General features: G+C 54.6%; 112 protein-coding genes, 1 tRNA gene, 1 other RNA gene and 3 pseudogenes (2 of these 117 cut by a window edge). 50 read left to right on the top strand and 67 right to left on the bottom strand.

The genetic code is table 11. From position 1 onward, the window contains the following. The 4 genes in view from PED39_06750 to PED39_06735 are tightly spaced (at most 38 nt apart) and all read left to right on the top strand, a layout consistent with a single transcriptional unit that may run on beyond the window. Positions 1 to 258, top strand: the 3' portion of a protein-coding gene (locus PED39_06750; GenBank protein WII07283.1) for a fructose-1,6-bisphosphatase. 957 nt of this gene lie to the left of the window's left edge; only the last 258 of its 1,215 coding nucleotides appear in the window; its start codon lies off the left edge, out of view; it ends in the stop codon at positions 256 to 258. A gap of 5 nt (positions 259 to 263) precedes the next feature. Then, positions 264 to 935 carry a triose-phosphate isomerase gene (tpiA, locus tag PED39_06745; protein ID WII07282.1) on the top strand — a complete coding sequence of 224 codons (672 nt, stop codon included), beginning with the start codon at positions 264 to 266 and terminating at the stop codon, positions 933 to 935. Between the two features lie 38 nt (positions 936 to 973). Further along, positions 974 to 2,953, top strand: a complete 1,980-nt coding sequence (locus PED39_06740; protein ID WII07281.1) for a phospholipase D-like domain-containing protein — start codon at positions 974 to 976, stop codon at positions 2,951 to 2,953. Next, on the top strand, positions 2,950 to 3,414 hold the full coding sequence (locus PED39_06735) for an N-acetyltransferase (GenBank protein WII07280.1): 465 nt from the start codon (positions 2,950 to 2,952) through the stop codon (positions 3,412 to 3,414). Before PED39_06740 ends, PED39_06735 begins: the two co-directional genes overlap by 4 nt. On the opposite strand, the gene PED39_06730 is transcribed toward PED39_06735, so the two are convergent. The 5 genes from PED39_06730 to PED39_06710 form a co-directional block, all read right to left on the bottom strand. Next, positions 3,395 to 5,332: a hypothetical protein gene (locus PED39_06730; GenBank protein ID WII07279.1), complete on the bottom strand. Its 1,938-nt coding sequence runs from the start codon at positions 5,330 to 5,332 to the stop codon at positions 3,395 to 3,397. The genes PED39_06735 and PED39_06730 overlap by 20 nt on opposite strands. 87 nt (positions 5,333 to 5,419) lie before the next feature. After that, complete coding sequence (locus tag PED39_06725) at positions 5,420 to 6,937, bottom strand: AAA family ATPase (protein ID WII07278.1); 1,518 nt, start codon at positions 6,935 to 6,937, stop codon at positions 5,420 to 5,422. A 5-nt stretch (positions 6,938 to 6,942) separates the two neighbouring features. Continuing rightward, positions 6,943 to 8,670 (bottom strand): DNA primase DnaG, encoded by a 1,728-nt coding sequence (gene dnaG, locus PED39_06720; GenBank protein ID WII07277.1) that lies wholly within the window; start codon positions 8,668 to 8,670, stop codon positions 6,943 to 6,945. A 309-nt stretch (positions 8,671 to 8,979) separates the two neighbouring features. After that, positions 8,980 to 11,049, bottom strand: a complete 2,070-nt coding sequence (locus PED39_06715) for an AAA family ATPase (GenBank protein WII07276.1) — start codon at positions 11,047 to 11,049, stop codon at positions 8,980 to 8,982. Beyond that, complete coding sequence (locus PED39_06710) at positions 11,046 to 12,224, bottom strand: DNA repair exonuclease (protein WII07275.1); 1,179 nt, start codon at positions 12,222 to 12,224, stop codon at positions 11,046 to 11,048. Before PED39_06710 ends, PED39_06715 begins: the two co-directional genes overlap by 4 nt. A gap of 140 nt (positions 12,225 to 12,364) precedes the next feature. Between PED39_06710 and PED39_06705 the strand changes: the two genes are divergently transcribed. After that, positions 12,365 to 14,197, top strand: a complete 1,833-nt coding sequence (locus PED39_06705) for a cobyric acid synthase (GenBank protein ID WII07274.1) — start codon at positions 12,365 to 12,367, stop codon at positions 14,195 to 14,197. Beyond that, on the top strand, positions 14,194 to 15,030 hold the full coding sequence (locus PED39_06700; protein WII07273.1) for a cobyric acid synthase: 837 nt from the start codon (positions 14,194 to 14,196) through the stop codon (positions 15,028 to 15,030). Before PED39_06705 ends, PED39_06700 begins: the two co-directional genes overlap by 4 nt. Here the strand turns inward: PED39_06700 and PED39_06695 are convergent, their stop codons facing one another. Then, positions 15,031 to 15,222, bottom strand: a complete 192-nt coding sequence (locus PED39_06695; GenBank protein WII07272.1) for a MoaD/ThiS family protein — start codon at positions 15,220 to 15,222, stop codon at positions 15,031 to 15,033. 272 nt (positions 15,223 to 15,494) lie between these two features. On the opposite strand from PED39_06695, the gene PED39_06690 reads away from it, so the two are divergent. Together PED39_06690 and PED39_06685 are read left to right on the top strand one after the other, a co-directional pair. Further along, positions 15,495 to 16,802: a citrate/2-methylcitrate synthase gene (locus tag PED39_06690; GenBank protein WII08388.1), complete on the top strand. Its 1,308-nt coding sequence runs from the start codon at positions 15,495 to 15,497 to the stop codon at positions 16,800 to 16,802. Then, entirely contained in the window at positions 16,799 to 17,182 is a 384-nt protein-coding gene (locus tag PED39_06685; protein WII07271.1) for a dihydroneopterin aldolase family protein, read from the top strand. Before PED39_06690 ends, PED39_06685 begins: the two co-directional genes overlap by 4 nt. 5 nt (positions 17,183 to 17,187) lie before the next feature. On the opposite strand, the gene PED39_06680 is transcribed toward PED39_06685, so the two are convergent. After that, positions 17,188 to 17,724, bottom strand: coding sequence for a hypothetical protein (locus PED39_06680; protein WII07270.1), 537 nt, complete (start codon positions 17,722 to 17,724; stop codon positions 17,188 to 17,190). Positions 17,725 to 17,974: 250 nt separating this feature from the next. Between PED39_06680 and PED39_06675 the strand changes: the two genes are divergently transcribed. From PED39_06675 to PED39_06660, 4 genes are read left to right on the top strand one after another with little or no spacing between them, the layout of a single operon-like run. Continuing rightward, positions 17,975 to 18,523: an NTPase gene (locus PED39_06675; protein ID WII07269.1), complete on the top strand. Its 549-nt coding sequence runs from the start codon at positions 17,975 to 17,977 to the stop codon at positions 18,521 to 18,523. Further along, positions 18,523 to 19,629, top strand: coding sequence for a tRNA (guanine(26)-N(2))-dimethyltransferase (locus PED39_06670; protein ID WII07268.1), 1,107 nt, complete (start codon positions 18,523 to 18,525; stop codon positions 19,627 to 19,629). The genes PED39_06675 and PED39_06670 overlap by 1 nt, the downstream gene beginning before the upstream one ends. A 55-nt stretch (positions 19,630 to 19,684) precedes the next feature. After that, positions 19,685 to 20,989: an adenylosuccinate synthase gene (locus tag PED39_06665; GenBank protein WII07267.1), complete on the top strand. Its 1,305-nt coding sequence runs from the start codon at positions 19,685 to 19,687 to the stop codon at positions 20,987 to 20,989. 9 nt (positions 20,990 to 20,998) lie between these two features. Then, positions 20,999 to 21,313, top strand: a complete 315-nt coding sequence (locus tag PED39_06660; protein WII07266.1) for a hypothetical protein — start codon at positions 20,999 to 21,001, stop codon at positions 21,311 to 21,313. 87 nt (positions 21,314 to 21,400) lie between these two features. Here the strand turns inward: PED39_06660 and PED39_06655 are convergent, their stop codons facing one another. After that, entirely contained in the window at positions 21,401 to 21,772 is a 372-nt protein-coding gene (locus PED39_06655; GenBank protein ID WII07265.1) for a desulfoferrodoxin family protein, read from the bottom strand. A gap of 74 nt (positions 21,773 to 21,846) precedes the next feature. Between PED39_06655 and PED39_06650 the strand changes: the two genes are divergently transcribed. Beyond that, positions 21,847 to 22,506, top strand: a complete 660-nt coding sequence (locus PED39_06650) for a hypothetical protein (protein WII07264.1) — start codon at positions 21,847 to 21,849, stop codon at positions 22,504 to 22,506. Here the strand turns inward: PED39_06650 and PED39_06645 are convergent. Further along, entirely contained in the window at positions 22,484 to 23,020 is a 537-nt protein-coding gene (locus PED39_06645) for a flavodoxin family protein (GenBank protein WII07263.1), read from the bottom strand. The two genes, PED39_06650 and PED39_06645, sit on opposite strands and share 23 nt — an antisense overlap. Positions 23,021 to 23,103: 83 nt before the next feature. Here PED39_06645 and PED39_06640 point away from each other — a divergent pair, with 83 nt between their 5' ends. Next, positions 23,104 to 24,162, top strand: coding sequence for an NAD(P)-dependent glycerol-1-phosphate dehydrogenase (locus tag PED39_06640; GenBank protein WII07262.1), 1,059 nt, complete (start codon positions 23,104 to 23,106; stop codon positions 24,160 to 24,162). After that, positions 24,162 to 24,590 (top strand): UPF0179 family protein, encoded by a 429-nt coding sequence (locus tag PED39_06635; GenBank protein WII07261.1) that lies wholly within the window; start codon positions 24,162 to 24,164, stop codon positions 24,588 to 24,590. Before PED39_06640 ends, PED39_06635 begins: the two co-directional genes overlap by 1 nt. Here PED39_06635 and purC read toward each other — a convergent pair whose 3' ends face one another. From purC to PED39_06555, 16 genes and pseudogenes are all read right to left on the bottom strand, one after another. Further along, the gene (gene purC / locus PED39_06630) at positions 24,591 to 25,493 is read right to left on the bottom strand and encodes a phosphoribosylaminoimidazolesuccinocarboxamide synthase (protein WII07260.1); all 903 of its coding nucleotides are present in this window, start codon (positions 25,491 to 25,493) and stop codon (positions 24,591 to 24,593) included. Positions 25,494 to 25,548: 55 nt separating this feature from the next. Beyond that, a pseudogene (locus PED39_06625) lies at positions 25,549 to 26,172 on the bottom strand (HesA/MoeB/ThiF family protein). Further along, entirely contained in the window at positions 26,172 to 26,705 is a 534-nt protein-coding gene (locus PED39_06620; protein WII07259.1) for a CinA family protein, read from the bottom strand. Before PED39_06620 ends, PED39_06625 begins: the two are co-directional and overlap by 1 nt. Further along, complete coding sequence (locus tag PED39_06615) at positions 26,686 to 27,231, bottom strand: nicotinamide-nucleotide adenylyltransferase (protein WII07258.1); 546 nt, start codon at positions 27,229 to 27,231, stop codon at positions 26,686 to 26,688. The genes PED39_06620 and PED39_06615 overlap by 20 nt, the downstream gene beginning before the upstream one ends. Continuing rightward, the gene (locus PED39_06610; GenBank protein ID WII07257.1) at positions 27,221 to 27,610 is read right to left on the bottom strand and encodes a transcriptional regulator; all 390 of its coding nucleotides are present in this window, start codon (positions 27,608 to 27,610) and stop codon (positions 27,221 to 27,223) included. Before PED39_06610 ends, PED39_06615 begins: the two co-directional genes overlap by 11 nt. A gap of 102 nt (positions 27,611 to 27,712) precedes the next feature. Further along, positions 27,713 to 28,426 (bottom strand): 1-(5-phosphoribosyl)-5-[(5-phosphoribosylamino)methylideneamino] imidazole-4-carboxamide isomerase, encoded by a 714-nt coding sequence (locus PED39_06605; protein ID WII07256.1) that lies wholly within the window; start codon positions 28,424 to 28,426, stop codon positions 27,713 to 27,715. Continuing rightward, complete coding sequence (hisH, locus tag PED39_06600) at positions 28,423 to 29,025, bottom strand: imidazole glycerol phosphate synthase subunit HisH (GenBank protein WII07255.1); 603 nt, start codon at positions 29,023 to 29,025, stop codon at positions 28,423 to 28,425. Before hisH ends, PED39_06605 begins: the two co-directional genes overlap by 4 nt. After that, entirely contained in the window at positions 29,016 to 30,065 is a 1,050-nt protein-coding gene (gene hisC, locus PED39_06595) for a histidinol-phosphate transaminase (protein WII07254.1), read from the bottom strand. Before hisC ends, hisH begins: the two co-directional genes overlap by 10 nt. Continuing rightward, positions 30,065 to 30,928 carry an ATP phosphoribosyltransferase gene (hisG, locus tag PED39_06590; GenBank protein WII07253.1) on the bottom strand — a complete coding sequence of 288 codons (864 nt, stop codon included), beginning with the start codon at positions 30,926 to 30,928 and terminating at the stop codon, positions 30,065 to 30,067. The genes hisC and hisG overlap by 1 nt, the downstream gene beginning before the upstream one ends. Before the next feature lie 55 nt (positions 30,929 to 30,983). Next, positions 30,984 to 31,307, bottom strand: coding sequence for an SMR family transporter (locus PED39_06585; protein ID WII07252.1), 324 nt, complete (start codon positions 31,305 to 31,307; stop codon positions 30,984 to 30,986). Continuing rightward, a complete protein-coding gene (locus tag PED39_06580) occupies positions 31,304 to 31,639 on the bottom strand; it encodes an SMR family transporter (GenBank protein WII07251.1) in 336 nt (111 codons plus the stop codon). Before PED39_06580 ends, PED39_06585 begins: the two co-directional genes overlap by 4 nt. A gap of 38 nt (positions 31,640 to 31,677) precedes the next feature. Beyond that, positions 31,678 to 32,487 (bottom strand): 3-methylornithyl-N6-L-lysine dehydrogenase PylD, encoded by an 810-nt coding sequence (gene pylD / locus PED39_06575; protein ID WII07250.1) that lies wholly within the window; start codon positions 32,485 to 32,487, stop codon positions 31,678 to 31,680. Next, on the bottom strand, positions 32,487 to 33,647 hold the full coding sequence (pylC, locus tag PED39_06570; protein ID WII07249.1) for a 3-methylornithine--L-lysine ligase PylC: 1,161 nt from the start codon (positions 33,645 to 33,647) through the stop codon (positions 32,487 to 32,489). The genes pylD and pylC overlap by 1 nt, the downstream gene beginning before the upstream one ends. Further along, a complete protein-coding gene (pylB, locus tag PED39_06565; GenBank protein ID WII07248.1) occupies positions 33,647 to 34,702 on the bottom strand; it encodes a methylornithine synthase PylB in 1,056 nt (351 codons plus the stop codon). The genes pylC and pylB overlap by 1 nt, the downstream gene beginning before the upstream one ends. A 5-nt stretch (positions 34,703 to 34,707) precedes the next feature. Then, complete coding sequence (pylSc, locus tag PED39_06560) at positions 34,708 to 35,529, bottom strand: pyrrolysine--tRNA(Pyl) ligase large subunit (GenBank protein ID WII07247.1); 822 nt, start codon at positions 35,527 to 35,529, stop codon at positions 34,708 to 34,710. Positions 35,530 to 35,834: 305 nt separating this feature from the next. Next, positions 35,835 to 37,217: pseudogene (locus tag PED39_06555) on the bottom strand (monomethylamine:corrinoid methyltransferase). 634 nt (positions 37,218 to 37,851) lie between these two features. On the opposite strand from PED39_06555, the gene PED39_06550 reads away from it, so the two are divergent. From PED39_06550 to PED39_06540, 3 genes and pseudogenes are all read left to right on the top strand, one after another. Continuing rightward, positions 37,852 to 38,490, top strand: coding sequence for a cobalamin-dependent protein (locus PED39_06550; protein ID WII07246.1), 639 nt, complete (start codon positions 37,852 to 37,854; stop codon positions 38,488 to 38,490). A gap of 34 nt (positions 38,491 to 38,524) precedes the next feature. Next, positions 38,525 to 39,964: pseudogene (locus PED39_06545) on the top strand (monomethylamine:corrinoid methyltransferase). A 170-nt stretch (positions 39,965 to 40,134) separates the two neighbouring features. Then, positions 40,135 to 41,766 (top strand): methylamine methyltransferase corrinoid protein reductive activase, encoded by a 1,632-nt coding sequence (locus PED39_06540; protein ID WII07245.1) that lies wholly within the window; start codon positions 40,135 to 40,137, stop codon positions 41,764 to 41,766. 57 nt (positions 41,767 to 41,823) lie between these two features. Here PED39_06540 and PED39_06535 read toward each other — a convergent pair whose 3' ends face one another. Next, positions 41,824 to 42,453 (bottom strand): hypothetical protein, encoded by a 630-nt coding sequence (locus tag PED39_06535; protein ID WII07244.1) that lies wholly within the window; start codon positions 42,451 to 42,453, stop codon positions 41,824 to 41,826. Between the two features lie 227 nt (positions 42,454 to 42,680). Between PED39_06535 and PED39_06530 the strand changes: the two genes are divergently transcribed. Beyond that, the gene (locus tag PED39_06530; protein WII07243.1) at positions 42,681 to 43,028 is read left to right on the top strand and encodes a hypothetical protein; all 348 of its coding nucleotides are present in this window, start codon (positions 42,681 to 42,683) and stop codon (positions 43,026 to 43,028) included. A gap of 36 nt (positions 43,029 to 43,064) precedes the next feature. Here the strand turns inward: PED39_06530 and PED39_06525 are convergent, their stop codons facing one another. From PED39_06525 to PED39_06515, 3 genes are all read right to left on the bottom strand, one after another. Further along, entirely contained in the window at positions 43,065 to 43,226 is a 162-nt protein-coding gene (locus PED39_06525; protein WII07242.1) for a 4Fe-4S binding protein, read from the bottom strand. A gap of 173 nt (positions 43,227 to 43,399) precedes the next feature. Beyond that, a complete protein-coding gene (locus PED39_06520) occupies positions 43,400 to 44,266 on the bottom strand; it encodes a pyridoxamine 5'-phosphate oxidase family protein (GenBank protein ID WII07241.1) in 867 nt (288 codons plus the stop codon). Positions 44,267 to 44,343: 77 nt separating this feature from the next. After that, the gene (locus tag PED39_06515; GenBank protein WII07240.1) at positions 44,344 to 44,979 is read right to left on the bottom strand and encodes a hypothetical protein; all 636 of its coding nucleotides are present in this window, start codon (positions 44,977 to 44,979) and stop codon (positions 44,344 to 44,346) included. Between the two features lie 351 nt (positions 44,980 to 45,330). Here PED39_06515 and rnpB point away from each other — a divergent pair. The 3 genes from rnpB (at position 45,331) to PED39_06500 (ending at position 47,552) form a co-directional block, all read left to right on the top strand. Beyond that, positions 45,331 to 45,626: RNase P RNA component (gene rnpB / locus PED39_06510), an RNA gene on the top strand. A gap of 28 nt (positions 45,627 to 45,654) precedes the next feature. Continuing rightward, entirely contained in the window at positions 45,655 to 46,878 is a 1,224-nt protein-coding gene (locus PED39_06505) for a YcaO-related McrA-glycine thioamidation protein (protein ID WII07239.1), read from the top strand. Further along, positions 46,857 to 47,552, top strand: coding sequence for an HAD family hydrolase (locus PED39_06500; protein ID WII07238.1), 696 nt, complete (start codon positions 46,857 to 46,859; stop codon positions 47,550 to 47,552). The genes PED39_06505 and PED39_06500 overlap by 22 nt, the downstream gene beginning before the upstream one ends. Here PED39_06500 and PED39_06495 read toward each other — a convergent pair. The 11 genes from PED39_06495 to atwA all read right to left on the bottom strand — a co-directional run bounded on the left by PED39_06495 (position 47,536) and on the right by atwA (position 59,660). Next, positions 47,536 to 48,927, bottom strand: coding sequence for an ATP-binding protein (locus tag PED39_06495; protein ID WII07237.1), 1,392 nt, complete (start codon positions 48,925 to 48,927; stop codon positions 47,536 to 47,538). The genes PED39_06500 and PED39_06495 overlap by 17 nt on opposite strands. 152 nt (positions 48,928 to 49,079) lie before the next feature. Then, on the bottom strand, positions 49,080 to 51,806 hold the full coding sequence (locus tag PED39_06490) for an FAD-binding oxidoreductase (GenBank protein WII07236.1): 2,727 nt from the start codon (positions 51,804 to 51,806) through the stop codon (positions 49,080 to 49,082). Positions 51,807 to 51,910: 104 nt separating this feature from the next. After that, positions 51,911 to 52,342 (bottom strand): GIY-YIG nuclease family protein, encoded by a 432-nt coding sequence (locus PED39_06485; protein WII07235.1) that lies wholly within the window; start codon positions 52,340 to 52,342, stop codon positions 51,911 to 51,913. Next, positions 52,339 to 53,268 carry a methanogenesis marker 7 protein gene (locus tag PED39_06480; GenBank protein ID WII07234.1) on the bottom strand — a complete coding sequence of 310 codons (930 nt, stop codon included), beginning with the start codon at positions 53,266 to 53,268 and terminating at the stop codon, positions 52,339 to 52,341. The genes PED39_06485 and PED39_06480 overlap by 4 nt, the downstream gene beginning before the upstream one ends. Beyond that, complete coding sequence (locus PED39_06475) at positions 53,268 to 53,828, bottom strand: methanogenesis marker 17 protein (protein WII07233.1); 561 nt, start codon at positions 53,826 to 53,828, stop codon at positions 53,268 to 53,270. The genes PED39_06480 and PED39_06475 overlap by 1 nt, the downstream gene beginning before the upstream one ends. An 8-nt stretch (positions 53,829 to 53,836) precedes the next feature. Further along, entirely contained in the window at positions 53,837 to 55,063 is a 1,227-nt protein-coding gene (locus tag PED39_06470) for a methanogenesis marker 15 protein (protein ID WII07232.1), read from the bottom strand. Then, positions 55,060 to 55,494 (bottom strand): methanogenesis marker 5 protein, encoded by a 435-nt coding sequence (locus tag PED39_06465; GenBank protein WII07231.1) that lies wholly within the window; start codon positions 55,492 to 55,494, stop codon positions 55,060 to 55,062. Before PED39_06465 ends, PED39_06470 begins: the two co-directional genes overlap by 4 nt. Further along, positions 55,494 to 55,913: a methanogenesis marker protein 6 gene (locus PED39_06460; GenBank protein WII07230.1), complete on the bottom strand. Its 420-nt coding sequence runs from the start codon at positions 55,911 to 55,913 to the stop codon at positions 55,494 to 55,496. Before PED39_06460 ends, PED39_06465 begins: the two co-directional genes overlap by 1 nt. Further along, positions 55,910 to 57,433: a methanogenesis marker 3 protein gene (locus PED39_06455; GenBank protein ID WII07229.1), complete on the bottom strand. Its 1,524-nt coding sequence runs from the start codon at positions 57,431 to 57,433 to the stop codon at positions 55,910 to 55,912. Before PED39_06455 ends, PED39_06460 begins: the two co-directional genes overlap by 4 nt. Further along, positions 57,433 to 58,050, bottom strand: a complete 618-nt coding sequence (gene mcrC, locus PED39_06450; protein WII07228.1) for a methyl-coenzyme M reductase I operon protein C — start codon at positions 58,048 to 58,050, stop codon at positions 57,433 to 57,435. Before mcrC ends, PED39_06455 begins: the two co-directional genes overlap by 1 nt. A 2-nt stretch (positions 58,051 to 58,052) precedes the next feature. Beyond that, entirely contained in the window at positions 58,053 to 59,660 is a 1,608-nt protein-coding gene (atwA, locus tag PED39_06445; GenBank protein WII07227.1) for a methyl coenzyme M reductase system, component A2, read from the bottom strand. 127 nt (positions 59,661 to 59,787) lie between these two features. On the opposite strand from atwA, the gene PED39_06440 reads away from it, so the two are divergent. Next, positions 59,788 to 60,741 carry a DUF2111 domain-containing protein gene (locus PED39_06440; protein WII07226.1) on the top strand — a complete coding sequence of 318 codons (954 nt, stop codon included), beginning with the start codon at positions 59,788 to 59,790 and terminating at the stop codon, positions 60,739 to 60,741. 30 nt (positions 60,742 to 60,771) lie between these two features. Then, positions 60,772 to 61,329: a hypothetical protein gene (locus tag PED39_06435; GenBank protein WII07225.1), complete on the top strand. Its 558-nt coding sequence runs from the start codon at positions 60,772 to 60,774 to the stop codon at positions 61,327 to 61,329. Positions 61,330 to 61,463: 134 nt separating this feature from the next. Here PED39_06435 and PED39_06430 read toward each other — a convergent pair whose 3' ends face one another. The 8 genes from PED39_06430 to PED39_06395 form a co-directional block, all read right to left on the bottom strand. After that, the gene (locus PED39_06430; protein WII07224.1) at positions 61,464 to 61,739 is read right to left on the bottom strand and encodes a DUF2098 domain-containing protein; all 276 of its coding nucleotides are present in this window, start codon (positions 61,737 to 61,739) and stop codon (positions 61,464 to 61,466) included. Positions 61,740 to 61,743: 4 nt separating this feature from the next. Beyond that, positions 61,744 to 63,402: a coenzyme-B sulfoethylthiotransferase subunit alpha gene (gene mcrA, locus PED39_06425; GenBank protein ID WII07223.1), complete on the bottom strand. Its 1,659-nt coding sequence runs from the start codon at positions 63,400 to 63,402 to the stop codon at positions 61,744 to 61,746. Between the two features lie 5 nt (positions 63,403 to 63,407). Continuing rightward, positions 63,408 to 64,178: a coenzyme-B sulfoethylthiotransferase subunit gamma gene (gene mcrG / locus PED39_06420; protein WII07222.1), complete on the bottom strand. Its 771-nt coding sequence runs from the start codon at positions 64,176 to 64,178 to the stop codon at positions 63,408 to 63,410. A gap of 1 nt (position 64,179) precedes the next feature. Continuing rightward, positions 64,180 to 64,608: a methyl-coenzyme M reductase operon protein D gene (gene mcrD / locus PED39_06415; protein ID WII07221.1), complete on the bottom strand. Its 429-nt coding sequence runs from the start codon at positions 64,606 to 64,608 to the stop codon at positions 64,180 to 64,182. 9 nt (positions 64,609 to 64,617) lie between these two features. Next, positions 64,618 to 65,940, bottom strand: a complete 1,323-nt coding sequence (mcrB, locus tag PED39_06410) for a coenzyme-B sulfoethylthiotransferase subunit beta (GenBank protein WII07220.1) — start codon at positions 65,938 to 65,940, stop codon at positions 64,618 to 64,620. Between the two features lie 292 nt (positions 65,941 to 66,232). Beyond that, positions 66,233 to 66,943, bottom strand: a complete 711-nt coding sequence (locus PED39_06405; GenBank protein WII07219.1) for a DUF169 domain-containing protein — start codon at positions 66,941 to 66,943, stop codon at positions 66,233 to 66,235. Between the two features lie 85 nt (positions 66,944 to 67,028). Further along, on the bottom strand, positions 67,029 to 68,066 hold the full coding sequence (locus PED39_06400; protein ID WII07218.1) for an MtaA/CmuA family methyltransferase: 1,038 nt from the start codon (positions 68,064 to 68,066) through the stop codon (positions 67,029 to 67,031). A gap of 141 nt (positions 68,067 to 68,207) precedes the next feature. Then, positions 68,208 to 68,930 (bottom strand): metallophosphoesterase, encoded by a 723-nt coding sequence (locus tag PED39_06395; GenBank protein ID WII07217.1) that lies wholly within the window; start codon positions 68,928 to 68,930, stop codon positions 68,208 to 68,210. A 51-nt stretch (positions 68,931 to 68,981) separates the two neighbouring features. On the opposite strand from PED39_06395, the gene PED39_06390 reads away from it, so the two are divergent. Together PED39_06390 and PED39_06385 are read left to right on the top strand one after the other, a co-directional pair. After that, positions 68,982 to 69,743, top strand: coding sequence for a ribonuclease H-like domain-containing protein (locus PED39_06390; protein WII07216.1), 762 nt, complete (start codon positions 68,982 to 68,984; stop codon positions 69,741 to 69,743). Next, positions 69,724 to 71,136: a DHH family phosphoesterase gene (locus tag PED39_06385; GenBank protein WII07215.1), complete on the top strand. Its 1,413-nt coding sequence runs from the start codon at positions 69,724 to 69,726 to the stop codon at positions 71,134 to 71,136. The genes PED39_06390 and PED39_06385 overlap by 20 nt, the downstream gene beginning before the upstream one ends. 7 nt (positions 71,137 to 71,143) lie before the next feature. Here PED39_06385 and argF read toward each other — a convergent pair whose 3' ends face one another. After that, positions 71,144 to 72,064, bottom strand: coding sequence for an ornithine carbamoyltransferase (argF, locus tag PED39_06380; GenBank protein WII07214.1), 921 nt, complete (start codon positions 72,062 to 72,064; stop codon positions 71,144 to 71,146). Between the two features lie 119 nt (positions 72,065 to 72,183). Next, positions 72,184 to 72,705 carry a hypothetical protein gene (locus PED39_06375; GenBank protein WII07213.1) on the bottom strand — a complete coding sequence of 174 codons (522 nt, stop codon included), beginning with the start codon at positions 72,703 to 72,705 and terminating at the stop codon, positions 72,184 to 72,186. Between the two features lie 288 nt (positions 72,706 to 72,993). Between PED39_06375 and PED39_06370 the strand changes: the two genes are divergently transcribed. Beyond that, positions 72,994 to 73,067: transfer RNA gene (locus PED39_06370), tRNA-His, on the top strand. 30 nt (positions 73,068 to 73,097) lie between these two features. Continuing rightward, on the top strand, positions 73,098 to 74,549 hold the full coding sequence (locus PED39_06365) for an RtcB family protein (protein ID WII07212.1): 1,452 nt from the start codon (positions 73,098 to 73,100) through the stop codon (positions 74,547 to 74,549). Here PED39_06365 and PED39_06360 read toward each other — a convergent pair whose 3' ends face one another. Then, positions 74,550 to 75,851, bottom strand: coding sequence for an HD domain-containing protein (locus PED39_06360; GenBank protein WII07211.1), 1,302 nt, complete (start codon positions 75,849 to 75,851; stop codon positions 74,550 to 74,552). 1 nt (position 75,852) lies between these two features. Continuing rightward, a complete protein-coding gene (locus PED39_06355) occupies positions 75,853 to 76,344 on the bottom strand; it encodes an RNA-binding protein (protein ID WII07210.1) in 492 nt (163 codons plus the stop codon). On the opposite strand from PED39_06355, the gene PED39_06350 reads away from it, so the two are divergent. Further along, complete coding sequence (locus tag PED39_06350) at positions 76,334 to 76,483, top strand: hypothetical protein (protein WII07209.1); 150 nt, start codon at positions 76,334 to 76,336, stop codon at positions 76,481 to 76,483. The two genes, PED39_06355 and PED39_06350, sit on opposite strands and share 11 nt — an antisense overlap. Positions 76,484 to 76,622: 139 nt before the next feature. Here the strand turns inward: PED39_06350 and ileS are convergent, their stop codons facing one another. The 5 genes from ileS to rpe form a co-directional block, all read right to left on the bottom strand. Next, the gene (gene ileS / locus PED39_06345) at positions 76,623 to 79,571 is read right to left on the bottom strand and encodes an isoleucine--tRNA ligase (protein WII07208.1); all 2,949 of its coding nucleotides are present in this window, start codon (positions 79,569 to 79,571) and stop codon (positions 76,623 to 76,625) included. Positions 79,572 to 79,633: 62 nt separating this feature from the next. Next, positions 79,634 to 80,416 (bottom strand): tRNA threonylcarbamoyladenosine dehydratase, encoded by a 783-nt coding sequence (locus tag PED39_06340; protein WII07207.1) that lies wholly within the window; start codon positions 80,414 to 80,416, stop codon positions 79,634 to 79,636. Continuing rightward, positions 80,413 to 81,105 carry a TatD family hydrolase gene (locus tag PED39_06335; protein ID WII07206.1) on the bottom strand — a complete coding sequence of 231 codons (693 nt, stop codon included), beginning with the start codon at positions 81,103 to 81,105 and terminating at the stop codon, positions 80,413 to 80,415. Before PED39_06335 ends, PED39_06340 begins: the two co-directional genes overlap by 4 nt. Positions 81,106 to 81,109: 4 nt before the next feature. Continuing rightward, on the bottom strand, positions 81,110 to 82,138 hold the full coding sequence (gene fen / locus PED39_06330) for a flap endonuclease-1 (GenBank protein WII07205.1): 1,029 nt from the start codon (positions 82,136 to 82,138) through the stop codon (positions 81,110 to 81,112). A 9-nt stretch (positions 82,139 to 82,147) separates the two neighbouring features. After that, positions 82,148 to 82,795 carry a ribulose-phosphate 3-epimerase gene (gene rpe, locus PED39_06325; GenBank protein WII07204.1) on the bottom strand — a complete coding sequence of 216 codons (648 nt, stop codon included), beginning with the start codon at positions 82,793 to 82,795 and terminating at the stop codon, positions 82,148 to 82,150. A 120-nt stretch (positions 82,796 to 82,915) separates the two neighbouring features. Here rpe and PED39_06320 point away from each other — a divergent pair, with 120 nt between their 5' ends. Then, positions 82,916 to 83,131 (top strand): hypothetical protein, encoded by a 216-nt coding sequence (locus PED39_06320; protein ID WII07203.1) that lies wholly within the window; start codon positions 82,916 to 82,918, stop codon positions 83,129 to 83,131. 9 nt (positions 83,132 to 83,140) lie between these two features. Further along, a complete protein-coding gene (gene rnz, locus PED39_06315) occupies positions 83,141 to 84,055 on the top strand; it encodes a ribonuclease Z (GenBank protein WII07202.1) in 915 nt (304 codons plus the stop codon). Here the strand turns inward: rnz and PED39_06310 are convergent, their stop codons facing one another. Further along, positions 84,056 to 84,619: a CBS domain-containing protein gene (locus PED39_06310; GenBank protein ID WII07201.1), complete on the bottom strand. Its 564-nt coding sequence runs from the start codon at positions 84,617 to 84,619 to the stop codon at positions 84,056 to 84,058. A gap of 75 nt (positions 84,620 to 84,694) precedes the next feature. Here PED39_06310 and PED39_06305 point away from each other — a divergent pair, with 75 nt between their 5' ends. From PED39_06305 to PED39_06270, 8 genes are all read left to right on the top strand, one after another. After that, positions 84,695 to 85,924, top strand: a complete 1,230-nt coding sequence (locus PED39_06305) for a methionine adenosyltransferase (GenBank protein ID WII07200.1) — start codon at positions 84,695 to 84,697, stop codon at positions 85,922 to 85,924. 87 nt (positions 85,925 to 86,011) lie between these two features. Next, on the top strand, positions 86,012 to 86,596 hold the full coding sequence (locus PED39_06300) for a hypothetical protein (GenBank protein ID WII07199.1): 585 nt from the start codon (positions 86,012 to 86,014) through the stop codon (positions 86,594 to 86,596). Continuing rightward, entirely contained in the window at positions 86,596 to 87,534 is a 939-nt protein-coding gene (locus tag PED39_06295; protein WII07198.1) for a sugar phosphate isomerase/epimerase, read from the top strand. The genes PED39_06300 and PED39_06295 overlap by 1 nt, the downstream gene beginning before the upstream one ends. Before the next feature lie 56 nt (positions 87,535 to 87,590). Further along, positions 87,591 to 87,740, top strand: coding sequence for a 50S ribosomal protein L40e (locus tag PED39_06290; GenBank protein WII07197.1), 150 nt, complete (start codon positions 87,591 to 87,593; stop codon positions 87,738 to 87,740). 137 nt (positions 87,741 to 87,877) lie between these two features. Then, positions 87,878 to 88,846 carry a DUF835 domain-containing protein gene (locus tag PED39_06285; GenBank protein ID WII07196.1) on the top strand — a complete coding sequence of 323 codons (969 nt, stop codon included), beginning with the start codon at positions 87,878 to 87,880 and terminating at the stop codon, positions 88,844 to 88,846. A 9-nt stretch (positions 88,847 to 88,855) separates the two neighbouring features. Further along, on the top strand, positions 88,856 to 90,121 hold the full coding sequence (gene eno, locus PED39_06280) for a phosphopyruvate hydratase (protein ID WII07195.1): 1,266 nt from the start codon (positions 88,856 to 88,858) through the stop codon (positions 90,119 to 90,121). A gap of 9 nt (positions 90,122 to 90,130) precedes the next feature. Then, positions 90,131 to 91,570 (top strand): nicotinate phosphoribosyltransferase, encoded by a 1,440-nt coding sequence (locus PED39_06275; GenBank protein WII07194.1) that lies wholly within the window; start codon positions 90,131 to 90,133, stop codon positions 91,568 to 91,570. 266 nt (positions 91,571 to 91,836) lie between these two features. Then, positions 91,837 to 92,103, top strand: a complete 267-nt coding sequence (locus tag PED39_06270; GenBank protein ID WII07193.1) for a hypothetical protein — start codon at positions 91,837 to 91,839, stop codon at positions 92,101 to 92,103. Between the two features lie 111 nt (positions 92,104 to 92,214). On the opposite strand, the gene PED39_06265 is transcribed toward PED39_06270, so the two are convergent. Both PED39_06265 and nikR read right to left on the bottom strand, forming a co-directional pair. Further along, on the bottom strand, positions 92,215 to 94,503 hold the full coding sequence (locus tag PED39_06265; protein ID WII07192.1) for a DNA topoisomerase I: 2,289 nt from the start codon (positions 94,501 to 94,503) through the stop codon (positions 92,215 to 92,217). A gap of 84 nt (positions 94,504 to 94,587) precedes the next feature. Continuing rightward, the gene (nikR, locus tag PED39_06260) at positions 94,588 to 95,028 is read right to left on the bottom strand and encodes a nickel-responsive transcriptional regulator NikR (protein WII07191.1); all 441 of its coding nucleotides are present in this window, start codon (positions 95,026 to 95,028) and stop codon (positions 94,588 to 94,590) included. A gap of 156 nt (positions 95,029 to 95,184) precedes the next feature. Between nikR and PED39_06255 the strand changes: the two genes are divergently transcribed. Next, positions 95,185 to 95,979, top strand: a complete 795-nt coding sequence (locus PED39_06255) for an asparagine synthase-related protein (protein ID WII07190.1) — start codon at positions 95,185 to 95,187, stop codon at positions 95,977 to 95,979. Here PED39_06255 and PED39_06250 read toward each other — a convergent pair. Then, positions 95,958 to 96,752 carry an ATP-grasp domain-containing protein gene (locus tag PED39_06250; protein ID WII07189.1) on the bottom strand — a complete coding sequence of 265 codons (795 nt, stop codon included), beginning with the start codon at positions 96,750 to 96,752 and terminating at the stop codon, positions 95,958 to 95,960. The genes PED39_06255 and PED39_06250 overlap by 22 nt on opposite strands. Positions 96,753 to 96,756: 4 nt before the next feature. Further along, positions 96,757 to 97,617: a RimK family alpha-L-glutamate ligase gene (locus PED39_06245; GenBank protein WII07188.1), complete on the bottom strand. Its 861-nt coding sequence runs from the start codon at positions 97,615 to 97,617 to the stop codon at positions 96,757 to 96,759. 53 nt (positions 97,618 to 97,670) lie between these two features. On the opposite strand from PED39_06245, the gene PED39_06240 reads away from it, so the two are divergent. The 6 genes from PED39_06240 to PED39_06215 all read left to right on the top strand — a co-directional run bounded on the left by PED39_06240 (position 97,671) and on the right by PED39_06215 (position 103,978). Continuing rightward, positions 97,671 to 98,906: a bifunctional folylpolyglutamate synthase/dihydrofolate synthase gene (locus tag PED39_06240; protein ID WII07187.1), complete on the top strand. Its 1,236-nt coding sequence runs from the start codon at positions 97,671 to 97,673 to the stop codon at positions 98,904 to 98,906. Continuing rightward, on the top strand, positions 98,885 to 99,550 hold the full coding sequence (locus tag PED39_06235) for an endonuclease III (protein WII07186.1): 666 nt from the start codon (positions 98,885 to 98,887) through the stop codon (positions 99,548 to 99,550). Before PED39_06240 ends, PED39_06235 begins: the two co-directional genes overlap by 22 nt. Before the next feature lie 109 nt (positions 99,551 to 99,659). Beyond that, on the top strand, positions 99,660 to 100,040 hold the full coding sequence (locus PED39_06230; protein WII07185.1) for a hydrogenase maturation nickel metallochaperone HypA: 381 nt from the start codon (positions 99,660 to 99,662) through the stop codon (positions 100,038 to 100,040). Further along, positions 100,040 to 101,128: a hydrogenase formation protein HypD gene (gene hypD, locus PED39_06225; GenBank protein ID WII07184.1), complete on the top strand. Its 1,089-nt coding sequence runs from the start codon at positions 100,040 to 100,042 to the stop codon at positions 101,126 to 101,128. The genes PED39_06230 and hypD overlap by 1 nt, the downstream gene beginning before the upstream one ends. A 1-nt stretch (position 101,129) precedes the next feature. After that, on the top strand, positions 101,130 to 101,693 hold the full coding sequence (locus PED39_06220; protein WII07183.1) for a hypothetical protein: 564 nt from the start codon (positions 101,130 to 101,132) through the stop codon (positions 101,691 to 101,693). Positions 101,694 to 101,821: 128 nt separating this feature from the next. Next, positions 101,822 to 103,978, top strand: a complete 2,157-nt coding sequence (locus tag PED39_06215) for a DEAD/DEAH box helicase (protein WII07182.1) — start codon at positions 101,822 to 101,824, stop codon at positions 103,976 to 103,978. Between the two features lie 2 nt (positions 103,979 to 103,980). Here the strand turns inward: PED39_06215 and thrC are convergent, their stop codons facing one another. The 3 genes from thrC to PED39_06200 all read right to left on the bottom strand — a co-directional run bounded on the left by thrC (position 103,981) and on the right by PED39_06200 (position 106,598). After that, positions 103,981 to 105,198: a threonine synthase gene (gene thrC / locus PED39_06210; GenBank protein ID WII07181.1), complete on the bottom strand. Its 1,218-nt coding sequence runs from the start codon at positions 105,196 to 105,198 to the stop codon at positions 103,981 to 103,983. Position 105,199: 1 nt separating this feature from the next. Beyond that, positions 105,200 to 106,132: a homoserine kinase gene (locus PED39_06205; protein ID WII07180.1), complete on the bottom strand. Its 933-nt coding sequence runs from the start codon at positions 106,130 to 106,132 to the stop codon at positions 105,200 to 105,202. A gap of 112 nt (positions 106,133 to 106,244) precedes the next feature. Then, a complete protein-coding gene (locus PED39_06200; protein ID WII07179.1) occupies positions 106,245 to 106,598 on the bottom strand; it encodes a hypothetical protein in 354 nt (117 codons plus the stop codon). A gap of 140 nt (positions 106,599 to 106,738) precedes the next feature. On the opposite strand from PED39_06200, the gene PED39_06195 reads away from it, so the two are divergent. The 4 genes from PED39_06195 (at position 106,739) to cgi121 (ending at position 113,725) form a co-directional block, all read left to right on the top strand. Next, entirely contained in the window at positions 106,739 to 107,170 is a 432-nt protein-coding gene (locus PED39_06195; GenBank protein WII07178.1) for a hypothetical protein, read from the top strand. A gap of 307 nt (positions 107,171 to 107,477) precedes the next feature. After that, positions 107,478 to 112,535: a hypothetical protein gene (locus PED39_06190; GenBank protein ID WII07177.1), complete on the top strand. Its 5,058-nt coding sequence runs from the start codon at positions 107,478 to 107,480 to the stop codon at positions 112,533 to 112,535. 194 nt (positions 112,536 to 112,729) lie between these two features. After that, entirely contained in the window at positions 112,730 to 113,158 is a 429-nt protein-coding gene (locus PED39_06185) for a hypothetical protein (GenBank protein ID WII07176.1), read from the top strand. 129 nt (positions 113,159 to 113,287) lie between these two features. Continuing rightward, positions 113,288 to 113,725, top strand: coding sequence for a KEOPS complex subunit Cgi121 (cgi121, locus tag PED39_06180; GenBank protein WII07175.1), 438 nt, complete (start codon positions 113,288 to 113,290; stop codon positions 113,723 to 113,725). 39 nt (positions 113,726 to 113,764) lie between these two features. Here the strand turns inward: cgi121 and PED39_06175 are convergent, their stop codons facing one another. Beyond that, positions 113,765 to 114,169 carry a Zn-ribbon domain-containing OB-fold protein gene (locus PED39_06175; protein WII07174.1) on the bottom strand — a complete coding sequence of 135 codons (405 nt, stop codon included), beginning with the start codon at positions 114,167 to 114,169 and terminating at the stop codon, positions 113,765 to 113,767. Beyond that, positions 114,169 to 114,953, bottom strand: the 3' portion of a protein-coding gene (locus PED39_06170) for a thiolase domain-containing protein (protein WII07173.1). Its footprint extends 385 nt past the window's final position; only the last 785 of its 1,170 coding nucleotides appear in the window; its start codon lies beyond the right edge, outside the window — the gene reads right to left on this strand; the stop codon is at positions 114,169 to 114,171. Before PED39_06170 ends, PED39_06175 begins: the two co-directional genes overlap by 1 nt.

The following is a 114,953-nucleotide window of genomic DNA, read 5'->3' as shown; positions in this document are numbered from 1 at the left end:
CACATGCCCGTCGACTTCTTCGGAACCTCCACCTTCGATGAGGCCCGCAGGAACGCCATCAGGGCAAGCAAGTTCATGAGGTCTCAGGGACCCTTCGTCCCGTCGATCCTCGGAGCAGAAGAGATGGAATACACCTCCAGGCCCGATGTCCTCAAGGAGCTCACCAGCAGGTTCGTCTCCCTCGACGAGAAGCCCAAGAAGAAGGCAGCCGCTTCCAAGAAGGCTCCCGCAAAGAAGAAGAAAGTGGAAGTCGAGTGATCTCGATGAAATCGAATCCAGCGGTCATCGTCAACTTCAAGATGTACTCCGAGGTCGAGGGAGTAAAGGCCCTCGAACTGGCGGAAATCTGCGCCAAGGTTGCCGAGGAGACCGGAGCGAACCTGGTGGTTTGCCCTCCCATGGTGGAGCTGTCCTACGTAGCGGACCAGGTAGAGATACCCGTCTACTCGCAGAACGTGGACCCCCGCAAGCCCGGTTCCGGAACTGGATTCACCACACCGTCGCTGGTCAAATCAGCGGGTGCCTCAGGCACCCTGATAAACCATTCGGAGCACAAGCAGCCCGCGTCCGACGTGGGCTCTTGTGTCCAATTATGCAAGGATCTGGACCTTGTCACCTGCGTCTGCGCGGACACCGTTGACGTCGCGAAGGATCTCGCCCAATTCTCACCTGATTACATCGCAGTTGAGCCTCCTGAGCTGATAGGAGGGGACATATCCGTCACCACCGCCAACCCCGGCATCGTCTCCGGTACCGTGGAAGCGGTGAAATCCGTCGACAAGAAGATCAAGGTCCTGTGCGGGGCCGGTGTCAAGAACGGAGGGGATGTGAAGACCGCTGTTGACTTGGGTGCGGAGGGAGTTCTGCTTGCATCAGGCGTAGTCAAAGCTGCGGATCCTGAAGCTGTCATCAGAGACCTGATCCGCAACATCTGAGCATCGCTATTTTCTACGAGTAACTATTACCATCAGCCATGAGGTCAGTGCTGGCTGTATCGCTGCTGTTTCTGGTTTGCGCATTCGTGCCGCTGGCCTCGGAATATGATGCTGCGAACACAGGCATTGTTCTCTACGAGGTCAATATCTTCAACGAAGACGAGGGAGTTTCGCTGCACAACTACAGCTCGTACGACATAGATCTGAAGGATTTCTGCATCACCGACAATCCTCAGAAGAGCTCGTCCGAAGGCTCCATAGGCTTCTCACAATCTCTGATAATCCATTCGGGAGAGACACTTACCTTCGTGAAGGATAAGTCCGCGGATTCGGGCTTTCCGGGACGCCATACTACCTACAGGAACGGCGAGTCCGGAGTAACCATATCGAACAACTTCGCATTGAACAACTCCAAGGACGATGTCTACCTGTTCTACGGGAACAACATAATCGACGCCTTCTTCTACGGTGACGTCGAGATCACGGACAAGAACTTGTGGTCCGGGGACACGTTCACCCCTAAGAAGAACAGTTTCGCAGTGAGGGTGTCCGCGGAAGGGGAGTCTGCATCCTGCTGGACCAACTACAGGATCGGACAGACTAATCTCCAATTCGACCCGGAACTCCAGATCGATGCCACTGTGCATCCGTTCCTGTTCCCCGAATCCGGCGGAATACCTATCTATAACGCCCTAGAGGACGCGAAGAAGTCCGTTTGCCTTACGATGTATCAACTATCCTGCGACAACGTCTATGCGCTGTTGCAGAAGCTTTCCTTGAAAGGCGTAGATGTCACCGTCCTGCTGGAGGAATCGCAGGGCTACACAACACAATCCCCTTCACCGGCAAAATCGCTTGTCGATGCGGGATGCACCGTGAAGCTCATAGGCGGCGTATCAGGCGACAGATACAACCTTGTCCATGCGAAGTACTGCATCATCGACGGCACCAGGGTGATCGTCACATCCGAGAACTGGACCTGGGGCAATTTGAACATGGAGGTGATGACCGATCCTATGGAAGGTCAGGGGAACCGCGGCTGGGGAGTCCTGATCGACAGCCCGTCCTATGCGTCATACATGATGGACGTCTTCGAGAATGACATCAACGGTGAATACGGAGATGTCATCGATTTCAGCGATACTGCCCCCTATGCGAAGGCGAAGACACTGACCTATACTGCTCCGACGAAGAAAGTGCAGCTGCCCAGCTACAGATGCAAGGTCACCCCCATACTCTCCCCGGACAACGCTCAGCAGGCCCAGATCTACTACATTTCCAACTCCACTTACAGAGTCTATTCACAGCAACAGAGTCTCGACAATGATTTCCTCAGCAGAACGGACAACCCCTATTCGGCGATGGTCTCAAAGGATTCCGGTGGCGTTGATTGCAAGCTGATCCTCAGCAATAATGTGGACAGCAGAACAGTCGCATCGGTCCAAGTGTCCAGCGGGATCAGCTGCATAGTTATGGACACTCCATACGTGCATAACAAAGGGATCGTCTGCGATGATACCGTTCTCGTGGGATCCATAAACTGGACCTATAATTCCCTGGAGAACAACAGAGAGGTCATGGTCGCCATCGATTCCAAGGAGGTCTCCGGATTCTTCGCGGGCGCATTCATAGACGATTTCGAGACGAACGACAGGTCCTCCGGGCTCACACTGTCCTTCACGGAATTCTCCAGTCACTATAGCTCCCCGGGGAAGATCACTATCACCGTGGCGGTCAAGCAACCTGGAAACTACACCTATAGATGGAACCTTGATGGGGCCGTCTCCGATTCATCGATCCCTCGCAAGGTTCTAGAGGTATCCTCAGGCAGACATGTCCTGGGTGTTATTGCGACCGACTCTATAGGGAACAGAGGATTCATTTATGCAGAATTCACCGTTGATGAGGATTCGTCTGATTCCGTGGAATCGATCCTCCCGTATGCCGCACCTGTGGCGTTTGTGCTTCTAGCCATAATGATCGCAGCGATCAAGATATTCAGGGGGCGTTCCGCTTGATTATCTATAGGGCCATGAAGGCTGAGGATTCCATCAGGATCTACGCCCTTTTCAACAGCAATCTGGACGGCTCCTTCTCCCTGGACGTGATTGAGTACTTCTTCCTCTGCTGGCCCGAGGGACAGATCGTGGCTGAGGATATCTTCGGCAACATTGTTGGCGCCATATGCGGGACCAGGGTAAAACCGGGAAGAGCCTCCATAGCGCTCTATGCCGTGGATTCCAAGTACAGAGGACAGGGAATAGGGACCAAGCTCCTGGACAATTACCGCACCAGGTGCTATATGGAAGGTTTCTCAGAGGTTCAGCTGGAGGTCCGTGTGACGAACGGCAGGGCCATAGATTTCTACAAAAGACAGGGATTCGCCATCGAGGAGACTCTGCCTTCGCTCTATGCCCCAGGAGAGGACGGTTACAGGATGGTCCTGAAGCTCTCAAGAATCAATCACGTTTCATCGTGACGAGCGAGTACACGGTCACCGCCAATACGCCTATGATCGCAGCTATCAGAACGTAGTCGAACCAGGTCATGTCTGTGTTGATGACGATAGGCTGAGGAGGGATTGGCCTCTCGGATGTGTAGTTCAAGAGGTAGAAGTCGTTGTAAGTGCCTGCGGTGATGAAGACCTGCGACTCGTACTCGGCAGCGGAGATCATCTTGTACTGTCCCTCCGCCTCATCGAAGACGTATACCGCGGTGCACTGGTTGTGATCTGTGGGCAAGGTAACCTCGACAGTGCAGATTGCGAGGAGGTCCCTGTCGATTCCCTTGATGTCCAGTCTGTACATTCCGTCGAAGTTCTCCGGAGGATCCACAGGGTTGAGGGCTATCATGAACTCGTCTCCGTAGATACGCTGCGAACCCTCGATGGTGATGGTGACGGTGAGGTTATCCTCCGCCAGGATGGTCGAGATGCTCTCCACAGGGTATTGCGTCTCCTGGTCTATCACCACGGCGTTCCTCTGCGACATGACGTTCAGGGACGATGTGGGGCTGGAATAATGGACGTAATCAGCGAGATAGCCGATCCCTTCAGGCGTACCCCCTATCTCGGATCCGGACCTGCACTGGATGACGGAATTGTTGATCAGCGTACCGCCAATGTATAGCGAACCGCTGATGACCATGTTGTCCGAGTTGTAGAGCGTTGCGCCTTTTGAGATGTTCAGGTAACCGTCGGTCTGGACGATGTACTCGGTGTTAAGGGACACGATCCCTCCCACCGGGATGGTACAGGAGGAAAATGACGTCCAGACACCGTCCTCTGCATAGACCTTCATGGTGGTTTTGAGATAGGAGAAGGAATCCGATATGGAGCTGGCTGAAGGGTTGCCGCCTATCTTGTAGTTACCGAAATGGTATGCTGATGTCCTCCTCTCTGCAAGGAATGCGGAATCGTTGGAGACCGTTGTGTTCTGGGCATCGATGACGACCATATGCACTATCTCCTCTGATACAAGGGCACCGTTGCGGAGGATCCTGGGCATGTTGAGAATGCCGCCTCCCATGATGCACTTGCCGATGGTGGCGCTGGAGCCTATGTGGACCTTCACATCGCCTGTGACGCAGGATGTGGCCAGATCCCCGATGTTCCTGTTGTAGCTATGCTCGGTGTTGGCACCGATGCAGAAGTAATCGATGCTTCCGGAATTGATATCGTAGATGAGGTGACCGATCCTGGATGCGATGTTGGACATGTATCCGACTGCCGCACCGTTCATATCGATGTGGACGCTGGAGTACTTCCCGTTCTCACCGGTGGTGTACATGCGGTTAACGGACAGACCGTAGTCCAGATGGACGGTGTAGTTTGTGATGCCCAGCATCTCGGTCGTAGGGTTCAGGAGGTTGACGCTGCCTCCCTTCATGTCCAGCGTTACGTTGCGGAGTGTAGTCGGGATCGAATCATATGAATTCCCGATGTACTGCTTCACCTGATTGGAAGCTGTCAGCATCGCAAGCGTCTGGATGGATCCGCTGTACATGGTGAAATGGACGGAGTTGGCCGAATTCAGCGACTCCTTGGTATCGACGCTGAAGATCGTGAGCTTCCTCACATTAGCACCGTCGTACACAATCTCCATGTAATCTCCCGCTTGGGAGAGGTTCCTGAGGATGATGTCGGTGTTCTGAGAATAGGTGTGGGTGAACCATTCGGAAGGATGGTCCTTCGTGACCACGTAATCCCCGTAGGCCTTGAACGTCATCAGGGTATTGCCCTTGGCGTCAGCGGTCAGGATGATATCAGCATAAGGATAAAGATCCTGGGGCAATGGATCCTTGGGCGGATCGGCGGCATCGATGGGGTCGATGACGATAGCTGAGGCTGAAACAAGCACTAGCGTGAACAGCGCCAACAAGCCCCATTTACTGCTCATCATGAATAGAACAATGGGATCGTATATGACGGTTTTCGGTGAATGGTCGGAAAAAAAGGAAAAACGGGGGATGATCCCCCTTGGTTTTCAAGAGAACATGGAGTCGTCCAAGTGCTCTGTCTCGAAGTAGTAGCTGGAGCGCTCCTTCTGAGCGGAAGAGACATCCTTGGAGAGACCTTTGTTGTAGGATCCGTAGCGGTCCTTGATCTGCTCCTCGACGCTGCGGGATCTCCTGAGGGCCCTGTCGATGTGCTCGCCGGTGATCAGCTTGGCGCCTTCCAGGACCGCGATGTCCCCGGCGGATCTTATGAGTCCTCCGAGCTCCCTCAGCCTGAGGGTCAGGGCGTTGTTCTGGTTGTCCAGCTTCGCACGCCTCTTTCCTTCGGCGATGATCTTCTCGACAGCCTCGATCGAAGCATGAGGTATGTGCCCGTCGAGCTGAATCTCCTGGGCTACGAACTGGGCGTACCTGGCGCGGTTGTGGGAATTGTCAGGCATGGCGATGTCGACAAGTACCTCGTAACCGTTTCCGATGATCCTCGACCTGAGCGGAGAGAGGATGTTCTCAAGATCCTGTATGTTACAAGCGGCCACCAGGATGAAGTCGCAGGGGACGTTGTCCACCTTGACGCTTGCTCCGGCGGACTGGGGGTTCCTTCCAGTGATGGGGAACACCTTGTCCTGCATGGCGGTCAGGATGTATCTCTGGAGCTCCTTCAGATGGGATATCTCATCGATGAATAGGACTCCCTCGTGTGCCTCGTGGATGGATCCCGCGACGATCCTCTCGTATGCGGGGGACCCGAGCTTCTCGTGCCCTCCGTAGGGGTCGTGACGGACATCTCCCAGAAGCTCCGTCTCGGATGCTCCTGTCGCCAGGACGAACGGGTTCCTCCTGAGCTTCACCAGAACCTTCTCATTGCTGGTGCTCTGGAGCTCGGCCCTCTTCTCGAGAGCGGCCTGGTCCAGCTTGCGGATCTTGTCTCCGGCACGCTCGAAGATGACCTGTTCGTCGTTCCTGTCGCGTGTGGTGACCTTCTCCTTTCCTGCGGTGATCTCCTGCATGGGGACATCCAGCATGCCGCTGAGGTTGCTGAGGATGTCCTGGAACGGATTGCTCTTGTTCGCTGTGGAATCCAGCTTGGACTGGTTGCAGTGAGGGCAGACCGTGTCCGTAGGGAGGGAGTATCCTCCGCAGTTCTTGCACTTGTATCCGAGGTGCTCAGCGACATTGGCCGGAGCCTCCTCGGGTGTGAGCAGGATGCCTATGGATGCTGCCTTGATGTCCTCCTCCTTGAGGACCTCTTTGGCGTCGAGCACCGACAGCAGGGGACGCTCGGGGTTCTCCGGGTTCTTGACCACGCGGACCTCCTGCTTTGGGGCAGGGAGGTTCATGGAGAGCGCACGGGCGATCATCGACTTACCGGTTCCCGGGGGACCGACGAGCAGCAGATGCCTGCGCTGTTTGGCGGCGATCTTGGCAAGCTCGATGGCCTCCTCCTGACCGAGGACCCTGTCGAGAGGATCCTTGGGAATCTGGATCTCGGCTGTCGATTTCAGTTCCTGGACGTCTTCCCAGGTTTCAACATGCTTCTGCTTGGCCATGGTAATCAGACGAGGTCTTCCTTAGTCCAGATGGTTATGTCGGCAGGCATCTTGGAGATGTTTCCCTTGCGGGTTCCGACGACGGTCTTGATTCCCTTCTCGGAAGAGACATCGATGATCCTCTGGGAGATGACTCCGTCGAAGACGATGGCAGCGACGTTGTCCCCATCCTCCTTCAGGGAGTTGACGAGGCTCTTTACGGCGACCTGCCTGATGACTTCGTTCGAGGCATCCAGGACCTTGGCGTTGTGGGTCGTGGAGAGCTCCAGGAGCATGTCGCGGTAGGATTCCTGCTCTGCAGTGAGGACCTTGTCGGTGATGAGCTTCTTTCCCTTCAGCGACCTTGCCTTGGCGGGTTTCTCCTCCTTGGTCTTGGTCTCTTTGGGCTTCTCCTCCTCAGCGGGTTCCTCGGCGGGCTCGGGCTCCTCTGCGGGCTCCTCGTCCTTCTTCCTCTTGGTGGACTTCTTGGGCTTGTCCTCGGCGTCCTTCTTCCTCTTGGTGGACTTCTTGGGCTTCTCCTCCTCGGAGGGCTCCTCTGCGACGATCTCCTCGGAGACCTTGACTTCCTCGGACTCCTCGTACCTCTGGGGGACCTCGGGCTCGGTCACTTCGGCCTCGGGTGCCTCGTATGACCTCTCCTCGCGCTCCTGGCGCTCCTCGCGCTTCTTCCTGTACTTGTCGAGGGCCTCGTTGTTGAAACGCTCCTTGCGGCGCTCATCACGGTCCTTCTGGCGCTCCTCACGCCTTTCGTCACGGTCACGCCTGTTGTCGCGGTCCTTCCTGTCACGGCGCTCATCGCGGTCGCGCCTGTTGTCGCGGTCCTTCCTGTCGCGCCTGTCAGACCTGTAGTCTGATTCGGGCTCGAAGTTGTCGAGCTCGTCGAAAGACCTCTCCTCGAAGTTGAGGTTGTTCATCTCCATGTACTGGTCGCCGGGGACCTTGTTGCGGAGACACTTGATGATCTGCTTGGAGGACAGCTCCTCGACCTCGTGCGCGCGGGGTGCACGGGCGACGAAGTCGACCTCTGCCACCTGAAAGAGCTCCCTGAGGATGAGCTCTCCTCCTCTGTCACCGTCTGTGAAGGCTGTGACGACCCTCTCCTTGGAGAGTTCCTGGACTGTCTTGGGGATGTTGGTTCCCTCGACTGCGATGGCGTTCTTGATTCCTGCCTTGAGGAGATTGAGGACATCCGACCTTCCCTCCACTATGATGATTGCCTCGGAGTCCCTTACGTTGGGTCCGGCAGGGCATCTGTCAGGTCCGTAGGTGGTGATCTCCTCGACCTGGACGCTCTGCTTGACGCTGTTCATCAGGTTGGTGCTGGATCCCTCGGACTGCTTCATGAGCTCGTTGAGAAGCTCCTTTGCACGCTCGACTACCTTCTCCCTCTTGGTCACACGGACATCCTCTATCCCGAGGACGTGGACGGATGCCTTGCAGGGACCTACGCGGTCGACGGTCTCCAACGCTGAAGCGAGGATGACGGTCTCGACCTGGTCCAGGCTCGATGACATGTAGATGATTCCCTCGGACTTTCCGCCCTTGGTTACTGTCTCGACCTCTATCCTTCCGATCCTTCCGGATTTCTGGAGGTCTCTCAGGTCAAGCTCGTCACCGAGGAGTCCCTCGGTTTGACCAAAAATGGCTCCGACGACGTCGGGCCTGTCTATAACTCCGTCAGCGCTAATCTTAGCCTTGACCATGTATTTCGTTGCATTAGGATCAATGTTCATTTGTACCCTCCATGGGGCTGATGGGTAGAACCTTGTCCCTGCTCTGCGCATCCCTTTCGCAGCCCTACTGTCCTTCGGGCTACGTCCCAATTTTAACCAAACCGAGAAGATCTTTCGTATGTCGGGTCGGCGCTCCGTTGCCCGGATATCTCGGCTTTCGCCATCATAGGCGAGTGATGATCGTGATATTGTTATGTGTGAACAGGGAACACTGCGTCTCCCTGCTATCGACATTTAAAATCCTATATATAAAGAGAATGCAGACGACACTTGACTACCAGGCAAAGAACGATTCTCTGTGTGCTACACTCACATCCTTATCAGATTGCATCCATCGATACGTTCTGCCATCTCAGCGATATCGTCGTCGCAGGTGAAGAGCAGCACCTGCATATCCGATGAGACCTGCATTAGAGCCTCCATGGCTCCCTCCTTCCTCTCCGAGTCGAATGGGAGCAACACATCATCCAATATCATCGGGATATCGCCGTCACCCATCTCCCTGGCCACCGCCAGTTTCAGTGATAGCAATATCTGGGCTCTCAGCCCGGTGCTCCACTGCCTGGGGCCCTTGGCCTCTCCGTTGGAGATAACCGATAGGTCGGTGTTCCTCGGATCGAGATCCAAACGGCATGTGCCTTTGGTCATAAGAGAAAGATAACTGTCAGCGGTGGTGACCACCTCGGGATGTACGTTCTCATAAAGTTCGGTGCATGCCTCCTGCACTATGGCGGATGCGAGGACTGCTGTTGCCCCTTCCCTCAATGCCATCTCCATCTCGTCATGAATCGCATATGACCTATCGATCAGAGCATCTAGCTCTGCAGTGTCCAGGACCGCCTTCATCTTCTCCTCGACGGTTCCCAGTTCGGAGGCGATGGAGGTCTGTAAAGTGGTGTCTAGATAGATCTTCTCGACTACTGGAAGAGGCTGATCGGGATCGAAACCGGCAGTACGGATGTTGTTGCAGAGCATGCTGATGTTCGCATCGACTTTCTTCATCTCATCGGCGTTCGAGACCGCTGTCCTGTATCCCTGTTCGCCGCCGTATGCTGAGAGGAACCTCAGAAGATTGTTTTCAGCCTGCATAGATTGCCCATGTAGCTCATTGCGCTTTATCGAAGTCCTGTCCAGGTCGTCTATCTTCCTGATCAGCTGCTCGAAATGCTGCAGGTCCGAATGAACCGAGCCCAGACTGCCTCCGAATAATCTCGCCTCCGAGGTTACATCCCTTTCGTATGCCTCGATCCATTCCAGATTCCCGTAGTCAACAGCAGGTTCGAGTTTACGGGTGAATAGCAAGAAAACGATGATTCCGGCAACCATGGCTCCGGCCACAGCGTAGCGCACGATGTCATCCAAACCGGGAATGATCAGGGCGACGACTGCCACGGCGATCAGAAGCAGGGACACGATTATGCGCACTATCGGCACAGTTGTGTTCACCGGAGCTGGACGGTTGAGCCTCGCATCGTATTCCGGGCGTTTGGAGATCAATTCCCTCATCAGCGGGATTTGCTCCCTGACGGTCTTCTCGTCCGAACCGAGTTCAGCGACGGCTGCGCGCCTGGATTCCTCGAAGCTGCTGAATGTTCCCTTCTTGATCTGAGAATCGCTCACCAGACGGTCATGCTCCCTGATGTCCTCAGGTGTCGGTAGCTTCGAAGCGGAGAGCTCCTTCTTCCTTTGACGGTTCTGCTGCAGACTGCTGTAAGCTCCCTTCTGCGATTCGATCTTCGCATAGAGCTGATTGTTCTCTATCGCCGAGCTGTTCTCCTTGTTGATGGCCTCCAGTTCGGATTCGAGGCGCTCCTTCTTCTCGGTTAGAGCAGAATAGGATTCAGCATTGGAACGCATCGAGGATATGCTCTCCATCACTTCCTGCTCCGAATCCTGAAGCCCGTTGACCTTCGAAGGTGAGCTGCTGGTCTTCCCCAGCAACGAGGCCACCTCATCCTCTAAGGAATCAATCACCTTGGGCATCTCCTCCCCGCCGGGTATCGTCAGGAACCTGGAGCGGATGTCTCCGCTGGAAAGCGGGACCTGATTGTCAAGCCCGGATGTGTTCATGGCGAAAATATTGCGGTAGAGCTCCGGCTCCATGCCTACCAGGCACTTCGGGATCCCTTGAGCGGACCCCAATTCTGCCTTGCACTGCACATCGTCCTCGGTATATTCGATGTAACCTTCATCCCTCTTGTTCCTCTCGGGATAGAGCTTCCTTCCGTTTGACGGGACCAGTACGGAGCGTATGAACTCCATGGTAGTGGTCTTGCCGGATTCGTTAGGGCCGTAGAAAACATTCAGCTTGGGATCGAGCTCGAAAGTCCTGTCCCTCAGCTTGCCGAATGATGCGATATTGACTCTGGAGATCCTCATCTGGAAGCCTCCATCATGACGATAACGTTCCTGACTGCCTGCCTGACCATATTCTTGAGTTCATCTTCCGAGAGAGCGGAATAACGGTCGCGGTACCTAGCGGCGATCTTGTTCGTGCAGATGATGTCTAGCAGCTCATCCTTGGAAAGGGAGCTGAACCTGTCGCCGGTACGTATGACGGCCGAGGCCATGTCCTTACCGCCGGCTCTGGAATCCAGATCGACCTCCGGACTCGTGTCGACTACGATTGATGAGATTATGCTTCCGGTAGCATCGGAAATGGCCCTGCTGACGTCCGATGGATTGGAACGGAGCATGGTGTCCAGCTTCCCTGATCCTCTGAACGTGACCCTGGCCAGCGATGAGCCATTGAGGCTTCCCTTCAGAGTGTTGACCACGTCGTTCAGATCCCATCCGGCTATGTTCACGTTGAGGTCCTTCCACACGAATCCCTGTGTCGGGATGAAATCGGCTGAACGGATCCTGCCCGAGTCTACGGTTATCAGGTAGCATCCCTTCTCGCCAGTCTCCTTGAAGCTGCGTCCTTGGATGTTCCCGGGATAGACGACATACGGTGTGGTGGAGACCACATTCCTTCTGTGTATGTGCCCTAAGGCCCAGTAGTCCACGGACCTCCCCTGGAGATCGCTGCCCGAACAAGGGGCGTATGGGTAACCCTCTGAATAGGAATCTATGTCGCAATGCACGCATGCTATGGTGAATCTCTCCGGATCCCCCTCGATCATGGATACGAGATTGCGGGTCTCGTGCGGGGTGGAGTAGCTGACTCCGATGATCTCCACATCGTCAAGGACCACCTTTTCGGGCTCGGTTCCGAACTCCTTGACATTCTCTGGATAGGGGATTGCAGAATCCCAAGCGGTCTCCGAATCGTGGTTTCCCCTGCAGATGTACACGGGGATGCTCAGCCTGGAGAACTGCTGAGAAAGCCATAGCCTCGTGGATGGGAGCTCGTTGCTGTCATCGTACAGGTCGCCGGAGATGATCAGGGCATCCGCCTGCTTATCGATAGCGATATCGACTATCCTGGCGAAGGATTCGAACACCGATTCCCTGAGCCTTCTTGCCAAGGTAGGGTCGTCTATCTCCAACCCTTTGAAACGAGACTCGAGATGCAGGTCTGCGCAGTGAACGAATCTGAAGAGTTTTCCCATCGGCAGGCGCTACGTGTTGTGACTATAAGAACTTGAAAGGGAGGTCGCCGAAAGTGGACTGTCCACTTCAACATCTGGATGGGAAAAGTGTCGCCGAAAGTGGACCGAATCCCCTATAACTGAATTCGACGATACTGCCAATGATACCCATGGAGAAGATCGCGAAGAAGGTCAACGAGGAGATTCAGAGGGGATGGCTCGGACCTAACCTTTCATGCCCTTATCACCCTGCCCACTTCACAGGACAGGACTGTTCCTTCTGTTACTGCCCATTCTTCCCATGCAACGACAAGACTTTCGGCTGGGAGCTCCAGGGCAGGCACGGACCGGTTTGGAACTGCTCCGACTGCCTGTTCATTCACAGAACCCCGGTGGTCAAGTTCATCTACTCGGAGATCGAGAGATTGGGTATCAAGGATGCGAAGGACCCGCGCTTCGACGATATCTTCAGGGATGCCAAGGCGAAATTCTGGAAGAAAGGAAAGGCCCTGATGGTGGTTGGAGCTACATCCGATGCAGGAAAATCCGTCACAGTGGCGGCTATCTGCAGGATACTTCACAACAAGGGATATCTGGTAGCACCGTTCAAATCGCAGAACATGAGCCTCAACTCCAAGGTCACCAGGACCGGGGCCGAGATCGCCATGATTCAGGTCCTGCAAGCCAAGGCCGCAGGCATAAAGAATCCCGATGCGCACATGAATCCGATTCTGCTGAAACCGAAAGGGGACACGGTATCGCAGGTCATGGTATGCGGGAAGCCTTTCGCAGACTACGATGTCGACGGATATTACAACGAATTCGTTCCCGGACCCGGCATCGGGATCGTCAAGGAGCATGTGGAATTCCTGAAAGACAGATACGACTGCGTGGTCATGGAAGGTGCCGGATCGCCTGCCGAGATCAACATCTACGATAGGGACATCGCCAACATGGGGGCGGCCAATATCGCGGATGCCAATGTCATTCTGGTCGTCAATGTGGAATGGGGAGGCTCCTTCGCATACGCAATCGGTACAGTCGAGCTGATCCCCGAGAATGACAGGAAGCGCATCAAAGGAATCATCCTAAACAACGTCAGAGGAGACACGGAGAAACTGCTACCCGGAGCCGAAGAACTGGAGAGGCTCACCGGCATCCCCGTCATCGGAATCATCCCCCATGCGGACGTGGTCCTTCCGAGTGAGGATTCGGAGGCGCTGAGGGGAGTGCGCAAGAAGGGCGAGGGCAAATCGCTGATCGGAGTGATCAAATTCCCGCGCATGGCCAACTTCACGGATCTGGACCCACTCTTCCTAGAAGATGTTTCTACCGTGTTCGTGGAGAAGGTCGAGGACCTGAAAGGCGTCGATGCCGTCGTCATGCCCGGAACCAAGAACACGGTCTCCGACTACCTGTGGATGCAGGAAAAAGGACTCGATAAAGAGATCAAGAAGCTCTGGAAGAAGATCCCTATCGTCGGAATATGCGGAGGCTACCAGATGATGGGTAAGGTCCTGGACGACAGCAACGGTATCGAAGCCGGGAAAAAGGCTGTGTACGAGGGGTTGGGCTTCTTCGACAACACCACGACATTCGGCGAATACGCCAAACAGATCATCCAGAACGAGGGCAAACTGGCGGTTGGCGACGGCGGGGAGATCACGGGATACGAGCTCCACATGGGCATTTCCGAGGTCAGGGAGAAACAGCCCCTTGTCCTCCTGGACAGATTCCATGCGGACCCACTGCCAGAAGGCTCCGTCAGGGAAGAGGATCTGACGTTCGGAACCTATCAGCACGGAATATTCGACAAGCCCGCCTTCAGGAAGTACTTCCTTTCGTTCGTGAAGCACAATGGAGAGCCCGTCAACACCGAGGGTGCTGAGGACTACGAGGCAATCTTAGAGGAGAACCTCCAGAAGCTGGCGGATGTCTTCGCCGAGAACATGGATGTGGAGAAACTCATCGAGATCGCGGGGGTGAAGGAATGAGCAGCGTGCTCTTCCTCGGTACATCCTCTGGGGCCGGTAAGACCACGGTCTGTGCGATGATGTGCAGGTACCTCAACAAATCAGGCATAGATGTCGCCCCGTTCAAGGGATCAAACCTATCGCTCAACTCCATCGCGACCAAGGACGGAGGGGAGATAGGCATCGGACAGGCATTCCAGGCCTGGGCGGCAGGGATCGAGCCCGAGACGGATATGAACCCTGTGCTCTTGAAACCGTCAGGCAAAGGCGTCATGCAGCTCGTCCTGAACGGAAAGCCCTACATGGATATCACGAAGGACAACCCGCTTGACCGCGACATGGCCATCGTAGAGGTGAAGAAGGCATACGACAGGATGACCTCCAAGCACAGCATGGTACTCTGTGAAGGCTCGGGTTCCCCTGTGGAGCTCAACCTCATGAAGAGCGATCTCGCCAACGTCGGGCTGATGAAGGTCACAGGAGTCCCTTCGATCATCGTGGGAGACATAGAGAGAGGCGGCGTCTTCGCTGCAATATACGGCACATGGAGGCTCATCCCCGATGATCTGAAACCTCAACTCAAAGGATTCATCATCAACAGGTTCAGAGGGGACGGCTCCATCCTGGCCGACGGAATCAAGAAGGTCGAGGAGCTCACAGGAATGAAGTGCTTAGGCGTGCTGAGGTACGAGTACCTCAGATTCCCCGAGGAGGATTCGCTTTCATCATCGGACGGTAAGCTGGAAGGCAAAGACGTACATTCGGCATTCATCGCGAATCTGGACGAGATGATCGAACACTCTATCGAAGACGGATTCGACTTCGAATCGATGAAGAAGATCGCGGGACTCTGATCATCCGCCGGAGGCAACCTTAACGGCCTTTATGACCATGCTGTCCTGAATAAGGGTGTCCATAGGAACAGGCTTCCCATCGACAAGATAGAGGAACGAATCCGGATGGAAACCGTTCTGGTGCATGGCGTCCTCTATCGTGATTCCGTTACCAGCATCGATCTCCTGACCTGCTATCTTGATCGTTCCCATGACTGAGTGATTCCCCTATCGGTATAAACCGATTGAGGACGATGATCGCCTATCAGTCAACGGTCGGATGTAAAACTTCATCTGTCCAGACTATGCAGTGTCTGATATGAAACACAGATGTTCTCAAACAAACATGTTGAAAGCGAACATACTATATGGCATTGGTTTCCGATAATAGTCTTTTATAATGTCATCCATTTATTCACCAGGTCGATAACGGAGGTGACTGCGTGAAAAAGGTTTACCAGGATTTCATCGAGTCCAAGTAGAAACTGTGCGTCGAGAACGACAGCTTCCAGGTCAGCGAATACTCCAAGTATGATGTCAAGAAGGGTCTTCGTGACGCTAACGGGAACGGAGTCATCGTAGGTCTCACCGAGGTCTCCCAGGTCGACGGAACCATCATGGTCGATGGTGTCAAGACCGAATGCGAAGGAATCCTCCGCTACCGCGGATACTCGATCGAGGACCTCACCAACGGATTCCTCAGGAAGAGGTACGGGTTCGAAGAGGTCGCATTCCTGGTCCTGTTCGGCAAACTGCCTACAGAGAAGGAGCTCTCGGAGTTCAAGGACATCCTGAACAAGAACCGCAAACTCCCCAGGACTTTCACCAGGGACGTCATCATGAAGGCGGCCAGCAAGGACGTCATGAACGCCATCTCCAGAGAAGTGCTGTTCCTCGCATCCTATGATGAGGATGCTCTCAACAACGACCTCGAGAACGTCTTGAGGCAGTGTCTCTACCTTATCACGGTATTCCCCATGCTCACGGTGTACAGCTATCACGCCTACAACCACTACCTCAACGGCCAGAGCATGTACATCCATCACCCCGATCCAAAGCTCTCCGCGGCCGAGAACTTCCTGCGCATGTTGAGGCCTGACAAGAAGTACACTCAGCTCGAGGCCACCGTCCTCGATCTCGCTCTTGTTCTGCACATGGAGCACGGCGGAGGGAATAACTCGACATTCACAACCAGGGTGACAACTTCCAGCGGTTCCGACACTTATGCTGTCATAGCCGCGGCGATGTCCTCTCTCAAAGGCCCCAAACACGGAGGAGCCAACCTGAAGGTCATGGACATGATGTCCGACATCAGGAAGCACGTGAAGGATCCTGACGACAAAGAGGCCCTCAAAGCATATCTGAACAAGATACTCGACAAAGAGGCCTTCGACAAATCCGGACTCATCTATGGTATGGGCCACGCGATCTACACCAAATCGGATCCCCGTGCCAACGTATTCAAATCATTCGTCCAGGACCTGGCCAAGGAGAAGGGCCGCCTCAGGGACTTCAAGTACTACCACAACATCGAGGAGATCGCACCCGGGCTCATCATGGAGCACAAGCACAACAACAAGAGCGTCTGTGCGAACGTGGATTTCTACAGCGGTTTCGTCTATGATATGCTGAACATCCCGAAGGAGGTCTATACCCCTCTGTTCGCCACGGCTAGGATCATCGGATGGAGCGCCCACCGCATTGAGGAGCTCATCACCTCCAACAAGATCCTCAGGCCCGCCTATGTCAACATCCACGAACCCCGCGACTACATCCCCCTCGAGAAGAGATGACGATGACGTCCAGAGAGAAAACCGCCAACGACAAGTTCTCCTGCACCGAGAGGGAGCGCGCGATCTTCGAAGCCGGTATCAAGCTCGCAACGGTCTACCATCAGTTCGTGGGCACTCCGGTGAACATCGATACGGTGAAACAGCTCGAGGACACCATCTCCAGGACCATCGAGGTACAGCCGTACGTAGAATGCGCGAAGATCAAGATCGATCGCGATTCATTCGTCTCCGACGGGGACACCTACTCTTATGTTTCCCTGACAGGGGACATGATCGATGCCAAGGTCGTCATAGCCCTCGGTGACTCTAGGGTGACCGCCGAGATGAGATACGACGAGGATCTTGAGTACCCTCTCATGTACGTCTCTAAGATCGAATGAACCGATCAGAAGGTAATTCCGTCCACGCCGATTATCACTGTTGACGATACCTTTCCCGATGCACCGAACTTCTCATTCAGGTGATCTGCCGATGCAGCACAGGGATAGTACACCCTTGGGCAGATGCCATCATCGAGGCCCTCGACATTCAATGCTAGCGAGTGGATTGCGCACTTCAGATGGTGCTCCCCCATCATGGTCATGTCGAAAAACAGGTTGTTCGTAAGCCAGATGTAATCCTTAGAATCATATTCGGCCTTCTCGGAATCCAGCACGTCATGGCCGACCATCATACCTCTGCTGTCCACGATATCCATGAACCTTTCTGTGAACATCGGGAATTCTGTGCTGCAGAAAGCTATGAGCTTGAGCTTCTTGGAGCATACCTCTCCGTAGCCCACGGGGTCGATGGGCATGAATCCTACGTTTAATGGGGAATTCTCTATCGATCTCACTTCCTCCATGAGATCCTTGGTCAGCAGCTCCAGACGGATGATGCCGGGGTGGAGAAGCAACGCCTTCGAGAATTCCGTATAGTGCACGTAATTTGGTATTGTTTGATTGTAATAATTGATTGCGGAAGTGGAGGTGAGAATGGACATTATTGACCATCGATTTTTGTCCTCTGGGTGGTGATGTAGTTATTCCTATCATCCAACTAAAATCCGATGAAAACTATCGGATTTTGAATCGAAAAATCAACATCGCTATGATTGTCTGAGGTACCATAAAAATTTAATATACTTTGTTTACGATATATACGTAGCTAGTCTATAGACTAGTCAGGTTACCATGATCACCGATATCAAAATTGGTATAACAGGACTTCCCGGATCGGGAAAGACCTATGCTCTTCTGCGTGTAGTGGACATGCTAAGGTCGGAAGAGGAGATTTCTATCGGCGGCATGGTCGATGAGCCCATCCAAAAAGATAGGAAAAAGGTGGGTTTCACCGTCAGGAATCTTCTAACTGGACAGCAACAGGTCTTCGCCAGCACCGAAATTGAAAGCAAGATCATGGTGGGGAAGATAGGAGTGGACCTGGCCAAACTGGAAGAGGTCGGAGTCCAGGCCATCAGGGATGCCATGGAGCAATGCGATGTCATCGTCATCGACGAAGTCGGAAAGATGGAGGTCGAGAGCGAGGCATTCGTCAACATCGTCAAAGAGTCCCTCGAGGTCGACAAACCGATGATCATCACTCTCCACAAGAAATCCAGGAACCCCCTCCTTCAGGACATAAGGAGGAGGGATGACGTCAGGATTCTGGAGGTCACCCCTACGAACAGGAACCTCCTTCCCTACAAAATCGTCCGCCTGATGCACGGAGAGAATGTTTGATGCCTGACGGTATCATCATCCACGAAGGATCCACAGATATCCTGGTGCCGGAATTGCATTCTGCCGGAGGCCCAGGCAAGATACAGGGCGGAGTTTTCTTCAACGAACAGATGGCATTCAATCGCGACGTGAGCGTAATGCTCCTTCGCGCTGTCGGAAGGGATCTGACAGTAGCCGATGCAATGACGGCTACAGGCTCCAGAGCAGTGAGGATAGCTAACGAGGTCAAAGGTACGCAGGTAACGGCCAACGACATCAGCCCCGACGCCATCCCTTTCATAACTGCCAACATCGGTCTGAACAATCTGGACAACTGCTGGTCATCAAACCGCAACCTACATTCGCTCTTCGCGGAGGAGACGTTCGACTATGTCGATCTAGATCCCTTCGGCTCACCTGCCCCGTTCGTTCAATCGGCTATCCTTGGATGTAGGAAAAGAGGGATTCTAGCAATCACCGCTACGGATACCGCTCCTCTTGCCGGCGCACATGCGCCCAAATGCAGGCGCAGATACCAGTCAGAGCCTGTTAGGGGCTACATGTGCCATGAAGGCGGCCTGCGCATCCTAATGAGTTCCATCGCCAGGGAGCTCGCCAAGTTCGACAGGGGCATGAAACCGCTGCTTTCGTTCTATGCGGACCACTACTTCCGCACATACATCCAGGTCGAAGAAGGAGCCGAGAAGGCCGACCAGATGATGTCGCAGCTCGGATACATGGAGTACAACATGGAGACTCTGGAGAGGTCCACCTCCCAGCATTACGACCCGACCCATAAGTACGGCCCGTTCTGGTTGGGCCCACTGCACGACCAGGAATTCGTCTCGAAGATGGACCCTACAGGCATGGCTGCGGAGAAGAGATGCACAAAGTACCTGGACCTTTGGAAGAACGAGCTCGATTCCGAGGTATTCGTCTACGACATGAGCGAACTGTCCTCCCACATCAAGATGTCCCCGGCTAAACTGGCGGACTTCATCGACCTCATGAACACCAACGGAAAGGCCTCCTTCACCCACATCTGCCCAACTTCTTTCAAGACAGACCTCCCACTGAAGGACATCATAGCGCTCTACAAGGAGTGCAGCCCCGATTCGAAGAAGTGAGGCACGTAATTCCTTATATCGTTCATCGCCCTTCCCCAGACTAGGTGCCTATCACATGCCGAGTCTAGCTATCATCGGCTCCCAGTGGGGAGACGAAGGGAAAGGAAAGCTCACAGATTATTTGGACGAGAAATCGGACCTCATCGTACGTTTCCAGGGCGGGAACAACGCGGGACACACAATCATCGTCGATGACAAGGTGTTCAAGCTGCACGGACTCCCCTCGGGTGTCGTGAGGCCGGGAAAGCTCGCGGTCATCGGAAACGGTGTCGTCGTCAACCTGGAGGAGCTCAGCGACGAGATCAACCAGGTCATCGAGAACGGCGGATCCATCGACGGGCTGAGGATCTCGGACAGGGCCCACCTCATCATGGGATACCACAAGAAGCTGGACGGAGCCGAGGAGAAGTATCGCGGAAAGAACAACGTCGGTACCACCAAGAAGGGAATCGGTCCGACCTACCAGGACAAGATAGCGAGGATCGGATTCAGGGCCGGCGACCTGCTGGAGGACGATCTCCTGAAGGAGAAGATCTCATTCATCCTCCCTTACAAGAAGGACCTCATGAAGATGATGGACGCCGAGCAGTGCTGCTGCACAACAGAATCCCTGTACAACAAGATGGTCGGATGGAGGGATCAGATAGGCAAGTACATCTGCGACACATCCGTTCTGATCAACGAGGCACTCGATGCCAACAAGAAGGTCGTGTTCGAAGGCGCTCAGGGAGCTATGCTGGACATCGACCACGGAACATACCCCTACGTTACATCCTCGGCTACATGCGGAGGAGGAATCTGCACCGGATCCGGAGTGGCACCCAACAGGATCGACAAAGTCGTAGGAATCGTGAAGGCATACACCACCCGTGTCGGTGAGGGACCGTTCGTATCGGAGATCCACGACGACTTCGGAGTCGAGCTCCAGAAGAAAGGAGGAGAGTTCGGAGTCACAACCGGCAGGGGAAGGAGATGCGGATGGCTGGACCTCGTTGTCGTCGAGCATGCTTCCAGGCTCTGCGGATTCACATCCCTCGGAATCACCAAGATCGATGTCCTCAACGACATCCCCGAGCTTCCCGTCTGCGTCGCATACGAGATCGATGGAGAGGAGGTCAAGCACTTCCCCGCTTCCATCGCCAAGCTCAACAGAGCCAAGCCCATCTACGAGAACTTCAAGGGATGGAAGGGCTGGAGCAACACTATGGATGTAGTCAAGGCAGGCTACGACAACCTCCCCGGCGAGATGAGGGAGTACATCGAATTCATCGAGAAGTACCTGAAGGTACCCGCTGATCTCATCAGCCTCGGACCTGACAGGGATGAGACCATCGACCGCAAGAAGGATTGGTGGAACTGAGGTAATATCATGGCAACAGTGGTAAACGTACAGGCTGGAGTCTGCGGAATGGTCTCCAAGATCACCGCTACAATGAATGATGACATGATGTCCGCTAACGTGGTCATCGAGAGCAACTGCCCCATGGTGCAGAAGCTGTCCCCCATAGAGAACGTGGCAACATTCTCGGCTGTAGGCGAGCCTTTCACCGAGTCCGAGGTGTACAAGAAGGCAGCGACATGCCTCCGTCACACGGCATGCCCCGTGCCCTGCGGAGTCATCAAGGCCATCGAGGCCGAGGCTGGACTTGGGCTGAAGAAACCCGTCAGCATCACTTTCGAGTGAGATCAAACGGCATCGGTACGGTGTACCGGTGCCGTTCTTTTTTGAAAAGGTACTCCCCCGAAGGGGAGAATGTGTTTTATGTGAACTTCACTGGTTGGATTTCCAGAGTCCGTGCTTGTTGCAGTACTCCCAGGCCCTGACTTCCTTGGCATCTGTCTTGAAGAATGCCTCGGGCTTGTCTCCGGGTTTGAGGTACTTCCTCATCATAACGCCGTCAGCGCATATCTGAATGTAGACGATGTAGTGATCCTCTTCCATCGGATGTGCGGTCTCCTTTCCAACCTTGACCAGGAATCCTCCGTCCTGCTTCTCGATGTAGGGCACATGCTTCTCATTCTTGAAGTCGTCCGTCTTGGGCTCGAGAGCGATCATGGGCTCTCCGCAGCACTGGGGTGTGCATGCGGCCTTGAAGATGACCTCGACTGCGTTGGGGCATTTTGCGCATTTGTAGATTACCATTATTGCACCTCAGACACCGAATCGACTGCTGCCGTTATTATAGTTCGCTCCCGCATGGCTGAATTGAAGCGAAGATGATTGTTTATAGAGCGATCATCATCCAGACCTTCATGGAAATCCCCGCTCTGTTCACATTCTACGAGGATAAGGAGATCAGGATAACCGACGGTTACTTCTCCTCCGCCTCGCCCAGGAGAGGGGACAGGGTGAAACCCATCACCTACTTTACATCCGCTCAGGATACTGGTGTCAAGCCTCCGGTTGTCATAATCGACTGCAATAGCTTCGAGGTACGCGAATTCTCAGAGAAGGTGATGAAGCATCTCGTGATCAAGGGCACCCCGATTTGGTTCATGACCTACATCGAGACGGTTGAGGATGTGTTCGATGCTTTCAACAAGGATGCCGAATTCGTCTTCGCACCGTACCATTTCGTTGCATCGGATTACGAGCTGAAGGACATCTGCGACGTCTCCGATTCGGTTATCCCCACGGTGTTCATCCATAAGGGCAAAGCCGTGCTTCCCGGAGGGAAGAAAGGTGATGTGGTGAAGGTGCTCGAGAAGCTGGTCGGATTAGGGTTCTACAAGAACTGCGTATTGGATACCGACCGTAGCCTGGATGCCTACACATGGTCAGTGATCGCAGAGGACTATCCTTCGACGATCCCGTTCATCGATTCAGCGAACGGCCCGGAAGGATTCGAGAACTTCATATCTCCATATCTTCTGTGATCCTCAGGAAGGATTCGACCTTCTCCTGCAGATCTTCCACACCCTTATCTGTGTGGGGGATCCCCAGATTTCCTAGCAGCTCCATGCCCATGGTTATGCAGAATGCACGGACGATCTTCTCTGTGATCGAAAAATCCGGATTCTCGCTACCGCCGCACATCATCAGAAGACAGTATTCCGGATGGGGCAGGGACTTGTTGCTCCAATAGGGCTGGAAGCGGTCCATTACGGTCTTCAATATGGACGATGGTCCGCTGAAATGGATAGGTGTCGCGAGAATCAGGAGATCCGCGGAAGACACCGACGAATATATCCTGGCCATATCGTCTTGGATTATGCATTCCCCGGAACTGCAGCTGTCGCAATCGCGGCAGTGGCCGATGTCCATCTCCGAAGGAAGCAGCATGTCCACATCGAAACCCTTCCCCTTCAGGAATCTGGAAGCATGGAAGCACATGGAATGCGTGGTCCCTGACCTGTCTGCTGTACCGCAGATTATAGACACTCTGGCCATAGTATTGCATCATCTTCTCCGATATTAAGGGCTGGCATAGCATTTTATGATTAGTGGGCATTTCCTGAAACATAGGTGGATCGATGGAAAAGGACTTCTTGAAGGCCAAGATGGTGGAGTTCCCACGCAATGTGATAGCAGGGCATGACGTGCTGAGCAGCGTCAGGGACATCTGCGTCAACATCCACTCGGGGACCACAGGGACCATCATTACCGGAGAGAACACCGATATCGCCGCCGGGAAAGCTGTGAGAAGCTATCTGGACGGATACGACATCGACACCTGCATAACTGGAAACGCCACCGCTGAGAACATCGAATCTACCAAGGATCAGATCCTTGAGCACGGTTCGACATTCATCCTTGCGGTTGGAGGCGGAAGCAAGATCGACATCGCGAAGATCCTGTCGCTCCAGCTCAACATCCCGTTCCTCAGCATACCGACTTCTGCTGCCCACGACGGAATAGCGTCAAACAGGGCATCGATCAAATCCGAGAAGGGCTCCAAATCCATAGCTGGAGCATCCCCTATGGGGGTCATCGCCGACACCTCCATCATTTCTAAGGCATCGTACCGCTCACTCGCATCGGGATGTGCGGACGTGCTGTCCAACTTCAGTTCATTACGCGACTGGAAGCTTGCGTACAACCTAAAGGATGAGTCCTTCAGCAGATCCGCATACTCCTTCGCAATGTTCTCCGCCGAGTCCATGATGGATGCCGCGGATTACATCAGGCCTCACCTGGAAGAGAGCGTCTGGCTGGCGATCAAGCCCATCATCGTATCGGGGATTTCAATGTGCATAGCAGGAAGTTCCAGGCCCACCAGCGGTTCCGAGCACATGATCTCCCACACGATCGACATGATGTATCCCGGAAGGGCGATGCACGGTGAGCAGTGCGGAGTCGCTTCCATAATCACCACATATCTCCAGAAGGGAGACTGGGAAGAGCTCAAGCATGCCCTTGTGAAGATCGGAGCGCCAACAAAGGCATCAGAACTGAACCTCTCGGATGAGGAGTTCATAGATGCCGTGTGCAATGCCCACAAGATACGCAAGGACAGGTTCACCATCCTTGGTGATAAGGGTGTTCCCCGTGATGTCGTCGAGGACGTGTGCATAAGAACGGGGGTCATCTGATGGCCCAGATCACTCTGATCGGCAAGGATCATGCCACCGTGGATTCCGAATTCTACTATCTCGGACCCATGGAGGAATGCGCAGAATGCAAGTTCAACAAGGTCTGTTTCAACCTAGAGGAGGGCGCCAGATACAAGGTCGTCTCCATCAGGCTCCAGGAGCATGAATGCCACGAATTCGACGGCGATTCGGTTACCGCGGTTGAAGTGGAGAAGGTATGCACCCCGGCTACAGTCAGCAAGAGGCAGGCGATGGAGGGCAGCAAGATCACGTACAAGGGATCCGAATGCAAGAACCTGTCATGCGAGAACTATGCGCTCTGCCATCCGATAGGTAAGGTCCCGGGGACGAAGTACGTCGTCCAGAAGGTGAACGGCGACCTCGACTGTCCCCTGGGAGAGAAATTGGTTTTGGTCAATCTTTTCTGATCAGAACTTCTCGCCGGTGATCCTCTCGAACATGTCGACGTAGAGCTTGCTCACGCGGTCGACGATCTCCTGAGGAAGAGCGGGGATGTCCGGTTCGGGCTCGCCTTTCGCACGTGCGTCATAGAGAGCCTTGTGGTAACCGGTCTCGCGGTAGTACTGGCGGACGAACTCCTTGGAGAGCTGCACGATGTTACCCTTGGCGTACTCGTCTGCGTCCCACCAGCGGTCCTCGTCCAATGTTCCGAATGTGTCTATGACCATCAGCTTCCTGTTCTTGTCGAAGGCGAACTCCTTCTTTCCGTCGCAGTGGATGAGTCCCCTCTTGGAGCACTCCCTGTCGATGATAGCATCGATCTTGAGGACGGTCCTCTTGATCTCCTCGAACTCCTCATCAGAGAGTCCGGCCATCTTCTTGGCCTCCTCATCCGTGAGGTTCTCGTCGTGGGCCTCCAGCTTCGTTGTGCACTCGATGAAGGGTTTGGGGAGCTTCTCTCCCTCCTTCACTACGTGTCCTGCGGGGAATCCGAGATCGGTCTCCTTGACCTTTCCATCCTTGATCCTGTCCATGAGGGATCCTGCTGCATAGTACCTGCAGATGACCTCGAGGGGGATCAGGTAGTTGGTCGTGGAACCGTTGATCTTGCTGTAATCCCTGATGATGTCGACCCTCTTGACCCTCATCCTGTCGGGGGAGGGCTCGCTGATGTAATGGTTGTTGATGCCTTCCTTCGTCAGGAGTGTGAACCAGTACTTCGCGGTCCTGCAGAGTGTCTCACCCTTGTGGGGGACCTGCGAGGGGATGATCTTGTCGAAAACGGAGATGTTGTTGGTGTATGCGAACTCCAACGTGTCATCGTCCACTTTGTACACTTCTTTGACCTTTCCGGTCATAATGTGCTGCATGTCCTGATGTATCTAGAAGCTAATAGATAATCGTGCGCTTCAGCGTGCGCGATGATCAGGAATTCTCATTGAAATCGACGACATCTGTGGACCAGTCTGTCATGTCGATGGTTATCAGCTTGCCCTCGTTATCGGTTCCCAGTCCCGAGATGATCTTCAGGACTTCCAACGCCTCCATAGAAGCTATTGCGGAAACAGCCGCTCCAACAGATGGAACGGTTCCCTCCTGATCCTTCATGGTGCCTATCATATCGCGAAGGCTCTTGGTCTTCCCGGGGATGCATACGGCGATCTGCCCTGTCAATCCGCTTACACCTCCGTGAACGAGAGGTACATTCATCTTCTATGCCAGATCGGATAGGACCATCCTTGATTCGAAGGAATCAAGACAATCGACCAGTATGTCGCATCCCTCGAAGAGGTTGCCGTTGATCTCCGTCAAAGGCTCCGAATTGGCCTGTATCTCCGCTCCCGGGTTCAATGCGAGGATCCACTCGGCTGAGATCACGGATTTGGGCCTGAAGTCTCCGGCGCTGTAGATGAACTGACGGTTGAGATTGGTGACATCCGGCGTCTGGTGGTCGCACAGGACGAAGTGTGTGACGCCTGCGGCGGTGAGCTGCGTTATGACATTGACTCCCAGCCCTCCGCATCCGACGATACCTACGACAGCGGACATTATCTTCTGCTGTCCCTCTTCTCCGAATATCGGTAACTGTCTCTCGAATCTCGTAGTCTTCCCTCCGCCAATTCGGTGAGCAATCTGATGGCTTCCATGGCAGTCTGCTCCCTTACGGATTGTCTGTCCCCTTTGAAAAGGTTCCTGGTCACGATGGTCCTGGGGCCGTCTGCGACCGCGATATAGACAAGACCGACGGGTTTTGTTTCGGTGGCTCCTCCGGGACCAGCTATCCCCGTGACTGCCACGGCGACATCGCTTCCGTAAGCCTCTATCGATCCAAGGGCCATCTCCCTCGCCGTCTCCTCGCTGACCGCCCCATGCTGGAGCAGCGTTTCATGGGATACCTTCAGAAGGGCTTCCTTTGACTCGTTGGAATATGTGACTGCGCTGCCCAGGAAAACATCGGATGCTCCGGGTAGATCCGTTATGAGGGAACCTATCATCCCTCCGGTGCATGATTCCGCAGCGGACATCCTCAGACCCTTGGATCTGAGCACATCCAATAGTGACTCAACCTCGGAGCGGGGCATCGTTACCGCCACGGCTGATCTGCTTTATCCTGTTCACGCCGTCGATGTCGTCGATGATCTTCGCCACGGGCTCGGGGACGAGCGAGCGCCATTCCTCATCGCAGATGATCCTGCGCCTGATCTCGGTACCCGAGAAGACCTCCCTGTTGTACAGAGGGGATTCGCGTACCTCATAACCTGATTCCACGAAGAGACGCCTGGTGAGAGGGTTGTTGGAGTACACCCTTCTGAATGGGGGCACCAATGAGGTAACATGGGCGACCCATACAGGGTACCTGTTGATATCCTCGATGGGGACTATGCTGTAGTTCTCTATTCCCTCGTCCCTAAGCGTCTTGTTGATCATCATGTACCTCTCACCGGCGGTGAAAGGGTTCTCGGGTGTGTGCGAATACTGCGCGCTTCCGATACCGATGGTCAGATGCTCGGATTCCTCCGCGCACTTGCGGATAACGTCCATGTGACCCTTGTGCAGGGGCTGGAAACGGCCTACCACAAGGGAGTAGTTGTCATAATTACGCTTCATTGTTGTCACAGTTGATTATCATATGGCGTGGACAATCGAACTTGGCAATATCTTCCGGAGAGTAGCCGTCGTTGACATAGAGTGCCTTCAGCAGTCCGCTCTCCTTCACGAAGTTACAGACCTGACAGAGTGCCTCGACCAGATTCCCGTCGGCGGCGATGCCGTTGGCGAGCCCCTCGATCAGCTTGTAGAAATCATCCCTGTATGCGCTCTTGTCGATGATGCTGTTCTGTCCGCGGATCCCTTTGAGATACTGGGAGACTGCGGCACTGGTGACTCCGAAGATCTTCGCCACCTGGACCTGTGTCATACCGTGATTGATAACAAGCTCTTTGGCAAGAGCTCCTTTCGCTGTTGGTAGTACGTAAGTCACTATCATTTCACACGGTACTTTCACGGGGTTTTCAACTCCAGACTGTTCGATGTTGTCCAACATTAAAATGGTTTTGGGAAAGTAAGCTAATTTATACGAATTTCGTAGTCAAACATGCCATGGGTTACTCCATTCCCAAGGCTTGATAACTTCCGTATACATCGCAAGACCTACGACAGCGCCCTCCGCTCCAGCTTCCGAGAGGATCCTAGCATCATCAATGGAAGTGACTCCTCCTGATGCTATCACCTTGGCGGGACATCTCTTGATGAAGTCCTCCGCCTGCTGTCTGTCGATGCCTTTCCTCTGCCCTTCGACGTCTACATTGGTGTTGAGGACGGCTGCCAAGGGAACATCGCGGATCCTTTCGAACATGTCCTCGATGGTGATCTGTGCGGATTCCTGCCATCCCTTGATGGCGATCCTTCCGGCCTTGGTGTCCATTGAGAGGACGATCTTACCGGGGTGACGGTCCGCCATCTCGATAAGCCATTCCGGTTCCTTTACCGCCTTGGTGCCGACGATTATCCTATCGACTCCTGCGGAGACCAGATCATCGATGGTGGCCGCATCCCTGATACCTCCGCCGATCTCCGTGGGGACACCGAGCTCTGCGGTTATCTTCTTGAAGACCTCGAGGTTGTTCGGATTGCCGAATGCCGCATCGAGATCCACCAGATGGAGGTAGTCGGCTCCCTTGTCGATCCACATCTGTGCGACCTTGAGAGGGTCGGGCATTACTATCTGCTGGCTTCCGGGCTTTCCGCCTACCAGCTGGACCACCTGATGGTCCATGACATCGACTGCGGGGATTATCCTCATAGGTTCTCCTCCGCGAATGAGATGAAATTCTGCAGCACCTTCCTGCCTGATGAGCTGCTCTTCTCGGGATGGAACTGCGTCCCGTATGTGTTGAACTTCCTGAAGAACGACGGGAACGTCTTCCCCTCGTATTCGGTGGTACCCAGAGTTATGTCCTCTTTGGGATTGCCGAAGTAGGAGTGGACGAAGTAGTAGTTGTTGTCAGGCGTGCCATTCAGCAATGGATCGTCCGACACGACCTGGTTCCATCCCATGTGGGGTATGGTCTCGCGGTCCAGCTTCTCAACCCTGCCCTTGTAGAGTCCGAGTCCAGGGGATTTGCCCTCCTCGCTGCCCTCGAACAGTATCTGCATTCCGATGCATATTCCGAGTGCGGGCATGCCTCCCCTCAGCATGTCGCATATCTGGTCCCTGTACGGAAGGAGCTTCTCCATGGTCTTGTCGAATGCCCCCACTCCGGGGAACACAATGCATTCGGCGTCCATGAGGTCCTTGATGTCCTCGACCACGGTGACCTTTGCACCGCAGTTCTCGAGGGACCTGCGAATGGAGTAGAGGTTCCCAACTCCGTAATCTGTGATGTGGATGCTCAGCGGCATTTGGAGATCACCTCTTCGGCTTTCTCCAAGAGCAGTCTGTTGTCCTCCTCGGTACCCACGGTGGTCCTGATGCAGTTCTCGGTCCTGCGCTTGGCTCCGAAGTCCCTAATGAGGACACCGCGCTCCTTCAGACCGTCCACGAGGACCTTGTGGTCTATAGGGGACCTTGCGAGTATGAAATTGGAATCGGAAGGGAACGTCTCGAATCCGAGCTTCCTCAGACCGGCATCGAGCTTGGGCCTCTGCTCCCTGACCATCTGGACACTCCTCCTGACGAAATCCTGGTCCTTCACTGCCGCTATGGCTGCGCCTTCGCTGACCATGTTGAGCGAATAGGGGATCTTGACGCATATCATCATGTCCGCCAGCTTCTTGTTGGTAGCGGCGTATCCTACGCGCAGGGCCGCCATGGCGTATGCCTTGGAGAACGTCCTGAGGACGATGAGGTTGTCGAACTCCTCCACCCTGTTGATGAAGGGATCGTCGGAGTACTCGGCATAGGCCTCGTCCACGACGACGATGCCGTTGAATCTGGAGAGGATCTCCTCGATGTCCTTCTTCCTGAAGCAGTTCCCGGTGGGATTGTTTGGCGAGGGCATGATTGCGACCTTCGCATCCTGCTTGACCATGGCATCGACGTCCAGCTGGAAGTCGTCAGTGAGATCGACCTCGATCGCCCTTCCGCCGTTGAGCTTGACGAAGTAGTCATAGAGCGTGTATGACGGAACGGGGACGACGGAATTGTCGCCCATGTTGGTGAATGTCTTGAACACCACATCCAGGAGCTCGTCGGAACCGTTCCCTGCGATGATGTTGTCCGTATCTAGCCCGTAAAGCTCTGCCAGAGCTCCTCTGAGCCCGTCGGAGTAGGTGTTGGGGTATCCGTTGAGGTCCCATGTGTGCTCCTTCAGGTACTTCTCCGCCGCAGGGTTGGAACCGAGAACGTTAGTGTTGGTATCCAATCTGAGCTCGCCGTTGAGCTTGGGATTGTAGTACTTGACGAAATCCCTGGTGGTCTCCCTCATCACCTGTCTGTCCATCAGTTCACCAGCCTCTCGATGGGCGTGGTGAGGATGCCTTTGGCTCCTAGCCTCTTGAGCTCGGCGATGGTGGAGAAGACATCCTTTCCGTCTATGACGGCGTGTACTGCGAGGTAGTCCTTGTTGCCTGCGATCTCAAGGACCGTAGGTCCTCCTATGCCGGGGATGATCTTCTCGATCGCGCTGAGCTTGTCCTTGGGGATATCGGCCATGAGATACTTCTTGTTCTCGGCCAGTATGACGCTCTGAAGCGAATCCACGACATCCTGGATGGCCTGTCCGTTCTTGGCCATCGCCTTGTCCGAGGACAGCACGACTGCTTGTGACTCGATGATGGATCCGACCTCCCTGAGCCTGTTGGTCTTCAGAGTGGATCCGGTGGAGACGAGATCCGTTATCAGATCCGAGACTCCCATGTAGGGCATGATCTCGCATGCTCCGGTGACGGTGATGATCTCGACCTTCTTTCCGAGATCGTCGAAATACTTCTTGGTGAGGTTGGGGAAGGATGTGGCTACCCTGCTCCCGTCCTTGATCTGTGATGCATCCGTGATTCCTGATGCCTCGGGGACAGCGACTGCGAGGTGACAGTATCCGAACTGAAGGTCGAGCATCTTCTTCAGATCCTTTCCGGACTCTGCGGTCTCATCGATTCCCGTGATTCCCATGTCTATGGCGCCTTCGGCAATGAAGACGGGGACGTCCTGGGCCCTGATGAATATGACCTCGATATCCTGATTCTTGGCCTTGATGTAGAGTCTCCTGCCGATGTCCTCTCCGAGGTCGATTCCCGCCCTGGTGAGAAGCTCAACAGTCCTCTCGTTCAATCTGCCCTTGTTCGGAACTCCTAGTTTGAGTGTCATTTCTGTCCTCGTCTCGCCATTAAATATATAATATTTAAAGCACAGGGGACGGACATCATTCTGAGACCAGGTTCAGTCCTATGACTCCAGCTATAAGGACGCCCAGGAAAAAGAATCCCATGAGGTTAGGTACGTCGCCCATGATGATGCTGACGATGACAGCTCCGATGGCACCAATACCGACCCACACGGAATAGGACTGTCCCGATGGCAGCCCGCCGTCCAGCGCCTTGTACAGGAATATCACGCTGATGGGCAGAATGAGTATGGTGACTATGGTCCAAAAGGGATCCGTGAAGACGTTAGAGAAGCTCATCGTGGTGGCCCAGAGGGTCTCGAATATCCCGCCTATGAATATGTAGAGCCAAAGCTTGTTCATCCTATCACCGACGACAATTCCAAACCGACCACGCCTATGATGATCATGGTCACGAGTATGATCTTGATGCGGTCAAGCCTCTCCTTGAAGAGGACGAACCCGGATATGACTGCGAACACAGAACCGAGTCCCGTCCAAAGGGAGTATGCGATCCCCACTGAGAATCCCTCTCCCATCGCGAAAGCGAGACATGACGGGCTGGCGTACATCATTGCGATTGTGAAGAGCAACCAGAATTTGGAGTGCTTCTCGCTGTACTTCTTGAGCCCTATGACCCAAAGAGGTTCTAGCACACCTCCCAATATGACCCAAGCCAGCCCGATCAGTTCCATAGAATCTACCGATGACCCCGTATGATGGTCTGTTCATATCACTTTTTAATCGAGAACATGGCGCTGTTTACGGCCATCATGGCGGTTCCTATCTCAAGGGGATCGTGGATGATCGCTTTGGCCTTCTTCCTGCTCTCCTCATCGAAGTAGTGGGGCACTCCCGGAGTGGAGATGACTGCTCCCTCCTGGATGAGCCTTCCGGGGAAGATTGCGGGGGCTGCATTGAGGATGTACTTGTGAGCTGCCAGAGCCGCTTCCACATCCTCCAATGCCTTTACTCCGAACCTCTGCTCAAGGGCTTTGGCCTTCTCGAACTTGATATCCGTGACGGATACGTTAGCACCCCATCCTTTGAGAATCTGGACTGCTTCCGTGCCGACAAGTCCCGCTCCGATGACGAGGACGTCCTTGCCCTGGACACCGTCAGCGGCATTCTTCAGAGCAACGGCGTAACCCATGGCGGTTCCCCAGGAATTGTTGGTGCTCCTGGCCTCATGGACGTTGTATGCGACGAACATGGCATCGTCGGCCATCATGATCATGTCGACCTTGTCCAGGATCCCCTGCTGGAATCCGTTCACATCCGTGCCTGCGGTGACATAGCTGTCCATGCCCAGGCGCTTGACGATGGCGTCGACCGATTTCGAGAATCCGCTGATTACACCCATTCCTGACGTGATGGGAACGACTGCGACCCTGACCTTGGAGAAATCCACATCGTGATCCACTCCGGCACCCTCCAGCGCCAGCTGCTTCACGGTCTTTCCGCACATCTTCATCAGCCTGGAATCCAGGTCCAGCTTGTCATCGGGTACGCCTTCAATCAGATCGGGTGTTAGCCTTGTCATCAGATCATCTCCGGGGTTCCGTCGAGGAACCTCTCAATAGAACATTCGTCAAGGATCCTCTGGATGCAGGCATCGCATTTCTGGTCTACCTCCTGCTCCGTCCTTCCTTTGACGATGAGGGTGGCATGCCACTCCTCCTTACCGTTTTCATAATCGGAAATGGTGTTGTCAGCACCGAACAGTCCCTTCTCGAACCTCGGTTTCACCACATGTCCGAACTCCTTCTCTCCGCTCGACCTCAGGACACCGTCCTTGAGGTACACGTGACGGTAGATTGAGCATCCTTCCTCGGCCTTCCTGTCCTTGGGCTTGCCAAGGGCGGTGGTGGTCAGCTCCTCCAAGAGATTGACTCCTGTAGCCGCCTCGATGGCCGCGGGGGTCTGGCTGGGGATACGGGCATCGATCTCCAGCACACGGAGTCCTTTGGGTGTGAGGATGGCTTCCACATCCATGAGTGCATTGAGCTTTATCGCTTCAGCAACATCCTTTCCGATATCCGCGAACTTCCTGCAGTCCTCATCGGACATTATGTTGGGGTTGCAGCGGACCATCTTGCAGTCATAGTTGGAATCGAGGCAGACCTCGGTGGTGACGTATGATTTTGCGGTCTCACCGTTGCCGATCACCTCGATTGAGACGCTCTTGCCGTGGACGAACTCCTGGATGACCGGTTCGTCTCCCAGGCCCCTGACGATCTGCAGACCGTTCTCGAGGTCGTGCTCGTTATGGGCTACCGTGACACCGATGCTTCCGCTCTGGGATGCTGGTTTCACAATAGCAGGATAGCCGCAGTACGGCCAGGGTTCCGGAAGAGGTACTCCAACCGACGCCATGATGTTGTTCGATTTGTTCTTCGAACTCGAGATGTTGTATGATGCTAGGTCGAACAGAAGAGGAGCATCCATGCGTCCTTTGATCGAGTCCAGCGTTGTCAGGAGATCCATCTCCTCGCATGCGGGAATCACCGCATCGCATCCTTTGAAGACCTCCAACGCAGCTTCCGCATCCTTGGTGGGGTCTAAGACTATCGGTTCGTCGCACAATGACATTGCCGGGGCGGATGCCTTCCTATCCAGGACGACGGTCTCGTAACCGGCGGCCTTGGCCAGTAGAACCGCTTCCATGCCCTGAAGGGCCCCGCCGACTATTGCGATCCTCATCAGGCCACTCTCTTCGGGCGGTGTGCGTTCAGGAATGATTGGTATTCCGCAGATGATGCGTGGTGGTGGCCCATGTCCTCGAGAAGCTCGAACACGTGCTCGACGGAACGGTTTCCGTTCTCGATGTCCAGCTCGTGCTGCGCCACACCAGCGAGATGCTTGCTCGGAGGAACTATGGACGTGACCACGTTGGCTCCGGCGTTGATCCTTGTCTTTAGACCTGCGATGCCTTCAACGTCGAGGCTGCAGGGGATGAGATTGTCCTGGTTCAGGAGCCTCATGATGGCGATGGCCTTCAGCTCCTCGGTGGAATCGTAGGGCGTGAAATCCTGCATGGGCGTTCCCACCTGGGGGACGAACGTCATGGCGCGGACCTGACCGCATCCCAGGGAGCTCATCTCTGCGATGGTCTCCGCACGGTCCCTGACGTTCTCTCCGAGTCCGATCATCATACCGTCCTCGGCCAGCAGTCCTGCCTCCATGGCCCAGATCTTCTGGTTCCTGCGGTCGTCGAAGCTCTGGTTGAGCCTCAGTGATTTGAAAAGCTGCCTGTTGTAGGTCTCCTGGTAGCATGCGTACCAGTCAGCCCCGGCGTCGCGCACCTTCGCGAACATCTCCTGAGGCAGGGCTCCGGGGGAGGCCATGATGTTGATGCCGACCTCGTCGTGCACAGCGGAGATTATCTCAAGGAGGTTCTTGTAACCGTCCTTGTACATCTGGGGGTCCTCGCCCATGGTGAGATCAGAGAGGTTGATACCTGCATCCTTCAGGCTTGCCGACAGCTCCACGATCTCCTCCTTGGTCTTGCGGTATCTGTCGATGCCGTTGTTGGTGGTCCTGTAATAGCAGAAAGTGCAGTTGTTCTTGCAGTAGGTGGAGAAGTAGACGAAACCGTATGTGAAGATCTTCCTGCCGAAGTGCTTGTCCCTTACCCTGCGTGCAGCTGAGAACAGGCAGTCCAGTTCGTCCTTGTCCGATACGGACATCAGCTGGAAGATCTCGCCTACAGATAGCTTTCCTTCCTTCTCTCCCTTTGCGACGATGTCCGCTATCATGAATATCAATCCAATTTGTAACCGTTCAGGTACGTGATGCTCTTGCCGGTCTTCCTGGCGTTGCTCCTTCCTGTCTTCATCATGAGGAGCCTCTCCAGACCGAAACCGATTCCTGCCCAAGGCTCATGGACGTCATGCGCGGGGTCGAGCTTGTGGGGTCCGATGGCCCCGGATGCGACCTCCGTGCCGTTGATCTCAACGTCTAGTGTCTCTACGTAGACGTCGGATTCCTCGCGGCAGGTGGTGTACTCGAGTCCGACAGCGTCCATGATGTCGCCGATGTACATCTTCAGATGCTCCATTGCATCTCCGTCCGGTCCCATCTCCACCAGGTTCAGCATCGTGAACTCCTCGAGGTGGGTGGAGCTCTTGGACTCCTTCCTGAAGCATGATCCGATCTCGAATATCTTCACGGGGCCTTTTGTGTGGTCCCTGAGCTCCCTCATGACCTTGTAGAGGTTCATGGCGTGCATGGGCCTAAGAGCTCTCTTGTCATCTATCCAGAAGACCTGCTTGTACAGCGGGTGGTCCTCGGTGATGGTCATCTTTGCCAATGCGGCCTTGGAAACGAAAATGGGGGTGTGCACCTCGATGAAACCCCTGGCCTTGATCTTCTCCCTGATCCTGTTCTCCAGATCGGTAAGGTCATTGCGGGGGTTGGCGATGATGTCCTTCAGACCCTTGTCGTTTGCCGACTTCATCTTGGAGAACTGACTGGAGAACTCCTTGTCCCTCGCTGCGGCGTCATCGAACTCCGCGTCGGACCAATCGACGTCTCCATATTCCATCAGATGCTGGATCTGAGAATCAGTGAACTTTACACCCATGATATCTACCGTAATGATGGCGAAAGGCCGGGGGGTCGAACCCCGCTTACAGGTTTTAGAGACCCGTTTGCTCGCCGGAGCGCCCTCCAACGGATGATGAGAGTTTATTTTTGTATATAAGTTTTCCGCAAAAATTGGCGTTTATTTATATACATCAAATTCAGAGTATAGACTAGCCGCATCATTCATAATGTAATCTGCATAGGGTCGATTGAACCCCTGAGACCGATCTGAAAGCAGCCCGTCTACGCCTACATAAGTGGTCGTAATAGTTTACAAGTATAAAACAAGGGACTTGTAGCGGATCAGAAGTCGATACCGCAGTTGGAAAGGACGTTCAAGGCACCGTCATAGATCGAGACGTACTCCTCGGTAGGCTGGATGTCGTCGGTGTCGTAGCATTCCTGGAATTTCTTCCCCGCTGGAGCCTCAGCATAGGTCTTCTCGTAGGTTGATACTATCCTGTCCAGAACGATGTTGACATCCTCGATGGACATGCCGCAAGCGGCCATCGATGCCTCGCCCATCATCCTGGATTCCATACCGGTGACCTTGTCCATCTGAACACCTTTGGCTGAGGCCACACCGGACAACAGCTCCCTTCCTGATGCCGTGTCGCACATGGCCTGGGCCGCGGTCTCCAGCAGATTCATCTCAGTGCATGGTCCGGCCATCGCATAGTACTGGTTCGCCAGCAGTAGATCTGTGTTTGTATTCAACGCCATGGCGGTGTGGGCCGCCACCTGCAGGGACTGCCTGTTGGTTGTGGTACCCCATCTGATGTGGATCGGCCCTCCGAGATGGATGTCCCCGTTGAGCAGGGCGGAAGTAGCAATGGTAGTGGCGACATCGCAGATTGCGGTCTCCTCTATTCCTCCGGCATATCCGCCCACGATCGGCATCTGCTCGATCAGGATATTGTCTCCTGAAAGATGCCAACCAGCGACCATGTTCAGAAGGTTCATGTCGACCTTTATCTCGTTGAGCTGTGAAGCCTCATGGAGATCCGAATGCCTCATTCCAATCTGATCGTGGAGATTTGCAACGATGCGTCCTTGGACGGTCAGAGGAGTCTGCGGGCCCTATACACCCATATCCGGTCTTCCCGCATTGATCAGCGCATCCTTCACATATGATAGCTCCACGACCGTGGCCCTGATCTCCCAAGGAGAGTTCTTGACGGAAGGGTGTCCCTTGACAGTCTCCAGTACACCGGACACGATGGTGTCCACAGTGGGTTCCTGAGCGTATGATTCGATCAGAGTGGTGTAGATGCTCTCAGAAACGGGAGCTCCTGTGGGGCCTCCTTCGATTATGGGCTTCGCCATGCTGTTCCCTCTGCGGGGCGTGCATTCCACCTGATCCTTCCCGCTGCCGATGTTGAGCTTCTTCGGAGCCATCTTGAGACCTTCGTAGATCTCGTCCTCGGTGATCTTCATGCGGGTTCCGGTATCCCTATTGTAGATTCCGGTTGAGATGAGCATATCTATCCCGGCGACGAACAGGCGGTCCACCATGTCCTGGTCCTCTGGGAGGATCTTGTCTCCGAAATTGATGTTGTAGCGTTTCTTCATCAAAGCGGCGGTGTTGGGAACGATGTAGTAATCCCAATCCTTCTCGGAAATCTTATCTCCGGACACGAAGCGGTTGTAGGCTTCGAAAACATCAACATACCTACGTGCCGTCATCCTATCCAACTCCGCTTGTGAAAGGGGTGTATAAACCCTCGCTACCGATTGTTGAAATCGGATTTCATATTATTAATAATAAGCCTAAAATCGATATAAAATTGGTTCGGCTCTGATTTATCATATTAATAGATAGCTATAGGCCAGCATATTATTATTTATTATTAATTATCAGAAAGTGAAGAAACTATATGCTAGGAGATCAGACGAGGAGCATGATTCTTGGAACGCCTCGAAAAACCTGTAGGAAAAAATGTCCACCCTTGGATGTATCCTACCTTTTTGCTGCGATCCCTGAGATAATGATGAGTAATCAACATTTTTTACAGCCAGACATCTGAAAAATCGGTATTTGAACGTCTTTTTCAGAATAAAGAATAGGATAATTTGTCCGCTAACTCCAAATTTTTTACAATTTCTATATAAATTTTTGTCAGTTGGATGTATCATTCAACACTAAGTTTAAATATGATAAAATCAGAATTTTCAAAAATTAGAAACCTTTAAATAAAGAACTTTTTAACATGGATAAATTAACAAAAAGTATTATATACTGACCATTTGCTAGTTATTTTCAGACAACAGAAAACTGTTGCGGCGTCTATAGACGCAACAAAATAAGGAGGAATAAAAAATGGCAAATGAGGAAATTCTGGCGGATCTTAAGACATCCGTCGAGACTTGGAACATCAAACTTGCACAGGAAGCTACCCAGAAGGCAATCGACGCAAAGATGGAAATCGGAACCATCATCGGAGAGGGCCTCGGAAAGGGAATGGAGACCATCGGAGTCAGGTTCGACAAGGCAGAGATCTACCTACCCCAGGTCGTTGCAGCATCCAAGACAATGGAGGCAGCACTCAACATCCTCAAGCCTCTCATGGAGAGCGGAGAGGGCAACCTGAAGGGAACCGTCGTCATGGGAACCGTCGAGGGAGACATCCACGAGATCGGAAAGAACGTCTGCTGTGCAATGCTCAGGGGAGCAGGATACAATGTTATCGACCTCGGACCTGACGCATCCGCAATGGACTTCATGGACGCTGCTGAGGAGAACAACGCATCCGTCTGCGGTGGATCTGCACTCATGACCACCACCCTTGAATCCCAGAGAGAACTGGTAGAAACCATTAAAGAGATGGAAGCCCCCTATAAAGCCATATTCGGTGGAGCACCCTGCTCGAAAGAGTGGTGCGACGAAATCGGAGCAGACGGTTACTCTGAGACTGCAAACGAGATCATCGGACTCGTCGACCAGCTCACTGGAAACTGATTTGGAAAACAAACCCCAATAATAGGTGAATAAAATGGCAGCAACAAGGTTCTTGACCGTTACTGACGTGTACGAGAGATTCCTCAAGGGAAAGAAGGTCCCTGAGGCAGACTGGGATTACAAGATCATCCCTGAGACAGCGACAGCAATGAAGGAGAAGTACAAGCTCAACTTCGGCGACAAGTTCGTCCCCGAGGACAACGAGACAAAGAACAACCTGTTCCAGGCTGGTCTCGAGATGCTCGTCACATGCGGATTCTACTGCCAGGACCTCGGCCGTGTAATGAAGTTCACGGAAGAGGAGATCTGGGAGGGAATCAAGAGGGCACCCAAAAAGCTGATCCTTGGAGAGGGAAGGGACATCGCAAGGTTCTACCCCAGACACGGAAACGCACCCATCAAGCCCGTCATTCAGGGAGGACCTACCGGATCACCCGTCTCTGAGGACGTATTCATTCAGATCATGCAGTCCTACGCCCAGGAGGGAATCGTCGACGACCTCGTTAACGGAGTTATGACTACCGTCGAGGGCAAGCCCGCAAAGTCCAAGACCCCCTACGAGGTCCGCGCGACAATGCAGGAGCTCAGGATGACCAAAGAGGCAAGGACCAGGGCCCAGAGGCCCGGACTCGGTGTCTAGGGACCCGAGACTCCTCTGTCCGAGGCAGCAAGGCTTGTCGCAGACTGCCCCAACGCCGGACACAGGATCACCGATGCCCACGAGTGCTCTCAGCTCAACGAGCTGAAGATGGATATGACCGGACTGAACATGCTCGCTGGCTGGACAATCTCCGGAGACACCATCATGATCGAGCAGATGCCCATCTTCGGTGGATACTGCGGACAGCTCGAGGAGACCGCAATCTGTGATGTCGCTACGACACTCGCATCCTTCGGACTCTTCTCCGGTAACTTCCACCTTGACGGACCTATCCACATCAGGTGGGGAACCACCATGGCTAAGGAGACCCTCGCAGTCGCAGGACACGCTTGCGCAGCAGTCGACAACAACACCGACCTGCTCCTCGCTAACCAGTACTACCCCGTTGCAGGACCCTGCACCGAGATGGGACTGATCGAGACCGCAGCCCAGGCAATCTGTGACACCGCTTCCGGAAGAGAGCTCCTCTCCGGATCCGCAGTCGCAAAGGGAGTCGTACAGGACAAGATCACCGGAATGGAAGCCCGTGTAATGGGAGAGGCAGCCGCACAGACCGCAGGAATGAAGATCCCTGAGGTCAACGACCTGCTCAAGAAGTTCGTCCAGTGGTACGAGCCTCAGTACACCAGCGCCGACCTTGGAAAGACCTTCCAGGAGTGTTACGACGTCAAGACCGTCAGGCCCACCAAGGAGTACCTCGAGGTCTACGACGCAGCTCTCGCCCGCATGGCCAGCTGGGGATTCGAGATCACTCCCTACAACACCGGTGTCATGTACGGCGGTTACGACGACCCCAAGAACTACAGATACTGAAACAAACTTTAACTGCCGGTGCCCCGCAAGGGGCGCTGGCCCACTTCTTCCTTTTCTATTTACTTGACACACTGGCCACACTTGTGTGAGTAGAGTTTTTCCTTCCTATCGTTCTGTTTATATGTAGCCAATCGGTTACCAGTCCCGGTTACAACCCCCAGAGGGATAAAATGAGATATGGAATTGCATTGGACTTGGGTACAAGCGGATTCCGTTGTCAGGCAGTGGAGCTCGACTCCAAGAAGACTGTCGCGACCGCGATCACGGAACGCCACCCTATCCCCGGTATGAATGTCATCGATCACGTCAACTATGCTATCGAGGTAGGAGAAGACCTTGCGAACGGATTGATGGTCACCGCCGTCAACAACCTGTTCAAGGAGCTTGCAATCGATCTGTCCAAGGTCGAGACCGTCGCTGTTTGCGGTAACCCCTTCCAGCTGTCGCTCTTCCAGAACATCGAGATCAGGGACCTCGCCTACGCCGGAAAGAACAAGATCGAGGCTCTCGGAATCGTCTCACCCGACAGGGGCGGAGCGATCATCGATGCGTCCTCCATCGGACTCATCGGTATGCCCAACGCCAAAGTCATCATACCTCCCGCGGTCACACACGAGATCGGTGCTGATGCAATGGCCATGATGATGATGACTGACGTCCTCGAGGTCAACGAGCCTTGTCTGGTCGTCGACTACGGAACGAACGCCGAGATGGCTCTGGTCGTCAACGGAAACATCTACACAGGATCCGCCGCTGCAGGACCTGCCCTCGAGGGACAGCAGATCGAGAGGGGAATGCTCGCAGCACCCGGGGCACTCAGCGAGGTCATTATCACAGACAAGGGATGGAGATGCATCGTCCTCGACGACACCATCGCACCCCAGGAGGGAGACCTCATCGATCCCAAGACCGGAAAGGTCCTCGAAGAGGGACCCATGCACGGCAAGGCCGTCGGAATCACCGGAACAGGAGTCATCGCTGCTCTCGCCAACGGAATGAAGACAGGACTCATCCAGAGCTCCAAGATCATGACCGAGGACGGATTCCTCACACTCCAGGACGGAATCAAGATCAGCTCGGCAGATGTGGAGGAAGCCGGTAAGGCCATCGGAGCCCTGCGTTGCGGATTCCTCACTCTGATGGATGCCGCCGGACTGTGGGTAGACGATGTGAAGAAGGCATACATGTCCGGAGCATCTGGACTTTATGTGGATCCCATCAAGGCCATGGAGGTCGGAATGGTAACGCCTGGTGCTACCGACATCACTCAGTTCGGAAACACCTCCATCGGAATGGCCAGGAAGATCATCTTCGGAGAGATCACCATGGATGAGCTGAAGGCATTCGCCAAGAAGCTCCTGGCGCAGCACGTCATGTTCGCTACTTCGGACATCTTCAAGAACATCTACTCCATCGAGTACTCCTTCTGGTGCGGAGGAATGCCCTTCAGCGAGTACAACAACATGCTCGGAATGTACGGCATCAAGCCGTTGCCCAAGCTCCCCGATCCAGAGACTGTCGCCCACAGGCGCCTCGCAGTCAGGGATCTGCCCGACACCGAGGACTGCAAGGTCCACATCATCACTGCAGGAACCGTTACCACCGGTAAACTGGACGGATGCATAGACTGCCACAAGTGCATGAAGGAGTGTCCCGAGAAGGCACTCACCATTGTCACCAAGAACGGCGAGCAGTGGGCAGAGGTCAAAACGGACAAGTGCGGTGGAACCGCTTGCAGGAGATGTGAGAGGGTCTGCCCCAAGACCTGTCTGAACACCCTCAAACTCAGGCCTGTAGCCTGATTTTAATCATGGCCCCCTTCCGGGGGCCTTTAATTTTTACAAAAATAGAATTGACGATCAGTCGTTCTGATCGTAATCGTCACGGTTGCGGATTCCGAGACGGGCCATCATCTGCGCGAGCATATCCTTCATCTCGTAGACGTCGCTCCTGACCATCGCGATCTGCGACTTCATGGAAGCGATGTCCTGCTCGTTCTTCATGACCTTGTCCTGGAATTCCTTACTGACACCGGATGCGGTGGCGGAACGTGCACCCTCGGCCTTCAGGGCCTTGATCTTGTTGATGGTGTTGTCACGCCTGAACTGAAGCTTGTTCTTCTCCTCTGTCAGCCTGGAGAGCTCGCCCGCATCATCGTTCATGTCTGCCTCGACGATCTTCTCCTCCATCACCTTGAGGGATTCCGTCATGGACTTCACCATGTCGTTCAGCTCGTCGATGTCGTCCGTGTCCGGGACCTCGTAGCCCTCATAGGCCTTCGCTGCCTCGGCGTTCCTTGCGTTGGTCTCGTCGATGACAAGCTTCCTGTAATCCCTTCCTACAGGCTCGAAGGAGACACCGATGGGGTAGACGCTTGCGTTGAGATTCCTGCTGGCGAGCGGAAGCTCTAGTCCTGCCTCGATGTACGAATCCTCGATCTCCTTTTTGCGGTCAAGGTACTGCCTGATGGTTCTATCGATCTCTTCCACACAGGACTTGTCCGCATCGGAAAGCTCGCCTTTCGCTAAGATGCCGTCCTTCTAGGCTGCAAGATGGTCGGCCTGCTTCCCAAGGAAACGGATCTCCCTTTCGTACTTGCTCGATGTCATTTCCTTTCCTCTGGACTCAGTATAGTATACATCTATATATAGAAGTCCTACCTCATTCTTTTCTTCGAACCGCCATCGTTAATATGTCTGGATTGTGATTTGTGTGCATGGATGAGCTCTGCTCCAAGAGTGCCTATGACGATTCCGATCTCCAGCTGAAGGTGGAGACTTTTCTGAAGGACAGGAGCATCGATGCCGTTACGGGGATCAGACGCATGGGCAGAGAGAATCTCGTAGACTTCGTCGCCGAGATGGCGAACGATCTAGGAATCGGGTGCTCGGTATATCCCGACACCTCTGGCAAGGATGCCGTCATATTCTACAGCTGGGAGACCATGAAGGATCCTGCTGAATCGCTTCTCAGAGAAAGACCTGGATTGGATGTGCTGCACGGACAGGACCTATGCCATCAGGTGCCTGCAGTAGTCAGATACAATAAGAAAAAGAGGGATTGAAAGGGTTTGACGTGTAATGGATTACACGTAACGATTTCACTCGATAGCGCCTGAGGGGCACTCGTCGATGCATGCTCCGCAGTCGGTGCAAACACTGGCGTCGATGACTGCGACGTCACCGATGGTGATAGCGCCTGAGGGGCAAGCATCTGCACATGCTCCGCATGAGACACACTCTGATTCAATGATTTTGGGCATTTGAGTAACCTCTGAGCAACTGAACAGTTGGACCGTATTTAAAATGATTGATGATTTGAACGTATGATCATAGATTTTTAGTGAATCCTAACATTTTTTCACTGGCTATATTTAAAAATACTCGTCAGAAGTCCAAAGTGAAGGTGTTGAAGAGGGGTTGTCCCCCTCTGTTTTCAGAAGATCTTGATCTTCTGGTTGCTGACGTTGACTACCTCTGCGCTTCCGCCCTCGAGGGTGAAGAATCCGAAGGACCATCCCATGTCGAAGTACATCTGCGCCAGCTCGGGCATGACTGCCTTCAGCATCGGCAGGAGCCTGGGGTCATCGGAGAACACGGCCTTTCCATCCCAGCGGAGGAAGTCCATTCCTACTGATGCGAGGATCTCGCATTTGGGGTTGGCCTTCAGCTGCTTGTAGACGTCCTTGAAGGTTCCGACACCGAAGTAGATCTTGTCGTCGAGGTTCAGCTTGAGCCCCAAGATCCTCATCCTAGGCTGGTCTCCGTCCGTTGTGGCGAGGGTGAATACCTGGGCCTTGGTCAGGAATGCATCGATGTACTCCATGGGGGTGACGTCGATTGTGAGGGGGAGGGCCAGCTGTGCGATCCACTCCTTCTCCTTCTGAGTGACCTCTCCGTCGATGGCGCATACCAGGAGACAGAGCATGATGATGTCGTCCTTGGTCTTCTCCGATACCAGGCCGATGACGTCGACCATGGTGTCGATGATTTCCTTGTATGCATCCGGAGAGTCCAGGCCCATGTTCTTGAAGATCGAGACTCCCTCCTGGTAGGTGGTGTCCTCCTCGGTGATCATGTCGAAGATGGGCTTCAAGAGCTCGAATTCCTCCTCGGAGAGCTTTCCATCGGCCGCCACGGTGGCCAGGATGAACTGGAGGTAGGACTCCAAGGCATCTCCGCCATCGAGTGTGATCTTCGCCATTTCGTTGATGACTTCCACGGAGAGCTCGTTGAAGATCTCTGTGAAAGTCTCGGTATCCATAGCTTCCAACTGCTTGCAAAGTGTATCGAAATCGCTCATGATATCTGCATGGCGAATGATTACGTCAGTTCTTAACAGTAGCGAAGAACGGTTCGGATGTTCCTGTCAGAATGGAATCATCTGAATCTTCTAAGGACCTGCTTGCCTTTCGAAGTCACCTTCCAGGACAGGTTCCTATTGGATCCCTCGCTGGCGATGAGCCCCATCCTCTCCAGTTCCTTGGTACGGTAGGACAATGCGGGCGCGGAGAGGTCTCCCCTGAGCTCAGAGTTCGTCCTGGAATCGGACGATTTGAACATCATGAACGTGTCCAATACCTTCGTCTGGAGCCTCAGTGAGGTCACTTCGGTGACCGAATCGCCGCCTATCTTGACAGCCCTTCCGTTCCTGATGTAGTAATAATCGGAATCATAGGGTTCCACGGCCTGCCTGAGGGCTATGACACTTAAGCTGTCTCCTGAGGTGAAATTGACATGGAAAAGCGCATCCTCATGGGAACGCCTCTCATCCTCCAGGATAGAGGCTATGATCGATTGGGTGTAGTCATAATCGTCAGGATCGATCTGAATGTCCGTGACGTCGCCTATCCCTACTGCGGATAATCCTGAAAGAAGGGTGTCCAGCACATCCTTGTGAACAGGATCGTCGTCGCATAGGAGGTAGATCCTGTCCACCTGTCTGTCGGACCTCAGGATGCCGAAAACAGGCTCCGGTGAATCGCCGATTATGCACAGGTGCACGTCATAGCTCATTATTCTTCCAAAACTATTTTAAATATTAAAATCATATTGGAAAATTGTAGAGCATAAGAGATGCGAATGGATAGCGCATCTCAGAAGCTTGGTGAATGTCCGGGACGGATAAGAGAAAGGCGCGAATCGTAACTTGGAACGCGTGATTCGCATCTGGATGGAATAGCAATTCTCTCGGAATGTTGGATAGATAGCAACGCCCCGGACAATTACTTCATTTTAGTCGAAGGTTATAATATTAACTATATTCCCCTCGAACGTTCGAATATGATTCGAATATTCGATTCATGGGGCTGAATCCTCATCACCGCAACAACCTTTTTTACACCTACTCCATAAACTCAGAGCGTTAGGAGATGGAGGGTGGCCGACGGTAATCCGCAAGGATGGCTGAGGAAGTTCCCTCCTCCAAGGGCAAGATGGACAGGCGCAAGCCTGTACGGCGAGAGCCGTGGCAAGGGCCCAGAAACGACACAGACCCGGTAACAAGGATGATCCGTCAGACGGTGACGTTCCCGGGGATTTGGTGAAACGGCGACCCCCCATCGGAGCAAGTTCATACAACGGGGGAGACCTGCCCGGGACCCGTGGGTAGAACGCGAAGTTGAATGCCACCTGAAACAGAAGGGGGGCTACTACCATCACCTGACGCTACTTTCCAGGAAGGATACGTACATGATGCTGCAGCGCTGTCCGAAATGCTCTAAGGAGACGGGGATCAGAGTCATCCCCACACAAGAGACCCTCGATAGGGTGCTTCCCCTGCTGGACAAGGCCGGCATGGGTGTTCCCGAGGACATCACCGCGACAGACAACCTCGGCATACCCGTATTCTCCATCGACAGACAGAAGACCGCCCTAGGCAAACCCAAGTACTACAACGGAAAGGGCCCGACCGTGGAGCAGGCCAAGGCATCAGCGATAATGGAGGCCATCGAGAGGTACTCCGCAGAGCAGAGAGAGGATGATGAGGTCGTATACGGATCCTACAACGAGGCATCGGAGGTCATGATGACCTGCAACCCCGTGGACATGATCCTCCCGCTGAGGGTGCTCGACATGTACAACAGGAACACGGAGATTGCATGGGTCGAGGCATTCGAGATGTTCAGAGGATGCCCCATCTGGGTGCCCGCATGCGCCGTGTACTATCCGTATTACCCCGAGGACGATCTGCAGCTCTTCAGCTTCCACACAAACGGATTGGCCTCAGGAAACACAATAGAGGAAGCTATCCTGCATGCGCTGTTCGAGGACATCGAGAGGGATGCATGGAGCATAGCCGAGTACAACGACCGTGCCAATGCCGATGTCCTCATCAGGGACCAGGATTCAGTGCCTGCCAAGCTCATCAAGAAGTTCAATGACCAGGGTGTGGAGATCCACCTCAAGGACCTCACATCCGATATCGGTATCCCCACCATCGGTGCGGCAGCAGATGATGTCAGGACCAAGGACCCCGAGATGCTCACCATCGGAGTTGGAACGCATCTCAACCCTGAGATCGCGGCCGTGAGGGCCATCACCGAGGTAGCTCAGAGCAGGACCACGCACAAGCACGGTATGAAGATCAACGCCCAGCTCCAGAAAGCAACCATCGAGATGGGATACGAGAAGATCAAGAAACTCAACCACATGTGGTTCTCCGAGCACCCCAAGAAGGTGTACCTGGAGGATATGAAGGACAGATCGACTGATTATGTCCTCGACGACATCGAGGTCGTGCTCCAGAGTCTGATGGATGCGGGGTTCGACCAAGTCATTTGCGCAGACCTCACCCGCCCCGAGCTTGGAGTCCCTTCGGTGAGGATGATCGTGCCCGGACTTGAGGTCTGCACGATGGATCCCGAGAGGGAGGGCGGAAGGCTGAGAGGCATGTGGCCTCCCCAGAGGCAGTGAGGATGTTCGAAGGAATCAAGGCAGTCGGATTCGATCTGGACGGGACCTTCCTGAACACTCATGTCGACTACGGCAAGATCAATATGGCTGACCAGAACGCCTGTGCTAGGCACGGTATCCCGTTCGATCAGCTGGTGTTCACAACAGAGAAGAGATTGAGGAGACCCATCCTTGATTGGCTCGCTGCCAACGGACGTGCTGATGAATTTTCGGCCATCTCTAAGGAGATCGACTCGGATCTGAACAGCATAGAGTTGGAATTCGTGGATGAGGCGAGGCTTTTCCCCGGTTCTCTGGAATGCGTAAGACAGCTGAAATCCATGGGGCTTAAGGTCGGTCTCCTCACCAGGGGCAGTCATCGCTACGGAGTGACCGCTCTTACCAATGCAGGGGTGATCGACTGTTTCGATGCTGTCGTAGGCAGGGATTATGCCGACTACGACGACGCCAAACCTTCACCCAAGGCGATGGTGTATTTCGCTGAGGAACTGGGCGTCCAGCCCTCCGAGATCCTCTATCTGGGAGACAACAAGACGGATTATCATTCCGCCAGGGATGCTGGCGCTGTATTCGTGGGCGTCTGCTCCGGGTCTATGACCAGGGAAGAATGGCTTAAAGAGGATCCGAACATGATCACAGTGCAATACGCCGGTGACGTCATCGGCCTATTGTGATCATTCCGTATTCGGTGATCAGCTCACCATTGTCGAACACGAGCGCATTGTGCCCATTCATTGCCGCAAGGGCAGCTTCTGTATACCCTGAAGCAGAGAAGAAGCAGAGGATCACCTCGTACTCTTTGAATGCTCTCAGATTGCTGCATGCGTCTACCAGGTGATTCACCACTTCTGCCCCTATCTTATCCTTCCTGTATTTGCATTCGCCAGCATACAGCGTCTTATTCTTCGAATCTATGGCGACCACATCTATCTCTGTCTTGCCATCCCAATAGGATCCGTATGATGCTGCGATGGATTTGGACCTCAGATATCTTCTCAGCTCTGACCTAGATATGTCCTCGAAAACGAAAGCTACATGGGAATCGATGTAGTGATCGTTCAATTCGCGAACAGCCTCATCATTGATGCCCAGAGCGATATCGTTCTTGTATGGATACACGAACCTGTACCACATGGCTATGAACCTGTCTGAGATCGTATAGAGTCTGTTCCTGCTCTTCTCCGGAGACCTCTCCTTCTGCGATACTTTCGATTCCACCATGCCCATACCGATGAGCCTGCTCAGATATGGCATTACATCGGATGCCTTCAGCCTGGTAGCAGAAGTAATGGATTCCATCTTGCGGTTACCCTGGGCGATGGTCTTCAGGAGCGTATTATATATGGCCGTATCCCTGAATTCCTCCTCCATGAGATAGGATATCTCCGTCATCAGGGGAGATCCAAGGCTCATGGTCAGACGCTCGATGTTGTCCAGAACAAGTCTTTCGCGATCCATCAGCTCCATGTAATGGGGAATGCCGCCCGTGAAGGCATACTCCTCGACGGCGTAACGGTAATCCTTCCCGCGGATGCAATCCCTGAACTGCAACGGAAGTACCGTGAGATCGCATGTGTTCCTGCCATAAAGCGCTCCGCCGTAATCAGTGAGGTCCTCCATCAGACCTTTGTACGAACCGCACAGTATGAACATCACGTCCTCTTTGCTGAGAGTATTATCCCATATGGATTGGAATTCCTTCTCTGCATCCCTGTTGCTCTTGGTGATGTAAGTGAACTCGTCGATGACCAAGATCTTTCTCCCTGGGCCGGACAGCTTGACGAACATCGAGATTGCATCCTCCCAGGTATCGGGATTGATGTTTACTCCCAGGTGTTTGGACAATGCAAGGTTGAACGATGATAGCAAGGAATGGGCGCTTTCTCTGTTGGCCTGGAAGAAGAAGTTGGGCTTATCCTTGCAGAACTCCTTGATCAATCTGCTCTTGCCGACACGACGCCTTCCTTTGACGATTACCAAAGGATGCTCGACATGAAGATATTGATTCTCAAGGAGCCTCATCTCCTTTTCCCTACCAATGAAGTCCATGTTTTATTATCTGAATGATTCTATATAATCGTAATTATAATAATTTAGATTATATTAATTGAGCAATGAATAAGGAAGGATCGGAACGATAGACGATCCAAAATGAAGAAAAACCTCCGGGAATCCCGGAGTAAATGGTTTCTTGATCTTGCTTACTGGCTTCCGTCACCGAGCTTGTGGTGCCTGTCCAGGACCTTCAGGTGCTCCATGTCGTTGTACCTGAACCTCTTGAGGTTGTTCTGGAAGGTCTTGTCCTTGGGGAACATCTTCTTGACGGTCTGGAGCATGATGCTTCCCAGAGACATGATGGGCTTGCCGAGGTTGATTCCGAACCTGGTCATTCCGCATACGACGTGTCCGGGGTTGATCACATCATGGTGGTCGAGTACTGTCTTGAGCTCCCTCATCTTCTTGACGGTGGGTGCGTTGTGGATGACATCCAGCTGCCATGCGAAGAACACTCCAAGACCGGTGGACCTTCCGCCGAACTCTGCTGCCTTGTCTCCCATGTAGAAGTTGAATCCGAAGGGCAGCATTCCGGTCAAGAGCTCGTCGTCCTTGAAGTAGTAGGGCATGAACAGGGTTGTGGACCTGTCGACCATGACTCCGATGACTCCTCCGGGCTCCATGTTCATGGCGTCGAATCCCTGGTAACAGATGTCCACGTACTCTCCCCAGTTGTGGGTGGGGACGATGACCTCTGCGGGAATCTCTCCGACTCCGACCTTCCTTGCACGGAACTCGTAGCACCTCTCATCCCACTCGTGCTCTGCGACCTCACCGGCGATCTTCCTTCCGCCGAACTCCTCGGCAGTGAAGTCGGCGAACTGCTCGCCGAGATCGTTGTGGTCGGCGTCTCCCTGGAATGTCACCAGGAGGACGTTGGAAACGTTGGGTGCGTGGATTCCGGCCAGGCGCTGGTTCTCGAAGTGCTTGTAGTCGGACCATGCGATGTGCAGGGGAATGACAGAGGGGTTCTTGACGATCTTCTGCAGCTGGGGGTCGGCGATGGCGAGTGCATCGTACTCGTATCCGGTGCACCTGATCTCTCCCATGGGGTAGATCCTGAATGTAACGGTTCCGAGGACTCCGAGGGTTCCCTCTGCTCCGGAGAAGAACTGGTTGAGGTTGTAGCTCATTCCGTAGGATCCCATTCCGTCGAATCCGGTCTGGACGACTGAACCGTCGTCGACGACGACGCAGGAGTTCAGGATGTTGTCCTTTGCGGATCCGTACTTGTAGGAACCGATTCCCATACCGTTGGTGGAGATCCATGCTCCGATGGTTCCCGCAGGGAAACTGGAGGGGTAGGATCCGATGATGTATCCCTTCTTCATGCATGCCTCGAGGAGCTTCTTCCATGTGCATCCTGCCTGGACCTTGACGTACCTCTCCTCGGTGTTGATCTCCAGGACCTTGTTCATCTTGGAGGTCATGTCGATGATGATACCGGCGTTGGTGGGCATGCATCCTCCGAGACCCCATGTCGCGTTACCCCTGGGGGTGACGGGGATTCCGTGCTTGTACGCGATCTTGACGACCTCGGAGATCTGACAGACGTTCTCGGGCCTGACAATGACGTCAGGGATGCAGTTGAATGCGAGGCCTGCCTCCTTGGGGAGGGGTGCGAGGTCGTGGCAGTAGATGACCCTGTCCATTCCATTGGTGTTTACGTTCTTGGCGCCTACGGCGGCCTTCAGCTCCTCGATGATCTCGGGAGTGACCTTCCTCATGAAGTTGGGCTCCTTGGGCTTGTAGCCGAGGAATCCGTCTGTGATCTTCTTGACGAATGCGTTGGTTGCGTCGGAGCGGTACTTGCTGCTGCACTTGCCTGCGTACCTTCCGCCGAGCTTCTCCGCCTTTGTGACCATCTTGTCGATCTTGGCGTCCTCGTTGTGCCTGAGCTTGACGGCAACAGTCGTGCAGTCAGGGACGTTTCCTGCTACCTTGTAGCCTGCGTCGACCGCTGCGTCGACGAACTTGGCGAAGTTCTTGACGGGGATGTAGAATGTGGGCGAGCTGGGGCACATGCATGCCGCTCCCTCGATTCCCTTCCAGAGGTCCTCTTCGAGCTTTGCTGCACCCTCGACGATCTCATCTGTTTTAGCGAGATCGAGGTCGACGAACTCTTCGTCTCCCTGGTATGCGAGGACGAGCTTGTTGCCGTTGAATGAGATGTGCAGGGGCTTGACTGAGGGCTCCTGTGCGATCTTCTCCAGGACCTTCTGGATGTCCTTTGAACCGCCGAGCTCGTAAGCGACTGATTTGGTGACTCCTGCTGGGAACAGCTTCAGTGTGACCGCTGTGATGATTCCGATCCTTCCGGAGGATGCGACGTATGTCTGGGTGAGGTTGTATCCGGACATGTAGTATCCGATGATGTCGTAACCAGTCTCGATCGCTCCGCCGGTGTAGTCGACGGCGTAGACGTTGTAGACGGTGTCCTTGATGGTTCCGTACTTGTAGGATCCGACTCCGGGGGCCTCTGAGTAAACCCAGTCCTCGACGGTCATGTTGGCTCCAGCGGGGCGTACTCCGAGGGTGAATCCCTTCTCCTTGACTGCCCTTGCGAGATCGCAGATCTTGCATCCGACCTGGACCTTGACGGTCATGTTGACTGTGTCGATGCACTCGATGGCGTTCATCTTGCTGAAGTCGAGAACGACCTCGTCTTCCTCGCAGTGCTTGGCGACCTTTGTCGTGATTGCTCCGTTGGCCTCCATGACTGCCTTGACGGCTGCGGCGACGTCTGCCTGTGTTGCAGGTGTGATGATGACGTGCTCTCCGCTCTTGGAGATCTTTCCCTCTCCGATGGCGCTTCCGATGCGGTCGAGGACCTCGGGAGACAGGGGTTTGTTCTGATAGTTCAATGATTTCATTTCTTATCCTCCACTCAATAGCGTTGGCTTATAGAGTTGCCACTTGTTTCCTATAATATAAAGGAATAGCAGGGAATCTCATTGGAAAATGAGAATATATGAGATTACTTGCTGGGAAGCTCTGCCATCGATACGAATGGGAACATGCCACAGCGTTGTATGAATCCCTTCAGTACTTTGGTGTTCGTCTTGAACAGATGTGTATAGCATCTGCAGTCAGAGCAACCGAATCCTTTGCAGAACGGTTCCATCCCTTCCTCGACTGCGATGGCTGCGAGATCGCATTCGGGGATGAAATCCGGATACGAGATATAGGCTTCGATAGAATCGGCTGCAGTGGTAATGTAATCTGCATGCCACTTCAGCTTCTTCTCCTTGGAAAGATGCCTGCTGACCCTCTGGTCTAGGCCGTTCATGGCGCTGCCCACATAGCAGTACAGCCCCTTTTTGAAGAATAAGGTGCCCAGGGCGCCGACTTGGATCTCCTTGTCGGCCCCCAGACTTATTGCGAGCACGTACGTGCCCTTGCGGATCATTGTTTCAGTGAGTCCTCGAACTCGACCTGTGAACGGGTCTTGATGCGGATGATGACACTGCTGTCGTCGATCCTCGAAGGCTCGATGAAGGCCACCTCTCCCAGCTTGCGGCCGTAGACGGTGACGTTCTCCAGGTACTCCTTGTGCTCGGCATAGGGGATCTTGATCCTCAGTCCGTCAAGATGGAGGACCATCGGGGCGGGCCTTAGGCACATGTCGATGGGTTCGTACTCCTGCAGGATCTGCTTGACCTCTGCGGGGTGGACGAACAGCGGGTCCTCCTCTATGGAGACCTTCTTGTCCTTCAGAACGTTCTCGACTGCATCGCAGATCTCGTCCAGCTTGTCCCTCTCCTCTGGGGACTTCATCCTGGCCGCCTTCCTTCCGACTCCCGTAACGAGTGCGTCGTAGGTGTCCTCGACACCCTCGGGCTTCGGTCCGGAGACGAGCACGACGGGGATGTGCAGGTCCTTGATCAGATCGGTCTTCTTCTCGACGCAGGGTTTGAAGTTTCCGAGGCATACGACGCATGCATCGTACTCGTCGATGATCCCTTTCTCCACCGCGGAGATCTGAGAGGTGTTCTTACCCCTTCCCCTGGCGAGTCCCATGACCACTGTGACCGCTCCGGCCCTCCTGAGTATCTCCGCCACATCGCAGATCGGATGGGGCATGTGATGCCTTCCCAGGGTGGGTCCGACGACCGCGATCTCCGTACCTGCCAGAGGCACCTCCTTCACGGTTCCTCCAATCTCCGTGCAGAGCTTCGAGATCTCCTCCCTGTCCTCGGACGGGACAGACATGATGACTGTCAGCATCTGAGAGCTCCTGTTCTTCTGGAGGACCACTCCTCCGACGTCCTCGATCATCTCGAATAGCTCGTCGGAACGGTAGATTCCTCCGTCGTACATCATGACCTCGAACATCAGGCCGCACCTCCCATGGATGCGTGCACCTTCTTCCCTTCGTCCATGAACTCGGGCTGCATGAGCTCCTCTGTGGCGACCACGGTGATGACTCCGCCGTCGATCAGAGTGCGGCGGTTCTTGATCCCTTCGGGCATAGACCTCCATATGGCGCCCATGATCTCCCTCAGGTCCTGCTCGCCGGATGCGATGACCATCTCCTGCATCTCGGAGATCTTGGCTCCGGACACCTCGATGTCGAAACGGGTCTGCTGGACGACCTTGTTCCTCCCGTATTTCGTCCAGAGGGCCTTGAGGATGTCGGGGGCGTAGCGCTCCTGCGTGATGGTGATGTACGTCATGTTGGATTCCTCCCTGACGTTGGCAACGTCCACCACGGTCTTGTTGCCCGGATCTGCCTTCAGCACTATGGAGAAGATGAACAGGGGCGTGGACGGCTTCAGAATGAGCTTGGCCTTGTCGATCAGAACGGCCTTGTTCAGGTCGCTCATGGTGTCCTCGAACAGCTTCCTGTAAGCCTCGTCCCCGAACTTGTCGTCTCCTACTACCTCTATGTCCATACAATCCCTCACAGGAATCCTGAACTCAGCAGTGCTCCGCCGACCGCTCCAATGTACTGGGAGTCCGGCGGGACTATGGGCTGCTCTCCGAGAACCTCTCCGATCTGCGTCACGAGTCCGGAGATCAGCGAGGTACCTCCGACCTGGATGATCGGATGCCTTACGTCGATCTCCTGGAGCTGCTGCTCGTAGACCTGCTCGGCGACGGAGTGGCATGCTGCGCAGGCCACATCCTCGAACTTCTTTCCCTCTCCGAGGGTGGTGACCAGGTCCTGGATTCCGAAGACGGAACAGTACGAGTTCATCTTGGCGTTCCTCCAGTCTCCCTTGTCAGCGAGTCTTCCGAGCTCGGTGATGTCGATCTTGAGCCTGTTCGATGTCATCTGAAGGAACCTTCCGGATGCTCCGGCACAGATTCCTCCCATGGTGAAGTTGTCGGGGATTCCGTCCCTGACGGTGATGGCCTTGTTGTCCATTCCACCGATATCGATGATGGTGGCCTCTCCCTTCTGCCTGTTGGCGAGCCAGACGGCTCCCTTGGAGTTGACCGTCAGCTCCTCCTGGACCAGCTTCGCCTTGAAGTGCTCTCCGAGGGTGAAACGTCCGTAACCTGTCGTTCCGATGGCCTCTATCTGGTCAAGGGTGACACCGGCCTGCTCCAGTGCGTTGTTGAGCACCTGGGTGGCTGATTCGATGACGACCGCGCCCGAAGGTGTCCAGTCCTTACCGATGATCTTGTTGTTCTCCATGACGACGGCCTTGGTGGTGGACGAACCGGAGTCCAGTCCGACCGTGAGACCGGTCTGCCTCTCCCTTGCGAGGAGCTCCTTCCTGGTGACGATGGTGACCAATGCCTCCATCCTTGTCAGGAGCTGAGATGCCTTGAGCCTCTCCGTGAAGGAGTAGGTGACGACGGGCAGGTTGGTGTGCTCCTGGATGTACCTCCTGAGCTCGTTCCTGACCAGTGCGGCCTCTGCGCACCTGAAGCATGTGGTGATGAACACAGCGTCCGCCTCGTACCTTCCGGATGCGAGTTCGGCGGCCCTTGCGATCATCAGCTTGAGCTGTGGGGAACGGGGCTTGAATCCGAAGTCCTGGACGGCCTTGTCGATATCCGCCGAGGATACGTCGGGATAAACTATCGATGCACCGACGGACCTTGCTGCCTTCTCTATCTCATACTGGACACTGCTGTACTCCGTACCGCAGGACAGCTGCGCGATCTTGATTGTCATTTCAATCCCTCCATCCATTCCTTGGCCTGGGCCACGAAGTTGACCGCATCCTCGTCAGTCTCGGGGTACTTGACGTTCAGGACCGGGATTCCCTTCCTGTGGACCAGATACTTGATCATGAGGTTAGAACGCTCGCAGCCTACGCATCCGAAGCTGTAAGGGCAGTCCTCCATCACTATGGCTGCGTCTGCCTGCTCGATGAGGGGGCCCCAGAGGGCCAGCCTGCCCCTCACTCCGGAGGGGACCTCGATACCGGCGTACTTCAGTCCTTTGACCACATCATCGAGTGTGACGTTCATCGGCGGCATGTCAACCTCCAGATTGTCCACTCTCTCCTGGATGGCCGCCATCGTGCTGAGCGGCTCGTGCCCGAATCTCTCGACAAGGTCGAAGAGGACCAGGCTGTTTGGGGGATCTATGAAGATCTTCATCACTGCACCTCGCATATCTTCTTGAAAGCGTTTACGTCAAGACGTTTCCTATCCTTCTCAGGACTGTATTTGGCCCCTTTCTCTACCTGCTCCAGTCCGTATTGGATCTTGGACAGGAGGGCCCATTCCTCCTCAAGCTGGGCGTACCCGGGCCTTGTTCCGTGCTGTGCGCGGCATCTCCTCGGGTCGCTGCATCTGTAGGCCCTTATCTTCGAGAACACCTCGTTGGGGTATGTCTCCCTCACCTTGGCGAGGATCTCAAGGACCTCTTTCCTGGGTGCCTCCACGAGGCAGCCGTAGCAAGTCTCCTTTACCAGGGCCTTGTCCCCGAAGGAATGCACCATGCGGACCAGCTGGTCCGGGGTGAGCATGGACCTGGGGGATATCATGAAAAGCCTGGTCTCCCTCTCTTCACTCATAAATCCATCTCCCTAATGTAGACGACGTCATCGTCGTTCAGGTCCTTCATGAGCCTGTCGAGGTCGTCTTCGAATCTTCCTATGATGTTTGTTCCGTACGGCTCCTCGCCGGTCGGACCGTGCTCCTTGCTGTCCTCCAGCCTGATTCCCATCAGACCGTGGTAGGGCCTGGCCTGGTTGGTGATACCGATGTCACCGCGCTTGCACTTCTTGAACTGCTTATCGTGGGGGACGATGTCCTTTCCTTTCATCTCGTCTCCGTAGAAGGTGACCATCGGCAGGCCCTCGAAGGTGAACTGGACCTTCATGGAGCCGATCGGCTTGTGACTGAGTCCGGTGATCTTCCTGAAGTAGTGGACGCTCCTTGGATCCTCCTGCTGCTCCAGCTTGATCTTGAACACGCGGTCCTTGGGAACTCCCATGATCTCGGCCTTGGCATCTGCCAGGGCGGTGACGGTCCTCTCGGGCGTCTGCTCCACGACGATGGCATCGTCTGATGTGTCCCCGGTCCTGGTGACCTTGATTCCAGCCGCCTTGAGGAACTCCTCTCCTTCCTTCATCGTCATTCCCACTGCCAGTGTCCTGGGCGGGTTGGTGGCGATGGTGAAGATGTCGTCCTTCTTCGCATACTCGATGATTGCGAGTCCGTTGGTGACCTGTCCAGCGATGTTGTGAGATACGGACTGCTGCCTGCGGTCCTTGAGGACGTACAGCCTTCCCTGCCCGACACCTTCGGACCTCACCGCGACGCATCCCTTGTCCCTGACACCGCTGTCCTCCGGAGGGATCTCGACGTCGAGGTCCTCGGAACATGCGATGTAGCTTCCGGTCACGTCCGTGGCCTTCATGTATCCTTTCGATGAGAGCACCAGTATGTGCTCTGCGGATGCGGGCGACTTCTTGTCCAGGTCTATGGAGACCATGGTCTCGATCTTGTAGCCGTCCTCCAGCTTGTAGCCCAGATCCTTGGTGACTATGACGTTCTCGGTGCTGATCTCCGACATCATGGGGCGGACGGTCATAATCTCGTCGCCTTCCCTGAACTTGTCCAGCAGATGCCTTCCGACCGTGATCCTTCCGATGACCGCCTTTCCGGCACCGTAAGTGCCCTTGTGGTTGTCCTTGGCGATCATCATGTATGTCGTGCTGCTGTCGAATCCTCCCAACGAGAGGAAGCAGTCGTACATCCTGTATCCGTGCTCCGACCTGTCCACCTTCAGCTCGGTCGGGAAAGAACCGAAAGCTGCGATGTTGTGGGTGATCCACCTGGCCGTGACTCCCTGCATGGATGTGGACACCAGTGTCTTCCACAACCTGGCCTCTGGGGTGTCGTTCAGGTGCATCACGACCGTACCGCGGTTGGTGACGATCTCGAAGTCGCTGGTCTCCTGGACCAGCTTCTCCTCCGACAGGTGAACTGCTATGAGCGTGTCCTTGTAGTACGGCTCGTCGGCGATGGCGCTCTTCAAAGTGGCTCCCTTCTTGAGCTCCTTGGTCTTGCCGTTCACGATTACCTTCATCAGTGCTCACGCTCCGGTAGCATCGACTGTACCTTGGAAACGATCTCGTCCAGCTTGTCCTGGGAACATGTTACTCCCCTGACCACGCCGTTGACGATCTCGACGATCGTTCCCTTCGTGTCTATCTTGTCCTCCGGGGGCATGACCATCTTGGTCTTCACCCCTACGGATGCGAAATCCTCATAGTCCACGGGACACTGCGCGACGATGATTGCGGGGATGTCCACGTTCCTGAGGATCAACCTTGCTTTGTAGATGATGTGCATGCGGACGTTGCCGAGATGGATCAGGGCTACCTTGAACTGCTGTATCCTCTCCACCTCGATGGGGTCCAGTCCGAAGTAGCTTCCCGTCGTCATGTCGGGCGCGTCTGCGGGAACTCCGGATCCTGCGTTGACCACCATAACGCTCGTGTCGATACCTTCCTCGCGGAGGGCGTATGTGATCTCGCACACGGGCTTGGTGATGTGCCTCCTGCTGGGGCCCATAGCGATAGCTATTACATCCTTACCGGACTCGGAAAGGGTCGCCCTTGCGGCCAGACCTCCTCCGGCTCCCAGACCCATCGACTCCCTGCACTCTACGAAGCTGAGATGTCTTCCCATCTTCTGCTTCATGATCATTCACCTTCTGGAACCGGCTCCTTCTCGAATGATTCGAGGATCTCCTTGGGATCTCCGATGGCCATGACCTTTCCGTTCTTCATAAACGCAGCGCGGTCACAGCAGTTGAGGACGAAGTCCATATCGTGGCTGACAACCACGAATGTCTCTCCCAAAGTATCCCTGGCCCTGATCACTGACTTCGCGATGATAGTCTTGGTGATGGGGTCCATGGTTCCTGTGGGCTCGTCCAGAATGATGATACGGGGCTCCTTGATGAGCACCTGTGCGAACGCGATCCTCTGACATTCTCCCACAGACAGGGAGTCGGGGTACGAGTAGAGGATCTTCTCGATGTCGCTCTTGGGGAATCCGACGCTGATGAGAACCTGGATGGCCTTGACCTTGGCCAGCTCTGCGGGCATCTTCATTCCGATACATGTGCTCAGGTTCTGCAGGACGGTGTCGAACGGGTAGAGCGTGTACTCCTGGTGGAGGAATCCGATGTAGGGGGTTGCCCTTCCCTTACCCATGTATCCCTCCTCGGACATGTTGACCCAATCCTCTCCGATCCTGACCTTGACCTCTCCGCCGGTTGCGGGGGACATTCCTGCGATCATACGGGATGTGGTGGTCTTTCCGGCTCCGGAGTAACCGACCAGGGCGAAGATCTCCTTCTCCTTGATGTCCAGGTTGATTCCGTCGACGGCCTTGACGACTCCTCTGACAACAGAGAAGTAGTGCTTCTTAGCATCGTTGCAGACAATTAGGGAATCTCCCACAGTGGTGTGGCTGGACTTCTCGAAGTGGTAGTCCTTCATGAATGCCTCGGAGATCTCCTTGGGGCTGCCCTGCATCTTCACGTTTCCGGCGTCCAGCAGAATGGCCTCGTCCGCCATCCTCTCGATGGCCTCGGGCCAGTGGGATGCGAACACCATTGCGATGCCGTTGCTCTTGACGTAGTCGATGAGTCCCTTGTGGACTGTCTCGGCTGTTGTAGGGTCCAGTGTTCCCGTGGGCTCGTCTGCGAGGAAGAACAGGGGCTTCTTCGCCAGCTGCCTTGCCATGACGACACGCTGCTTCTCTCCTCCGGAGAGGTCCCTTGCGATGTGGGTTGTCCTGTGCGTCATATCGACGAGCTCGAGCATCTCGATTGCGCGCTTGATCCTGTCATCACCCTTGACGTCCTCGGGGATAGCCTCCATGACGTTCTCGATGACGGACATGTCACCGAAGAGGGCGAATGTCCTCTGGAGCATGATCGAGATGCGTCCCTTGATCTCCTGTCTGAGGGGGTCGTCCTGCTTGAGGGACCAGAAGTCGATCGACTTCGTGTCTGTAGCACCGCCGCACCTAGTGCAGGGTGCTCCCTTGTATGGGAGGTCCAGGTTTCCGCATTTTTTACACTGGTTGAGGTTGTAGATCACACGTCCGGAATCGGGCTTGTAATCATCGTTTCCCCTGAGAATATGGATGAGAACGCTCTTTCCCGCAGCGCTTTTTCCAATCAATCCCATGATTTTTCCAGTAGTTAACTTCGCACTTACATTGTTGAGAGTGACACGACCGTCGAAGGTCTTGGTCACGTTCTCGATAACCAGAAGTTCTACCGACTCTTGAGCCATAGCGCTGGTTACTCGTTCCGACCATATATAGTCGCGCTCGTTAATTTAAAAACTATAGAAGCCGAGCGTGAAGTTGGATGGATGCATCGTAAAAGCATTTTTAAATTGGATACAAGATTCATCCATCATGATCTCCAGCAGCTCAAGGGTCGGCGGCCCAATTCCGAAATTCAACGATTATCACATCTGGAAGACGTTGTACTACCTCGACAACGAGGAAGCTATAGGAAGGAAGAAGCTGTCGTCGCTGCTGGATATCGGAGAAGGAAGCACCAGGACCATCATCGCCCTGCTCCAGACCCATGGGATCATCAGCATCAACAAGAGCGGAATCATACTGACCAGCTCCGGAATGGATCTGAAGAAGAAGACACGCATGGACCTTGGACCCATAACCATCAAGGACCTCACCATAGGCGAATACAACGTAGCTGTGAGGATCCCCAGAGCTGCTCACATGGTATCATTCGGATGCGAGGAGAGGGACAAGGCCATCGAGGCCGGGGCCACAGGTGCAACCACCCTGGTGTTCACCGACGGGAAGCTTATGTTCCCCGGTTCGGAGTATCTTGTCGATCCGACCACTGAGAATGAGATCAAATCGGTCTTCAACCTGAAGAACGAGGATGTCGTCGTGATAGGAACCGGAAAGACGATGCAATCTGCAGAGATCGGTGCCGTCATTGCGGGAATCAACATCATGGGCGGATTGAAACTCGCCCGCGGAATCAAGGATGTCATCTCCCCCAGGAGCGACAATTCCGAACTTCTGTCGCTGGCCTTCGCCATCCATGACCTCGTCGGAGGTCTGCCGGTATGCGCTAAGAACAGGGACAACCTCGGAGTTAGGATCGAGAACGGTGCGGTCATAGACAACGCATACACCGGTGAGGTCCTCGAGGAGGTCATCAGAAGCGGAACGACCATCAGGAGGGTCGCCACATCCGGACCTTACAAAGGGATCAGGGTAATCGTTACTCCGATAGAACTCGATAACCGCACCATCGCTGTGATCGGCGTGGTGGACATACGCTCGATGGCAGGCGTTGACAATCTGATCAGACTCAATGAGGATGAGTAAGTGCCAGATACACGAATGAGGTGTGAAGAAATGGCAAAAGATTTGGATGCAGGACTCGATAAACCGCTGGAGATCGTCCGCGGTCTGAAGGGTGTGAAATGGGCATTCTACCTTGACAGAGAGATATTAGAGAAGCTCAGGGTCGAGGAATCCACAGTCAGGTCCATGGGGAGCATCCCCGTAGACAATCAGGGCTTCCTCCAGGCATTGGACAGGGATGCAGTAATCTGCATAGTGAAAGACCCCAGGTTCAGACCCCCACCGGAACCCACAGTCATCCTTGTCGGAGCTAACGGCAATCTGCTCGGCGAAGAGGTGTTCCCCTTCACCATGCACAAGTACGACGGTCGCAACGACATCGTTTGGATGGGTGACGGATTCGTCTGTTTCCTCGGAGTCGAGGCGGGAGGATCCGAGCAGTTCGTCATGCCCCCGGTATCGTTCCCTGAACTGAACGAGAGCAACGGATGCAAGGACGTCATCTCATGCAGCCCAGCGCCTACCAGCGACAAGATGATGAGACTCTATTACGGCCTCGATGACGACTCCAGATACGCATCAGTTCTCGTAGCGTTCAACAGGATCTGAAAACAATCCTTACGTCCCTTCGGGGACGATCATCTCTTTGTTTTTTAATCGGCATCAAGCCGGGTCATTTTCTAAAAATCACAATAAAAAAATAAGGTACCTCCCCGAAGGGAGGTAAATGGTTTCAGGATGGATCATCCGCCTCCTGAGGGCATCATCTCCGATATGTCGACCTCTTGAGTCTCCCTCTTGATGTCTTCAATGGATTTCATGCCCCTCTCGAAGGACGAACGCTCCTTGAATGAGACCTCGATGTACTCCGACGGATCTGCCGGGACAAGATTTACCGCGTCGTAGTACAGGTCAGTGTAATCCAGTCTAACCCAGGTTACTCCGTCCTTCTCCTTGATGTCGGTGATCTTGCCGACGGTCGAGGTCGGCATGTACTTCACGAGGTCCCCGTTCTCCAAGTGATCATCCCTTGATGACTGCGGATCTCTCTCCGGCAGGCTGGAATTCCCTGAGGGCTCCACGGCCGATCTCCTTCGTGACGTTGGCGAAGTCGAAGACCAGTGCGGGGTCTGCGAATGCGACACGTACGTAGGGGTTGGCGGTCCATGCGTCCTTCCTTGCAGCGTGAGCTGCCTTGGGGATTCCGGTGTATCCGGAAAGGTGACCGACGTTCATTGCGTAGTTGGGGTAGTTGGGTCCACGTACCTCTGCGGGCAGTCCCTCATCGGACCTGTACGCGAAGGAGTTGGCGGAACCACACTGGTCCTGCAGGTCGAATCCGTAGAATCCGAGCCTTCCGGTCCTCTCCTTGTGCTGGAGCATGGACAGGTACCAGCAGTTCAGACCGCAGTCTGCAACTCCGGTTGCCATGGATCCGGCGACTCCGGTTGCTGCTGCAGCGACTGTTGCCCTCTGGGATCCACCGAAGTGGGCCTCCATGATGGCGGGGTACTTCTCGTACATCTCGAGAGCGTACGAGTTGATGTCGTCTCCGAGCTTCATGAGCTTGTCCATGTCCTTGGGGTCGAGTTTGCACAGGCCGCCGTACTTGGACTTGATCTGGTCGATTGCGTAGTAGACGTAATCCTCGAGGATGTTGTCGGTGTATGCAGCGGTTGCGTACTGTGTGAATCCGACTCCTCCGGACATGTATCCACCGAGGTAGACCTGGTCGAAGACTGCTGCTCCGAGTGCGACTGCCTCGAGAGCTGCACGGCCGGGGTCGTCAGGGTAGACACGGTCAGACTGTACCATGTCGGCCATGAATCCGAAGGGGATTCCTCCGGGCTCGTTGGGTCCCCTTGCACGCCTTGCGGGCATCATGGTTCCCATGTTGATCGAAAGGTGCTTTGCAGAGTATGCGAAGTCTGCGATTGCTGCCTCTCCTGCTGCGAGTTTGTAGGAGGAGATGAAAGCCATGGAGATCTGCATTGCTGCGTGCCTGGATGTGGTTGCTCCATCCATGATCCTTCCACAGATTGTGGGGACACGGACAGCCTGCATCAGGGTCTTTCCGATTGCCTTCTTCAGCTGCTCTGCCTGGTCCTTGGGGAAGAGCTTGTTGATGTCGATGACGAATCTCTTGTCGATCTCATCGATGAGCTCGTCGTCTCCGGAGTAGACCTTGACGTACGAGTCGTATGCGAGGGCGGGGTTGATCTCAGCCATGTGCTCCTGAACGACTGCTCCTCCAGGCATTGTGTGGTTGACGGTCTCGAGGTAAGCGTTGATTGTCTCAGGTGTTACCTCCTTTCCGAGCCTTCTCTCGATAGTCTGGTGGGGGGAGTCGAGTCCGACGAGGACTGTCCTCCTGATGTCGTCCCATGCCTGCTGGATGGCTGTGTTGTTCACACAGTGCAGGTCATCTGCCTCTGCATAGATGTCAGTGTGGGACAGCTGGTAGGGCATCCAGGACCTCTGTCCGAGGGGAACTCCGATGTCCTCGTTGAGCATGGGGATTCCACGCTTCTTGGCGATTGCCTGTGCTGTCTTCTGGAACTCGACTTTGGACTTGGACTGTTTCCATCCACCAAAGCAGTAGTATTTGGTGGAGATGTCAGTGGGTTCCTCTTTGAACTTCTTCTTACATGCATCCATGAATAACTTCTGTTTTGTTGCCATGTAAATCACTCCTTAAATGCCCAAGGCTGGTAACCGCCGAGTGTCCTCAGCTTGTGGATCCTGAGTCCGTACATGGTTACTTCCTTGTCGTCTCTCATGTCGACGCCGTCTGCTCTGAAGATTGTTGTCCTCTTCTTGAGGTCAGCGGCTGCTGCGGGCTTTCCGACGGAGATCTTCCTGTCGAGGGGGATTGCGACCTGGTCCTTGACGTAGACGACTTCCTTCTTCTTTGCGTCCCACTGGTACCTCTGCCATCCGTCGAACATCAGTCCGTTCTCATCGAGACGGCATGCGTGTCCGTGAACGGTTGCTCCCCTGATTCCTGTAAGGGCGGGGTCAAAGGTCTCGTTGTCGATCATTTCTTTTGCCATGACCTCGAGGTTCCTCTCACGGACCTCGATGATCTGCCTTCCGGAAAGTGTTCCGGTGTCGACTCCTCTGTACCTGGAGAGGTACATCCATGCCCTCTGGTAGGGGGAGATGGGTGCGAAGTAGACTGAATCTGTGAACTGGATGTACCTGATACGGTCACCGGTCTTTGCTCCCTCGATGGGGACGACGAGCTTCCTGATCGGGCACTCGGGCTCCTTGCCCTCCTGGATTGGGGGGTGGATGGACTTGTAGTCCTCTCCGGGGTTCCTGTGTCCCATGATCCTGATGACATCGTCCATAGGAACGTCGCGGAGCTTCTTCAATTTGACTTTGGGATCCATGTATCTGCGCCTGTTCTTGGCAGGTGTTGAGTTACCGGGATAGAACTGTCTCTTGTATGCCATTTTATTCACTCCTATAATCATGAAGTGTGGGCTTGTATTTCGTGTATCTACCGACGTTGAGAACGTAACCGAACTCGATGCATTGATTGCACGCGCTCTCGATCTCTTCCAGCTTGGCGTCGAGCTCATCCTCGTCCTCCACCTCGAGCTCGATGTAAAGAGCACCGACGAGGTAACGGAGTTCGACCTCACGGCCGTTGACGTTGATGATCCTGCGCTCCGAATGATTGTTGGGAAGTCCCTTACCAGGTCCGCTGTTGATTGTCTTCGGAATGCTCTCACCGGTCATCTGAATCTGCCTGATGCCATCGATGACATCGAGCTTGTTCAGGAGTACTTCCGTGGTTTCTGCACTCAGAAGGCGGTTGGTGATGATCTGTACTTCCGGGAGCGGAGCGCCCGCGTAATCTGCTGGAGGGTTAGATACCATACAAGGGCCTCACAGTTTCTTCTTCACCTTCTTTGCCTCTGCAGCGACACACTGCATAGGTCTGGCGAACTCCTCGACGTCTCCAAAGACCTCTTTGAAGAGACCGGATGTGGCCTCTGCGGAGAAGGTCTGTGTTCCTCCATCGAGACAGTTGGCGGCTGTTACTGCAGGGATGAGAACTCCCTTCGAGTGCCTGGTTACGACGTGGTTTCCGTGGAACAGACCAGGTCCTCCTCCTCCGTAAATGGAGTGAGAGAAGAATGACATACCGACTCCTACTCCCTCGGAACGACCGTAGTCGACACCAGGAAGTCCGGACTCGTGCTCGAGCAGATCGTTGTAGTACAGGACGGTTCCGGGAACTCCCTGTGCTGCCCTTGCTGCTCCGATGTTGACCATAACTGCTGCGACCATTCCGGTTGCTGCGTATGCGTTCCAGAGAGGGAGATCCTTTGTCGTGTAGACTTTGTATCCGCTGGGGAGTGTCTCCTTCACTTTGATGACGCCGTCGGCAATTGCCCTGTCCATAAGGGACTCGATAACAGTTCCGACAGTTCCGGTCTTTCCGTTCTTCTTGACAAGTGTGTAAAGCATGTTGTTGGCGTTGAGTCCCTCGTATGCGAGAGCGAGAAGTCCTCCCCTCTCGAAGTTTCCGATAAGGTCTCCCATCTCGTAGGATTCGCACTGCTCGAAGATAGCCGAGAGGGCTGTTCCCTGCATTGCGTTCCTGTTGACGAGAGCAACAACGTGGTTTGCCATGATGTTCCTGAGTGCGAATCCAGCACCCTCGTTGTTCTGGGGAACCTCGAGGATTGACTTGACGTTTGCGCCCTGGAATGTGATGGTCTGGGGGTATCTTCCCCAAACGGCTGCCTTAACCATGTTGGCCTCATACATCGGAATCTTGAACTCATCGATGATGGCCTCTGTGACGGCTGCTGCAACCGATGTGAATCCTGTTGTGTACTCGATTCCAGCGTCCATCCTTGCTTCAGGTACAATGACGACGAGCCTGTTGCCCTTAACGGTAACCTCTGTACCGTCGCCGTCGAAGACCTGGACCTTCTCTTTTACGATCTTGGCGATCTTGTTCGCGTTCTTGACAAGAGCGATGTCGATCTCTTTTCCTTTGATCATCGCGCCTGCTACTGCACCGGACTTGAGACCCTTCTCAATTCCAGCGAGGTCGACTGCGATTGTCCTCTTTGTCAGAGACACGATCTTCTTGATCGCTTCGTTGCGCAACGGACTGATGGCCTCCAACGGAATGTCTTTCGCGATGCGCTTTCCGTTGTCGTCATACAAGTCAATTACGTCCTCGTATTTTGGCATTTCATACCTCCTTGTTCAATAATTTTCTGCGAAATATCGCTATTTCGCATACCCCTTGCGTGCGGAAGTATATTTTTTCTGAATATAAGGGAGATGGTTTGCTGGCTAACTGAAGTGCTGTTAAATCTATGGTTTTTAGGTGTTAAATCGCCATTTTCTGCCAAAATCAAAAGTGGTTTCAATGGGTTTTATTTAATGATTTGGTGAGTTGGATGTATCCTCTTTTTCCATTTATATACTGTAGCAAAAAGGGAGAATCGGAGTAACACTGCCCCGATTCTCCGCGAAAAAATCACTCTCTCTTCGCCTTCTGCATGACACCTTCGTTGTACTTCTTGAGGTGTCCGACGAAGCCCGGGATCATGTTGTAAGGTATGCCGCAAGCCATCTCGTCGGGGCGCATATCAGTCTTCTTCCTGCAGCCGAAGCATCCCAAGGAGATGTTCGGAAGACCGGTGCATACGGGCATCGCAACTACGTCCTCACAAGCGCATTGGAAGGGCGATGTGCTGAACTCGACACGTCCTCCTTTCTCTGCTGTGGTAAGAGGAACAATCCAATAGATCCTCTCAGGGATATCATCGATGGCGACCACATCAGGCTCGAAATCTGCGTCCTTGAGGGGGCATACAATCTCACCTATGGTCTTGAACGGCACGATCTTACGATCCGTGATCATCTTACCGGCAGCCTGGACAGTGTCGTGCATGCCGATACCTGCGTGGAATTCCCCGGACTTGATCTTGTCTGAGGTCTCCACCATGTTCAGCGCGGATGCTCCGACCATGCAGCTGTGGCAGGCCAGTGGCATCTTGAAGGATGCTCCGTCCTTGGCCCTGAATATGGCCTGGCAGTGACTCTGCTGCTCAGTGGGCTCGTTGTATCCCTCAGGGAACTCCTCTCCCTCTTTGACAAGCTTGATGGCCACAGGCTCATGGCGCAGCTTCATGACTTCCTTCATGACCTCTGCGTATTCCTTGTTCTTCTCGAGAAATTCTGACATGAGGTGGGAATGCCCATCCACACTATAAACCTATAATGATAAGAAATAGGGGAACCCCCCGGTTAAGGGGGGAATGAGTTTGAAATCAGAGAGACTTAATGGCGTTAACCATTGCGGTGTAGTTCTCGTCGGGTGTTCCGGGTGCGATACCGCATCCAGAGGAGATGATGTTGAATCCGGCCTTTGCAGAGCGGATTGCAGCCTCCTTACACTGCTCAGGTGTTCCCTGGAACAGAGGCATAACTGATCCGACGTTTCCGACCATACAGGTCTTTCCGCCGACCTTTCCGCAAGCGACTTCGGGCTCGACCTTCTCCTCGATGGAGATTCCGGTGACTCCGGTTGCGACCATCATCTCAAGGATGGGCTCGGTGTTTCCACAGATGTGGAGGATGGAGTACTTGTCGTTTCCGGGCTTGAGTGCAGGACCGATGTACTGTCCGACGTACTGGTCGAACATGTCGGGTGCGAGCATGTCGGTGGATCCGGTAGGCTCCGAGCACTGAACGACGTCTGCTCCGGCTGCCCACAGGGCCTCGGTGTATGTCCTTACGTAGGGGGTCATGTACTTGAGCCACTTCGCGACATCGTCGGGGCACATGAGGATTCCGAAGATGATGTTCTCTGTGTTGCACAGGTTTCCGGTGAGTGTGATGACTCCGGTGTTTCCTGCGATGACGGGGTACTCGGATCCGTACTTCTCCTTCAGGATCTTGACGGAATCGATGACGACCTTGGGCCTTCCCTTGCTGATCATTTCCTCGGGCTTGATGAGCTTCTCTTCGAGGTTGTCGAACTCGCCCATCATTGCATCGAAGTGCAGGGGGTGCTCCTTGATCATGGGTGCTGCATCCTTCTTGTCGACGGCGACTGTTGCTCCGAGGCACTCGGTCTCTGCTGTCAGACAGAATGCGGCCCTGACTCCCTCGGCACCGTTGACGGTTGCCTGGGCTGCTGCCAGTGTTGCCATGAGGTTGGGATCTTTGTGTGCGTCAGGCCATGCTGCTCCGACTTTGTCCATCTGTGCAACTGTTGCTGACTGTGTAAATACTGCGACTGGGGGCCTGTCAAGGGACTCCTGTTTCAGTGCAGCAAGTACTCTCTCTCTAGGTGTCATTGCCATAATGAAAACTCCTGATGTTTGCATACCTTTCATCCTATATAAGAAAAGAGGGAAGATATGGACCGCAGTTATGACCATAGCTTAACTTTTAGGGGTTGTTGGGTGCCATCTGAGTTGTATGTATCCGCCAACTCGTTTTCATCACAAGGTGACGTCAGAAATGTCTGCCAGGGTCCCCAAGTCCATCAGGCCCATGTCCGTAACGCCGTAAAGACGGGCGTTGGGGTAGTCCGCATCCTTCAATGCGGGGGCCATGACCGCATCCTTGTCAAGGACGAGATCGTTTCCCGAGGCGAATGGGCTGAAAGGCGGAAGGACGATCACACCCTCCTTCTCCGCATGGACGAAGCATTGAATCTTCAGGCCACCGCCAACGCTCCCCGGGATCCTCACGGAAGGGTGCTCGTGCCCTATTATAACCGGCCTCACACCGGAATCCACATGCCCGTGCTCCAGGCGGAAGCCCATTATATCGATGTAATCGACCACCAGGAATCCGAGATCGGCCACGATGTTCTGCAGATAATTGTCGTGGTTTCCTTTGATGGCTACGACCTGCGCCGCCTCGGCAAGGAGGTTGAATATCTTCCTGACCTCCTGCTTCTCCTCGTAACCGGCACGCTTGAAGTCGTGCTTAATGTCCCCGAGGAGGACGATCCTCTTCGGTTCGTACCTGGACAATATGTCGTTGAGGCACTCCCTGATGGACTCGGTGTTGATGCGTGGAAGGTACATCCCCTCCTGCTCGAGCGCCCTCTCGTAACCTAGGTGAAGGTCCCCGAGAACAACCGTGGGGCCTTCATCGAGGACCAGACACCTGTCGCTGGTGATCCTCACTCCCGGCAGTATCTCCTTGGCCCTCATGACCGCCCTTAGAGAATAGGGATTAAAACCGTTTACGCATATGCGGGAGCGATGATCGAACACACCTTCCAGATTCTGCCTTCAGTGGGTGCCAAGAAGGAGAGGAGCATCTGGGAATCGGGCATACTTGATTGGGACGATTTCCTATCGTCCGACAACATCGGCTGCGTCAAGCCTGCCCTGAAGGAGAAATCGGATCCGATCATCATGCAGGCTGCGGAACTTCTGAAGGAAGAGAATGCCTGCGCATTGTCCGATCTTGTGCCCAAATCTGAGCATTGGAGGATGTACGACCGCTTCAAGGACGATGCAGCATACCTCGATATCGAGACCGACGGTCTGAGCAGGGATGCGCTCGTCACGGTGGTCACGGTCCATAGGAAGGATAAGACGTACACCCTGACGGAGGGATTCGACCTGGATTCCGAATCACTGTCGGATGCCCTGAAAGGCTCCAAGATGCTCGTCACGTTCAACGGGAGCTGCTTCGATGTTCCCGTTCTAAGGAACAGCTTCCCCGAGGTGGATTTCGATATCCCTCAGTACGACCTACGCTTCGCATCGAGGAAGGTGGGATTCAAGGGAGGACTGAAACCCCTGGAGATCGAGCTCGGCATAACAAGGGCCGAGGAGATCGAGGGAGTGGACGGCGCTGAGGCCGTCCATCTTTGGCATATGTGGAAGAGGCACGGTGACGAGGATGCACTGAACATCCTGCAGGAATACAACCGTGCAGATACCATCAATCTCGAATACATCGCCGGAGTGATCTACGGCAAACTCGTGAGGGAACATGCCGGATACAAATGGTGACCTTGGACGTATGGAGCGCGACCTGGCCACTGCGGCTGCTGGCCTCAGGAAGGCGAAGAGCATACTCATCGTCTCCCACATAGATGCGGACGGGATAACGGCCGGTTCCATCGCGACGATCACAGCTGACCGTCTCGGAGCGGAGCACCGCACTGTTTTCGTGCCTAAGATCACCGAGGAGACCATCGCTATGGTCAATGACGCCCCGGAGGATTACGTTTGGATATGCGACCTCGGAAGCGGATACCTGTCCGAATTCTCCAGGTCCAATCTTGTGATCACTGATCATCACGTTCCCGACCCCAAATGGAGGAAGAAGCAGACATCTCTGGACAACTTCGTATCAGTGGACCATCTCAATCCACACGTGTACGGGTTCGACGGCTCCTTCGAGACCTGCGGTGCAGGTATGACCTATCTGTTATCGAAGGTGGTGGATCCCGCCAATATCGATCTCGCCTACCTCGCCATCGTCGGTGCTGTGGGGGACTTCCAGGACACCAATCAATCCAAGCTCGTCAGCATAAACCGCATGATAGTCAACGATGCCGTCGCGAACGATGACCTGGTGATAGAGCAAGACCTGAGGCTCTTCGGAAGGGAGACCCGCCCCATCATACAGTTCTTCCAATACTGCAACGAGCCCCGCTTGGAGGGGCTCACGGACAACCCCAACGGATGCATGGACATGCTGGAGTTCCTGCACGTCCCGCTCAAGAAGAACGGCGAATGGAGGTCTTGGAACGATCTGGACCCCTCGGAGAAGGAGAGGGTTACGGACAACGTTCTGGAGCTTGTGTGCCTCGAGGACCAGAAGAGAATCTACGGGGAGGTCTACACCCTGCCGAAGTTCGAACACGGGACCGGACTCAGGGACGCTAAGGAATTCGCAACAGTCCTGAACTCCTGCGGAAGATACGACGATGCGGAGACGGGGATGAGAATATGCTGCGGGGACACGACCGCGCTGAAGGATGCGGAGAAGAACCGTGCCGACCACAGGAGGCACATCTCATCAGCATTATCTTATGTCAAAGACAACCATCTGATCAGGGAGCGCAGGTTCATCCAGTACTTCGATGCTGGGGACAAGATCAGGGACACTGTGGTCGGTATCGTGGCCGGTATGCTCCTGAACTCTCCCGAATGCAGACACAACCTGCCGATAATCGCCTTCGTCGATTCGGATGACGGGGTGAAGGTATCCGCCAGGGCGAACAGGGATCTGGTCGACAGAGGCCTGGACCTCTCTGTAGTTATGAAGACCGCCTCCGGACTCGTAGGAGGGTACGGCGGAGGTCACAGCGTCGCAGCGGGAGCGACCATTCCGGAAGAAAAGAAGGAGGAGTTCCTCGACATAGTCGAGGACATTGTCTCCTCCCAGGTGAATTGAGTTTTGTTCAGCCCTTCATCAGGGTGTACAGGACTGCCTTCTGTGCGTGCAGCCTGTTCTCTGCCTGATCGAAGACCACGCTGTGGGGTCCTTCCATGACCTCGTTGGTGATCTCCTGACCGCGGTGTGCGGGGAGGCAGTGCATTACGATGCATGTGGGCTTCGCCAATGCGACGGTGTCGTCGTTGATCTGGTAGGGCTTGAAGATCCTGATGGCCTCTTCCTCGGACGTGGTGTCTCCCATGGAGATCCATGTGTCCGTGTACAGAACATCGGCATCCACGCAGGCCTTCTCGGGCTCATGGGATGCGATGATCTTGGATCCGTTGGCCTCGGCGATCTTAGTGGCGTTCCACATAATCTCCGCGTTGGGCATCCTGATAGCAGGACAGCATGCCACCATATCGATTCCCATGATAGCGCATGCGTAGAGCAGGGAGTTGCAGACGTTGTTTCCGTCTCCAAGGTACACGAGCTTCTTTCCCCTGAATCCTCCGAGCTTCTCCTTGATTGTGACCATATCGGCCAATGCCTGGCAGGGGTGCTCGAGGTTGTCCAGTCCGCTGACTACGGGAACGGATGCCCAATCTCCGAGCTTGTCCATCATCTTGTAGTCATTCGCACGATACATGATGGCGTGGACGAAGCGGCTCATGACACGGGCCGTGTCCTCCATGGTCTCGCTGTGGACTCCGATCTGCATCTTGGACTCGTCCAGATAGACTGCGTGTCCTCCGAGCTCGGTGATCGCCACATCGAAGGAGATCCTGGTCCTTGTGCTGGGCTTCTCGAAGATCATACCGAGGGACTTTCCCTTCAGGGGGTCTCCGTGGTGTCCGCGCTCTGCCTTGAGCTTGATTGCGAGGTCGACAAGGTCGGGCCACTCGTCCTTCATGTCGACTACCGAAATCAGATTCTTCTTTGCCATGAAGGTGCGTCATTATTACTGTATTTAAAAAATGATGGTAAGAGAGGATTTGGGCGATTGGGCCGGCTATAGACGATTGCCGGCCCCTTGTCCCAAGAACAGTTATTGGTTAACCCCATTCAATCTTCGTTTTTCGATAATGAGAGCTGCCATGCCCCTATCAGGATCATGGCCATTGTTATAACCAACACCAGGATGGGGGCGGCGATTGAGCCCGAATTGGCTGGATCTATGAAACTGATCGGAACGTTCACCGTGGTTATGTAAATCTTCAAAGGATAGGTCATGGGAGCGAAGATTGCTATGAGATATGAGATCAGGTACAGCACTGCCCCGCCCTTTGCCCACAAGGAGTTGACTGCTCCCAACAGGATCATCAATATCGATATGACGAACAATACGAGCAGCAACACTCCAGGGATGCTGCCGTCGAAGATACTGATGCCGTCAGCGATGAGTTTGTAGATTGTCGCGCTTTCCAAGGGTAACGAATACTCACTCTCTCCCAGGTACAGAGGGTAGTTGTATCCGAACACCATGAAGATCACCATGGCCACTGCCGCGATTAGAAAGACGATTCCAATCCAACGGCGTGATGAATCATCTAGAGTCTGATTCCCGTATTTCCTCCAGTTAGTCATGATTGCGGATTTATATACTCGTTTATAAAGTATTGCGATACTGAACACCGTTCAGCTCCGCATTGTCTCACGCTCTATAGTCGGTGCTTCCAAAATATATCATAAATCGATGACAACACCACTGAAATGGCACGCAAGAAAAAATCCGTCGCCCTTAGGCATCATAAGTTCATTGGACTAGTCCCTTGTTACCCTGGCGTTTTTCATAGATTCAGCATAGGTTTCCAACAGGGTGAAGAATCCCGATATGTTTATGTAAGGGAATCTGATTGCCCGAATTACAAAATGGCCGGGATAGGGTAGCTTGGTTATCCTAGGGGACTGTGGATCCCTTGACTCGGGTTCAAATCTCGGTCCCGGCCCCTATTGTGTTTCTAATCTGGTGCATCATCATGTCGTGGGAGGGCAAGCTCAACAAGATCGACGACAACAGATGGGAGATCCCCATGGACGAGAACCTGGGGATGAAGACCAATGCCGTCATCTATGCGAGCGAGGAGATGCTCTCACAGATACGTTCTGACAATGCACCCATGCAGGCCGCCAATGTCGCATGCCTCCCCGGTATCGTGGGGAGCTCCATGGCCATGCCGGACATCCACTGGGGATACGGTTTCCCCATCGGCGGAGTGGCCGCTGTGGATGAGTACGAGGGATCGATCTCCCCCGGAGGAATCGGATTCGACATCAACTGCGGTGTTAGACTTATCAAAACGGACCTCACGCTGGAGGATCTCGGCGACAAGAAGAACGAGCTCATCGACGAGCTCTACAGGAACGTCCCGTCTGGACTGGGCTCCAAAGGACTGACCAAGGTCGGGTACAAGGAACTTGACGATATCCTATCCGTGGGATCGGAATGGGCGGTCGAGAACGGATACGGATGGGAGAAGGACCTGGAAGTGACCGAGGAGTTCGGACACATGAAGGATGCGGACACATCCGTAGTCAACGATAAGGCCAGGAAGAGAGGGCTTCCGCAGCTGGGATCGCTCGGTTCCGGGAACCACTTCCTGGAGGTCGACCTGGTTGAGAACGTCTTCGATGAGAGAACGGCTAAGGTATACGGCCTGAAGCAGGGCACTCTTGCCATCACCGTACACTGCGGATCCAGAGGATGCGGGCATCAGATCGCGACCGATTACCTTCAGGAGATGGAGCGCTACATCAAGACCAACTCCGTCAACCTCCCGGACAGGCAGCTGGCCTGTGCACCTATGGACTCCAAGCTCGGTGAGGACTACTACAAGGCCATGTGCTGCGGTGCCAACTATGCCTGGGCCAACAGGCAGATGATCACACACTGGGCCAGGGAATCCTTCGAGAAGGTTCTTGGAGATTCCGCAGAGAACATGGGAATGGATGTTGTCTACGATGTCGCGCACAACATCGCCAAGAAGGAGAGGCACGACATCGACAAGCATCACGAGGATGTTCTGGTCCACAGGAAGGGCGCCACACGTGCATTCGCTCCCGGAAGGTCCGAGATCACACTGCGCTACAGGGATGTAGGACAGCCCGTCATCATCCCCGGCAACATGAAGGTAGGCACCTATGTCCTCGCAGGAAGGAAGGGCTCCATGGAGCAGACCTTCGGTTCAACCTGCCACGGGGCAGGAAGACAGATGTCCAGATCTGCAGCGATAAAGACGCTGTCCATGGACTCTATCCTGAACGAGATGGCATCCAACGACATCTACCTGAGGAACGGTTCTAGGGAAGGTGTGCTCGAAGAGGCCCCCCGCGCATACAAGAACGTGGATCAGGTCATCGAGGTCGTCTGCAACGCAGGACTCACTGAGAAGGTCGCCAAGCTAACGCCCATCGGTGTCATCAAGGGCTGATCACAGTCCGAGGACTTTCTTTGCTGCCTTTTCCGCGGATTCCCTGAACATCGATGGTGCAGACACCAGTATCGCCCAGCTGTACGGGTTGCGTGCCTGGAGGGCCCTGGCGATCGGGGAGAATCTTGCCAATGACATGACCTTGCCTCCGTCGTCGATGATGGACACGTCGGTCTTGCCGATGTTGATGGACGACTGAAGGTTGCTCTTGGAGGTTATCTCGACACCGACGTTGAAGACATCCATGTCCGCCTGGTCGGCGATCTCCTGCTCGAGACGCTTGGTGCCTTCCCTGTTGGCGTATCCGATGAGCTTCGAGGCCACCTCTTCATCGACATCGGTGCTGTAGACCGCGAAGGCCTTCTTGTTGATGTCGCGGTTGAGGACGCGCCTGATGCAGTTGGAGCTCTTGCCGTCGGAATCGATTACCTTCTGGACAAGGTCGTAATCCGTCCAGAGGTAGATGTCGGAGAGGTCGAGCCCTGAATGCTCCACGGATTTGCACAGCATCTTCTCGGCTATCCTGGTGGTCTCGTGGAAGTAGACCGATGTGTACATCAGCGACCTGGATACCATCAGACCCTCGGCGGCGGTGATCCCGCCCCTGCGGATCATGATACGGTCGTTGTGGACGGTCATGGTGTTGATCAGCCTGTCGCAGTCGATATCGCCGTGTGTTATCCCTGTGTAGTGGGCATCCCTCATCAGGTAGTCCATCTGGTCGGCATCAACAGGGCCGTGTATGATCTGATGGGCGTAATCCCTGGAAGGGAAATGGTCCTTGCCCATGAATGAATCCAGATTCTCGCTGTGTGAATTCTCATAAGCGATGAGGTCGCAGACCTCTTTGGGATCGATGCCTTCTCTCGCGATCTCGTCACCTATCGGCCTTAGGCCGTCGAAGAGGTCGTCGTCCACTTTCTTGTGGTTGGGGAGCTTGCCTGTTATGAGCGCACGGGCCAGCTCCATATGATCCAATCCAGTTGCATCCTCCATTATGGATTCCAGGCAATGGGAGAAAGGTGCGTGGCAGACATCATGGAGAAGACCTGCCATCCTCACGGTCTTGGATTCATCCTCACCGAGACCTATGGCATTCGCCATGCGTCCGGCCAGATGGTAAGTTCCGAGACAATGCTCGAAGCGGGTGTGGTTAGCGCCGGGGAAAACAAGGTATCCTAGGCCGAGCTGCTTCACGGTCCTCAGCCTCTGCATCTCAGGACGGTCCGTTATGTCCTGGTAGATGCCGTCGACGATGATGTTTCCGTGAACGGGATCCTGGATTACCTTGCCGCTGCGCATATCATTCTCCAGACTTCCAGAGCTTGTCGCCCACGTAGTGGATGGTCTTGATGGCCTTTCCGCCTGCCTTGTTCTTCAACTCGGTTCCGGAACGCAATGCCTTTCCGATGGCGAGCGGGGCGCCGTTCTTGATGTCCTTGATCCAAACGAGGTCTCCCTCGGCCACGTTCTCGTCGGCATCGGTTATTCCGGGGCCCATGACATCCGCTCCGTTGGTGACGAACGGTACTGCTCCCATGTCAACGGTGACCGATCTGGCGGTGGGCCTGTACTTCAGGATTCCCCTGATGGTCAGGAAGGGTTTCTCCTCATAGACGAGTCCGAGGATGTCCTGCCCCACGAAAATGACGTTGAAATCCGAACTCTCGGCCATGTCCACCGGATCCCTCTCATCGAAGACCGGAACGCCGAAAAGCTCCTGGAGATTCTTGGACAGGGCCTTGATCTCCTTCTCTCTCATCCTCTTCCTTTTCCTGATCATAATGTCGGACATTGAACTCCGTATGGAAGTCCAGATAAAAGATATCATTGATGGAAGAAACCTGATGGCACCGGGGGATAGGATAGGATGGATGGATTTCCGGTGCCATCTGGAGGATTGTGCCTTTGGGGATGCACTTCTTCTCCTCTGATTACACCATCCACCCGGTAGTATTTAAAGTTCAGAAGGGGAGGTGACCGAAAGTGGAACCTATGATTTTGATGTCTGGCTAGCAGAAAAATCGACTGAAAGTGGAAATGAAAATGAGGGGCCGAAGCCCCTGAGTTTGCTCACTCCTTGGGAGTGATTCCGATGGTGATCATCTTGCCGGTGACGTCCCACTCCTTGACCTCGGTTCCCTTGGGTTCCGAGGTGAAGACGAGCTTCTCGGCCCTGACCTCTGAGGAGATGTGCTCCTTCCAGGTCTCGAACAGGCCTACGAGGCGCTCCTCCGATGCCACATCGACATCGATGAACTGCTCCACCTTGAGCTTCATGTCCTTACGCATCTGCTGGATACGTCTGATGAGCTCCCTGGCGTAGCCCTCCGCCTCGATCTCGGGGGTGACGTTGAAGTCGATGAAAATTGTTCCCTCGTCGAACTCCACGGGCTCGATGTCCTTCTCAACGGAGGGGATCTCATCCTTTCCGAGGTACTGGACCTTCTTGATGTTACCCTGATCCGCGAGGACGTCGTCGAACAGCTTGACGGCCTTGTTGACGTCTGCATCGTTACCGCGGACGAAGACCTGAAGCAGAGGCCACCTGAGCTTGGATCCCATCTTCGCCCTCTCGGCGGCGATGATGTCCACGATGTTCCTGACGAGGGACATGCTGTGCTCGATGTCCTCGTCGATGAGCTTCTCGTCGCAGACGGGCCAGTCCTCCATGTGGATGGACAGCTTCTTTCCGCCCATGTGCTGGTAGACCTCCTCCGCGATGTGGGGCGCGATGGGTGCGAGCACAAGTGCGGTCTTCATGATCGCGTAGTACAGGGTGAAGTATGTGGCATTCTTGTCAGCCTCAGCATCTGCTCCCTCGGACCACGACCTGTCCCTGACGAGACAGACGTACCACCTGGATAGGTCCTCGAGGATGTAGTTCTCCAGCTCGCGTGCGACGATGTGCAGCTCCCTGGTCTCGAGGTACTGTGTGACGGTCTTCACGATCTTCTCGGTCCTGGAGATCATCCAGCGGTCCTCGTCCCTGAGATAGGGGGAGATGGACTCGATTGTGAACTTCTCGGGGTCGAACTTGTCCAGGATCATGTACGTGGATGCGAAGTTGACTACGTTCCAATAGGTGTTCAGGACCTTCCTGGCGTTCCTGGGGCCGTCCTTCTGGAATGCGGTATCCTCCCAGGGAGCGTTGCTCTTGATCATGTAATACCTGACGGAGTCCGCACCGACCTGGTCGATGAGCTCCAAGGGCTCGATGACGTTTCCTAGGGATTTGGACATCTTCTGTCCCTTGGGATCCAACACCCATCCGTGCATCATGACCTCGTCGTAAGGTGCACGGTCGAAGGAGATCACTCCGGCTCCCAGCTGGGAGTAGAACCATCCCCTTGTCTGGTCATGTGCCTCGACTATGAAGTCGCCGGGCCACCACTTGTCGAATTCCTCCTTGTGGTGAGGGTATCCGAGGGATGCCCATGCAGCTACTCCGGAATCGAACCAAACATCAAGGACGTCGGGAACCCTGTGCATGGTCTTGCCGCACTTGGGGCACTTGAATGTCACTCCGTCGATCCAAGGCCTGTGGGTGTCCATGCCGTCGGTGTATCCCTCTCCAGCCTTCAGCTCCTCGTACTGGCCGACGACCTTCTTCTCACCGCACTCGCACTCCCAGACGGGCATTGGGATTCCCCAGTACCTCTGCCTGGAGATGCACCAGTCCCTGGCGCCTTCGACCCAGTTCTTCTCCCTGGTGCTTCCGGCCCAGTCGGGGACCCATTTTGCACGGTCGATCTCTGCGAGCATCTCGTCCTTGACCTTGGGGACCTCAACGAACCACTGGCGGGTGTTCCTGTAGATGATGGGTGATTTGCATCTCCAGCAGTGCCCGTACCTGTGCTTGATCTTGCTGGAGTTGAACAGCTTGCCGTTCTCGTCCAGATACTTGATGACGTCGTCGTGGACGGTCTTGACCTTCTTTCCCACCATCAGGGGGAACTCGTCGGTGTACCTTCCGTTCTCCGCCACGGGACAGAAGGGTGCGATGCCGTACCTCTTTCCGGTCTCGTAATCGTCGGGACCGTGTCCGGGTGCGGTGTGGACCAATCCGGTGTTGTCCTGCTCCACGTATGTGGCGGTGACGACCTTGTAATTCCAATCTGCCTTGGGGACGTCCAGCTGGAAGACGGGCTCGTACTCGATGCCCTCCAGCTCCTGTCCCTTCATCCTCTTGAGGACCTCGAACTTCTCGTATCCGCCCTTCTGCATGATGTAATCCGCCTGCGACTCCAGGATGATGAGCTCCTCCTCGCCCTTGGCTCCGGACATCTTCACCCTTGCGTAATCGAAGTCGGGGTGGACCGCCACGGCCATGTTGGCTGCCAATGTCCAAGGGGTTGTGGTCCAGATGAGCAGGGATGCCGTATCGCCTTTGATAGGGAACCTTACCATGATGGAAGGATCGGTCTCATCCCAGTACTCGATCTCGGCCTCCGCCAGTGCTGTCTCGCACCTGGGGCACCATGTCACGACTCTGCTGGAATCCTTCAGGAGTCCCTTCTCATAAGCCCTCTGGAGGGTCCACCATGCGGACTCGATGTAGTCCAGCTTGATGGTCTGGTAGGGGTTGTCCCAATCCATCCACACTCCGAGCTGCTTGAACTGCTCGGTCATATCGGCGTGGAGTCCGAGTGCGAACTCCTTGCAGGTGTTGACGAACTTGTCTATTCCGAGCTCCTCGATGTCCTTCTTGGAGTGGACACCGATGTTCTTCTCGACCTTGACCTCGATGGGGAGACCGTGCATATCGAATCCGGGCTGGTCGCGGATGTTGTATCCGTTCATGGACCAGTACCTGATCATGATGTCCTTGACGGTCTTGTTCATCGCGGTTCCCAGGTGGATAGCGCCGGTTGTGTAGGGCGGTCCGTCGACGAAGTAGAACTTCTTGCCACCCTTCCTGGCTTCCCTGGTCTTCTCATAAGCATGCTTGGACTTCCAATACTCCTGGATGTCCTTCTCGATGCCCTTGGCATCATAATTGGCGCGGATCGGCGTTATCATTGCTAGTCCTCATTGGCGGGAGCTATCTTGTCCCGCGTATGTCCGCGTGTATGCGCAACTTATTAAAATAGGATTGTAAGAAAATCCGCTTCAGAGGCTGACGTATAGCTGAACAAGCGGCCTCGCACCCATCGCGATTGCGTCCTATCCCTACAGATGAACTTGATGGCCTCGTTGGCCAAGGTCATGCCGAAAACCGCGGGGACAGTAGGCAACGAGCCCAGGACGCTCTTCCCGTGGTCGTCCCTCTCCGACGGCTTCGCCACCGGGGGCTCCACCGAATAGACGGCGGTGATCCTCGATGTATCGCAATCCCTGAGCGATTTCCTGAGCGATGCCGCGATCGGGCAGACGCTGGTCTTCATGAGCGGTGATACTCTGACCGATTGCGTATCGATGTGAAGTGCAGCACCCATGGACGAGAATGTTGTGATGCCTTTCTCGGAAGCATGCTTTAGAAGCGCGGTCTTGTTGCGGACGGTGTCTATCGCATCGATCAGGATGTCGTAGTCGCCCTGCAGTATGCCGGGAACGGTCTCCTCGGTGACCAGTGCATCTATCCCTTCTATCTCGATGTCCGGATTGATGGATCTGGCCCTCTCGCAGGCGGCCTCGACCTTCGATCTGCCGATCGTATCCTGTGTGGCTAGGATCTGACGGTTCAGATTGCTGTCTGAGAACACATCGTGGTCCACGACCCTTATCCTGCCTATTCCTGCGCGTACTAGTCCTTCGAGGACATACCCTCCGACCGCACCGCATCCGACTAGGATTACAGATGCATCCTTCAGCTTCTGTATGCCTTCCTCTCCCAGGATCAGTTCCGTCCTCTGCGACATGCTCATGGGAACAGCCTCCTCAGATTCTCCTCCGCCGTAGCGATTAGGTCGTCCGCCGGTTTACCGATAATGCTGCCGAGCCTCTCTGCGAAATCCCGCATGCCCTTGAAGTCCTTCCCGCATACCGGGGAGTCCGTCTCCAGGAGCAGTCTGTCCTCCGGGATCGCCTCCATTAGCCTCTGGACCCTTATGTCCGATCTGGACAGAAGTCTGGGGGAGACAGAGAAATAGCATTCCATCTCCGAATATGGCTTCACATAGCTGTCGGAGCCGTAGGAATGCAGGATGGCCTTCAGTTTCCTACCCTTGAGCGAATCGAGGACCATCTTCTCGCATCCCACGTCATGTATCGACACGACCCTGCCGAAGTACTCTGCAAGGTCCAGCTGTTGGATCATGACCATGGTCTGGAAGAGGATCTTGCCTCCCCTCTTGGAATCCAGTCCGATCTCTCCCACATGTGCGTCGGGATCGTCCTTCAGGATGTTGTAGAGCCTGGACTTGCTCTCAACCGTCCATTCCTCCCCGAACCAAGGGTGAACCCCGTAGCACTTGATCATCCTGGGGTCGTCGATCTGCATCTGCCTGTCCCACTCGTCGGGCTTGGCCACGCAGGACACTATGCGCGACAATTCAGAAAAATCGCCGTATCCCTCCGGGGCCTGCTCGATGCCGTGCAAGTGGGAATCGATCATGGTATCAGAACCAAGCGTCCAAGGACCTCTGCTTCTTCCTGTTGGCCTCGGCCTTCCTGGCAGTCTCGATCTTGTTGATCACGTTGACCACCCTGTCCTCGGAGAACTCGTACTCGTTCATCAGGTCGAGGATGCCTTCCCTGTCGATGTCCCCGACCTTGACGCTGTAGTCGTCGGACCTGGGGCCGTTGAGGAAGATCTCCCTGACCTCCTCGTACTCGGGGATGTCTATGTCGGTCTCCTCCATGACCTTCTCCAGGGATCCGTGCTTCTGGATGAGCTTCAGTCCCTTCTTGGGTCCGATGCCCTGTACCCCTGTGTTGAAATCCGTTCCGATCATCATGCAGACGTCCACAAGCTGCTCCCTGGTCACTCCGAGGGACTCAAGCATCTGCTTGGAATCTATCAGCTCGGTCTTCACGTCCCTGTAGATCTGCTTGCCGGGGACCTTCCTCCTGCCAGTGATGGTCATGTTCCTGACCAGCAGGGGTGCCCCGAACAGTATGGAATCGAAATCCTGGGATGCGGCTGCGTAGACGTCTCCCTTGCTGCACATGTATGCGGCCTGGGCCTCTCCGTCGCTGGGCGCCTGCACTATGGGCAATCCCATGAGCGTGATGAGCTTCTTGGATGTCTCCAGGATCTCCGGGGTCATCCTCGCGGTCTGCTGGGCCTTGGAGAACGCCTTCTTCATATCGCCTTCGGCCAGGGCCTGCTCGTACTCCTGCTTGGCCTTCTCCCTCCTGGCGATCCTCTCCTCGATGGTCCCCGCCTTCAGCTCGTTGGGCTTGCCGTCGAAGACGAATGATGGTTCTATGCCGGCCTCGATGAGATTGGCCGTGCGGTACAGGATACCCGTGAGGTGGGATGTCACCCTCCCTTGGGAATCCATCAGAGGCTTCCCGTCGGGCTGCCTTATGATCGATAGGAATTGGAATATGGTGTTGAAGGCATCGACTGCCACGGTCTTCCCGCGGAGCTCCTCGAGCTCTATCTCCTTCGCGGTCACAATGGGCGATAGGTTTACTCCCATGCTAGCACCTCAGCTCTGATGCCATTCGGCTATCGTCGAGGACATGTCATCCATCTTGAACAGATAGGAACCTGCGACGAGGATGTCTACTCCCGCATCTACGCATACCTTGGCGGTGTCCTTGTTGACCCCTCCGTCCACAGAGACCAGTATCTCCTTCCCGTTCTTCTTGGCCCATTCCTTGACCCATGAGATCTTAGGAATGCAGTTGGCTATGAACGACTGGCCTCCGAATCCCGGGTGGACCGTCATGACCAGGACGAGGTCTACCTCCGGAAGGAATTCCTCGAGGGCGGTGACCTCCGTCTCCGGATTGATGGAGATACCTGGCTTGATCCCTTTGGATCTGATCTTCTCTATGGCTCCGTGGATATCCCCCTCTGCCTCGCAGTGGACGGTGATGAGGTCGCAGCCGGCATCGGCGAAAGCGTCGATGTAACGGATGGGATCCTCGATCATCAGATGCGCGTCGAAGGGGATCTTCGAATACTTCCTGATAGCCTTGATCACAGGCGGACCGAATGTGATGTTGGGAACGAATGCGCCGTCCATGACATCAAGATGTGCCCAGTCCGCGCCAGCCTTCTCCACGCGTACCAGCTCCTCTCCGAGCCTTGAGAAATCCGCCGAGAGCATCGACGGGGATACGAGGGTCATGCTATCCAGTATGACTGCCGGATATAAGGTAGGTTGGTTCGTTCGGTGATCGTCGATAGCCTATCACCTGTCAATCTAACAAGCGCTGATTATTTAGTCCAGTGAATCGATTCAGTAAGTATGGCACTAGCAAAGCACAACGTCGCGCCGGCAAAGTGCGATGTCAAGGGATGCGAGAACGACGCCGAGAGGTCGTTCAACATAAAACAGGTCTCGAAGACCGACTTCACTCTGAAGAGCGGCGACCTCCGCAACGTGCACCTGTGCAAGGAGCACTACAAGGAGTTCAAGAAGCAGACCAAGACCGACAGGAAGCTCGACTCGATCTACGAATGAAACGATACCATGTTGGAACTGCTCTTCCTAGGCACAGGCGCCAGCGTCCCCTCGAGGGAGAAGGCCACGTCCTGCATAGCCGTCAGGAGCGGTTCCGACATCGTCCTCATGGACTGCGGCGAGGGATCCCAGAGACAGATCATGGTCTCGCCTTTCTCGTTCATGAGGATCAAAACCATTCTGATAACGCATCTGCACGGGGACCATGTGTTCGGTCTTCCCGGACTCCTCCAGACGATGAGCCTATCCGGAAGGAAGGAGCCTTTGACGGTCTATGGGCCAAAGGGTATCATCGAATGTGTGGCTGCGTTCATGAAGGCGACGGAAGGGGAGACCGTCTATCCTTTGGAAGTGAAGGAGGTTTCCGGAGGGGAGTCATTCACCGCCGGGAACATGAAAGTGACCGTCTACCCCACCGAGCATAACATCACATCCGTCGGCTACACAGTGAGCGAGAAGGATAGGCCCGGGAAGCTGGACAGGGAGAAGGCCATATCCTTGGGCATCAAGGACGGACCGGACATGTCGAGGCTCAAGAACGGGGAGACCGTCAACGGCGTATCACCCGATCAGGTCCTGGGGCCAGTGATCAAAGGGATATCCGTCTCCTACACCGGGGACACGAAGTACTGCCAATCGGTTATCGACGGCTCCAGAGGCTGCAACGTCCTGATCCATGAGTGCACATACATGGAATCCGAGGCTGACCTTGCGGTGGAGCATTCCCACTCGACGGCCTTGCAGGCTGCAAAAGTTGCTAAGGAGGCCGGGGTCGGAAACCTGATCCTCACGCACATCAGCAACCGTTACAACGAGACGTCCGTTGTCGAGGACGAGGCCAAGAGTATATTCAATAATACTGTAGCAGCGAAGGACATGGACCTTTTCGAGATCAGGCAAGATGGGATGTCCCTGAAGCAATGATCATATCAGCTTCAGCATGTCTGCCTTGGTAATCATTCCTTTTATCGATCCCTTATCGGAGACCAGGACGGCATTGCAGCTGCTCATCATACCCGCCACCGTGGAGATGGGCGTGGTACCGGAGACTACAGGGAACGAATCCCCCATTGCATTAGATACTGTGAGCCTGTAGACCTCATCGATCATCCTTCCGCTGCTGATCAGGTCGAAGATGTCCCTCTCGGAGATGCTTCCCACGGGATTGGTGCCGTTGAACACGGGGAACTGCGAATACCCCGTCTCCTCCATCAGACGCGCTGCGGACTGGATGGTCTCATCGCTCTGGATGGAGACCACTGATTTCGAGCACACATCGGCGGCGGTGAGTCCCTTACCGATGTCGTGCCTCATGGCCTCCAGGGTGTTGAAAAGAGAGACCACGGTCTCGTAGCTTGCAGAGATCTTCCCGCGTTCAATCTTCGCTATGGTGCTCTGACTGATGCCGGACCTTGCAGCCAGCTCGGACTGGGTTATATCCATTCCGATCCTGATCTTGCGGATGTCCGTAGCCGGGGGGAAGTTCATGCACGGACGATAAAATATTCCTATAAGAATATTATCATCAATAACATATATAAATAAGAAAATAATCGGCCTTTTATGGCTAAAGCTAAAAACGTCTATGTAGAGGGACTCAACGAGATCCCCGCACCTATGAAGAAAGTCGAGATCGTCGAGAGGAAGGGAATCGGACACCCCGACTCCGTCGCTGACGCTCTCGGAGAGGAAGTCTCAAAGGCTCTCTGCAAGATGTACATCAAAGAGGTCGGACACGTTCTCCACCACAACACCGACGAGACACAGCTCGCAGCCGGTAACGCCGCACCCAAGTTCGGCGGCGGATACATCATCGACCCAGTTTACATGCTCCTGGTCGGCCGTGCCACCACATTCATCGACGACGGAAAGGTTGTCAAGGACCTGCCCTGCAAGCCCACAGCTCTGGCAGCAGCACGCAAGTACCTGAAGAAGACCTTCCCCAACCTCGATGTCGACTCCGAGGTCATCCTCGATGCGAAGATCGGAATGGGATCCGACGACCTCACCGGCGTCTACAAAACATCCGGTATCCTCGCGAACGACACCTCCTTCGGTGTCGGATACGCACCCTACTCCGTCACTGACAAGCTCACACTCGAGACCGAGAAGTACATCAACGGCGCAATGAAGAAGAAGCTGCCCGAGACCGGACAGGACGTCAAGGTCATGTGCTCCAGGATCGACAACAAGGTCACAATGACCATCGCTTGTGCAATGGTCGACAAGTACATCCCCGACGCAGACGCATACAAGTCCGCCATCGAGCAGATGTACGACCTCGTCACTGACAACGCCCTGAAGATCATCGGAAAGGATGACATCAAGTTCAAGCTGGACATCAACACCGGTGACAACTACAAGAAGGGAATCTACTACCTGACCTGTACCGGACTCTCCCAGGAGATGGGAGACGACGGATCCGTCGGAAGGGGTAACAGGTGCAACGGTCTGATTACACCCTACAGGCCCATGTCCATGGAGGCTACCTCCGGAAAGAACCCCATCACCCACATCGGAAAGATCTACAACGTCATGTCCAAGCTCATCGCTGAGGACGTCGCGAAGAAGGTCACCAACGAGGCAGAGGTCAGGGTCAGGATCCTCTCGCAGATCGGAAAGCCCGTGTCGCAGCCCCTGAACTGTTCCGTTCAGATCGTGCTCCCCAACGCGGACAAGAACCCCAACCTCAAGAAGTGGTCCAAGGAGGCCGACGCCATCGCTTGCGATTGGCTCGACAATGTCGACAAAGTCTCCAACATGATCATCGAAGGCAAGGTCAAGACCTTCTGATTTTCTAAACCCCTGGGGGGCATAGCCCCCCTTTTTCATCACTATTTAAATAGATTTAAACCCATCCAACTAACGCTGGTGGTATAGATGAAGATAATTGATGCACCTCAGTTCGGCCCTATGTTCAGGTTCAATGACGCAAACGTCTATTGGACTATGTACATCCTATCGAACGGAAAACGCATAGGCCGTAAAAGACTGGCCGACGAAGTCGGAATCGGAGAGGGAAGCATGCGCAGGATCCTGGACACGCTCCAGGATTGGGACTACATCTCCATCAAGCAGACAGGCATCATGATCACCAAGGCTGGTCAGACTTTCTTGGACCAGATCCCCATCCAGCCTGTTGACATCTTCCTCGAGGGCTCCGTCATCGGACAGGAGCAGCAGGGAGTCATCGTCAAGGGTGTCGCCAACAAGGTGAACAACGGTATGGAGCAGAGAGATGCCGGAATCAAGGTGGGAGCCGAAGGATGCACCACGATCGTCTACAGGGACGGAGCGCTCTGCATCCCGCCGGACTGGAACCTCGACACAGAGAGACCCGACGTCGCCAAGAAGATCCGTGACGAGTACGGCATGAAGCCAGAGGACGCCATGATCATCGGCGGAGGCAACACCAAGCAGTCCGCCATCGTGGCCGCGGTGTCCGCAGCCCTAGAGCTGTTCTGATGAAGCACCTGTTCAGTTATTCCGTCTATCAGGAACTGGACGACCTAGGGAAGGATTTGGGAGCTATACTCCAAGGCCTCAGATGCGATGGCCTGGAGCTCCTGACCTCCCACGAACCCGTCGACCCCAGATATTCTCAGTACACCGTATCGGTGCACCTCCCCTATACCACGGATTGGCTGGCGGCTTGGGAGGGCAGACCGTATGAGATGTCCGACCACTTCGCCAGATACTACATGTACGGCAAGGACAAGGAGTCCGTCTGCGAGACCGTCAGGAACATGATCGACTGCGTTGCACCGCTCAAACCGGCCCACGGCGTGATCCATGCCTGCAACGTAAACATCCCCGACCTTTGCAAGAGGAACTATTCCGGGGACTGCAGGGACATCCTGCTGAAGTTCTGCGAGATGATCAATACGGCGATCTCCGGATTCCCGAAGGGAGAGCCCCCGGTGAAACTGGCCTTCGAGAACCTCTGGTGGCCGGGGCTCAGACTGAAGGATGATTCTGACTACCGCATTCTCGAGAAGCACCTGGAGTTCGAGAACTGGGGAATCTGCCTTGATACGGGTCACCTCATGAACTGCCTGCCAGGAATCTACACCGAGCAGGACGGGATAGAGGCTTTGCTGAGGATATTCGACGGTTACAGCCAAGACCTCAAGGACGCCATAGGGGCGATGCACTTCCACTACAGCGCTTCAGCCAAGTACCGCGAATCCTTCGAGGAGAAGGAGTACACAGGCGGACCAATAACCGACTTCATCAACGGATGCTACCATCACATCAATACCCTGGACCAGCATCTGCCCTATTCGGATCCCCGCTGCAGAGAGCTGATCGAGGCCATACAGCCTGAACTGGTGATCCACGAGCTGCCGGGACACGGCCATAATCCTCTGGATGACTTCGCTCAGCAGAGGTCCCTGCTCTGATTCTCTCCTTATTTTTATATAGTAAATCCCTAATCGGGAATTCAGAGGAATATCGAATGGCACGTTTCAAAGAGGCTGAGGCCAGGCTCCTTGACAAGACTGTATGCATGAACTGCTATGCTACAAACCCCAAGAAGGCAACCAAGTGCAGGAAGTGCGGATACAGCAACCTCAGGCCCAAAGCCAAAGAGAGCAGGAAGCAGTGATTACTGCTTCGTATTGATTTTTACGGCCTAATGGCCGGATACCTTCGGTTTAGCGTTAGCTATGCAAGGTACCGGCCGGCCATTTATCGTGAGTGTCAAATACCCTGTAGTCGGTATCCCGAACGGAGTTGCTAAGGATGAAGGTCCTGGTAGTCGATGACAACATTGCGATTCAAGAGATCCTGAAGGACATCCTCATTCAAGAGGGGCACGTCGTAAGGATCGCCGGTTCCATAGACGAGGCCGTCGATTCCATACTGGAATTCAGACCGAACGCCATCCTTCTGGATGCCGTCATCAACGATGAGGACGGTCTGCAGGTACTGGTCCGTGCCCACGAGCAGGATCACGATGTCGATCTCAACGCTGTTCTCATCAAGGGAGTCAATGATGAAGCTCCCACGGACAACTCGTTCATCAAGGCGATAGTCAACAAGCCATTCAAATCCCTGGACATCTCCGCCGCATTATCTGTATTGGTCGCGACCAAGGAGGCCCAGATGGTAGAGGCGGCAACCAGCGCCAAACCCAAGAAGGGGCTGTTCGGCTTCAGAAAGAGGAAGCAGCAGCCTGCATCGGCTCCCGCTTCTTCGGAGCACATCGACACCAACGATTCAGCGATCATCGCAGAGTACATCTCATCTGAAGGTCCGATGTACGGAAGGTCCTACGTGTTCTTCGAGAAGGAACCCTCCAAGATCTTCGATTTCCTAGACATCTTCAACCCTTCCGACTACAACATTCTGGTCATATCCTCGGAGAACTCCAAGGCCGTGAAGCAGAACTATGGGAAGGACAACCTCGAGGTCGCCACACTCTCGGCCGGTGTCAGGGGAAGATCCCTGGACATCAATGCGCTGGGAACTCTCACGGTGTTCATCAAGGACTACATCAGAAATCATGACAGACCTATCGTCATGATCGAGAATTTCACAGATATCATCGATAACAACGGCCTCAACCACAGCCTAGTGTTCCTGCACCAGCTGGTGAAGGCCAACATCAATGACAAGAAGACCACCTTCGTGGTCTCCGTCGATCCTTCGATCCTCACGACGAAGGACCGCAACATCCTGCTCGGGGACATGTCCGAGTACTCCAACTGAGGGAGAGAAATGCAGATAGAGAAGGTATGGGCAAGGGAAGTCCTGGATTCCAGAGGCAACCCCACGGTAGAAGCAGAGATCACAGTCGGCGGCCAGAAGATATCCGCCATCGCTCCCTCCGGAGCATCTACGGGATCGTGGGAGGCCCACGAGCTCCGCGACGGCGGGAACAGGTACGGCGGAAAGGGAGTGCTGAAGGCGGTAGAGAACGTCCGCGGACCCATCGCCAAGAGGATCACCGGCATGGACCCTACCGATCAGGAAGGAATCGACAGGGCAATGATCGAGCTCGACGGCACCGAGAACAAGACCAACCTCGGCGGAAACGCCACTGTGGCCGTGTCCCTCGCAGTCGCCAGGGCCGGTGCCATGTGCAACAACATCCCCGTCTACCAGCACATCGGGAAGGACCACGTCACGCTCCCTGTGCCCATGCTCAACATCATCAACGGCGGAAAGCACGCCGGAGGCAACCTGAAGATTCAGGAATGCATGATCATCCCCGCCGGAGCCAAATCGTTCTCGGATTGTCTGCAGATGTCGTCCGAGGTCTACATGCATCTCAAATCCATACTGAAGAAGAAGTACGGGGTAGGAGCCATCAACATCGGCGACGAGGGAGGATTCGCTCCCCCGCTCGATACGGTCGACGAGGCCCTGTCCACCATCGTATCCGCAGTATCCGATGCAGGCTACACCCCCGGAAAGGACGTGTTCCTTGCGATCGACGCTGCTTCCTCAGAGTTCTTCAGCGACGGCGTCTACGACGTCGACGGAATGAAGCTCTCTGCCGGAGAGCTCGCTGACCACTATGTGCAGCTCACCAAGGACCACCCGCTCATCAGCATCGAGGACCCGTTCTTCGAGGATGACTTCGAGACCACGGCCGAGCTCACCAAGAAGGTCGGCAACAAGGTCCAGATCGTAGGTGACGATCTGTTCGTCACCAACTCCAAGCGCCTCTGCAAGGGAATCAAGCAGGGAGCTGCCAACGCACTCCTGCTGAAGGTCAACCAGATCGGAACCATCACCGAATCCGGAGAGGCTGCGCAGATGAGCTTCGACCACGGATACAACGTCGTCGTTTCCCACAGGTCCGGAGAGTCCGAGGACACCACCATCGCCGACCTCTCGGTCGGATGGGGATCCGGAGAGATCAAGACCGGAGCTCCCGCCAGGGGAGAGAGGACTGCCAAGTACAACCGCCTTCTCAGGATCGAGGAGGAGCTGGGATCCAAGGCTGTCTTCCCCGGAATCAAGAAATTCCACATCTGAGGACTAGAGATGGATTACCAAAGGAACATCCCCCTGCTGTGCGACTACTATGAGTACACGATGTCCAACGGGTACCTGGAGAAAGGTCTGGGAGACCGCATGGTCTACTTCGACATATTCTTCAGGACGGTACCCGACAAGGGCGGATTCGTGGTGTTCGCAGGCTTGGAGCAGCTGATGGACTACATCACCAACCTCCGTTTCACCGAGGAGGACATCGAGTTCATGCGCTCCAAGGGAACGTTCGGGGAGAAGTTCCTGGATTTCCTCAAGGACTTCCATTTCACCGGGGATGTGTGGGCGATACCCGAAGGAACGGCTGTGTTCCCCGGAGAGCCCCTCATCACCATCAGGGCACCCATTGCCCAAGCACAGATCCTGGAGACCTTCGCTCTCCTGACGATAAACCATCAATCCCTTATCGCCACCAAGGCCAACCGTATTGTGAGGGCTGCAAAGGGCAGGACCGTACTGGAGTTCGGCTCCAGAAGGGCCCAGGGAACCGATGCGGCCATATTGGGTGCTAGGGCAGCATACATCGCCGGATGCGGCGGAACGGCATGCACTGTGAGCGATGAGCTTTTCGGAGTGCCCGCGAGCGGGACCATGGCCCACTCTTGGGTGATGATGTTCGATTCGGAGCTCGAGGCATTCAAGGCGTTCTGCGAGCTGTATCCTGACAACGCCACCCTCCTGGTGGATACCTACGATACTATCAACAGCGGAATCCCCAATGCCATAAAAGCGATCAAGGAGGTGCTCATCCCCAAGGGGATAACCAAATGCGCCATCCGCCTGGATTCTGGTGACTTCGCTTTCCTCACCAAGAAGGCAAGGGAGATGCTAGACGATGCCGGTCTCACGGACTGCAAGATAGTCGTATCCAATGCCCTCGATGAGAATCTGATCAAGGATCTGCTCAACCAGGGTGCCGTAATAGACGCTTTCGGTGTAGGCGACAATCTGATCACCTCCCACAGCGACCCTGTGCTGAACGGTGTGTTCAAGCTCGTCGCCATGGAGGAGGACGGCAAGATAGTTCCTAAGATCAAGATCTCCGACAACGTAGAGAAAATCACCACACCCCATTTCAAGAAAGTCTACAGGGTCTATGACGACAAAGGCATGGCCATTGCCGATCAGATCTGCGTTTACGACGAGACCATCGACACGGATGCGCCGTTGGAGCTTTTCGACCCCTCCGCGACTTGGAAGAGGAAGACCCTAGAGAACTACTCCGTCAAGGAACTCATGGTCAAAGTCATAGAGAACGGAAAGCTTGTGTACGATCTCCCCTCCTTGGAGGATATCAGGAAACACTGTGCCGAGGAGACGGATACCCTTTGGGACGAGGTCAAGCGTTTCTCCAACCCTCATCAATATTATGTCGATATGTCGGAGAAGTTATGGAACGTCCGTAACGATCTGATTAACCAATCTAGGCAGTAACGAATTCCGTGGCGGAATTACGAATTTCGTTCCATCTATCTGCTTTATATACGCTTGGATGAGCGAAATATCCCACATTTCCTATATATAAAACTAACTATCCAAAAACGTACAAAAATTGTCGGTCTAAACGAACTAACGTCGTTAATCTATAGACCCTAAACTAAGGGTTTATATGGGGTGTTTGCGTAGCCCTATCTGTAGAAGAAATCGGGCAATTATGACCAATCAACTCCGATATCTTCACAGGTTGGGGGACTCGTAATATGAGCGATGAAAAGACTGAGGAATGCGGCAGCTACGCGCGCCGTAAGCCATCCAGCATTCGTCTGGACAGGCTGGATCTCGAGAACGAGATGTGCGTGTACTGCGCCTGCGGCCGTATCGTCGCCCTCGATAGGTCCGAAATGCAGTTGAAGTTATCACTTGGCAAAGAGCTCCAATGCACCGAGTGCCGCAACCGCAGAATCTCGGAAGAAATTGACTTCCTCAACAACCTCTACGACGGCTTGATCGACGAGGAAAGTTACTAATTTTAAAAACTAAGAAAGTAACACGAAATTTCCTATAGTGTTACTATATAAAACGGCAAAGTTAGCTTTAAAATATAGTAAGTAAAAAATGAAAATTACCGCTCGAACGCATCATTCAGAGGCGGTCTTCTTAGCGGGTTTAGTCGTGCGAGCTGCCTTCTTCTTTCCGGGGCAGTCGGGATTGATGCACTCCTCGAGATTTCCTACCTTGACCATGGGTGCCTTACAGATCGCACAGGGCTTGCCTAGGGGAGTGATGACTCCTCTCGGCCTGAGAGGGTAGGTCTGAGTGCATGTGGGCCACGAAGAGCATCCTGCGAACCTCCTGCCGGCCTTGGAGAACATAACCCTTATGTGACCGTTGTTGCAGGTAGGGCAGAGTCCCAAGTCGTTGAGAGCGACGTTGCTCGTACACTTGGGGTCGATGCACTGCACAGAGGGCGGGTTGCCCTTTCTGATGATCTTGAGCTGAGGAAGGCCGCAGACAGGGCATTTGGAATCCACAGTCTGCACCAAAGCTCCCCTGGGGAGCGGATATGCGCGCTTGCACTCGGGGTATCCGTCGCATCCGATGAAGTTACCGTTCTTCGACCTCTTGACGGACATGTTGTTCCCGCATGACGGACAGACGCCGATATGCTGCTGAGAGTGCAGCGCGTCCTTGATCTCCTTTCCGATGTCGTCGGACTCCTCAGAGATCTTGACCGCCACATCGTGGAGCATGTCCTGCGATTCCTTGACGACGGAATCCAATGTGCGTGCTCCCTCGGAGATGCTGAGCATGTCCGATTCCAGCTTCGCGGTCATGTCCGGCTCCGTGATACCTCCGCCGTGCTTCTCCAGCGATTTCGTGAGCGCGATTCCGCTGGGAGTGGGGATCATGTAGTTGCCCTGGACATAGTTCCTTGAGAACAGCTTGCCGATGATGTCGTGCCTAGTACTCTTGGTACCGAGCTGCAGCCTGTCCATCTCTTGGATGAGCGAACCTTGGTTGTACCTGTACGGGGGCTTGGTCTCGGACTCGACGATGGCCATGGACCTCACGTCGACCTCCTCGCCCTCCTTCAGGACCGGGAGCCTGCTCTCGTTCGCGGGCAGGTACTTCTTGTAGTATTTCTTCCAGCCGGGATCCGTGAGAACGTATCCGTCGGAGAGGAAGTTCTCTCCCTCCACCTCGATCACGCACTTGGTGACCTCGGCCTTGGCGTTGGGTGCGACCGTTGCCAGGAATCTCCTGACGATGAGCTCGTAGAGCTTCCACTTGTCGCCCTTCATCTTGTCCTGCGTGGCCCCTGCCGTGGGGTAGATAGGCGGATGGTCCGTTGTGCTCCTCTTTCCCTTGGAGGGGTAGATCTTCTCCTGGGCGAGGATCTCGTTGACCTCTGCCTTGAACTCCGAGTCCTTGAGCTTATCGAGCACCGACCTCAGGTTGAGGCTCTTCGGGTACTCGGTGTTCTCGGTACGCGGATATGAGATGTAACCTCCGGTGTACAGGTCCTCGGCCAGCTTCATGGCCGTGGTTGGAGGGATACCGATCTTGTTGGCCTCCACCTGCATCATCGTGGTGTCGAACGGCGCCGGCCTGTACTCCTCCTTGATCTCCGAGGAGTATTTGGCGACGGTACCGGTCTTTGTTGACTTGACTTTCGAGAGGACGGCCTCCGCCTCCTCCTTCTTCCAGAAGGGGTTGTCCTCGTGCTCTCCTTTGAAAGCTAGCATGCCGAACTTGCCCACCAGGTTCCAATAGGGGACGGGGACGAAGTTCTCGATCTCCTCATGCCTGTCGACCAGGAGCTTGAGCGTGGGGCTCTGGACCCTTCCCACGGACATGAAGTTGTTCCCAACCTGTCCGGATGACAATGAAATCAATCTTGTGAGGACGGCTCCCCAGGACAGATCCACGATCTGCCTTGCCTCTGCGGCATCGGCGAGCTTCTCGTCGGGGTCGGTGAGGTTCTTGAATGCTGCCTCCACCTCTCCCTTGGTGAGGGCGCTGAACTTGGCCCTCTTGACCTTGCTCATATCGGCACCGATGGCCTTGACGGTCTCCATACCGATGAGCTCTCCCTCCCTATCATAGTCGGTAGCGATGATGATCTCGTCCGACTCGGAGGCGATGTCCTTGATAGTGTTGAGGATGGATTTCACACGCACCGATTTGACCTGCGGGGCGTAGACCAGCTCGGCAGGCTTGATTGCACCCCAGTCGTTGTACTCCTTGGGGTAGTCCAGCTCTATGATGTGCCCCCTGAGGCTCACTACGTTGTAGTCGTCGCCTCCGGCCGTGAACTTGATGACGGTGGCACCGTTAGCTGAAGAAGACTGCGATTTTCCGTCCGAAAGGATGGTGGAGATCCTCCTGGCGGCGTTCGCTTTCTCGGTGATGATCAATTTCCTCATTGCCTTTCAGAAACTGGCCCGATGGTATAAATTGATTGGCCTGGGTAGTCGGGTGGCCGCCCGGGCCGATGAGTGTGAAAAAGATCAGTGCCTGTGGCCGATGTGGTGCATGTTGCCCGAGGAGGGCGCTACCATGGTGAGCCTTCCCCTTAGGACGCCTTTGAGGCTTGTGATCTCGGAGGCGAACTCCTTGAGGGAAGCGAGCTTGTCCTCGCAGATGAGGATCTCCATGCACTTGGAATCGTCCAGGTGTATGTGGACAGAGGTCTTCACGAGCCCCTGGTGATGGTGCTCGAGGTCTGTGATCTTCTCTCCGACCGCGGAAGCCGTATGGTCGTAGACGATCACGACTGTACCGACCATCCACTCGTCATCGTTCTTCCACTCGTTCTCTGCGAGGGAATCGCGGACCAGATCGCGCAATGCTTCTGATCTGCTGCTGTATCCTTTCTTCGCGATATCCGCGTCGAAAGCTTCCAAAAGATTGGGCTCGAGTGATACGCCGATACGGGTGACGCCTGTCATGAGTTTTGTTATTATTTCTAAATATAAATAGTGTTACTGATAGCGTAAAAAACAGCGTTTACGATAACACTGGTTCGATATTCATGACGGACTATGTGTCAGATTCTCTGGTCCCGCATGGCACGTTATTTAAGGTCATTCAGCAATCACAGTCACATGTCCGTTGAAATCGACAATCTCCAGAACGCGCTCGTTTCGGCAATCAAGAGCCAAGTCCAGGGCGAGGACATCGCTGTGGCATTCTCCGGAGGATTGGACTCCGGCCTCGTGGCCGCGATAGCGAAAGAGTACGCAAGATCCGTGACCCTGTACACGTCCGGTAAGGACCAGTCATACGACGTGGTCATGGCACAGGAGATGTCAGAGAGGCTCGGCCTACCCTGGCTTCACATCCCCCTCACCGAGGATAACATCGAGGCCAGGCTCAGGGAGATGATCTCGATTACCGGGACCTCCAGCCCTCTTACCCTCTCGTTCGAGCTCCCGCTGTTCTTCGTATGCAGGACCGTCCGCGAGAAGTACGTGCTGAGCGGACAGGGATCTGACGAGCTCTTCGCCGGATACTCGAAGTACATCGGACTCTCCATCGATGAGCTGGACAGGATGAGGAAGGCGGACCTAGGAAAGCTCATTTCCTCTACCATCCCTCACGAGACCAAGGTCGCTGACCACTTCGGAAGGAAGGTCCTGTACCCCTACATGGATTCCATCGTCACCATGCAGGTCAACGCACTGGACCTCAACGAGCTGAAGCCCGCCGATGCGGATCACAGGAAGATACTCCTCAGGCAGGTTGCAACCAACCTCGGATACCCCTTCATCGCTGAAAAGAAGAAGAAGGCGGCCCAGTACGGATCCGGAACCATGGACCTCGTCCGCAAGGTGGCCGAGAACAAGGGCATGACCTACGCGGAGCTCGTCGACAGCATTTACAAGGACATCTTCGAGTGAGCGACGTACTCCATGTACATCCTCGCCGGATCGAGATCCGTGAGCGAGTAGAGCATCCTGGTGCCCACCACATCCTCAATCTCGTTCAGGTAAACCTTACCGTCCCCGGACACGAAGTCTATGCCGATGAAATCGGCCATGAGTTCGGGGACTATCCTTCTCACAATATCGACGACCTCTGCTGGAGGCTCGACCAGTTCTGCCTTCCCGCCAAGCTTGAAATTGGCCCTGAAATCCGAATCAGACGAGCGCATGACCGATGCGATTATCCTGCCTCCGAGGACATAGACGCGCAGATCCCTGCCAGGGGATGATGCGAATTGCTGGACTATGGGCTTCCTTCCGTCCAGTCTGTCGCAGTATTCGGATACTTCCTTCTCGTTCTCAGCCTTGAAGACCTCGGACCCTCCGTGGCCTATACATGATTTGACCACCCAAGGAGGACCTGGCGGAAGCTGCTGCCCAGGGAACGAGAAAGGAAGGATCGGTATCCCCAGGCTCTTCACGAAGGAGTATGTGAATGACTTGTCGTTGCATATCCTGCAGACAGAGGATTTGTTGAACACGGTGCTCCCGTAATCCTCCAGCTGTGAGACGAGATCGCTGTCCCTTATGCGCGAGATGACTATCTCGGGAGCGTCCTCGATGTCCATGGTATCAGTGGTAACGATAGAACAATCCATGCCCAGCTCGTTGCCGCAATCCCTTAGACGTTCGGCGAAGAACGTATTGGACTCCAGGTCCGTCCTGTCATAGAGAATCCAGCATCTCAAAGTATCACTGTATGAGGTTGACTATATGCCTGATGATGTGGTCGGAGACGTCGATGCCGGTAGCGTTCTTCAGATTAGTGATGTGAGCGTTGGAGTTCACCTCGCATACAACTGGGCCTTCCGGCGAATTGATGATGTCCACTCCGGCGAAGTCCGCCTGGACCGCCGCTGCAGCATCTATTGCGAGGATCGCTTCCTCCTCCGTCGGGACGTACTTGGTCATGGTGCCTCCGTTGCTGGCGTTGGCCCTGAAATCACCCTCTGCGGCCTTGCGCTTGACTGATGCGACAACCTTCTCTCCGACGACCTCTATCCTTATGTCCTCGGCATCGCATTCGATGTACTCCTGGAAGATCTTCGGAACTGGATCCGATGATTCGTTCATTAGGTCGGTCTCATCGACGATGAGCCTCACCTGCTCCCCGAAGGAGCCGAAACAATCCTTGACGACCATCGGATAGCCGAGGATGTCCTGGGCGGTCTTCACCCAATCCCCGAGGGGCTGTCCGAAAGTCATCGGGGAGGCCAGAGTCCTGATGGACGGGATGCCGTAATCTGCCAATGTGAGATGGGTGAGGGACTTATCGTCGCATACCCTGATGCACTCAGAGCAGTTGAACACCGGATATCCGCACACCTCCAGGTTCTTGGCGAGCTTCACATCCTTGTCCCAGAATACGACGAAATCGCAATCGCCGAGCTTCTCATGGAACGCCTCCTCATCCCCAATGGGAACGGTCAGATCGGTGTTGTGGAAGACCTCTATCGGGATGCCCGCCCTTGATCCTGCCTGGACGATCATATCGGCAGGTTCCCTGAAGGAATCGTTGCAAAGGTGCCCGTTGATGACTACAGCTCCTCTCATCGATTGTCGAAGGGACGCTCATGTTTTTATGACTACCTTCTATGGGGTTGAGCATGAGCGGTCCGAACGTCGAATGGTTGGATGGACTCAACGTCCGCGGGATAAAGCCCGGACTTGAGAGCATCACAGCCCTGCTGGGAGCACTTAATGATCCGCAGAAGGGCCTTAGGACCATACACGTTGCGGGCAGCGACGGCAAGGGTTCTGTTTGCTGCATGCTTGAATCGATCCTCATCGCTTCTGGTTACAGAGTGGGGATGTTCACATCACCTCATATTCTGAAGGTCAACGAATGCATCCGCATTGACGGAGATGATATCTCCGATGATCTCCTGGAAGATTGCCTGTCCAAGGTCAAAAGGGCATCCGAAGGATCCGGATGCCAATGCACCAACTTCGAGGCCCTGACCGCATGTGCCCTCACGGCATTCCGTGAAGAGGGAGTGGACATCGCTATCGTCGAGGTCGGCATGGGAGGCAGGCTCGACTGCACCAATCTGGTGGAGCCGGAGGTCACTGTGATCAACAACATCAGCATGGAGCACACCAGATATCTGGGTTCCACTCTCGAGGAGATCGCATCCGAGAAGGCAGGCATCATGAAGCCCGACATTCCCTGCGTCACAATCAACACAGGAAAGGCTCTTGACGTAATCACCGAGAACTCGGAGAGGCTCGGATGCTCCCTCACGGTCATCGACCCCGAGGAAGTTGAAGTCCTCGAGAACGCATCGGACCACATCATTATGCGCTACTGCGAAAGCAACTATCGCGTCGGTCTGCCTGGAAGATTCCAGGGCCGCAATGCCGCTCTGGCGATCGAAGCGGTGCGCTCGCTTAAGGATTACAGCAGGATCATGCATTTCGTCCCAATAGGTCTGGACTGCGCCTGCTGGCCCGCGAGGATGCAGAAGCTGGAAGGATTGCCGATAATCCTCGATGTCACCCATACCAAGAAAGGAGCGGAGTGCCTTAGGGATGACATAGAACAGATCTACGGCAAGGTCATCCTTGTCTCAGCGATGCTCAGCGACAAGGACCTGGACGGTGTGGCGGAGTTGCTGTCTCCGATAGCATCGAAGATCTACGTATCCTCACCGAATTCCCCAAGAGCGGCGGACAAGGATCATCTTGGATCGATTTACAGAAGGCACCACAGCGATGTGACGGTCTGTCAGACCGTAGGAGATGCTGTGGAGCAAGCAATTAATGACGGAGGAACCATTCTGGTGACGGGTTCCTTCAGGACCGCGGAGGACTGTCTTAGATGGCTGGAAAGAACAAAGTGAGCGAGATACTGGACATACTGTCGCAGGACTACAACAAGGGAGCCTATCCCGGAAGGAACTCAGAAGGACTGAATCCCGAGTGGCCGTGCGATCCGTTCCATGTGCTGATCGCCACGATCCTCTCCCAGCGCACCAAGGACGACAACACCAGGAAGGCATCGGATAATCTCTTCCACAAGTATGATTCCGTGGAGGAGATCGCGGATGCCGATGTGGAGGACGTCATACAGCTAGTCCACTCTGCCGGATTCCCCAGGCAGAAAGGGACCGCGATCGTTGAATGCTGCAAGATTCTCAGGGACGAGTACGACTGCGTCGTGCCCTCCGACACCGACGAGATGATGAAACTGCCGATGGTAGGAAGGAAGACGGCTGCATGTGTGAGGTCTTATGCCATGGACATCCCGTCTATCTGCGTGGACACGCATGTGCACAGGATCTCGAACCTCATGGGGCTTGTGGATACGAAGAATCCCGAGGAGACTGAATTCGCCCTCATGGACATCACTCCAAGGGAACGCTGGTCGGATATCAACAGGTACATGGTCAGGCACGGCCAGGTGGTGTGCCTTCCGAACCATCCGCACTGCGAGAGGTGCAAGGTCATCAAATACTGCAAGCACGGAAAATCGGTCAAGAAATGATGCTTGTCAGAACATCAGCGACATCATTCGTTGCCTCATAGGCATACCTTGAGTAATCCCGCTTCTGTGGGCCATCAACTTATATGCTCCCCAGCTATAACCGACTTAGATGCACGAGGTTTCAGTCGTAGCCACACTGGTCGATGCGATCATCAAGGAACTCCAGAAATACAAGGTGACAAAGGTCAATAGCGTCACCGTGATAATCGGAGACCTCACCAACCTCGGTGAGGAGCAGATGAGCTTCGCATACGAGATCGTGACCCGCGGGACGATCCTTGAGGGTTCGGAGTTCATTGTGGAGCACGAGCCTATCGAACTGAAATGCAAATCATGCGGCTTCACCGGCCCAGCCAAGGTGCTCACGGACCCGGATTTCGATTCTCATTCAATCCCGGTCCTTGCATGCCCCGAATGCGGCGGTGCGGTGGATGTCATAAAGGGACAGTCATGCATAGTGAAATGCATGGACATCGAGGAGGCAGAGTGATGTTCAAGTACAGGGACGAGGAGACGGCCAAGAAGATCCTGAACGGGATCAAGGACATGGGAGTGAAGGCCAAGTTCATGCATATCTGCGGAACGCACCAGGACACCATCGTCAGGTTCGGTCTGGAGCAGATGCTGAACGACGTGGGCATAGAGATCGCTCAGGGGCCTGGATGCCCGGTGTGTGTCACCACCAGCCAAGAGATAGCGGATGCGATCACGCTAGCCAAGAACGGCGTCACCGTCACGGCCTTCGGCGACCTTATGAGGGTGCCCACCACGATCGGGTCGCTCTTCCAGGCGAAGTCCGAAGGAGCCGATGTGAGGATCGTCTACTCCATAGACGATGCCGTGCAGATGGCCAGGGACCAGCCCGACAAGCCCCTTGTCTTCGTAGGGGTCGGATTCGAGACAACCGCCCCCTCCACCTGCGTCCCCCTCCACAAGGACGACTGCCCCGAGAACTTCAGCGTGTACAGCTGCCACAGGATCTGCCCCCCTGTGCTCAAGACCATATTCGACCTCGGCGAGACCAACATCCAAGGACTCATCGAGCCCGGACACGTAGCCGTCGTCACGGGAACTGAGATGTTCAAACCATTCTCGGAAGGGCCCTACAACATGCCTCAGGTGGTCTCCGGATTCGAACCCCTCGACCTTTTGATGTCCGTCTACATGCTGTGCAAGCAGATCAAGGACGGAAGGCATGAGGTGGAGAATGAGTACACAAGGCTTGTCAGGACCGAGGGCAACCCCATAGCTATGAAGCTGATTGAAGACACGTTCACCCCGGTGGACCGCTACTGGAGGGGATTCCCCAACGTGCCCAAGTCCGCACTGGCGCTCAAGCCCCAGTTCGCGGACCACGACGCCACCAAGGTGCACGAGGACATCCTGAAGACCACTCCCTCTGTCGAGGCGGAGGCTAAGGGATGCAAGTGCGGCGACGTCCTCAGGGGACTCATCAAATCGGAGCAGTGCCCGATGTTCGGAAAGGTCTGCAAGCCCACCAACCCGATGGGCCCCTGCATGGTGTCCGCGGAAGGTAACTGCAGCATCGCATACAGATTAGGAAACAAGAGGCTTTGACATGACGCAACTGATGACGGACCTCCACATGAACAAGCGCATCCTCGTGGTCACCAACGACTCCAAGGTGTTCAAGGACAAGAGCAAGCTGCTGTCGGCATTCGAGATGTTCGAGGGAAGGGCGACCGAGGTCAAGAACCTGGTCGCACGCTTGGACACCGCAACGGACGATAAGGACAGGAAGATCTGCGACGTTTCGTACGGTGTAATAAGCGCACGCTACGGATTCGTGCCCGGCAACTACATGGTCACAGGATACGAGGAGACCATGGACACCGCTGAGGAATTCAAAGCGGTGGACCAGAACAAAGGATACGTGGAGCAGGTCTCCTACATCGCCAACGCCTTCGACAAGGTCATCTTCTGCATGCCCAAGGAGCTCTTCAGGCTGTTCCTTGAGGCCGACCAGATCGGCAAGGGCAAGCTCATCGCAGTCACCAATCCCGAATTCAAAGAGGAATGCGAGAAGAGGGATTGGATCTACCTCGAGAGGAAGGGTGCGCGCGTCGGCAACGACAATGCGGACCGCATCGAGGAGATCATAAGGGAATTGTGCAAGCAGTGATCCGAATGAGGGTAGACGAGCTTGAGGTCTGCGATAGGGTCGCCGAGGCCCTCATGGAGGCAGGCTTCGTCAATCTTCACCCTCCCCAGGCGCAGGCCATCCCCATAGCGCTATAGGGACACAACCTTGTGGCTGCCATACCTACGGCGAGCGGAAAGTCGCTCATAGGATACATCCCCGCTCTGGAGATGATGGTCCAGAAGGGGAAGAAGGTCCTCTACATCGTGCCGTTAAAAGCACTGGCCTCCGAGAAGAAGGAGGATTTCGACAAGTTCTCACATCTGGGCATAAAGGCGCATATGAGCACCGGGGACCTGGATTCGGATGATAAGGGTCTGGAGGATGCCGACGTGATAGTCGCGACGTCCGAGAAGGCGGACTCGATGATACGCCACGGGAGCAAGTGGATCGAGAGCGTCGGCCTTGTGATAGCTGATGAGATCCACATGATACACGACCCCGGAAGGGGGCCTACGCTTGAGGTCGCACTGACCAAGTTCATGAGAAGGAACAGGGATCTCCAGATCATCGCCCTGTCCGCCACGATGTCCAATGCGTTCGACCTTGCGGAATGGCTTCACGCCAAACTGGTCGAGAGCGATTGGAGACCCATCCCGCTTAAGGAAGGAGTCTACTACGACGGCATGATCAAGTTCGACGACAGGACGTCCAGGGAAGTGCCCTCTGACGGAGAAGAAGTATGGAGCCTTGTCAAGCAGGCCGTCCAGGACGGCGGCCAGAGCCTGGTGTTCGTCAACTCCAGGAGATCCACGGAGGCTCTGGCGGTCAAGTACTCCAAGAACATGAGCGCACTTGCCGGAAGGACGCTGACCCCTCAGGAACTCTACGTCCTGGAAGGGGATTCCTCCGAATCCACAGCAACAGGAAGGAAGCTTTCATCCTGCGTGAAATGCGGCATCGCATTCCACAATGCGGGACTCACCTACAAGCAGAGGAAGTACGTCGAGGATAACTTCCGCAACGGAACCATCAAATGCATAGTCGCAACACCCACTCTGGCAGCGGGAATAAACCTCCCTGCCAGAAGAGTCATCGTCAGGGACACCTCACGTTACGAATCGAACTATGGCAATTCCCCCATCTCAGTGATGGAGGTCAAGCAGATGTGCGGTCGTGCCGGAAGACCCGGCTACGATCCTTATGGTGAAGCGGTCCTGGTCGCCAAGAATCAGGCCGACTTCGACCACCTCATGGAGGACTACGTCGACCACGACACCGAGCGCCTGACATCCAAGCTCTTCAACGAGAAGGTCCTGAGAAGCCACGTGCTCGGATTGCTGGCCACAGGCGATGCGGACAGTCACGAAGGAATCATAGACTTCCTCAAGGAGACGTTCTTCGGTACAGTCTCACAGCTCTTCGGCATCGAGGGCGTCGTGGACAGCATCGTAATGTCCCTGATTGAGGAGGACATGGCCAGGTCCCACAACGAGGTCCTGAGGGCAACGTCCTTCGGAAAGCGTGTGTCCGACCTCTACATCGACCCTGCTTCAGCATCTATTCTCAGAGAGGCGGTCACGAACATCAATGACGACACGGAGAACATACAGATCCTCCTTGCGGCGGCCATGACTCCGGATGTCATCGGAATGTATCCGAAGAAATCCGACCTTGACAGGCTGAACGCCGTCTCGGATGAGATTTGGGACAAGATGCTGGTCGATCCCGATGACATCGAGGATTACGATCCAGAGTTCGTGAACAGCGACCTGAAGGTCGCTCTGCTGATCAACGATTGGATCGAAGAGATGGACGAGGACACCCTGACCGAGACCATGGGCATCGGTCCCGGTGACATCAGGTCCAAGATCGACATGATGGATTGGATAATCTACGCCATGAGCGAGATCGCATACATGTTCAACCCTGATGCCATGAAGAAGATCCGTCCTCTGATGACCCGCGTGAGATACGGAGTGAAAGAGGAACTCATCGAACTGGTCTCGTTCAGAGGTGTCGGAAGGAGCAGGGCCAGGGTCCTGTTCGACAAGGGCATCCGCACCAGATCGGATGTCGCTGCGATTAGCGAGGAGGAGCTCGCAGCCATCCCGAGGATCGGTCCTGCGCTCGCTGCCAAGATGAAGGAGCAGGCCGGAGGCAAGACATTCGTCGTCGAGAAGATGGCGCCTTCTGAAGAGGAAGCGATGCTCGATGAGATGGCGGCCGAATTCGACATCCCGATGGATGACGAGAAACCTGTTGAAGATGAGAAGAAAAAAGTGGAAGAGGATGGTCCTAAACAGACCAACCTCTTCGATTTCTGAAATCAGTTGGAGAGGATCCTCTCGACGTCTGCGACCGAGTTTCCGCACTTGATCGGGGGTACACAGTTGTCGATGATTGCATTGGGATCCTTCAGACCGTTTCCGGTACAGATGCAGACCACACGCTCATCCTTGTCAGCCACTCCGAGGTTGATGAGCTTCTTGAGTCCTGCGACCGATGCCGCGGATGCGGGCTCCACGCAGACTCCCTCCTTCCTTCCGAGGAGCTGCTGAGCCGCGATGATCTCCTCGTCGGTGACGGTGGTGCAGTAACCTCCGGTGGAGTACATGGCCTTGAGTGCCTTCCTTCCGCTGACGGGGTTTCCGATCCTGATGGCGGTCGCGATGGTCTCGGGGTTGTGTTCCGGCTCGAAGTTGTCGTTCTTGGCGGCGAACGCCCTTGCGACAGGCGCTGAACCCGCGGCCTGGATACCGGTGAGCATGGGGACCTTGTCGATCCATCCGACCTCCTTCAGCTCCATGCATGCCTTGTAGACGGCCCAGATGTTGGCAGCGTTGCCGACAGGCAGGATGATCCTGTCGGGGATGTCGTAGGACAGCTGGTCCATGATCTCGAAGAGGACTGACTTCTGTCCCTCGGGGCGGTAGGGGTTGATGGAGTTGAGCAGGTACAGCTTCCTCTCGTCGGCCATCTTCCTGGCCAGTGCGAGGGCGTCGTCGAAGTTACCATCGATCGCCAGGACCTTGGCTCCGAAGAACAGGGCCTGTGCGAGCTTTCCCATGGCGACGTTTCCGTCAGGGAGGAACACGGCGCACTTCATCCCTGCCTTGGCGGCATAGGCCGCCAGCGCAGCGGAGGTGTTTCCGGTGGATGCGCATCCTACGGTGGTCGCTCCGAGCTCCTTCGCGTGGGAGACTCCGATGGTCATTCCCCTGTCCTTGAAGGATCCAGTGGGATTGAGTCCCTCGAACTTGACGAAAGCGTTCTTACAACCGATGGCCTCGCCGAGCGCCTTGGTCGGGTACAGAGGTGTTCCGCCTTCCTGGATGGAGACCTTGTTCTTGGGGTCCACGGGCATGAACGGATGGTACCTCCAGACTCCGATGGGCTCCTTGCGGAGGTCCTCCGGCTTCATCTCCTTGACTTTCTCCAGATCCATCTTGACGGTCAGGAGACCGCCGCATTTGGGACAGGTGTTGACGAACGGGTCGTCGACCTCTGCTCCGCAATCCCAACAGATTACTTTGTGTGCTGCCATTTCAAATCCTCCTGCATCCGGTACCGCAGTTCGTGATCCAGGTGTCGCAGGCCATACCGTTGTCGGAATAGACCTTGCGGACGGCATCGGCTATCGCCTTGCCGTCGTTGTTGTCCTTGTTGAAGAGTGATAGAATGCACGGTCCCGATCCGCTTATGCAGGATGAGATCGCGCCGTTGGCCATAGCGGCCTCCTCGGCCTCTTTAATGTGAGGTACGAGCTTCTGCCTCGCGGGTTCGATGACCGCGTCGGCTATGGACCTTCCTATGAGGTCGATATTGCCGGACATCATCGCATAGACAAGGGATGACGAGTGTCCGATATGGAAGACCATGTCCTTCAGCGATACCTCCTTGGGAAGCACCGCCCTTGCATCCTTCGTGGGGACCATTACGTCCGGCAGTGCCGCTACAATCCCCAGGTTCTCAGGTGCCTTTACGGACATGACGTCCAGGGGCTGGTTGGACCTTATGATGGTGAATCCTCCGAGGATGCACGGGGCCACGTTGTCGGCATGGAATCCCCCGGATGTGACACCTTCGGCGGTGGCCGCTGCGATGATGACCTCGTCCATGGAGAGCTTCTCTCCGGTGAGGACGTATCCGAGGTATGCGCCTCCCGATGCCGATGCGCCTGAGGAGCCCATGCCGCTGCAGGGCCTGATGCCCTTGGTGATCTTGATATCGATACCAAAGTCCGCTCCGGCCATCTCCAGAGCCTTCTTGGCCGCGATGCTGACGGAGTTCTTCTCGGGATCCCTCGGGATGCTGGAAGCTCCCGGCCCGTTGACCTCGACGATCCTGATCCCGGATTCGGTCTTCCTTCCCTCGATTATGTCGCAGGGACCTTCGAAGGCCATTCCGAAGGTATCGAAACCGGCTCCGATGTTGGCAGACGTCGCAGGTGCCGCTATCTTGACCCATTCATCGCTCATTGAAAGCTCACTGTCCGCTGGTTATCCTGTCGTCATAGATAAAACATCACGCATAGCGTATGCAGCGTTAGACTTGCTGACGGATAGACAATCCTCGTTACGTTGTCCACGGTTATTCCGCGTACGATGCGTACCTCGTATGCTTCATGATCGGCTTCAGCAGCTCCTTCAATTCCGAATCCGTGATATCGAGCGTGTCGCTGAATATCGAGTCCGAAAGGATGAGTGCGCTGATCAGATTGAAACCTCTTCTGGTCAGGGTGTATATCTTGCATTGCCTTCCGGTTCTCCTGAATGCGACGTTCAAAATGCCGTTTTCAACCAGCATGTCCATCCTGGGGCAGAGCGTGTTGTACTTTCCGATATCGACAAGGTCGTCCAGTTTTACCTCACCTTGAACCAGGACCCTTTTCAGAATCGGGAAGACGTATGTAGAGTCGAAAGCGCTGATCGGCCTCTTTGCCATACAATTTATAGAACTATATCAGTTAATTTAATAATCTTGACTAATGTTAAAGTACTTTCATTTAAGGGAAATAATTAATACCGTTTTATTGATTGTTAAACATAAAAAATCGAGTTTTCGATAAAAAGGAGACCGAAATCATGTCGGAGGATGACGGGCTGAAAAACAGCGATCGGAGGCTCACGATCCAATTAGGGAAGGCCGTGGACGGCCGCACGAATGTTTGGAATCAGCCCATACCTTACGAGGACCTCCCCGACGAGGTGAAGAGGTACCTTCTGGACAAGAAGTCGAGGCCGGAACCCAAGAACACCCTGGAGAAACTGGAGGGCAAGCATGTCATGAGCATGATCCTCTTCATCGATTCCATGTCCCCCGTCGTCAAATCCGACATCTACAACAGCATATCCCGTTCCGCCAACGTCGTCTCCAAGCTGGATGGCCTCCGGGACATGGGATTGATAGAGATGTATCATACCGGAAGGACCAACATGAGCGTCATCGTCATCACGGAGAAGGGCAGGAAGATCGCATCCGTCATCCGCCAGATGATCGATACCATCGATTCTTGAAGTAAACCTTAGAAAACGTGTACCCGATTGCATGCAATGGGGTAACCCTGCTTTGTGATGCTTTGCTTTGGATTCCTTGTCTTCTTAATATCTTCTTGGGATTGAGAGTATTCGACCGATTCTTTCGTACCGAGGGAAATTAGGGGCCTGAGGGAGAAGGATGGTCTTAGCGGTAAAAGGCCCGCACGGAACCATTGACAAAGGGTTGGGATCCGTGTAGGACTGACCGAGGATTTTCGACATCACCCATCATCCGGTGGGAACCCGATTCAGTGGCCGAGTAGCCGTTGAAAAGGAGAAATGAATAATGAATACAAAAGGAATGAAATTCCTGGCAGTCCTAGCTGTTCTTGCTATGGCGTTCGCCGCCGTTGCTGTCATCGCACCTGCTGAGCAGGACGATGCAGTATCGGGGGTAGACGGATTGACATGGTCATCAACAAGCTACAAGATTACCTGGACGACAGCCACGAATCCAGATGCGATCATTGAGAACCCGACAGACACGACTCTCGAACCTGGAATGATCTATTATTTCAGTAATGGTGCATCTGTAACCATGCCCGCAGTAGCAGATGATGCGTCACCGATCCTTATCCTCGTCGAAGTCGGAACTCAGATCACGGCAGCTGGAAACGCGGATTCAACAGCTGCAATCTATGCCTCGTACGTCAATGTTACGAGGACCACTGGAACAGGCACTGTCATCTACACAACAGTCAATGGGGCTCTCGGATCCGATTGGATCGACGGCACATCGATACTGGCTGGACAGGCGTACGAAGAGTGCACATATGCAGAATATGGAAGGAGCACAGGCTGGGCAGCTGGAGAGCAGACGTCATATTCACTCGTTGCGACATCCACAGGTATGATCTACGGTTCTACAACCGGAGGCAATGTGAACGTTGCTTCTACCGCGATCACACTATCAGGCGAATCGTCAGCTACCTGGACCAACGCTCAGGCAGCTGCGGCAACCTGGACCTTCGATAACTTCACCGGAACGATCAATACAAGCGGAACACCCACGAACACGATCACACTTGACGGATTCACCGGAGTCATCAACATCGCAGACTCCGAATCCTATGTGGCGACCGTCAGCACATGGACTGCAGGAAATGTCCAGATTATCACTGCGGCTGATGATAAGGCGGTAGTTCTTGGAGCCGATGTTCCTGCAGACCGCACCCTGACCATCGGAACAGGCGCATACGTCAGCATCGCTACTCAGGTCACAATCGAAGGAACTGTGACTGTCAACGGTACCGGAGCCCTCGTTCTTGGCGACGGTGCTGCCGTTGCAGTCGCCAAGGGAGCTTCTGTATCGTTCGCAGGAGCAGGAGTATTCACTCTCACGAATACATCCAACATGTATGTCAGAGGTACGCTCCACGCAGAGACTGCAGCACTTACTGCAAACGATAACAAAGTTTCTGTCACTGGAGGAACAGTCTACCTTAACTCTACCAGCGATACTGCTGTAGATTATGTCACATACGTATCCGGTGATGTATATCATAAGAGTACACTGAAAACTAGCGTTTATGAGGCTACATCTCTGGATGTCGAAGACAATGAAACCCTCTTTGAGGCAGCCATAGCTGCTGGAGCGACTGACATCACAGCAACCAATCTTGTATTGACGGAAGATCATGTCTTGCCAGAAGGTGCCATTTTCACTGCAGATTCAGTCAATGTTGCAGACGGTAATTTGACCATCACTTCCGGAACGATCACAGGCGCTATCGGAAATGGTGTCGACACTGTTTCCGTAACTGCTCTGAGAGGCACCATGACATTCTCCAGTGGATCCGTCCTTGTGAACGGTGTTATCGCCGGTGGAGATATCGTGGTCGCTGACGGTGCAACCGTCATCATCAGCGGATCCCTCAACGGAACTCTGACCATCCACGGAGACGGAAATGTGGAGGCAAACACGTATGTCCGTTTCGTCAACTTCGTCGTCAACAACGGTGGAGTTCTTGAGCTCTCTGACGCAGGTAATATTAAATACTTCGTTGGAACGGCAGCACCGACAGAGTCCGAGTACATGTATGTGTACGGAACCATCGTTCCTGTAGACGAGGATGATGTCACCGTTGCAGGAACCGGTGCAACGATCACTGTTCCTAAGGTCGGCAGTGTGAAAGCCAAGTTCATCGCTTACGCGACCGCACAGATCAGCGGATTGGTTGCTATCACTGGAACCGGAGACATCGACCTCTCACAGGCACAGAGGACCCAGTACGTAGACCAGGACATCGCGGCCGACAAGACCTACGGTCAGTCGGAGAAGGTGATCGTCATCGGATCGCTCTCGATCGGAAACCACTCGACCGTGACGATCAAGGGAGAACTCATCGTCAACGAGGGAGTCACACTCACCGTCGAGAACGGATCGACCCTCGTCGTCAACAGTGATATCGCAAAGGTTACCGTCAACGGAAAGATCATCGTCGAGGAAGGCGGAACCCTTACCGTAACGGCTGCCAAAGGAGTAGACATCGCAGGATCCCTCGTTTCCGAGGGAACCGTCACTATCGGACCCAACACCACAGTCAAGAGCGGCGGTATCATCGATATCAAGGATGATGCAACCTCAACCGCATTGAACGGCGGACTCACTGTCGCCGCAGGCGGAACTGTCAACCTCCGCTCGAACATAAGCATCAACGGTATTGTCAACAAGGGTACCGTCAACATCCCTGAGGCTACCATGAAAGCTGATGTTACCATTAACCAGGCAGCAAGCGGAGCCAAGGTCGTCGTAGGTGTCCTCGGCGCCGATGGAAATCATGCATTCACCATCACCGATAACGGACTGAAGTTCGCAGGAACGGACGCCCTGACCGGTTCAAATACCGTGTCGACCTACGCTAACACCTTCACCTTTAACTCTGCAGCTGCGAACGTGGTCGGAGGATTCACGATCAGCGAGAACGTTACCACATTTGTGGACGGAACCGACACCTACTACAGCAACTACATGATCCTCGACGGTATCGTCGCCTGCTACGCAGTAGCAACGGATGAACCCGCAGAATTGGCAGTTTCCCTGTCCGGAGCCAAGTTCGTACAGGTCAACGACGAGTTCGCCCTCGGAGAGAGCGTCACTCTGAACACCACGGCAAACATCGACGTTAACGGAGATCTGTACGCCACCGCGGCGAATTCACAGATTGTCGGTGCTGCCGGTGCCTCTATCAACGCATACGGAACGGTCACCATCCTGAGCACCAAGTTCGCGGGTGTCGACCCCTACGTCAATGGAACCATGTACAAGATCACTGTCGAAGGAACATCTTACAACGTCTACACGACGTTCGAGGATGCAATCGCTGCCGCGGTTCTCCTGGAGAAGGACACGGTCTACGTCTACGGTAACAACTATGTGGACACCAGCATGACCATCCCCGAAGGTATGACCGTTAAGACGAACACCGCTACCGGAACAATCTGGATCGGATCCATCGACAACACCGCCGTCGTCACGGTTGAGGACGGAGCGGTCGTCAAGGATCTGACGATCAACGTCGACGGAACCCTCATCTTCGAGAACTACAGGAACAACAAGCAGAACACCATCTACAGCGATGTCTACGTGAAGAACGGCGATATGCAGAAGTACACCAACGTGTACGCAGCCATCGCCGGAGCCTCCGATGGAGACACCGTCACCACCACTGCTGACGTCACCGTCCTGAAGAACAACCTCACCATCCCCGCAGGCGTCACCCTCAACGTGCCCGCCTCCAAGGTACTGAAGGTCGCTCCCGGAACGACACTGACCGTCAACGGAGTTCTCCAGACCGCTGAGCCCGTGCTCGTCGACACATCCGTCTACGAGGACGCAGTGTTCGGCACCACCGCTTCCCTAATCTCCGATCCTGCGACAGCATGTATCGCTGTCAACGGTATCTTCAAGAGCATGGCTGACGTCGAATACGACTACTACTCGATCCCCGGAGCATACTACGCATTCGCCGACTCCACCGGAGCATACAACTACGTATCGCCCGTTGCAGTCGCAGTGAACACCGCCGCTTCCTCGATGGAGATCTTCGGAGAGGTCACCACCGGCGATGTCACATGGGCCGGAACCTCCAGCTCCGTGAAGACATTCACCATCAACTCGGCGGCCAAGCTGGTCTCCGGAACACTCTCGTTCACGTACGTCAACTTCGACAACAACGGAACCTACACCGGATCGTTGGTCTACAGCGATGCTAAGGTCACCGCTTCCAAGGTCTCCGAGCTTACTGTGTTCAACACTGACGGTGCGGATAAGATCCTGTACGTCAGTTCAGTGACCATACCCTCCAAGTGCTCGTTCACCGTAGATTCCGGTTTCGTCGCTCTCGGAGCCGTCACCGGAAACATGAAGATCGCATCCGGAGCCATCGTATCCGTCCCCAACACCGTCAACACCGTTGTCAACGGAACGCTGACGGTCAACGGAACCTTCTACGTCGAGAACGGCAAGCAGGCCACGGTCACCACCCTGAACGACCTCGGATCCGTCGTTGTCGACCCCGCTACCACCACTGTTGCAGAGGGAATCCTCACGGTCACCACCGGATACATCGGAATGACCCAGGACAACATCGACAAGGGAACAGCGGCTGCGGCCTCCCTCAGCGGACCTATTAACGCAACCGTCCTTTACGTTTCCGGAAGCGCTACCCTCGACGACGATGCCAAGGCATCCCTCGAAAACAAGGTCTCAGTGACCTTCATCGCAGGAAAGGCCACCTGGTTCGTCGTCTACGGAAACAACGGATTCACCGTTGCCGCACCCGTGTTCGCACCCGTCGAGAATGCGATCCTGACCTCTTGGAACACCAAAGCCGACGGATCCGGAACCGCGACCGAGGCCGGTGCTACCATCACCGTCACCGCCGACAAGACCCTGTACGCGATCGTCGAGACCGCCATCTACCAGGTCATCATCATCACCGACTCCGGAATCAAATCCGTAGCCATCGACAACATCGAGATGATCCGTGACGGAGCGAGCAACATCTTCTACTCGTACGATGAGGATCACGGTCTCGGAGTCCTTCTCGAGGCAGGAACCCACACCGTAAAGTACACCCTGTACAACGGATACGAGGGAACCGCACAGCTGTACACCATGGACAACACGGTCCTCAAGGACCTGAAGTTCACCGTGTCCGGAACCGACCTCGAAGACCTCGTCAACTCCTACCAGTTGTACGGAACCGAGCAGATCGTCACTCCCGAGCCCTCACCCGTCGAGCAGAACGAGTGGACCATCACCACCATCCTCCTCGTCATCCTCGTGATCCTGATCGCCATCATGGCAGTCATCGTCGCGATCAGGCTCAACAGGAGCTGAAGTCGGTAACGATCGAAGGATGAACTACACCAAAAACCACAAACCAAACAGGATTCCCTCCGGGGAATCCTCCCTTATCCTTCTTGACTTCCAATTTTCGGCCACAGCCGACCATCAATCCGTTACACAAAATGTGTTTAACGTAATTGGTGTACGAGACATGTTTATTAAATGCAGATTGTGTATTACGAAGCATGAGTGACAGCTCGGATATACACATCAGCATACCGCTCAACGGTACCGTGCATGACAGAGGGAACGCACTCAAAAACCCTATACCCTTGGAGGACCTCCCGCCGGAGATCCAGAAATTCCTGAACAACAAGAAGGCCAAGGACAAGCAGAACCGCAAGACGATCGAGATGCTGGAGGGCATGCACGTGCTCAGCCTGATCGTCTTCATCAACAGCATGTCACCCGTCATCAAGACGGACATCCACACCCACATCTCGAGATGCGCGGGGATGAACGACAAGCTGGACGACCTGATCGGAATGGGGCTGATCAAGGTCTACCAAACCGCCCACACAAACACCAACGTCGTCGTGATAACCGACAAGGGCCGTGAAGTCGCGAACATGCTCCAGGAAATGATCGATTTCATCGACAAGGACATGAAGTGAACCAAACCAGGAAGACATCGGCGGAGGAATCCGCTCAACCCACCTTCTTTCAACATCGATTCAACTTTTTCTCAACCATTAATTACCACAATCCGCATTAGACGGACCATGGACTTCTAGGTCATCGGCATGCGCGGGGATGCCCCATTCGATTCCATCGTATCCCATTTCACTTCCATGGGTGGCGATGTCGTGCTGATGGATCCGGACATGGTGGTTGGAAAGGACCACATCATCTCCGCTGCGATGCATGCGGAGAGATCGTTCTCAGAAGGAACGAACCGTTCCAAGACCATCCTCACCGAGATCATCCTGTATTCCGCTTGGGAGAGGCAGATCTCCAAGGCATTATCCAAGATGAAGCCCAAGGATGGCAGGAACGAATACGTCGCCCTGCTCATCGACATCGAGGACCCCAAACTGGATGCCATCGGCATGATTAGGGATGATTCTCTGATGGAACCCACCAAGGATAAGGCACATAAGCTCGGACTGACCGATGGGCCGGTGCCTTACGAGGACCAGGCCGTCGAGAATGTTGCCATGGTCGAGCTTCTCAAAGCCTGATTTTCAGAAGAAAAGGAGGGTTGCCCCTCCTGAAAAGTTTCACTCTTTCGGTACGAACTTGTATCCGTAGCGGATGACTCCGGACTCGCCGTCTGTGCTGAGCTTCCTCAGGACTGCACGTACAGGCATTCCGATGGAGATCTTGTCGAACTCCACATCCACCAGCTGAGCGGTGATCATCACGCCGTCGTCGGTCTGCACCATGGCTACGGCGTAAGGCTTCTGGAGGTTGTTGGACTCCGGTGCCTCGTGGACGATGGAATAGGTGAACACCTTTCCGGTCCTGCAGATATCGTAGTCCTCCATCTTTCCCATGCTGGCCCTGCGGCAGACGGGACAGAAGCTGCGTGCGGGGAAGAAGATCTTTCCGCAGTTTCCGCACTTGGTTCCCTTCAGGTTGTACCTTCCGGGGATCTCCCTCCACTCTCTTGCTACTCCGGCCATCAGATCGCCTCCAGTATGCTCACGGTGACAGCGGAACCCATTCCGCCCACGTTCTGTGCTAATCCGTACTTCGCGTCCTTGACCTGTCTTCCCTCGGCGGTTCCCCTGAGCTGGTGGGCGATCTCGACGATCTGCGCCACACCGGTCGCTCCGATGGGATGTCCGCGGGCCTTCAGTCCTCCGGAGGTGTTGATCGCTACCTTTCCAGAATCGAAGTGACACTGGCCTTCGAGCATTGCCGCTCCGGCCTTTCCCTTCTCGTAGAATCCGAGGTCCTGCAGGGCCATGATTCCTCCGACGGAGTACACGTCATGGACCTCAGCGACGCTGATGTCCTTTGCGGTGATTCCGAGGGTCTCGTATGCCTTGTTGGCGGCTGCCACGGTAGCGCCGTATGATGTGATGTCGGGCCTCTGGAAGAGAGCGAGAGTGTCGCTGGCCTGTGTGACCGCTCCGACCTTGACGTAGTTGTCGGTGTACTTCTTCGCATCCTCGAGAGGACAGAGGACGACAGATGCCGCTCCGTCGGATATGGGTGCGGTGTCGAACATGCCGAGAGGCGTCGCAACGGGACCGGACTTGAGAACGGTCTCGATGGGGACTGCCTTCCTGAACTGCGCGTTGGGGTTGAACGCTCCGTGGTAGTGGCTGTTGACTGCGACAGATGCGATCTCCTCGCGTGTCGCTGTGCCCTCGAAGATCATCCTCTGTGCGATCATGGCATGCAATGAAGCGAATGTCGCTCCCATCTCCGCCTCCCACTCCGAATCTGCGGTGGCGTCCA

It is taken from the genome of Methanomassiliicoccales archaeon LGM-RCC1 (assembly GCA_030168575.1).
GTDB lineage: Archaea > Thermoplasmatota > Thermoplasmata > Methanomassiliicoccales > Methanomethylophilaceae > Methanoprimaticola.
The sequence above is the reverse complement of the archived record's forward strand: the minus strand, read 5'-3'. Positions and strand labels throughout refer to the sequence as shown.

Excerpts from the sequence above, each read along its gene's own strand:
- tpiA (WII07282.1), top strand. The coding sequence starts at position 264 with ATGAAATCGAATCCAGCGGTCATCGTCAACTTCAAGATGTACTCCGAG.
- PED39_06740 (WII07281.1), top strand. The coding sequence starts at position 974 with ATGAGGTCAGTGCTGGCTGTATCGCTGCTGTTTCTGGTTTGCGCATTC.
- PED39_06730 (WII07279.1), bottom strand. The coding sequence starts at position 5,332 with ATGAGCAGTAAATGGGGCTTGTTGGCGCTGTTCACGCTAGTGCTTGTT.
- PED39_06725 (WII07278.1), bottom strand. The coding sequence starts at position 6,937 with ATGGCCAAGCAGAAGCATGTTGAAACCTGGGAAGACGTCCAGGAACTG.
- dnaG (WII07277.1), bottom strand. The coding sequence starts at position 8,670 with ATGAACATTGATCCTAATGCAACGAAATACATGGTCAAGGCTAAGATT.
- PED39_06715 (WII07276.1), bottom strand. The coding sequence starts at position 11,049 with ATGAGGATCTCCAGAGTCAATATCGCATCATTCGGCAAGCTGAGGGAC.
- PED39_06710 (WII07275.1), bottom strand. The coding sequence starts at position 12,224 with ATGGGAAAACTCTTCAGATTCGTTCACTGCGCAGACCTGCATCTCGAG.
- PED39_06705 (WII07274.1), top strand. The coding sequence starts at position 12,365 with ATGATACCCATGGAGAAGATCGCGAAGAAGGTCAACGAGGAGATTCAG.
- PED39_06700 (WII07273.1), top strand. The coding sequence starts at position 14,194 with ATGAGCAGCGTGCTCTTCCTCGGTACATCCTCTGGGGCCGGTAAGACC.
- PED39_06695 (WII07272.1), bottom strand. The coding sequence starts at position 15,222 with ATGGGAACGATCAAGATAGCAGGTCAGGAGATCGATGCTGGTAACGGA.
- PED39_06685 (WII07271.1), top strand. The coding sequence starts at position 16,799 with ATGACGATGACGTCCAGAGAGAAAACCGCCAACGACAAGTTCTCCTGC.
- PED39_06675 (WII07269.1), top strand. The coding sequence starts at position 17,975 with ATGATCACCGATATCAAAATTGGTATAACAGGACTTCCCGGATCGGGA.
- PED39_06670 (WII07268.1), top strand. The coding sequence starts at position 18,523 with ATGCCTGACGGTATCATCATCCACGAAGGATCCACAGATATCCTGGTG.
- PED39_06665 (WII07267.1), top strand. The coding sequence starts at position 19,685 with ATGCCGAGTCTAGCTATCATCGGCTCCCAGTGGGGAGACGAAGGGAAA.
- PED39_06660 (WII07266.1), top strand. The coding sequence starts at position 20,999 with ATGGCAACAGTGGTAAACGTACAGGCTGGAGTCTGCGGAATGGTCTCC.
- PED39_06655 (WII07265.1), bottom strand. The coding sequence starts at position 21,772 with ATGGTAATCTACAAATGCGCAAAATGCCCCAACGCAGTCGAGGTCATC.
- PED39_06650 (WII07264.1), top strand. The coding sequence starts at position 21,847 with ATGATTGTTTATAGAGCGATCATCATCCAGACCTTCATGGAAATCCCC.
- PED39_06645 (WII07263.1), bottom strand. The coding sequence starts at position 23,020 with ATGGCCAGAGTGTCTATAATCTGCGGTACAGCAGACAGGTCAGGGACC.
- PED39_06640 (WII07262.1), top strand. The coding sequence starts at position 23,104 with ATGGAAAAGGACTTCTTGAAGGCCAAGATGGTGGAGTTCCCACGCAAT.
- PED39_06635 (WII07261.1), top strand. The coding sequence starts at position 24,162 with ATGGCCCAGATCACTCTGATCGGCAAGGATCATGCCACCGTGGATTCC.
- purC (WII07260.1), bottom strand. The coding sequence starts at position 25,493 with ATGCAGCACATTATGACCGGAAAGGTCAAAGAAGTGTACAAAGTGGAC.
- PED39_06620 (WII07259.1), bottom strand. The coding sequence starts at position 26,705 with ATGCCCCGCTCCGAGGTTGAGTCACTATTGGATGTGCTCAGATCCAAG.
- PED39_06615 (WII07258.1), bottom strand. The coding sequence starts at position 27,231 with ATGAAGCGTAATTATGACAACTACTCCCTTGTGGTAGGCCGTTTCCAG.
- PED39_06610 (WII07257.1), bottom strand. The coding sequence starts at position 27,610 with ATGATAGTGACTTACGTACTACCAACAGCGAAAGGAGCTCTTGCCAAA.
- PED39_06605 (WII07256.1), bottom strand. The coding sequence starts at position 28,426 with ATGAGGATAATCCCCGCAGTCGATGTCATGGACCATCAGGTGGTCCAG.
- hisH (WII07255.1), bottom strand. The coding sequence starts at position 29,025 with ATGCCGCTGAGCATCCACATCACAGATTACGGAGTTGGGAACCTCTAC.
- hisC (WII07254.1), bottom strand. The coding sequence starts at position 30,065 with ATGGACAGACAGGTGATGAGGGAGACCACCAGGGATTTCGTCAAGTAC.
- hisG (WII07253.1), bottom strand. The coding sequence starts at position 30,928 with ATGACACTCAAACTAGGAGTTCCGAACAAGGGCAGATTGAACGAGAGG.
- PED39_06585 (WII07252.1), bottom strand. The coding sequence starts at position 31,307 with ATGAACAAGCTTTGGCTCTACATATTCATAGGCGGGATATTCGAGACC.
- PED39_06580 (WII07251.1), bottom strand. The coding sequence starts at position 31,639 with ATGGAACTGATCGGGCTGGCTTGGGTCATATTGGGAGGTGTGCTAGAA.
- pylD (WII07250.1), bottom strand. The coding sequence starts at position 32,487 with ATGACAAGGCTAACACCCGATCTGATTGAAGGCGTACCCGATGACAAG.
- pylC (WII07249.1), bottom strand. The coding sequence starts at position 33,647 with ATGAGGATCGCAATAGTCGGCGGGGCCCTTCAGGGCATGGAAGCGGTT.
- pylB (WII07248.1), bottom strand. The coding sequence starts at position 34,702 with ATGATAGCGGACATCGTCGCAAAGGGAGAGAAGGAAGGAAAGCTATCT.
- pylSc (WII07247.1), bottom strand. The coding sequence starts at position 35,529 with ATGGGTGTAAAGTTCACTGATTCTCAGATCCAGCATCTGATGGAATAT.
- PED39_06550 (WII07246.1), top strand. The coding sequence starts at position 37,852 with ATGGCAAATGAGGAAATTCTGGCGGATCTTAAGACATCCGTCGAGACT.
- PED39_06540 (WII07245.1), top strand. The coding sequence starts at position 40,135 with ATGAGATATGGAATTGCATTGGACTTGGGTACAAGCGGATTCCGTTGT.
- PED39_06530 (WII07243.1), top strand. The coding sequence starts at position 42,681 with ATGGATGAGCTCTGCTCCAAGAGTGCCTATGACGATTCCGATCTCCAG.
- PED39_06525 (WII07242.1), bottom strand. The coding sequence starts at position 43,226 with ATGCCCAAAATCATTGAATCAGAGTGTGTCTCATGCGGAGCATGTGCA.
- PED39_06520 (WII07241.1), bottom strand. The coding sequence starts at position 44,266 with ATGAGCGATTTCGATACACTTTGCAAGCAGTTGGAAGCTATGGATACC.
- PED39_06515 (WII07240.1), bottom strand. The coding sequence starts at position 44,979 with ATGAGCTATGACGTGCACCTGTGCATAATCGGCGATTCACCGGAGCCT.
- PED39_06505 (WII07239.1), top strand. The coding sequence starts at position 45,655 with ATGATGCTGCAGCGCTGTCCGAAATGCTCTAAGGAGACGGGGATCAGA.
- PED39_06495 (WII07237.1), bottom strand. The coding sequence starts at position 48,927 with ATGGACTTCATTGGTAGGGAAAAGGAGATGAGGCTCCTTGAGAATCAA.
- PED39_06490 (WII07236.1), bottom strand. The coding sequence starts at position 51,806 with ATGAAATCATTGAACTATCAGAACAAACCCCTGTCTCCCGAGGTCCTC.
- PED39_06485 (WII07235.1), bottom strand. The coding sequence starts at position 52,342 with ATGATCCGCAAGGGCACGTACGTGCTCGCAATAAGTCTGGGGGCCGAC.
- PED39_06480 (WII07234.1), bottom strand. The coding sequence starts at position 53,268 with ATGTTCGAGGTCATGATGTACGACGGAGGAATCTACCGTTCCGACGAG.
- PED39_06475 (WII07233.1), bottom strand. The coding sequence starts at position 53,828 with ATGGACATAGAGGTAGTAGGAGACGACAAGTTCGGGGACGAGGCTTAC.
- PED39_06470 (WII07232.1), bottom strand. The coding sequence starts at position 55,063 with ATGACAATCAAGATCGCGCAGCTGTCCTGCGGTACGGAGTACAGCAGT.
- PED39_06465 (WII07231.1), bottom strand. The coding sequence starts at position 55,494 with ATGAAGATCTTCATAGATCCCCCAAACAGCCTGGTCCTCTTCGACCTT.
- PED39_06460 (WII07230.1), bottom strand. The coding sequence starts at position 55,913 with ATGAGTGAAGAGAGGGAGACCAGGCTTTTCATGATATCCCCCAGGTCC.
- PED39_06455 (WII07229.1), bottom strand. The coding sequence starts at position 57,433 with ATGAAGGTAATCGTGAACGGCAAGACCAAGGAGCTCAAGAAGGGAGCC.
- mcrC (WII07228.1), bottom strand. The coding sequence starts at position 58,050 with ATGAAGCAGAAGATGGGAAGACATCTCAGCTTCGTAGAGTGCAGGGAG.
- atwA (WII07227.1), bottom strand. The coding sequence starts at position 59,660 with ATGGCTCAAGAGTCGGTAGAACTTCTGGTTATCGAGAACGTGACCAAG.
- PED39_06440 (WII07226.1), top strand. The coding sequence starts at position 59,788 with ATGATCTCCAGCAGCTCAAGGGTCGGCGGCCCAATTCCGAAATTCAAC.
- PED39_06435 (WII07225.1), top strand. The coding sequence starts at position 60,772 with ATGGCAAAAGATTTGGATGCAGGACTCGATAAACCGCTGGAGATCGTC.
- mcrA (WII07223.1), bottom strand. The coding sequence starts at position 63,402 with ATGGCAACAAAACAGAAGTTATTCATGGATGCATGTAAGAAGAAGTTC.
- mcrG (WII07222.1), bottom strand. The coding sequence starts at position 64,178 with ATGGCATACAAGAGACAGTTCTATCCCGGTAACTCAACACCTGCCAAG.
- mcrD (WII07221.1), bottom strand. The coding sequence starts at position 64,608 with ATGGTATCTAACCCTCCAGCAGATTACGCGGGCGCTCCGCTCCCGGAA.
- mcrB (WII07220.1), bottom strand. The coding sequence starts at position 65,940 with ATGCCAAAATACGAGGACGTAATTGACTTGTATGACGACAACGGAAAG.
- PED39_06405 (WII07219.1), bottom strand. The coding sequence starts at position 66,943 with ATGTCAGAATTTCTCGAGAAGAACAAGGAATACGCAGAGGTCATGAAG.
- PED39_06400 (WII07218.1), bottom strand. The coding sequence starts at position 68,066 with ATGGCAATGACACCTAGAGAGAGAGTACTTGCTGCACTGAAACAGGAG.
- PED39_06395 (WII07217.1), bottom strand. The coding sequence starts at position 68,930 with ATGAGGGCCAAGGAGATACTGCCGGGAGTGAGGATCACCAGCGACAGG.
- PED39_06390 (WII07216.1), top strand. The coding sequence starts at position 68,982 with ATGATCGAACACACCTTCCAGATTCTGCCTTCAGTGGGTGCCAAGAAG.
- PED39_06385 (WII07215.1), top strand. The coding sequence starts at position 69,724 with ATGCCGGATACAAATGGTGACCTTGGACGTATGGAGCGCGACCTGGCC.
- argF (WII07214.1), bottom strand. The coding sequence starts at position 72,064 with ATGGCAAAGAAGAATCTGATTTCGGTAGTCGACATGAAGGACGAGTGG.
- PED39_06375 (WII07213.1), bottom strand. The coding sequence starts at position 72,705 with ATGACTAACTGGAGGAAATACGGGAATCAGACTCTAGATGATTCATCA.
- PED39_06365 (WII07212.1), top strand. The coding sequence starts at position 73,098 with ATGTCGTGGGAGGGCAAGCTCAACAAGATCGACGACAACAGATGGGAG.
- PED39_06360 (WII07211.1), bottom strand. The coding sequence starts at position 75,851 with ATGCGCAGCGGCAAGGTAATCCAGGATCCCGTTCACGGAAACATCATC.
- PED39_06350 (WII07209.1), top strand. The coding sequence starts at position 76,334 with ATGTCGGACATTGAACTCCGTATGGAAGTCCAGATAAAAGATATCATT.
- PED39_06355 (WII07210.1), bottom strand. The coding sequence starts at position 76,344 with ATGTCCGACATTATGATCAGGAAAAGGAAGAGGATGAGAGAGAAGGAG.
- ileS (WII07208.1), bottom strand. The coding sequence starts at position 79,571 with ATGATAACGCCGATCCGCGCCAATTATGATGCCAAGGGCATCGAGAAG.
- PED39_06340 (WII07207.1), bottom strand. The coding sequence starts at position 80,416 with ATGAGCATGTCGCAGAGGACGGAACTGATCCTGGGAGAGGAAGGCATA.
- PED39_06335 (WII07206.1), bottom strand. The coding sequence starts at position 81,105 with ATGATCGATTCCCACTTGCACGGCATCGAGCAGGCCCCGGAGGGATAC.
- fen (WII07205.1), bottom strand. The coding sequence starts at position 82,138 with ATGGGAGTAAACCTATCGCCCATTGTGACCGCGAAGGAGATAGAGCTC.
- rpe (WII07204.1), bottom strand. The coding sequence starts at position 82,795 with ATGACCCTCGTATCCCCGTCGATGCTCTCGGCGGATTTCTCAAGGCTC.
- PED39_06320 (WII07203.1), top strand. The coding sequence starts at position 82,916 with ATGGCACTAGCAAAGCACAACGTCGCGCCGGCAAAGTGCGATGTCAAG.
- rnz (WII07202.1), top strand. The coding sequence starts at position 83,141 with ATGTTGGAACTGCTCTTCCTAGGCACAGGCGCCAGCGTCCCCTCGAGG.
- PED39_06310 (WII07201.1), bottom strand. The coding sequence starts at position 84,619 with ATGAACTTCCCCCCGGCTACGGACATCCGCAAGATCAGGATCGGAATG.
- PED39_06305 (WII07200.1), top strand. The coding sequence starts at position 84,695 with ATGGCTAAAGCTAAAAACGTCTATGTAGAGGGACTCAACGAGATCCCC.
- PED39_06300 (WII07199.1), top strand. The coding sequence starts at position 86,012 with ATGAAGATAATTGATGCACCTCAGTTCGGCCCTATGTTCAGGTTCAAT.
- PED39_06295 (WII07198.1), top strand. The coding sequence starts at position 86,596 with ATGAAGCACCTGTTCAGTTATTCCGTCTATCAGGAACTGGACGACCTA.
- PED39_06290 (WII07197.1), top strand. The coding sequence starts at position 87,591 with ATGGCACGTTTCAAAGAGGCTGAGGCCAGGCTCCTTGACAAGACTGTA.
- PED39_06285 (WII07196.1), top strand. The coding sequence starts at position 87,878 with ATGAAGGTCCTGGTAGTCGATGACAACATTGCGATTCAAGAGATCCTG.
- eno (WII07195.1), top strand. The coding sequence starts at position 88,856 with ATGCAGATAGAGAAGGTATGGGCAAGGGAAGTCCTGGATTCCAGAGGC.
- PED39_06275 (WII07194.1), top strand. The coding sequence starts at position 90,131 with ATGGATTACCAAAGGAACATCCCCCTGCTGTGCGACTACTATGAGTAC.
- PED39_06270 (WII07193.1), top strand. The coding sequence starts at position 91,837 with ATGAGCGATGAAAAGACTGAGGAATGCGGCAGCTACGCGCGCCGTAAG.
- PED39_06265 (WII07192.1), bottom strand. The coding sequence starts at position 94,503 with ATGAGGAAATTGATCATCACCGAGAAAGCGAACGCCGCCAGGAGGATC.
- nikR (WII07191.1), bottom strand. The coding sequence starts at position 95,028 with ATGACAGGCGTCACCCGTATCGGCGTATCACTCGAGCCCAATCTTTTG.
- PED39_06255 (WII07190.1), top strand. The coding sequence starts at position 95,185 with ATGTCCGTTGAAATCGACAATCTCCAGAACGCGCTCGTTTCGGCAATC.
- PED39_06245 (WII07188.1), bottom strand. The coding sequence starts at position 97,617 with ATGAGAGGAGCTGTAGTCATCAACGGGCACCTTTGCAACGATTCCTTC.
- PED39_06240 (WII07187.1), top strand. The coding sequence starts at position 97,671 with ATGAGCGGTCCGAACGTCGAATGGTTGGATGGACTCAACGTCCGCGGG.
- PED39_06235 (WII07186.1), top strand. The coding sequence starts at position 98,885 with ATGGCTGGAAAGAACAAAGTGAGCGAGATACTGGACATACTGTCGCAG.
- PED39_06230 (WII07185.1), top strand. The coding sequence starts at position 99,660 with ATGCACGAGGTTTCAGTCGTAGCCACACTGGTCGATGCGATCATCAAG.
- hypD (WII07184.1), top strand. The coding sequence starts at position 100,040 with ATGTTCAAGTACAGGGACGAGGAGACGGCCAAGAAGATCCTGAACGGG.
- PED39_06220 (WII07183.1), top strand. The coding sequence starts at position 101,130 with ATGACGCAACTGATGACGGACCTCCACATGAACAAGCGCATCCTCGTG.
- thrC (WII07181.1), bottom strand. The coding sequence starts at position 105,198 with ATGGCAGCACACAAAGTAATCTGTTGGGATTGCGGAGCAGAGGTCGAC.
- PED39_06205 (WII07180.1), bottom strand. The coding sequence starts at position 106,132 with ATGAGCGATGAATGGGTCAAGATAGCGGCACCTGCGACGTCTGCCAAC.
- PED39_06200 (WII07179.1), bottom strand. The coding sequence starts at position 106,598 with ATGGCAAAGAGGCCGATCAGCGCTTTCGACTCTACATACGTCTTCCCG.
- PED39_06195 (WII07178.1), top strand. The coding sequence starts at position 106,739 with ATGTCGGAGGATGACGGGCTGAAAAACAGCGATCGGAGGCTCACGATC.
- PED39_06190 (WII07177.1), top strand. The coding sequence starts at position 107,478 with ATGAATACAAAAGGAATGAAATTCCTGGCAGTCCTAGCTGTTCTTGCT.
- PED39_06185 (WII07176.1), top strand. The coding sequence starts at position 112,730 with ATGAGTGACAGCTCGGATATACACATCAGCATACCGCTCAACGGTACC.
- cgi121 (WII07175.1), top strand. The coding sequence starts at position 113,288 with ATGCGCGGGGATGCCCCATTCGATTCCATCGTATCCCATTTCACTTCC.
- PED39_06175 (WII07174.1), bottom strand. The coding sequence starts at position 114,169 with ATGGCCGGAGTAGCAAGAGAGTGGAGGGAGATCCCCGGAAGGTACAAC.